The organism is Salinimicrobium sp. 3283s, from assembly GCF_039602225.1.
Classification (GTDB): Bacteria; Bacteroidota; Bacteroidia; order Flavobacteriales; family Flavobacteriaceae; genus Salinimicrobium; species Salinimicrobium profundisediminis.
This window is the reverse complement of the sequence record NZ_CP143631.1, coordinates 1,153,430-1,268,772: the sequence shown is the minus strand read 5'-3', so window position 1 is coordinate 1,268,772 and position 115,343 is coordinate 1,153,430. Positions and strand designations below refer to the sequence as shown.

General features: G+C 42.4%; 105 protein-coding genes and 1 tRNA gene (2 of these 106 running past the window's edge). 72 read left to right on the top strand and 34 right to left on the bottom strand.

Annotation, left to right across the window (positions count from 1 at the left end):
* Positions 1-678, bottom strand: partial view of a pitrilysin family protein gene (locus VS868_RS05620; RefSeq protein ID WP_345599476.1) — the 5' portion only. It extends 642 nt beyond the left edge of the window; only the first 678 of its 1,320 coding nucleotides appear in the window; the start codon lies at positions 676-678; the stop codon falls past the left edge of the window.
* Positions 679-849: 171 nt separating this feature from the next.
* On the opposite strand from VS868_RS05620, the gene VS868_RS05615 reads away from it, so the two are divergent.
* The 5 genes from VS868_RS05615 to VS868_RS05595 all read left to right on the top strand — a co-directional run bounded on the left by VS868_RS05615 (position 850) and on the right by VS868_RS05595 (position 2,930).
* A complete protein-coding gene (locus tag VS868_RS05615) occupies positions 850-1,314 on the top strand; it encodes a DUF4199 domain-containing protein (RefSeq protein WP_345599475.1) in 465 nt (154 codons plus the stop codon).
* 93 nt (positions 1,315-1,407) lie between these two features.
* Entirely contained in the window at positions 1,408-1,896 is a 489-nt protein-coding gene (gene rplU / locus VS868_RS05610) for a 50S ribosomal protein L21 (protein WP_266071161.1), read from the top strand.
* Positions 1,897-1,923: 27 nt separating this feature from the next.
* Positions 1,924-2,184 (top strand): 50S ribosomal protein L27, encoded by a 261-nt coding sequence (rpmA, locus tag VS868_RS05605; RefSeq protein ID WP_029033996.1) that lies wholly within the window; start codon positions 1,924-1,926, stop codon positions 2,182-2,184.
* A gap of 87 nt (positions 2,185-2,271) precedes the next feature.
* The gene (locus VS868_RS05600) at positions 2,272-2,589 is read left to right on the top strand and encodes a hypothetical protein (protein ID WP_345599474.1); all 318 of its coding nucleotides are present in this window, start codon (positions 2,272-2,274) and stop codon (positions 2,587-2,589) included.
* A 23-nt stretch (positions 2,590-2,612) separates the two neighbouring features.
* Entirely contained in the window at positions 2,613-2,930 is a 318-nt protein-coding gene (locus VS868_RS05595) for a DUF2007 domain-containing protein (RefSeq protein WP_345599473.1), read from the top strand.
* Positions 2,931-3,050: 120 nt separating this feature from the next.
* On the opposite strand, the gene ahcY is transcribed toward VS868_RS05595, so the two are convergent.
* On the bottom strand, positions 3,051-4,367 hold the full coding sequence (gene ahcY, locus VS868_RS05590; protein WP_345599472.1) for an adenosylhomocysteinase: 1,317 nt from the start codon (positions 4,365-4,367) through the stop codon (positions 3,051-3,053).
* A gap of 62 nt (positions 4,368-4,429) precedes the next feature.
* Between ahcY and VS868_RS05585 the strand changes: the two genes are divergently transcribed.
* From VS868_RS05585 to VS868_RS05545, 9 genes are all read left to right on the top strand, one after another.
* Positions 4,430-5,065: a 4'-phosphopantetheinyl transferase superfamily protein gene (locus VS868_RS05585; protein WP_345599471.1), complete on the top strand. Its 636-nt coding sequence runs from the start codon at positions 4,430-4,432 to the stop codon at positions 5,063-5,065.
* Positions 5,065-5,772, top strand: coding sequence for a geranylgeranylglyceryl/heptaprenylglyceryl phosphate synthase (locus tag VS868_RS05580; protein WP_345599469.1), 708 nt, complete (start codon positions 5,065-5,067; stop codon positions 5,770-5,772). The genes VS868_RS05585 and VS868_RS05580 overlap by 1 nt, the downstream gene beginning before the upstream one ends.
* A gap of 86 nt (positions 5,773-5,858) precedes the next feature.
* Positions 5,859-6,119 carry a YkoF family thiamine/hydroxymethylpyrimidine-binding protein gene (locus VS868_RS05575; protein ID WP_345599468.1) on the top strand — a complete coding sequence of 87 codons (261 nt, stop codon included), beginning with the start codon at positions 5,859-5,861 and terminating at the stop codon, positions 6,117-6,119.
* Complete coding sequence (gene pnuC, locus VS868_RS05570) at positions 6,103-6,738, top strand: nicotinamide riboside transporter PnuC (RefSeq protein ID WP_266071152.1); 636 nt, start codon at positions 6,103-6,105, stop codon at positions 6,736-6,738. Before VS868_RS05575 ends, pnuC begins: the two co-directional genes overlap by 17 nt.
* A complete protein-coding gene (locus VS868_RS05565; protein ID WP_345599467.1) occupies positions 6,696-7,259 on the top strand; it encodes an ATP-binding protein in 564 nt (187 codons plus the stop codon). Before pnuC ends, VS868_RS05565 begins: the two co-directional genes overlap by 43 nt.
* A 4-nt stretch (positions 7,260-7,263) precedes the next feature.
* A complete protein-coding gene (locus VS868_RS05560; protein ID WP_345599466.1) occupies positions 7,264-8,814 on the top strand; it encodes a DUF4301 family protein in 1,551 nt (516 codons plus the stop codon).
* Position 8,815: 1 nt separating this feature from the next.
* Complete coding sequence (gene arfB / locus VS868_RS05555; protein ID WP_345599465.1) at positions 8,816-9,220, top strand: alternative ribosome rescue aminoacyl-tRNA hydrolase ArfB; 405 nt, start codon at positions 8,816-8,818, stop codon at positions 9,218-9,220.
* Positions 9,221-9,405: 185 nt separating this feature from the next.
* Complete coding sequence (locus VS868_RS05550) at positions 9,406-9,744, top strand: hypothetical protein (protein ID WP_345599464.1); 339 nt, start codon at positions 9,406-9,408, stop codon at positions 9,742-9,744.
* A 274-nt stretch (positions 9,745-10,018) separates the two neighbouring features.
* Complete coding sequence (locus VS868_RS05545) at positions 10,019-11,359, top strand: sigma-54 dependent transcriptional regulator (protein WP_345599463.1); 1,341 nt, start codon at positions 10,019-10,021, stop codon at positions 11,357-11,359.
* Here the strand turns inward: VS868_RS05545 and VS868_RS05540 are convergent.
* Positions 11,349-13,763, bottom strand: coding sequence for an ATP-binding protein (locus tag VS868_RS05540; protein ID WP_345599462.1), 2,415 nt, complete (start codon positions 13,761-13,763; stop codon positions 11,349-11,351). The genes VS868_RS05545 and VS868_RS05540 overlap by 11 nt on opposite strands.
* 295 nt (positions 13,764-14,058) lie before the next feature.
* On the opposite strand from VS868_RS05540, the gene VS868_RS05535 reads away from it, so the two are divergent.
* Complete coding sequence (locus VS868_RS05535; protein ID WP_345599461.1) at positions 14,059-16,416, top strand: TonB-dependent receptor; 2,358 nt, start codon at positions 14,059-14,061, stop codon at positions 16,414-16,416.
* 61 nt (positions 16,417-16,477) lie between these two features.
* Here the strand turns inward: VS868_RS05535 and VS868_RS05530 are convergent, their stop codons facing one another.
* Positions 16,478-16,906: a hypothetical protein gene (locus VS868_RS05530; RefSeq protein WP_345599460.1), complete on the bottom strand. Its 429-nt coding sequence runs from the start codon at positions 16,904-16,906 to the stop codon at positions 16,478-16,480.
* 116 nt (positions 16,907-17,022) lie between these two features.
* Here VS868_RS05530 and greA point away from each other — a divergent pair, with 116 nt between their 5' ends.
* From greA to VS868_RS05515, 3 genes are all read left to right on the top strand, one after another.
* Positions 17,023-17,499 (top strand): transcription elongation factor GreA, encoded by a 477-nt coding sequence (gene greA / locus VS868_RS05525; protein ID WP_345599459.1) that lies wholly within the window; start codon positions 17,023-17,025, stop codon positions 17,497-17,499.
* Between the two features lie 105 nt (positions 17,500-17,604).
* Positions 17,605-17,994, top strand: coding sequence for an HIT family protein (locus tag VS868_RS05520; RefSeq protein ID WP_345599458.1), 390 nt, complete (start codon positions 17,605-17,607; stop codon positions 17,992-17,994).
* The gene (locus tag VS868_RS05515) at positions 17,994-18,404 is read left to right on the top strand and encodes an acyl-CoA thioesterase (protein ID WP_266071138.1); all 411 of its coding nucleotides are present in this window, start codon (positions 17,994-17,996) and stop codon (positions 18,402-18,404) included. Before VS868_RS05520 ends, VS868_RS05515 begins: the two co-directional genes overlap by 1 nt.
* Here VS868_RS05515 and VS868_RS05510 read toward each other — a convergent pair.
* Positions 18,379-19,548, bottom strand: a complete 1,170-nt coding sequence (locus VS868_RS05510; protein WP_345599456.1) for a HAMP domain-containing sensor histidine kinase — start codon at positions 19,546-19,548, stop codon at positions 18,379-18,381. The two genes, VS868_RS05515 and VS868_RS05510, sit on opposite strands and share 26 nt — an antisense overlap.
* A 110-nt stretch (positions 19,549-19,658) precedes the next feature.
* Between VS868_RS05510 and VS868_RS05505 the strand changes: the two genes are divergently transcribed.
* The 3 genes from VS868_RS05505 (at position 19,659) to aat (ending at position 21,680) form a co-directional block, all read left to right on the top strand.
* Complete coding sequence (locus VS868_RS05505) at positions 19,659-20,537, top strand: flavin reductase family protein (RefSeq protein WP_345599455.1); 879 nt, start codon at positions 19,659-19,661, stop codon at positions 20,535-20,537.
* Position 20,538: 1 nt separating this feature from the next.
* Positions 20,539-20,913, top strand: coding sequence for a DUF3127 domain-containing protein (locus tag VS868_RS05500; RefSeq protein ID WP_266071135.1), 375 nt, complete (start codon positions 20,539-20,541; stop codon positions 20,911-20,913).
* Positions 20,914-21,041: 128 nt separating this feature from the next.
* Positions 21,042-21,680: a leucyl/phenylalanyl-tRNA--protein transferase gene (gene aat, locus VS868_RS05495; protein ID WP_266071134.1), complete on the top strand. Its 639-nt coding sequence runs from the start codon at positions 21,042-21,044 to the stop codon at positions 21,678-21,680.
* A 53-nt stretch (positions 21,681-21,733) separates the two neighbouring features.
* On the opposite strand, the gene VS868_RS05490 is transcribed toward aat, so the two are convergent.
* From VS868_RS05490 to VS868_RS05465, 6 genes are all read right to left on the bottom strand, one after another.
* Entirely contained in the window at positions 21,734-22,312 is a 579-nt protein-coding gene (locus VS868_RS05490; protein ID WP_266071133.1) for a DNA-3-methyladenine glycosylase I, read from the bottom strand.
* Positions 22,312-23,040: a hypothetical protein gene (locus VS868_RS05485; RefSeq protein ID WP_266071132.1), complete on the bottom strand. Its 729-nt coding sequence runs from the start codon at positions 23,038-23,040 to the stop codon at positions 22,312-22,314. The genes VS868_RS05490 and VS868_RS05485 overlap by 1 nt, the downstream gene beginning before the upstream one ends.
* A gap of 3 nt (positions 23,041-23,043) precedes the next feature.
* Positions 23,044-23,748 (bottom strand): tRNA pseudouridine(55) synthase TruB, encoded by a 705-nt coding sequence (truB, locus tag VS868_RS05480; RefSeq protein WP_266071131.1) that lies wholly within the window; start codon positions 23,746-23,748, stop codon positions 23,044-23,046.
* 6 nt (positions 23,749-23,754) lie between these two features.
* Complete coding sequence (locus VS868_RS05475; protein WP_345599453.1) at positions 23,755-24,552, bottom strand: undecaprenyl-diphosphate phosphatase; 798 nt, start codon at positions 24,550-24,552, stop codon at positions 23,755-23,757.
* 2 nt (positions 24,553-24,554) lie between these two features.
* Positions 24,555-24,809, bottom strand: a complete 255-nt coding sequence (locus VS868_RS05470; RefSeq protein ID WP_266071129.1) for a DUF3098 domain-containing protein — start codon at positions 24,807-24,809, stop codon at positions 24,555-24,557.
* Positions 24,810-24,951: 142 nt separating this feature from the next.
* Positions 24,952-25,830, bottom strand: coding sequence for a permease-like cell division protein FtsX (locus VS868_RS05465; protein WP_345599451.1), 879 nt, complete (start codon positions 25,828-25,830; stop codon positions 24,952-24,954).
* Between the two features lie 151 nt (positions 25,831-25,981).
* On the opposite strand from VS868_RS05465, the gene leuS reads away from it, so the two are divergent.
* Together leuS and VS868_RS05455 are read left to right on the top strand one after the other, a co-directional pair.
* Entirely contained in the window at positions 25,982-28,798 is a 2,817-nt protein-coding gene (gene leuS, locus VS868_RS05460; protein WP_345599450.1) for a leucine--tRNA ligase, read from the top strand.
* A 114-nt stretch (positions 28,799-28,912) separates the two neighbouring features.
* A complete protein-coding gene (locus VS868_RS05455) occupies positions 28,913-29,605 on the top strand; it encodes a zinc metallopeptidase (RefSeq protein ID WP_266068330.1) in 693 nt (230 codons plus the stop codon).
* A gap of 141 nt (positions 29,606-29,746) precedes the next feature.
* On the opposite strand, the gene VS868_RS05450 is transcribed toward VS868_RS05455, so the two are convergent.
* From VS868_RS05450 to VS868_RS05435, 4 genes are all read right to left on the bottom strand, one after another.
* Positions 29,747-31,279 carry an IS1182 family transposase gene (locus tag VS868_RS05450; RefSeq protein ID WP_345596777.1) on the bottom strand — a complete coding sequence of 511 codons (1,533 nt, stop codon included), beginning with the start codon at positions 31,277-31,279 and terminating at the stop codon, positions 29,747-29,749.
* A gap of 92 nt (positions 31,280-31,371) precedes the next feature.
* Entirely contained in the window at positions 31,372-31,884 is a 513-nt protein-coding gene (locus tag VS868_RS05445) for a ferritin (RefSeq protein ID WP_266068331.1), read from the bottom strand.
* 87 nt (positions 31,885-31,971) lie between these two features.
* Positions 31,972-32,166, bottom strand: coding sequence for a hypothetical protein (locus VS868_RS05440; protein ID WP_266068332.1), 195 nt, complete (start codon positions 32,164-32,166; stop codon positions 31,972-31,974).
* A gap of 212 nt (positions 32,167-32,378) precedes the next feature.
* Positions 32,379-33,752: a saccharopine dehydrogenase C-terminal domain-containing protein gene (locus VS868_RS05435; RefSeq protein ID WP_345599449.1), complete on the bottom strand. Its 1,374-nt coding sequence runs from the start codon at positions 33,750-33,752 to the stop codon at positions 32,379-32,381.
* A gap of 79 nt (positions 33,753-33,831) precedes the next feature.
* On the opposite strand from VS868_RS05435, the gene VS868_RS05430 reads away from it, so the two are divergent.
* Entirely contained in the window at positions 33,832-34,221 is a 390-nt protein-coding gene (locus VS868_RS05430; RefSeq protein ID WP_345599448.1) for a DUF423 domain-containing protein, read from the top strand.
* Between the two features lie 78 nt (positions 34,222-34,299).
* A complete protein-coding gene (gene pckA, locus VS868_RS05425) occupies positions 34,300-35,901 on the top strand; it encodes a phosphoenolpyruvate carboxykinase (ATP) (protein WP_345599446.1) in 1,602 nt (533 codons plus the stop codon).
* A gap of 66 nt (positions 35,902-35,967) precedes the next feature.
* Here pckA and VS868_RS05420 read toward each other — a convergent pair whose 3' ends face one another.
* Both VS868_RS05420 and VS868_RS05415 read right to left on the bottom strand, forming a co-directional pair.
* Positions 35,968-36,720 carry a uroporphyrinogen-III synthase gene (locus VS868_RS05420; protein WP_266068336.1) on the bottom strand — a complete coding sequence of 251 codons (753 nt, stop codon included), beginning with the start codon at positions 36,718-36,720 and terminating at the stop codon, positions 35,968-35,970.
* A gap of 11 nt (positions 36,721-36,731) precedes the next feature.
* Entirely contained in the window at positions 36,732-37,400 is a 669-nt protein-coding gene (locus VS868_RS05415) for a DUF4271 domain-containing protein (protein ID WP_266068337.1), read from the bottom strand.
* Positions 37,401-37,501: 101 nt separating this feature from the next.
* Between VS868_RS05415 and VS868_RS05410 the strand changes: the two genes are divergently transcribed.
* The 3 genes from VS868_RS05410 to VS868_RS05400 are packed head-to-tail and all read left to right on the top strand — an operon-like array spanning position 37,502 to position 40,075.
* Positions 37,502-38,233 (top strand): polyprenol monophosphomannose synthase, encoded by a 732-nt coding sequence (locus VS868_RS05410; protein WP_266068339.1) that lies wholly within the window; start codon positions 37,502-37,504, stop codon positions 38,231-38,233.
* Complete coding sequence (locus VS868_RS05405; RefSeq protein WP_266068340.1) at positions 38,233-39,573, top strand: dihydroorotase; 1,341 nt, start codon at positions 38,233-38,235, stop codon at positions 39,571-39,573. The genes VS868_RS05410 and VS868_RS05405 overlap by 1 nt, the downstream gene beginning before the upstream one ends.
* A 1-nt stretch (position 39,574) precedes the next feature.
* Entirely contained in the window at positions 39,575-40,075 is a 501-nt protein-coding gene (locus VS868_RS05400) for a DUF4296 domain-containing protein (protein WP_266068341.1), read from the top strand.
* Between the two features lies 1 nt (position 40,076).
* Here VS868_RS05400 and VS868_RS05395 read toward each other — a convergent pair whose 3' ends face one another.
* Complete coding sequence (locus tag VS868_RS05395) at positions 40,077-41,096, bottom strand: SDR family oxidoreductase (protein WP_266068342.1); 1,020 nt, start codon at positions 41,094-41,096, stop codon at positions 40,077-40,079.
* Between the two features lie 82 nt (positions 41,097-41,178).
* Here VS868_RS05395 and tyrS point away from each other — a divergent pair, with 82 nt between their 5' ends.
* Positions 41,179-42,474 (top strand): tyrosine--tRNA ligase, encoded by a 1,296-nt coding sequence (gene tyrS, locus VS868_RS05390; RefSeq protein WP_345599445.1) that lies wholly within the window; start codon positions 41,179-41,181, stop codon positions 42,472-42,474.
* Positions 42,475-42,603: 129 nt separating this feature from the next.
* Here the strand turns inward: tyrS and VS868_RS05385 are convergent, their stop codons facing one another.
* From VS868_RS05385 to VS868_RS05370, 4 genes are all read right to left on the bottom strand, one after another.
* A complete protein-coding gene (locus VS868_RS05385; protein ID WP_345599444.1) occupies positions 42,604-43,575 on the bottom strand; it encodes an acyl transferase in 972 nt (323 codons plus the stop codon).
* Between the two features lie 54 nt (positions 43,576-43,629).
* Positions 43,630-43,968: a T9SS type A sorting domain-containing protein gene (locus tag VS868_RS05380; protein ID WP_266068346.1), complete on the bottom strand. Its 339-nt coding sequence runs from the start codon at positions 43,966-43,968 to the stop codon at positions 43,630-43,632.
* A gap of 165 nt (positions 43,969-44,133) precedes the next feature.
* The gene (locus VS868_RS05375; RefSeq protein WP_345599442.1) at positions 44,134-45,303 is read right to left on the bottom strand and encodes a hypothetical protein; all 1,170 of its coding nucleotides are present in this window, start codon (positions 45,301-45,303) and stop codon (positions 44,134-44,136) included.
* A gap of 30 nt (positions 45,304-45,333) precedes the next feature.
* Positions 45,334-48,099 carry an outer membrane beta-barrel protein gene (locus VS868_RS05370; RefSeq protein ID WP_345599440.1) on the bottom strand — a complete coding sequence of 922 codons (2,766 nt, stop codon included), beginning with the start codon at positions 48,097-48,099 and terminating at the stop codon, positions 45,334-45,336.
* Between the two features lie 188 nt (positions 48,100-48,287).
* On the opposite strand from VS868_RS05370, the gene VS868_RS05365 reads away from it, so the two are divergent.
* Together VS868_RS05365 and VS868_RS05360 are read left to right on the top strand one after the other, a co-directional pair.
* The gene (locus VS868_RS05365) at positions 48,288-48,977 is read left to right on the top strand and encodes a response regulator transcription factor (protein ID WP_266068350.1); all 690 of its coding nucleotides are present in this window, start codon (positions 48,288-48,290) and stop codon (positions 48,975-48,977) included.
* Positions 48,977-50,023: an ATP-binding protein gene (locus VS868_RS05360; RefSeq protein WP_266068351.1), complete on the top strand. Its 1,047-nt coding sequence runs from the start codon at positions 48,977-48,979 to the stop codon at positions 50,021-50,023. The genes VS868_RS05365 and VS868_RS05360 overlap by 1 nt, the downstream gene beginning before the upstream one ends.
* On the opposite strand, the gene VS868_RS05355 is transcribed toward VS868_RS05360, so the two are convergent.
* A complete protein-coding gene (locus VS868_RS05355) occupies positions 49,991-51,049 on the bottom strand; it encodes a glycosyltransferase (protein ID WP_345599437.1) in 1,059 nt (352 codons plus the stop codon). The two genes, VS868_RS05360 and VS868_RS05355, sit on opposite strands and share 33 nt — an antisense overlap.
* A gap of 67 nt (positions 51,050-51,116) precedes the next feature.
* Between VS868_RS05355 and trmB the strand changes: the two genes are divergently transcribed.
* The 7 genes from trmB to VS868_RS05320 all read left to right on the top strand — a co-directional run bounded on the left by trmB (position 51,117) and on the right by VS868_RS05320 (position 55,755).
* Complete coding sequence (trmB, locus tag VS868_RS05350; protein ID WP_266068354.1) at positions 51,117-51,791, top strand: tRNA (guanosine(46)-N7)-methyltransferase TrmB; 675 nt, start codon at positions 51,117-51,119, stop codon at positions 51,789-51,791.
* A 6-nt stretch (positions 51,792-51,797) separates the two neighbouring features.
* Complete coding sequence (locus VS868_RS05345; protein ID WP_266068355.1) at positions 51,798-52,421, top strand: LysE family transporter; 624 nt, start codon at positions 51,798-51,800, stop codon at positions 52,419-52,421.
* Entirely contained in the window at positions 52,421-52,750 is a 330-nt protein-coding gene (locus VS868_RS05340) for an MGMT family protein (RefSeq protein ID WP_266068356.1), read from the top strand. Before VS868_RS05345 ends, VS868_RS05340 begins: the two co-directional genes overlap by 1 nt.
* A 133-nt stretch (positions 52,751-52,883) precedes the next feature.
* Entirely contained in the window at positions 52,884-54,011 is a 1,128-nt protein-coding gene (locus VS868_RS05335; RefSeq protein ID WP_266068357.1) for an Mrp/NBP35 family ATP-binding protein, read from the top strand.
* A gap of 2 nt (positions 54,012-54,013) precedes the next feature.
* On the top strand, positions 54,014-54,259 hold the full coding sequence (locus VS868_RS05330) for a NifU family protein (RefSeq protein WP_228916004.1): 246 nt from the start codon (positions 54,014-54,016) through the stop codon (positions 54,257-54,259).
* A gap of 29 nt (positions 54,260-54,288) precedes the next feature.
* Complete coding sequence (locus VS868_RS05325) at positions 54,289-55,350, top strand: NAD(P)/FAD-dependent oxidoreductase (RefSeq protein ID WP_345599435.1); 1,062 nt, start codon at positions 54,289-54,291, stop codon at positions 55,348-55,350.
* Between the two features lie 66 nt (positions 55,351-55,416).
* Positions 55,417-55,755 carry a 2Fe-2S iron-sulfur cluster-binding protein gene (locus VS868_RS05320; protein WP_345599434.1) on the top strand — a complete coding sequence of 113 codons (339 nt, stop codon included), beginning with the start codon at positions 55,417-55,419 and terminating at the stop codon, positions 55,753-55,755.
* Positions 55,756-56,024: 269 nt separating this feature from the next.
* Here the strand turns inward: VS868_RS05320 and VS868_RS05315 are convergent, their stop codons facing one another.
* The 5 genes from VS868_RS05315 to VS868_RS05295 all read right to left on the bottom strand — a co-directional run bounded on the left by VS868_RS05315 (position 56,025) and on the right by VS868_RS05295 (position 60,029).
* Entirely contained in the window at positions 56,025-57,203 is a 1,179-nt protein-coding gene (locus VS868_RS05315) for an acyl-CoA dehydrogenase family protein (RefSeq protein WP_345599432.1), read from the bottom strand.
* A 274-nt stretch (positions 57,204-57,477) separates the two neighbouring features.
* Complete coding sequence (locus tag VS868_RS05310; RefSeq protein ID WP_345599431.1) at positions 57,478-58,209, bottom strand: methyltransferase; 732 nt, start codon at positions 58,207-58,209, stop codon at positions 57,478-57,480.
* Positions 58,210-58,393: 184 nt separating this feature from the next.
* Entirely contained in the window at positions 58,394-58,735 is a 342-nt protein-coding gene (locus VS868_RS05305; RefSeq protein ID WP_345599430.1) for a four helix bundle protein, read from the bottom strand.
* Between the two features lie 181 nt (positions 58,736-58,916).
* Positions 58,917-59,441 carry a ribosome maturation factor RimM gene (gene rimM, locus VS868_RS05300; RefSeq protein WP_345599429.1) on the bottom strand — a complete coding sequence of 175 codons (525 nt, stop codon included), beginning with the start codon at positions 59,439-59,441 and terminating at the stop codon, positions 58,917-58,919.
* Between the two features lie 18 nt (positions 59,442-59,459).
* Positions 59,460-60,029 carry a 30S ribosomal protein S16 gene (locus VS868_RS05295; protein WP_266068366.1) on the bottom strand — a complete coding sequence of 190 codons (570 nt, stop codon included), beginning with the start codon at positions 60,027-60,029 and terminating at the stop codon, positions 59,460-59,462.
* A gap of 242 nt (positions 60,030-60,271) precedes the next feature.
* Here VS868_RS05295 and VS868_RS05290 point away from each other — a divergent pair, with 242 nt between their 5' ends.
* Positions 60,272-60,721 (top strand): PA2169 family four-helix-bundle protein, encoded by a 450-nt coding sequence (locus tag VS868_RS05290; RefSeq protein ID WP_345599428.1) that lies wholly within the window; start codon positions 60,272-60,274, stop codon positions 60,719-60,721.
* A 214-nt stretch (positions 60,722-60,935) separates the two neighbouring features.
* The gene (dnaE, locus tag VS868_RS05285) at positions 60,936-65,318 is read left to right on the top strand and encodes a DNA polymerase III subunit alpha (RefSeq protein WP_345599427.1); all 4,383 of its coding nucleotides are present in this window, start codon (positions 60,936-60,938) and stop codon (positions 65,316-65,318) included.
* Positions 65,319-65,413: 95 nt separating this feature from the next.
* On the opposite strand, the gene VS868_RS05280 is transcribed toward dnaE, so the two are convergent.
* Positions 65,414-65,557, bottom strand: a complete 144-nt coding sequence (locus VS868_RS05280) for a hypothetical protein (RefSeq protein WP_266068368.1) — start codon at positions 65,555-65,557, stop codon at positions 65,414-65,416.
* A 309-nt stretch (positions 65,558-65,866) separates the two neighbouring features.
* On the opposite strand from VS868_RS05280, the gene trxA reads away from it, so the two are divergent.
* From trxA to VS868_RS05255, 5 genes are all read left to right on the top strand, one after another.
* Positions 65,867-66,184, top strand: coding sequence for a thioredoxin (gene trxA, locus VS868_RS05275; protein ID WP_266068369.1), 318 nt, complete (start codon positions 65,867-65,869; stop codon positions 66,182-66,184).
* 91 nt (positions 66,185-66,275) lie between these two features.
* Positions 66,276-67,205 carry a DUF58 domain-containing protein gene (locus VS868_RS05270; protein ID WP_345599425.1) on the top strand — a complete coding sequence of 310 codons (930 nt, stop codon included), beginning with the start codon at positions 66,276-66,278 and terminating at the stop codon, positions 67,203-67,205.
* Between the two features lie 86 nt (positions 67,206-67,291).
* Positions 67,292-67,365: transfer RNA gene (locus VS868_RS05265), tRNA-Asp, on the top strand.
* A 327-nt stretch (positions 67,366-67,692) separates the two neighbouring features.
* Positions 67,693-69,720, top strand: coding sequence for a PAS domain S-box protein (locus VS868_RS05260; protein ID WP_345599424.1), 2,028 nt, complete (start codon positions 67,693-67,695; stop codon positions 69,718-69,720).
* A 36-nt stretch (positions 69,721-69,756) separates the two neighbouring features.
* Complete coding sequence (locus VS868_RS05255) at positions 69,757-70,104, top strand: response regulator (protein WP_266068372.1); 348 nt, start codon at positions 69,757-69,759, stop codon at positions 70,102-70,104.
* 238 nt (positions 70,105-70,342) lie between these two features.
* Here the strand turns inward: VS868_RS05255 and infB are convergent, their stop codons facing one another.
* Genes infB through rimP form a run of 3 tightly spaced genes read right to left on the bottom strand, consistent with a single transcriptional unit; the run spans position 70,343 to position 74,906 of the window.
* Positions 70,343-73,153, bottom strand: coding sequence for a translation initiation factor IF-2 (gene infB, locus VS868_RS05250; protein WP_345599423.1), 2,811 nt, complete (start codon positions 73,151-73,153; stop codon positions 70,343-70,345).
* Positions 73,154-73,184: 31 nt separating this feature from the next.
* Positions 73,185-74,429 carry a transcription termination factor NusA gene (nusA, locus tag VS868_RS05245; protein WP_345599422.1) on the bottom strand — a complete coding sequence of 415 codons (1,245 nt, stop codon included), beginning with the start codon at positions 74,427-74,429 and terminating at the stop codon, positions 73,185-73,187.
* 12 nt (positions 74,430-74,441) lie between these two features.
* Entirely contained in the window at positions 74,442-74,906 is a 465-nt protein-coding gene (gene rimP / locus VS868_RS05240; RefSeq protein WP_266068375.1) for a ribosome assembly cofactor RimP, read from the bottom strand.
* Positions 74,907-75,073: 167 nt separating this feature from the next.
* Here rimP and VS868_RS05235 point away from each other — a divergent pair, with 167 nt between their 5' ends.
* The 9 genes from VS868_RS05235 to VS868_RS05195 all read left to right on the top strand — a co-directional run bounded on the left by VS868_RS05235 (position 75,074) and on the right by VS868_RS05195 (position 84,752).
* Positions 75,074-75,910, top strand: a complete 837-nt coding sequence (locus VS868_RS05235) for a universal stress protein (protein ID WP_266068376.1) — start codon at positions 75,074-75,076, stop codon at positions 75,908-75,910.
* A 320-nt stretch (positions 75,911-76,230) separates the two neighbouring features.
* Positions 76,231-76,443 carry a hypothetical protein gene (locus VS868_RS05230; RefSeq protein WP_266068378.1) on the top strand — a complete coding sequence of 71 codons (213 nt, stop codon included), beginning with the start codon at positions 76,231-76,233 and terminating at the stop codon, positions 76,441-76,443.
* 203 nt (positions 76,444-76,646) lie between these two features.
* Positions 76,647-77,918, top strand: a complete 1,272-nt coding sequence (locus VS868_RS05225) for a PAS domain-containing sensor histidine kinase (RefSeq protein WP_266068379.1) — start codon at positions 76,647-76,649, stop codon at positions 77,916-77,918.
* Entirely contained in the window at positions 77,915-78,967 is a 1,053-nt protein-coding gene (locus VS868_RS05220) for a response regulator (RefSeq protein WP_266068380.1), read from the top strand. Before VS868_RS05225 ends, VS868_RS05220 begins: the two co-directional genes overlap by 4 nt.
* A 95-nt stretch (positions 78,968-79,062) precedes the next feature.
* A complete protein-coding gene (locus VS868_RS05215) occupies positions 79,063-79,875 on the top strand; it encodes a universal stress protein (protein WP_345599421.1) in 813 nt (270 codons plus the stop codon).
* 194 nt (positions 79,876-80,069) lie between these two features.
* Positions 80,070-80,798 carry an iron-sulfur cluster repair di-iron protein gene (gene ric, locus VS868_RS05210; protein WP_345599420.1) on the top strand — a complete coding sequence of 243 codons (729 nt, stop codon included), beginning with the start codon at positions 80,070-80,072 and terminating at the stop codon, positions 80,796-80,798.
* 86 nt (positions 80,799-80,884) lie between these two features.
* A complete protein-coding gene (locus tag VS868_RS05205; RefSeq protein WP_345599419.1) occupies positions 80,885-83,164 on the top strand; it encodes a nitric-oxide reductase large subunit in 2,280 nt (759 codons plus the stop codon).
* Between the two features lie 94 nt (positions 83,165-83,258).
* On the top strand, positions 83,259-84,479 hold the full coding sequence (locus VS868_RS05200; RefSeq protein ID WP_345599418.1) for a hypothetical protein: 1,221 nt from the start codon (positions 83,259-83,261) through the stop codon (positions 84,477-84,479).
* A gap of 51 nt (positions 84,480-84,530) precedes the next feature.
* Positions 84,531-84,752, top strand: coding sequence for a hypothetical protein (locus tag VS868_RS05195; protein ID WP_345599417.1), 222 nt, complete (start codon positions 84,531-84,533; stop codon positions 84,750-84,752).
* A 264-nt stretch (positions 84,753-85,016) separates the two neighbouring features.
* On the opposite strand, the gene VS868_RS05190 is transcribed toward VS868_RS05195, so the two are convergent.
* On the bottom strand, positions 85,017-85,403 hold the full coding sequence (locus tag VS868_RS05190) for an SPOR domain-containing protein (protein WP_345599416.1): 387 nt from the start codon (positions 85,401-85,403) through the stop codon (positions 85,017-85,019).
* 216 nt (positions 85,404-85,619) lie between these two features.
* Here VS868_RS05190 and VS868_RS05185 point away from each other — a divergent pair, with 216 nt between their 5' ends.
* The 11 genes from VS868_RS05185 (at position 85,620) to queG (ending at position 101,058) form a co-directional block, all read left to right on the top strand.
* The gene (locus tag VS868_RS05185; protein WP_345599415.1) at positions 85,620-86,999 is read left to right on the top strand and encodes a c-type cytochrome; all 1,380 of its coding nucleotides are present in this window, start codon (positions 85,620-85,622) and stop codon (positions 86,997-86,999) included.
* Between the two features lie 23 nt (positions 87,000-87,022).
* Positions 87,023-90,100, top strand: a complete 3,078-nt coding sequence (locus VS868_RS05180) for a TAT-variant-translocated molybdopterin oxidoreductase (RefSeq protein WP_266068388.1) — start codon at positions 87,023-87,025, stop codon at positions 90,098-90,100.
* Positions 90,101-90,133: 33 nt separating this feature from the next.
* Entirely contained in the window at positions 90,134-91,927 is a 1,794-nt protein-coding gene (gene nrfD, locus VS868_RS05175; RefSeq protein WP_266068389.1) for an NrfD/PsrC family molybdoenzyme membrane anchor subunit, read from the top strand.
* Between the two features lie 2 nt (positions 91,928-91,929).
* Positions 91,930-92,457 carry a DUF3341 domain-containing protein gene (locus VS868_RS05170; RefSeq protein WP_266068390.1) on the top strand — a complete coding sequence of 176 codons (528 nt, stop codon included), beginning with the start codon at positions 91,930-91,932 and terminating at the stop codon, positions 92,455-92,457.
* Between the two features lie 5 nt (positions 92,458-92,462).
* A complete protein-coding gene (locus VS868_RS05165; RefSeq protein WP_345599414.1) occupies positions 92,463-93,149 on the top strand; it encodes a cytochrome c in 687 nt (228 codons plus the stop codon).
* A gap of 27 nt (positions 93,150-93,176) precedes the next feature.
* Positions 93,177-94,568: a quinol:cytochrome C oxidoreductase gene (locus tag VS868_RS05160; protein ID WP_345599413.1), complete on the top strand. Its 1,392-nt coding sequence runs from the start codon at positions 93,177-93,179 to the stop codon at positions 94,566-94,568.
* Positions 94,569-94,594: 26 nt separating this feature from the next.
* The gene (locus tag VS868_RS05155) at positions 94,595-95,722 is read left to right on the top strand and encodes a cytochrome c oxidase subunit II transmembrane domain-containing protein (protein ID WP_266068395.1); all 1,128 of its coding nucleotides are present in this window, start codon (positions 94,595-94,597) and stop codon (positions 95,720-95,722) included.
* Between the two features lie 21 nt (positions 95,723-95,743).
* On the top strand, positions 95,744-97,561 hold the full coding sequence (locus VS868_RS05150) for a cbb3-type cytochrome c oxidase subunit I (RefSeq protein WP_266068396.1): 1,818 nt from the start codon (positions 95,744-95,746) through the stop codon (positions 97,559-97,561).
* A gap of 82 nt (positions 97,562-97,643) precedes the next feature.
* Positions 97,644-98,666 (top strand): Holliday junction branch migration DNA helicase RuvB, encoded by a 1,023-nt coding sequence (gene ruvB, locus VS868_RS05145; protein WP_266068397.1) that lies wholly within the window; start codon positions 97,644-97,646, stop codon positions 98,664-98,666.
* A 62-nt stretch (positions 98,667-98,728) separates the two neighbouring features.
* Positions 98,729-100,054 carry a cytochrome P450 gene (locus tag VS868_RS05140; RefSeq protein ID WP_345599412.1) on the top strand — a complete coding sequence of 442 codons (1,326 nt, stop codon included), beginning with the start codon at positions 98,729-98,731 and terminating at the stop codon, positions 100,052-100,054.
* A 74-nt stretch (positions 100,055-100,128) separates the two neighbouring features.
* Complete coding sequence (gene queG / locus VS868_RS05135) at positions 100,129-101,058, top strand: tRNA epoxyqueuosine(34) reductase QueG (protein WP_345599411.1); 930 nt, start codon at positions 100,129-100,131, stop codon at positions 101,056-101,058.
* Here queG and VS868_RS05130 read toward each other — a convergent pair.
* Complete coding sequence (locus tag VS868_RS05130) at positions 101,047-101,868, bottom strand: energy transducer TonB (RefSeq protein WP_266068400.1); 822 nt, start codon at positions 101,866-101,868, stop codon at positions 101,047-101,049. The genes queG and VS868_RS05130 overlap by 12 nt on opposite strands.
* Here VS868_RS05130 and VS868_RS05125 point away from each other — a divergent pair.
* The 7 genes from VS868_RS05125 to VS868_RS05095 form a co-directional block, all read left to right on the top strand.
* Positions 101,867-103,819, top strand: a complete 1,953-nt coding sequence (locus tag VS868_RS05125) for a trehalase family glycosidase (protein WP_345599410.1) — start codon at positions 101,867-101,869, stop codon at positions 103,817-103,819. The genes VS868_RS05130 and VS868_RS05125 overlap by 2 nt on opposite strands.
* Before the next feature lie 133 nt (positions 103,820-103,952).
* Positions 103,953-106,244, top strand: a complete 2,292-nt coding sequence (locus tag VS868_RS05120; RefSeq protein ID WP_266068402.1) for an NADP-dependent malic enzyme — start codon at positions 103,953-103,955, stop codon at positions 106,242-106,244.
* 151 nt (positions 106,245-106,395) lie between these two features.
* On the top strand, positions 106,396-106,977 hold the full coding sequence (ruvA, locus tag VS868_RS05115) for a Holliday junction branch migration protein RuvA (RefSeq protein WP_345599409.1): 582 nt from the start codon (positions 106,396-106,398) through the stop codon (positions 106,975-106,977).
* Complete coding sequence (gene sprA / locus VS868_RS05110) at positions 106,974-114,128, top strand: cell surface protein SprA (RefSeq protein ID WP_345599408.1); 7,155 nt, start codon at positions 106,974-106,976, stop codon at positions 114,126-114,128. The genes ruvA and sprA overlap by 4 nt, the downstream gene beginning before the upstream one ends.
* A gap of 59 nt (positions 114,129-114,187) precedes the next feature.
* The gene (gene gcvH, locus VS868_RS05105; protein ID WP_266068405.1) at positions 114,188-114,568 is read left to right on the top strand and encodes a glycine cleavage system protein GcvH; all 381 of its coding nucleotides are present in this window, start codon (positions 114,188-114,190) and stop codon (positions 114,566-114,568) included.
* Between the two features lie 94 nt (positions 114,569-114,662).
* Complete coding sequence (locus VS868_RS05100) at positions 114,663-114,971, top strand: VanZ family protein (RefSeq protein WP_345599406.1); 309 nt, start codon at positions 114,663-114,665, stop codon at positions 114,969-114,971.
* A gap of 33 nt (positions 114,972-115,004) precedes the next feature.
* On the top strand, positions 115,005-115,343 hold the start of the coding sequence (locus tag VS868_RS05095) for an energy transducer TonB (protein WP_266068407.1). The gene runs 387 nt beyond the window's last position; the window shows 339 of its 726 coding nt (coding positions 1-339); it begins with the start codon at positions 115,005-115,007; its stop codon lies beyond the right edge, outside the window.

The following is a 115,343-nucleotide window of genomic DNA, read 5'->3' as shown; positions in this document are numbered from 1 at the left end:
TTTGATAATTTCTTTGGTCTTTTCGATCTCTATATCTCCTGCAACTACAAGAGTAGCATTGTTAGGCACATAGAATTTTTCATTGAATGCGCGAAACTCTTCAAGAGTAGCAGCATCAAGATGATCCATAGAACCTATTGTAGCCCAGCGGTAAGGGTGTTTTTCATAAAGGTTTTCCTTTACTGCAGCCAGAATGTTTCCGTAAGGTGCATTGTCTACCCTAAGTCTTTTTTCTTCTTTCACTACTTCGTTTTGAGTATCTACTCCCTGTTGGTTAATTACCGGGTGCATCATTCTCTCAGATTCCATCCAAAGCCCCAGCTCCAGCTGGTTAGAAGGGAATATTTCATAATAGTAAGTGCGGTCATCGGAGGTATTTGCATTGTTTGACCCTCCATTTGAGCTAACAATTTTGAACCATTCCCCTTTTGGGATGTTTTTGGTGCCTTCAAAAAGAAGGTGTTCAAAAAAGTGTGCAAAGCCGGTTCTTTCAGGATTTTCATCTTTGGCGCCTACGTGGTACATTACTGAGGTAGTGACTACCGGTGCCGAGTTGTCTTTGTGCAATATCACATCAAGACCGTTATCGAGAGTGTACTCGATGAATTCAACTTCCTGAGCCGTTCCCGTTACTCCAAGGAAAAGGCCAAGGGCAGCTAACTTAAGTTTGTTGATCATTATAGTATGGTTTTTATTAAATACAGTTTATAAGTAATATGAAGTGGGAATTTGTTACACAAATTCTTCATGCTTAGGGTTGAAATGTACAGAAAATTCTAAATTAACAAGCTCTTAAGGCATATTTCTTCTTATTTTTTGGAAATTTATAAAAATCACAAAACCCAACTCATGAGAAGATCATCTGTTCCATTAATATATGGAATTTATATCGCTATTGCATTAATAGGCTACTTCTTGTTGTTATCTCTTTTTGATTTACACCAGAACCCCGCTTACAGTGTTTTTAACATGGTCATTACAGGAGGGGGAATCTTTCTAGCCATAAAAAAGTACCGGGATAAAAAGCTGGGAAAATTTAAATATCAAAAAGGCTTTATGGCAGGTCTTACGGCCGGCTTTGTGGCAACCGTTATTTTTACCGCTTTTTTTGCTGTGTACACCAGTGAGCTTAACCCCAGTTTTTCTGAAGAACTTATCACCATGTGGGAAACCGATTGGTTTGTAAATATAGGAATGCTGGTGTTCACCGTTGCGCTTATGGGCTTTGCTACTTCTCTGGTGGTAACCCTTGCCATTATCCAGCTGTATAAACCTTCATGGAATACCTCTGAGGGTAAGAAACATACATATTAAATAAAGCCTTTGCAAATTAATTAATTAGGAGTATATTTGCACCCGCCTTGAAAAATCTCAGGGCGAGAACGTAAACCCTTAATTAAAGACGCTATGTACGCAATTGTAGAGATAGCAGGGCAGCAATTTAAAGTTGCAAAAGACCAGAAGGTATTTGTTCACAGGCTTGCAGGAGAAGAAGGAGACAGTGTTTCTTTCGATAAAGTTCTTCTTACAGGTGACGGTGACAACATCACTTTAGGCGCCCCAGCTATAGAAGGAGCTTTGGTTGATGCTAAAATCACCAGGCACCTAAAAGGAGACAAGGTAATTGTCTTCAAAAAGAAAAGAAGAAAAGGTTACCGTGTAAAGAATGGACACCGCCAGGCTCTTACCGAAATTTCTATTGAAGGAATTTCTGTAAACGGTAAAAAAGCAACTTCAGCTAAGAAAGAAGAAGCAAAATCAACTAAAGAAGATAAAGCTTCCAATAACGACCTTAGCAATAACACAGTTGCCGAACTTCGTGAAATGGCTAAAGAAAAAGGAGTTGAAGGATATTCTTCAATGAAAAAAGCCGAATTGATAGCTGCTTTAAGCTAAACGTTTAACAGTAAAAAGTAAAAAGAAATGGCTCACAAAAAAGGAGTTGGTAGTTCCAAGAACGGTAGGGAATCTGAATCGAAACGCTTAGGTGTGAAGATCTTTGGAGGACAGGCTGCCATTGCTGGGAACATCATCGTTAGACAAAGAGGTACTGCGCACAATCCAGGTGAGAATGTGTATGCCGGAAAAGACCATACTTTACATGCCAGAGTTGATGGTATTGTAAAATTTACTAAAAAGAAAGACAACAAGTCTTACGTTTCTATAGAACCGTTCCAGGCTTAAGATCTTAATTTTTAAGATAAAAAAACCCTTCTGAATTTATTCAGAAGGGTTTTTTTATCTTTATAGGAAACCGTAAAATTCAGGAGCATGAAGTACTTCACAATTTACTCTACAAAAGACGAAAATGAAGTTGCAGTCCTGAAAAGGGTGTATAGCGAAGAAGGGATTGATTACCGGGTCACCGAAGCAGATGAAAAAGGAGAAGTAAAAAGAGTGCAGGTTACCGAGGATGACAAGGGTAAAGCAAGAGAACTTCTCGATCAAACCGGCTTTCTTACCGCCAGTCAGGCACATGCTCCGGTTAGGAGAAGGACGGCGGGCAGGAGATGGATCTTCATCTTTCTCGCCGCATTCATCATTATCATAGTAGCAGTGGCTATTCTCATGTTTATGAATGTGGAATAAAAACTTATACCAACCAGGAAATTATGAGCTATTCTACCATTTTTGAGACTTCAGCACAAAACCAGATCATCCTGCTTAAGAATATTTTTGAGCAAAATAATGTGAGGTACAGGATTTTTGATGAGGCTGCAAACACCAATTTCGCATTGGGAGTAAGAATAGAAGTTCATGACAATGATAAGAAAAGGGCTGAAGCCCTTCTCAGGGAAAACGGATTTTTAGATGGTTCTGCTTCAAAAGAAAGTGCGGTGTCTATGTCAAAATTCTGGTTGTGGCTGGTCATAGCCCTCATTTGTGTCATTTTCGCAGCCTTCTTCATCAACATGTTCATGAGGGGTTAAAAAAAAATCCCCTCCAAAAATGACATTTTTGAAGAGGATTTTTTAAAGGTATAATGAGTAATGAATAAGGGATAATCCTGGGGATTCAAGATTTTCCGTCTAATATCTCATATCTCAATACTAATATCTATAATACTCCGGTTTAAACGGACCTTCAACAGTTACTCCAATATATTTGGCTTGTTCTTCAGAAAGTTCTGTGAGTTCCACACCAATCTTTTCAAGGTGAAGGGCAGCTACTTTCTCATCTAAATGCTTCGGAAGCATATAAACTTTGTTCTCGTACTGGTCTGTATTCTTCCAAAGTTCGATCTGGGCCAGGGTCTGGTTTGTAAAAGAGTTACTCATTACAAAACTTGGGTGTCCTGTGGCACATCCAAGGTTTACAAGACGACCTTCAGCAAGAAGGATGATATCTTTCCCGTCAATAGTGTATTTGTCAACCTGTGGCTTGATCTCAGATTTTGTGCTTCCGTAGTTTTCATTCAGCCAGGCTACCTGTATCTCATTGTCAAAGTGTCCAATGTTAGCAACAATGGTCTTATCTTTCATTGCCTTAAAATGCTTGGCACGAACGATGTCTTTATTCCCGGTGGTGGTAATAACGATATCAGCTTTTGGCAGTACGGTTTCAAGTTTCTTTACTTCAAATCCGTCCATTGCAGCCTGCAGAGCACAAATTGGATCAATCTCTGTAACGGTAACTATTGATCCTGCACCTCTAAAAGAAGCAGCAGTACCTTTACCAACGTCGCCATATCCACAAACCACAACTCTTTTACCTGCAAGCATCACATCTGTAGCACGACGAATTGCATCTACCGCACTTTCTCTACATCCGTACTTGTTGTCGAATTTTGACTTGGTTACAGAGTCGTTCACATTGATGGCGGGCATAGGAAGCGTTCCGTTCTTCATGCGCTCGTAAAGCCTGTGAACTCCGGTAGTGGTTTCTTCAGAAAGGCCTTTAATCCCTTCAGCAAGTTCGGGGTATTTGTCCAGTACCATGTTGGTAAGGTCACCTCCGTCATCAAGGATCATGTTTAGTGGCTTGCGATCTTCTCCAAAGAAAAGCGTTTGCTCGATACACCAGTCAAATTCTTCAGCATTCATCCCTTTCCAGGCATAAACGGGAATTCCGGCAGCGGCAATTGCAGCGGCAGCCTGGTCTTGTGTAGAAAATATATTACATGAACTCCAGGTTACTTCGGCACCAAGGGCTACAAGAGTCTCTATAAGCACAGCAGTCTGGATAGTCATGTGAAGGCAACCGGCAATGCGCGCACCCTTCAAAGGCTGCTCTTTTCCATACTCCTCACGCAGGGACATAAGACCCGGCATTTCGGCTTCGGCAAGTTCTATCTCTTTTCTTCCCCATTCTGCCAGGGAAATATCTTTCACTTTATACTGGGTATAAGGCTCTGTTTTAGTTGACATATTATTATATTTGATTTAGCATATTCAGAAATGCAAAAATACAGAATATCTAAGAGTTATATATGCCCCTTTACAAAAGAATAACAATAAATAAAGCTACTAATGTGCTCATTTGGAAGATCGAAGAGTCTTTTGAAGAGTTAAGTAAAGGCATAACCCTCACCCCCTTATGCAGCGAAAGGGTGCAGGGGATGAAAAGTGATATTCACCGACGCGGATTTATGAGTGTACGGCATTTACTTGCCGAAGCAGGTTATGAAGACAGCGACCTCTTTTATGATGAAGCGGGAAAACCCCACCTGCGCGATGGCAAATATATTTCTATCACTCATTCCTTTAATTTCTCCGGAATTATTGTGAGTGACAGGGAAGTTGGGATCGATATTGAGAAACAGCGGGAAAAAATCCTCTTAATTGCACCAAAATTCACTCCTATAGAAGAGTACAGGACCCTCGCAAACACCGATGCACTTATTAGAAAGCTCACTATTGTTTGGGGCGCCAAAGAAGCTGTGTACAAACTCTACGCCCAGCCAAAAGTGAGTTTTTTGCAGCACATTAATATTACCGATTTCGATTTTGATGAGCAGAAGACCACCGGGAAGATTACTTTTAACGGCCAAACCAGCTGGTATGAATTCGAATTTACCGAATTTGAAGGTTTCACCTGTGTCTATACCCTTCGAAAAGTCTCTTAATGCCAAAGGTACTGGAGGGAATCATTACTGCGGAAAAAGCCGGCACAAAAATGCTGGCGGTATTAATAGATCCTGAAAAATTCGACTGCAGCACTGCTCAAAAATTCCTTCGGAAAATGCCATTTTTGACTACCCATATTTTTATTGGAGGCAGTACCTGTACGCCTGAAGCGGTAGAAGAATGTACAAAAGCTATTAAAGCCGAAACCCATCTACCCGTAGTGCTTTTCCCGGGTGACCACCAGCAAATTTCAGGTAAAGCCGATGCGCTCCTTTTTTTAAGCCTGCTCTCCGGAAGAAACCCCGACTACCTGATTGGGCAGCAGGTGAGATCTGTGCCTCTTATTTCAAAAACCAGGCTCGAAATCATTCCCACGGCCTATCTGCTCATAGATGGCGGAAAGGAAACTGCCGTACAAAGGGCCAGCAAAACCCAGCCGCTTCCGCAGAAGGATGTACAACAAATTGTAGACACTGCCATGGCCGGAAAATATATGGGGAAACGTCTTATTTACCTGGAAGCCGGTAGCGGCGCAAATATTCCTGTTGCAGCAGGAATAATTTCCGCAGTAAAAGAAGCAGTGCAATTGCCCGTTATTGTTGGCGGGGGCATAAGAACTAAAGAACAGCTTGAAGCTGCTTACCGTGCCGGGGCCAATATGGTGGTGATAGGTACAGCCTTTGAAAAAGGGCATTTTTTTCTCTGAATTTTTTTCAGTCGTAGCAAAAGTTTTCAAAAAGGCCTGTTTTACGTCTTAATCTTCCTAATTTTGAGAAGACAAAAACTATCAACATGCAAATTTCAGTAGAACTTGCTCTTACTCCGCTTCAGGATGATTTTGAAGCGCCAATTAAAGCCTTTATTAAGAAACTTCGCAGTTCGGGGTTAACTGTAATGGAAAATCCTTTGAGCACCCAAATTTACGGGGAATACGACAAGGTGATGGAATTTCTTACTGAAGAGGTGAGGGAAACTTTTCAGGCTTCAGATCATGTATTGCTTACCATGAAACTTGTAAAGGGAAACAGAAGCGATTATGCAGCCGATTTTTGATTTCTTTTTTCAGCAGTATTCAGATTATCCTACGCTTTACATAATTTTAGAACTCATTGCGGTGGTGTTCGGGTTTCTTTCGGTATGGTATTCCAAGCAGGAGAATATTTTGGTTTACCCCACCGGAATTATTAGTACCGTCATCTTTGTTTACCTGCTGTGGCAGTGGGAGCTGCTGGGAGATATGATGATCAACGTATATTATTCTACCATGAGTATTTACGGCTGGTATGTATGGACGCGCAAGGTAGATGCCCGGCATTACATTCCCATCACCACCACCACTCAAAAAGAGCATTTTTGGAGCCTCATCATTTTTGTTGCTACCATGGCTTTTACTTTTGGGATCTACGAGTATTTTGACAAGTGGAATAGCTGGACCGCTTATGTAGACACCGTGACCACGGCCATATTTTTTGTGGGTATGTGGCTCATGGCACGAAAAAAACTCGAAAACTGGATCTACTGGATCGTGGGTGATATTATTTCTGTGCCATTATATTTTTACAAGGGGCTCACTTTTACCAGTTTGCAGTACCTTTTGTTCACAATAATCGCAGTTTATGGATATAAAACATGGAAGAAGAGCTTGAGCAGCGGCGGTCACGTGATGTCATAAAAATCGTCCTGTTTGGACCCGAGTCTACAGGAAAAACCACTCTGGCCCAAATGCTGGCCAAACACTACAATACGCAGTGGGTGCCCGAATATATGAGGGAATACCTGCAAAAGAAGTGGGATGAACAGCAGGAGACCTGCGAACCCCACGATCTCCTGCCTATAGCCCGTGGCCAGATGGCCATTGAAAACCTGAAGGAAGCTAAAGCCAGTAAATATCTTTTTTGCGATACCAACCTGCTTGAACTGGTAGTCTACAGCCGTGCCTATTACAACGAATTTGTTGATCAAGTCCTTCTTAAACATGCGTTAAAGGCACAGTACGATCTGTATTTTTTAACGTATATTGATGTTCCCTGGGTTGAAGATGATCTTCGCGACCGCCCTGAAGACAGGGATGAAATGTTCGCCAGATTTAAAAAAGCCCTTGATGACAACCATTTACCCTACCGCATCCTGGAAGGTGACTTGCAGCAGCGGCTGGAAATGGCGGTAAAAATTATTGATCAACTAAAAAAATAGACCATTGGACTTTAGTGAAAAGTACATCTCCCATTTTAGGGAGAAAGGGATCTCTCCCGAAAAAGTAGAAGAGCAAATTGAGATCTTTAAAAGAGGAAATATCGTAGTTAACATCAGGGAGGCAGCTACAGTAAAAAACGGAATCCTCTCATTTTCCGAAGAAAAGAAAAACGAACTTACAGCACTTTACGAATCCCGAAAGGATGACCTCAATCTCCTCAAATTCGTGCCGGCATCGGGCGCAGCCACCCGAATGTTTAAAGCTTTTTACAATCTGCTGAAGGAATTTGATCCCGAAAATGAAAACCTCGATGAATATATAGATCAAAAGAATGAGCAGAGCCTCGAAGTATTTTTTAACCGTATAAAGGATCTTCCTTTTTACAATGAGGTAAAGAAAAGGGCTGTCCAGGCTACCCCGGGTTACGAAGAAATGCCAGAAGACCGTCAGCAGTATTTGTTCGTAAAATACATGCTGCAGGAGGATGGATTAGATCTTGGAGATCAACCTAAAGGTCTCGTGCCATTCCATAAATATGATGACCATCTTGCCACAGCTTTTGAGGAACATTTAGTAGAAGCTATAGATTACGCGGCTTCCGGTAAGAAAGTACGTATCCATTTTACTGTTGCCAAAGAGCACAGGGAAAAATTTGAAGAGGAAGCCAGGGAAGTAGTGCCCCGTCTGGAACGGGAAACAGGCTACAGGTTTGAGATTTCTTATTCTTACCAGGATCCAAAAACCGATACTGTTGCGGTTACCAAAGAAAATGAACCATTTAGGGATGAAAACGGGGAGATCTTCTTTAGGCCCGGTGGTCACGGTGCCCTCATCCAGAACCTGAATGACCAGGAGGCCGACCTTATCTTTATAAAGAACATTGACAATGTAGTGATCCCAAAGAACAGGGAACTTCTTGCTTCTTGTAAAAAAATGTTGGGAGGAAAGTTGCTGCAGCTGCAGGAGAAGGTATTCAAATATCTTGAACAGCTGGAGCAAGGTGCCTCAGTAGATAAACTTCAGGAGATAGCAGATTTCCTTCAGAAGGAATTAAATGCAGGGCTCAGTGTCAATTTCGAAGATCTTACTGAAGAGGAAAAACCTTCAGTAATAAAGAACCTTCTCAACAGGCCAATTCGCGTTTGTGGTATGGTTAAAAATGAAGGGGAACCGGGAGGAGGCCCTTTCTGGGTAACTCATAAGGATGGTAAGATCTCTTTGCAAATTGTAGAAAGTGCACAGATAGATCACGAAAATTATCAGCAGAGCAAGATAGCTAATGAAGCTACCCACTTTAACCCTGTAGATATAGTATGTTCTACCAAAGATTACCGCGGAGGCAAATTTGATCTTGACGAGTACGTTGATGAGGATACCAGCTTCATTGCAAATAAAACAAAAGACGGGAAAGAACTTAAGGCCTTAGAGCTGCCAGGCTTGTGGAACGGTGGTATGGCCTACTGGAATACCATCTTTGTGGAGGTGCCGGTAGAGACCTTTAATCCGGTGAAAACTGTAGCCGATCTTTTAAAATCTTCACACCAGGTACAGTAAGTTGGATGAACAACAACTCATACAGGAAGCTGACTATAAGGCCGTAAGAAGTTCGGGTGCAGGGGGCCAGAATGTGAACAAGGTCTCCTCAAAAGTCGAGCTGCATTTTAGGCTGGAGGAGACCGCAGGACTTTCAGAAGAAGAAAAGCAGCGCGCATTGAAGAAATTGTCATCCCGGCTTACAAATTCGGGAGAGTTGATCTTGCAGTGCGATGAATCACGAAGTCAGCATAAAAATAAGGAGATCGTTACCCAAAGGTTTCTGGAACTAATTAAACAGGCTATTGTAAAACCGAAGGTCCGAAAGAAGACCAAAACACCAAAAGCAGCAAAACTGAAGCGGCTAAGAGAGAAAAAGAAACTTTCAGAAAAGAAGGCTACCCGCAAAGACCCTTTAAAAGATTGAAATGAGGAATATTTCTACAAGTGGGTGGGGAAAAATCTAAATTACCGCACAAACTTTACTTCACTAAAAATAGCCAAAACCCCTGTGTCACAGGGGGTTTGTTGTTCATGTGCCAGAATGGCCCGGTTTTCCCTTTAGACTTATCAGACTAAAACTAAAACATTAAACCCAAAAAAACTTAAACTATGAAAAAGGTATGTCTTACAGTATTCGCTGCATCTGCAATGTTATTTTCAGCTCAAAATCTTACAGCCCAAAAAGTAGCTCAAACGCAGGTTGAGGTAGAAGAAACAGTGGTTCAAAGAGCCCAGGATGATTTTACACAAATTGAAGTTCAGGAACTGCCTGCTGCTGTAAAGCAAGCTGTAGAACGTGATTATGCGGGGGGCACTATTGCTGAAGCCTATGTGAAAGAACACGAAGGCGCACAAAAATTTAAGCTGAAATTGACCACTGCCGATGGTGAGGAGCAAGAGCTTTATGCCGATGCCGAAGGTAATTGGATAGAGAAGGACAAAAAGTAATCAAGGAACTGTTCAGAGCAGTAATCTGATCGCTACCACTAAACTAAAGGAGAAACCGACTCCTGGTGGCAGATCTCCCGCGGAAGATGTATTACCTGAGTAATTGCTACCCCGGAACCGCCAACCTTCTGGTGTGGTATAAAGCCAACAGAGGAGATTTGAAAAATGGAGAATGTTCAAAAAAGAGGGCTATGATTGTAGCTCTCTTTTTTATGTTTATTTTTGGTCTTGAGGGGTGGGAAAACTGTAATTTTGTTACTATTTAAAAATACCAATGACTAAAATTCTCTTAGTTGAAGATGATGTAGCATTCTGTACTATGCTCAAGACTTTCCTGGTAAAAAAGGAATGTGAAGTTGATGCCGTGTACACTGCAACTGAAGCCCTTAACCTGGTTGCTAAAAATAAATACGACCTGGTGATTTCAGATGTGCGTCTCCCCGATAAGGAGGGGCTCGAGATCCTGCAGGCTGTAAATCAAAAAGGAGAAAATACGGGGGTCATTATGATGACGAGCTATGCCGAAATTAGTATGGCTGTAAATGCAATTAAAGAAGGAGCATTAGACTACATAGCCAAGCCATTTCATCCCGAGGTGATCATGAATGCGATTGAGGCAGCTGTAAAGAATCCCACTGTTCCTAAAGTGGCCTCTCCCAAAAAACCTGAAACCTCTGCACCTCAGGATACCTACATTAAAGGTGGGAGCGAGGCTTCTTCCAAGCTTAATAATTATATAGATCTTGTTGCGCCTACCAATATGTCTGTGCTCATAATGGGTGAAAGTGGTACGGGAAAGGAACAGATCGCGAAAAGTATCCACCAGAAAAGCAAGCGAAATGCAGCGCCATTTGTTGCGGTAGATTGTGGAGCCATTCCGCGCGAACTGGCTTCCAGTGAATTTTTCGGGCATGTAAAAGGCTCTTTTACGGGAGCGGTAAATAATAAGACCGGGCATTTTGAAGCTGCCAACGGCGGGACGCTTTTCCTGGATGAAATTGGGAATCTCAGTTACGAATTACAGGTGCAGTTGTTGCGCGCTTTGCAGGAACGCAAGGTAAAACCCGTGGGCAGTAATGAAGAGATCCATGTGAACATCAGGGTGATTGCGGCTACCAATGAAGATCTTTCAGAAGCTGTCAAAAAAGGCGATTTTAGAGAAGACCTTTACCACCGTCTCAATGAATTTTCTATTAAAGTCCCTTCTTTGAAAGACAGGAAAGAAGACCTTATGGTGTTTGCCAATTATTTTCTTGACAGTGCCAACGAAGAACTGGAAAAAGATATTTCAGGTTTTTCTGAAAAGAGCATTGCTGCATTTAAAAGGTATAATTGGCCAGGCAATCTCAGGGAGCTCAAAAATGTTGTAAAACGAGCTGTTTTACTTTCAACAGGAGAGTATATTTCTTCCAGTTGTTTACCTTCCGAAGTACTTGCGGCCAAAGAGGAGCCTGAAGAACAGGATTACAGCCTCTTCAAAAACAAGAATGAACAGGAAATGATCCTGGATGCGCTTGAAAAAACCCGGGGGAATAAAAGTAAGGCTGCAAAATTGCTGTCAATTGACAGGAAAACCCTGTACAACAAACTGAAGCAATACGGTATTAACCTGTAATCTCTTCCTGAAGGTTTTCCAGAAGCTTATTCACCTCTTGTGCCAGAGAAGGCACATCGATGCTTTCTGTTTCTGTACCACTGGCATTTTCTAAAATCACAAGTTTCTGTATCAAATGTGGCACCTGCAGCTGCCTGAACATAGGCAACATCTTATGCGCTACGGCAGAGACCTTCTCTTTTTGCCCTTTTTGATGGGCCATTTGCAGTAAGACCAGGTTAGACCTGGTGCTTTCAATAAATGCGTTTAAAATGGCATCCATAGCTTCAGGATCTTCTCCTGCAAAGTTCCTGATCTCGGTTAAGGTATAGTTCTTTTGTGGCTGGGTTGAAGTGGTTGTAGCCGGAGGCAGGGTTTTTAATTGTAGGTCCAGCAGGTCGCCAATAAGATCCAGTAATTCACCCGGAGAATAAGGCTTAAAAAGACTGCCGCTAAATCCCCTTTTTAGATAGTCTGCTGCACTAACGTCTGGCCTGCCTGAGAGGGCAATCACCGGGAGGTCTTGCAATTTAGGTTCTTTCCTGATTTTTCGGAGCAGTTCAAAACCGTCCATTTTTGGCATTTGAATATCTGTAAGTACCAGGTGTGGCGGGAAGGCCTTTACTTCTTTTAAAGCCTCTTTCCCGTTGTGTGCAGTGCGATAAGACATACCTGCATTGCGTATCAATTCTTTTAGCAATCCCAGTTGCGCCGGTTCATCATCTACAATGAGCACAGAGATCTTTTCGGGATCTACTATCGGCAGGTTCCGGGGGGCTGCAGGCTGTTCATTAGTGGCAGCATATTCTACCGGGATCCTGATTAAAAAGGTGCTGCCTTTTCCGGGTTCACTTTCCAGGCTTATTTTTCCGCCTAAAAGATCGGTGAGTTTCTTGCTTATAGACAAGCCGAGTCCGGTGCCGCCGTAGCGCTTTTCTATGCTGCTATCTTCCTGTGAAAATTCTTCAAAAACCTTCTCTTTCTGTTCTTTTGAAATCCCTATTCCTGTGTCTTTCACTTCAATGAACAATATGGGATGATTTTTCTCCTGCTCCAGTCCGGCTTTTACCTGCACGCTGCCCTGCGGTGTAAACTTGCAGGCGTTGTTTACCAGGTTTGTAAGTATTTGTTTAATTCTGAATGGGTCTGTAATTACCGGCCTGTCCAGTTCGGGTGCTATTTCTACCAGAACTTCCACATCCCGTGGCTTTTCAGGGGGAACAGCGTTTTCTACGGATTCTTCAATCAGGTTTTTCGGATTAAAAGCCAGGGTATCAATAGACATTTTTCCCGCTTCAAGCCGCGACAGGTCCAGCAGGTCGTTCACAAGTCGCAGCAGGTAATCTGATGATCGTTTAAGCTGTCGCAGGTACCTGTTCTGGGATTTGTTGAGCTCACTTTTTTCGAGTAAACCTGTATATCCAATGATGGTGTTCAGGGGCGACCTTAAGTCGTGTGTAACCGTGTTCATAAATTGTTCGCGGCTGGAGAGTAGCGATTCCGCATAAGTCTTTGCAGCCTCCAGCTCCTGCCTGTACTGCTGACTCTTAGAAACGTCTTTCACTACCAGGAACACGAAGGTTAAAATTACCAGCAGACTTGCAATTGCCAGGAAGAGGATGATCCTGGAAGTGTCTTCTACGGTATTTTGCCAGGCCTCTACCTGGTCCATAGACGCCATTCTTTCTTCAGTCTCTAAAGTACTTAACAAGGTGCGTAACCTGTTGTTGAGCTGTATCTCATTGGCCAGTAACTGGTCTTCTTTATTTTCCAGTTCCTGCCGGTAGCGCCGCTCCTGTGTTTCCAGCTGGCCCAGTACGCTTTTTACTGAATTGACCAGGGAATCTATGGTGATCCCTGGAGGTTTTGGGCTCTGCTCATTTGAGTACTGCAGCAGCTTTATAAGTAATTGCCGCTGGTGCGGCTGCAGGTCTTTAAAACGCTGGTCGTAATTTCGGCTTTCAAAATTCTCATCTACCCGCTGTAATTCTGAAAGTACCCTGGCGTAATAGCTGTCGGTTTCTCCGCGGGCTCTAAGCTCCAGCAGTTCTTCGAGGTTTTCGCTCTTTTGGCTAAGTAGTGTATTTATGCTGTCAATTTCCCTGTCCAGAGAACTGTCAGTTCTAAAATTCTGCAGCGAGGCGAGGGTGAATTTAATAGAATCAATTTTGGCATTGTAGGTATCAAGGCCTTCCAGGTTAGCACTTTGAATGAGCTTCCTGCTAAGACTTTCGGCCTCATACAGCTTGGTAGCGGCCTCTCCCACCAAAAGCAGCTTTTGGTTTCCGGCATTACTCCTTTCAGTTAAACTGGTATAACCGGTCACCTGGTTATAAATAAACCACACCGCCAGTCCCATGAGAGAGGCCAGAATGATATAACCGGCAAAGACGGTGAAAGTTATAGATGCCTTTTTTTTTGCCATGATTTCTTTGAAAGTGTAAAATTAAAAGCTTTCTGTGCTAAACCTTCAAAAATTAGGTTAAATCGAAAAAAAGCATTTACCTTTGCCGCGTCTCAAAGGGGTGCTAAGTCCTGCGGAAGCAGGAGGAAGCTGAGATTATACCCAAGGAACCTGGGCAGGTAATGCTGCCAAGGGATAGGTGCAAAGTGCACCGCGCAAGTATTATACTCCTGTCAACCAATAGTGGTTTTCAGGATTTTTTATTTTATAACAACAAGAATAACAGCCCCTTTTATTCGTAACCAATTTTTTACGAATGAAACATGTTTTCTTAATCTTCAGTTTTTTTCTTGTCGCAGTAAGCGGCTTTTCACAAGAATTTCAGGTGTCGGGTACAGTGACAAGTGGTGATAAACCGCTTGAAGGTGCCATTGTGAGAGTAGAAGGCTCATCGCAATTCACCCAGACTTCAGCAGGAGGGAAGTATTCTTTTACTCTTGAAGAAGGTGTGCACTATCTCATTTTTTCCTTCGGAAATAAAAAACGGGTGCGCATAGATCTTTCCGAAGATATAGTGCTGAATGTAGATATGAGTGATGCCGAAGAGCTCCTCGATGAGGTGTTTTTATCGGCAGTGCGGGTGAGTGCCGCGTCACCCATCACTTACAGCAATTTATCTAATGAGGAGATAGAAGATCGTAACCTGGGCCAGGATATTCCCAGCCTTATGCAGTACATGCCGGGAGTGGTCACTACCAGTGATGCCGGTGCCGGTATTGGCTACAGCAGCATTCGTGTGAGGGGTACCGAGGCCCGCGGAATCAATGTTACTATAAATGGTATTCCCTATAATGATGCCGAAAGCCAGGGGACCTTTTGGGTAAACCTGGGAGATTTTGCCTCTTCTGTAGAAGACCTGCAGCTGCAGCGCGGGGTGGGAACCTCTACAAACGGGGCCGGGGCTTTTGGTGCCAGTTTGAACATACTTACCGACAGGTATAACTATGAACCTTCGGCCGAGATCGCCAATAGTTTTGGTGCATACAATACCCGAAAACACACAGTGAAATTTAGCACAGGCATCTTTGACGATCACTGGGAATTCAATGGAAGGGCTTCAGTAATAAAGAGCGACGGCTATATAGACCGGGCTTCAACCGATCTTAAATCTTACTTTTTTCAGGGTTCTTATATTGGGGAAACCACGCTTGTAAAAGCCCTTACCTTTGGAGGGAGTGAAGTTACTTACCAGGCCTGGGATGGGATTGACGCAGATCAATTAAAAGAAGACAGGCGTTTTAACCCCGCAGGGGCCTATGAAGATGATCAAGGTAATCTTCGTTTTTACGACAATCACATAGATGATTATAAGCAGGATCACTTCCAGCTGCTCTGGAATGAGCGCTACGGCAATGGCTGGTCTTCAAACATTGCGCTCCACTACACTTACGGGAGAGGTTTCTACGAATCATATCGCGCAGAAGAAGACCTGGAGGCCTATAATCTGGAACCATTCACCGCAAATGGGGAAGAGATTACTCAAAGTGATCTGGTTACCAAAAAATGGCTGGTCAATGATTTTTATGGCACAACATTTAATGTGCAGTACGAGAATGAAAACCTTGAAGTTATTGCCGGTGGCGCCTGGAACAACTATGAAGGAGACCATTTTGGAGAGGTGATCTTCACCCGCTTTGCGCCCAGCCTGCCTTTGCACAGGTACTATGAGAATGATGCTGAAAAAAGTGACTTTAATCTCTTCGGAAAAGTAACTTATGCCCTTAGGGATAATCTTGCACTTTACGGAGACCTGCAACTAAGAAAGATCAATTATGAGGTCAATGGCTTTGAAGAAGAAAACACACCTTTTATAGTTGATGACAGCCATACCTTTATTAATCCAAAAGCCGGATTTACCTACGAATTTTCGGAAGCCAGCCGACTTTACTTTTCGTTTGCCAGGGCACATAGAGAGCCTAACCGATCCGATTATGAAGCGGGTAACCCCGAACCTGAAGAGTTAAATGATTATGAGCTGGGATGGAGATTTGCGACAAGTAACTTTCAGCTGAATTCCAATCTTTACTATATGGATTACCGCAACCAGCTGGTACTTACAGGAGAACTAAATGATGTGGGTGCACCAATTAGAAGAAATAGTGGGAACAGCTACAGGCTGGGTCTGGAATTGGATGCCGTGGTGAGGTTGCATCCCAAGTTCAGTTGGCGACCAAATGTGGCCATTAGCCGGAATAAAAATGATGAATGGTTCGCTTCATGGGACGGGGAACTGCGCAGCTTCGGAAAAACAGACATCTCTTATTCTCCCGGGATCATTGCCGGAAACATTCTGGAATACCGACCTGTAGAAGGACTTGAGATTAAATTCCTTTCAAAATACGTGGGAGAGCAGTATATGAGCAACCTCGAAAATGAAGCATCTTTGCTCGAAAGTTATTTTGTAAATGACATTAACCTGCAGTACACCTGGAGCAATGCTCCTCTCTTTAAAGAGATAGTCTTTACCGGTTTGATCAACAACATCTTTAGTGAAGAATACGTGTCAAACGGATACTATTATACTTATGATTGGGATGGGCTTACCTACGATGGCGTAGGATATTACCCACAGGCTACCCGCAATTTCCTGGCGGGGGTGACTTTGAGATTCTAAAATATAACCCTTCAAAAAAGGCTTTTTTGAGACCTCTCAAGAGAGCCTTTTTTAATGCATTTTAATTAGAGATCTGTATCACATTCCCCCTCTTTTCTACCCGGTAGGGCTGCAGCATATATTCTCCCGTACCTGCAGTTTGCTCTCCCGTAATGATGTTGTAAACATTTCCATCTCCACAGGTACATGAAGCTGCTGTTCCGTTTACGGTTAAGGCAGAACAGGCTTGAGGTATATGGTTGGGGTCCGAAAGTTCATAAGCAAAATACTGATCGTTGTTGAGGTTGTAAATCACAATTCCGTTAATGCCGTAGTTGCGGGTTATAAATTTATTTCCCGAAAAATTCAGCTGATTATACTCAGGAAGGTTAAGGTCAAACTGCACTGAAAAATTCAGGTGGGGCAGGTAAGGATTTTTACGTATCTCATCATCAGAAGAACATCCTAAAATGGTGATAGATAAGGATAAAAGCATTAAAATTCGCTTCATATTTGGTTTTTTAAAAGCTGCCGGATTATAATTGTACTGGATATTTTAATTTACTATATTTGTTTAAAATCCCGTCGGCGAATGGGATTTTTTCTATTTATATAAACGACGAAGTTATGAGTAAAGTATCATATTATAGTGCAGATGGCCTTAAAAAACTTAGAGATGAACTCAATCAATTAAAGGATGTTGAGCGGCCAAAAGCTTCACAGGCAATTGCCGAAGCGCGTGATAAAGGTGATCTTAGTGAGAATGCCGAGTATGATGCTGCAAAGGAGGCCCAGGGTTTACTTGAATTGAAAATTGCAAAACTGGAAGAAATATATGCCAACGCAAGGTTAATTGATGAGTCGCAACTCGACACGTCTAAAGCCCTGGTACATTCAACCGTGAAAATCAAAAACGTGACTAACGGTGCCGAAGTAAAATACAAACTGGTAGCCCAAAGTGAAGCCGATCTTAAAGCAGGTAAGATCTCTGTAGATAGTCCTATCGGGAAAGGTCTTCTGGGGAAAAAAGTAGGAGAGATTGCTGAAGTACAGGTGCCTTCGGGGACAATGAAATTCGAAATTCTTGAGATCACCCGTGACTAAGGTGTCAAAAATGTCATTTTTAAGGATCCTTTCTTCGGAAAGGATTTTTTTATGCCCCGGTTTATGCCGAAAATCTTAACTTGTTACCTCTAAAATTTAAACACTATGCCCAGCATTTTTACAAAGATCGTCAACGGAGAAATACCGGCTTACAAAGTTGCAGAAACCGATAAATTCCTGGCCTTTCTCGATGTGCGGCCCAATGTAAAGGGACACACTTTGTGTATTCCAAAAGAAGAGGTCAATAAACTTTTTGACCTTGATGAAGAAACTTACATGCAGCTTATGGCCTTTTCGCGCAAGGTCGCAAAGGGCGTTGAGAAAGCCATACCGTGTAAAAGGGTAGGAGTGGCAGTGGTAGGCCTTGAAGTGCCCCACGTGCATGTGCACCTTATTCCCTTAAACAACATGAGCGATATGAATTTTGCCCAGAGCGTTTCCCTGAGCGAAGAAGAATTTCAGCAAATCGCCGATGATATCAAAGCCAGTATTTAGTGGAGTTTTCGGAATATAAACTATCGCTGGACCTTCGGATTGATTTTAGTGATCTCGATATGTACCGTCACGTGAATAATCTCACGTTTATCAGGTTCCTTCAGTCGGGTAGGGTGAATTTTTGGGAGGCTGCCGGCCTGTCGAAACTCTTTTCAGAATCCAATAAAGGAGCCATCCTGGTTTCTACGCATTGCGATTTTAAAAAATCGCTGTTTTACCCGGGAACGGCTACGGTAAAGACGAAACTGGCCTACATCAGGAACAGCAGTTTTGCGCTCGATCAATTGATCCTGAATGACAAAGGTGAAGTTTGTGCCGAAGGTAGGGACATCGCCGTTTTCTTCGACTTTTCTGAAGATAAATCCCTGCCCATTCCTCCCGATCTCAGACAGGTGATGCAGCAGTTTTAGCCCTGTGAAGCTGGATCTCGATGGTTGTTCCTTTGTTGATCTCGCTTCGCAGCACTTTTATCCTGCCGCCGTGATATTTTTCTATGATCCTTTTGGAGAGTGACAAACCAAGGCCCCAGCCCCTTTTTTTGGTGGTGAATCCGGGTTCAAAGATACGTTTGAACTTGCTTTTTGGTATTCCTTTTCCGGTATCGGTAACCAGGATATATACCTTTTTTGAATCCTGCTTCAGCTTTATTTCCAGGTCCCCTTTTCCCTTCATGGCATCTATGGCGTTTCTCACCAGGTTTTCAATAGTCCAGCTGTAGAGCTGGGCATTCAGGTTGACCAAAATCTTTTCCGAAGGAAGCTGAAGTTGAAACTTGATGAGTTTTGAACTCCGCGCTTCAAGGTAATCAAAAGAATCCCGGGTTTTTTCAACAATGTTTGCCGGTTCCAGAGTGGGTGCCGATCCAATTTTGGAAAAACGTTCGGTGATGGTTTTGAGGCGGTCTACATCTTTTTCAATTTCAGTAATAAAATCGGGGTTCACCTTTTCTTCTTTAAGGATCTCTGTCCAGCCTATGAGCGAAGAAAGCGGGGTGCCAATCTGGTGCGCCGTCTCTTTGGCCATACCGGCCCATAACTTGTTTTGTTCGCTGCTTTTTGTAGTTCTGTAGAAAAAATAGATCACCGCAATAAACAGGATGATGATAAGAATAAGGGCGAGTGGGTAGTATTTCAGCTTGTTGAGCATTGGGGAATTTCCGTAGTAAACCCTGTTCACCCTGCCTTCGCCAAGATCCATTTCTATAGGTTCATTGGTGCTTTTAAGCGATGCGAGGAATTGCTGAAGTTCTTCTTCACTGGCCATGATCTCGCCAGGTATGTTCATGGCGTCTACTATCTGGCCATTGTCATCTAACAGTATTGTGGGAATGCTCGAGTTGCTGTTGATGATCTCCAGGTAAAGATCAAGGCCGGTATCTGTATCTACCTGGTCAAGATAAACCTGTGCCGAAGCCCAGATGTTCATTTTTACCCGTTCTTCTTCCTTGATGCGCTGAAAAAAGGCAACTGCATTCCATACAATAAGGCTAACAATGATGAGCGAAGTAACGATAATGAACCAGCGGCGAAAGTTTCGTTTGTCTGAAAACCTCATGAAGGCAGGGCTTAAATTGCGTTTAAATATAATCGTTTTAGGTAACTTATTATTGTGTAGCCGATTTTTCATCTCTTCTGGGTTTCGTTACCTTTGCCAAAATCACGAGCATGCTTAGCATAGATCCTAAAGAAGTTACCGTACCTCAATTGCACCAGTACCTGCTGGGAGCAGTAGGGCCAAGGCCCATAGCTTTTGCCAGCACCCTCGATAAAGAAGGGAGGCCAAATTTATCGCCCTTCAGTTTCTTTAATGTATTTGGGTCAAATCCTCCTATACTTATTTTTTCTCCGGCACGCCGCGGAAGAGATAATACTGTAAAGCACACTTATAATAATTCTAAAGCCACGGGAGAAGTAGTGATCAATGTGGTGAATTACGATTTGGTACAGCAGGTTTCGCTGTCGAGTACCGAATATGCTGAAGGTGTCAACGAATTTGAAAAGGCAGGGCTTACTATGCTGAAATCGGACATTGTAAAGCCTTTCAGGGTGAAGGAATCACCGGTACAATTTGAATGCAGGATCAATGAGATCGTAGAGACCGGAAGTGAAGGAGGAGCCGGGAATCTTGTGATTTGTGAAGTGCTAAAAATGCATATTCGGGAAGATATTTTAGATGAAAAAGGCTATATTGACCAGCACAAAATTGACCTGGTAGCCCGCATGGGAGGTAACTGGTACACCCGCGCCGCGCCCGGAATGTTTGAAGTTCCAAAGCCTTTGCAGACTTTAGGAATAGGGATTGATGCCATTGCCGAAGAGGTTCGAAACAGCAAATATCTCTCGGGTAATGATCTTGGGAAATTGGGCAATGTAGAGCGGCTTCCCACCGCTGAAGAAGTCAGGGAGTTTTTGAGAGGGAATTCTCAACTTTCAGAATTGGTGAAAAGCGCCGGTGAAGAAAAGCTGCATTTAACAGCAAAAGAATATTTAGAAAAAGACGATACGGCAACAGCCTGGAAAATATTATTAGCAAAAAACGTTTGATATGGAAGTACAAGGAAAAATTAAGATGATTGGACAAACCCAAACCTTCGGGAGCAACGGGTTTAGAAAGAGAGAAGTGGTAGTTACAACAGAAGAGCAGTACCCACAACATATTCTTGTAGAATTTGTGCAGGATAAATGTGATCTTCTAAATAATTATGGTGTTGGGCAGCCTGTAAAAATTGGGGTGAATTTGCGCGGGCGCGAATGGGTGAACCCGCAGGGAGAGACCAAATACTTCAACTCTATACAGGGATGGAGAATTGAAAACCTCGCAGCTCAGAGTCAGCAGGGTGGCGCTCCTGTACCACCGGCCGATCAATTTGAACCGGCCAATAATTTAAATGACGAAGATTATGACGATTTGCCATTCTAGGTGAATCTTAAATTAAATAGTGAAAACCCCTTTTCTGAAGAATTGGGGTTTTTTCTTTTCTGAAGAGACCGGAAAAAAAGAGTTGTCAATTTGTTTTATTTTTACTTCTGAAAAAAGACCCCTTGTTTTTGACATTTTTGAGACCACAAGACGATTTTCCTTCAGTTGAGAAGGCTACAGCAGAAGGCTTGCTGGCTTATGGCGGTGACTTATCACCACAAAGGCTTCTGGCAGCTTATTCCCGCGGAATCTTTCCGTGGTTTGATGAAGATCAGCCTATCTTGTGGTGGAGTCCCGATCCCCGAATGGTGCTGTTTCCCGAGAACCTGAAGGTCTCCAAAAGCATGAAGCAACTGCTTAAAAAGAATGCTTTCAAAGTGAGCTTTAATACGGCTTTTTCAGAAGTTATTGAGCAATGTGCAAAAATAAACAGGCCGGGACAGCCCGGCACCTGGATAACGCCCGAAATGCAGCAGGCTTACCTTTCCCTGCATCAGGAAGGTATTGCAGTTTCAGTTGAAGTTTGGCAGGAAACGGAACTCGTGGGTGGCCTGTACGGAGTCTACTTAAGGGAAAAAAAGATCTTTTGCGGGGAAAGCATGTTTTCAAAAGTCAGTAACGCCTCAAAATACGGATTTATTCACCTGGTGCAGCAACTTGAAAAGGAAGGCGTAAGATTAATTGACTGCCAGATGTACACGGACCATCTCGCAAGTTTGGGTGCCGCCGAAATTCCCCGCAGCGTATTTCTTGAATACCTAAGCTGAAACCAGAAAGAGGTTCCAAAAATGGCATTTTGGGAACCTCTTTTTCCTGTGCTTTATTGAGGTGCTTTCACTTCGCTGTGCCTAAAGCATTGCGTTATGTGATCATTCACCATACCTGTGGCCTGCATGTGAGCATAGACCACCGTGGGCCCTACAAATTTAAAGCCCCGCTTCTTGAGATCCTTACTTAGAGCTTCACTAAGAGGCGTGGTGGCAGGAACCGCGGTTAAAGTTTGCCGGTCGGGTTGTAAAGGGATGTCATCAACAAAGCCCCAAATATATTTTGAAAAACTTCCAAATTCCTCCTGCACCTTCATAAAAACCTGTGCGTTGGTAATTGCGGCACGAATTTTTGCGCCATGCCGGATTATGCCGCTGTTCTCCAGTAACTCGGCTTGTTTAGCTTCAGAATAAGTGGCTATTTTTTTATAATCGAAATTGTCAAAAGCCTTTCTGAAATTTTCCCTTTTCCGAAGAATAGTGATCCAGCTTAAGCCCGCCTGGAAGGTTTCCAACATGAGGAATTCAAAAATGCCGGCATCATCTTTTAAGGGAACGCCCCATTCGCGGTCGTGGTATGCTTCATAGAGTGGATCGCCCACGCACCAGCCGCAACGTATCTTTTCTTCCATTAATTCTGAAAATTATAGGTTATAGTGCCGGGTTGTGCATTTCTCCCGGCAAGTTGGGTAAATTTTGCATCTGCCGCATATCTCATAGCCATATTGGTAAGGCATTCGTTACTTGTGGAAGAAGCATTCTTGTTTATTGAGGTCTTTACCACGTCTCCCGCAGCATTTACGGTGATGTTCACCACAATTCTGCCGGGAGTATCGCAGGTGTAAATTGGATTGGGAATATCTATAGCTGTTCGACCTACCAGGGAAAAAGAAATAGAGCTATTTCTCATGCTACCGGGCTTTACCGATGTTTCTTTACTGCTGTTATCTCCTTCTGAAGCCTTCTTTTTCTTCTCTTTTTTATTGTTGTTCAGCCCAAATTCTCCTTGTGCCGACTTGGCAGACTCTGCTTCCGAAGTTTCCTGTTGTGCGGCATTCTTCTGAAATATTTCATCCAATCTCGACTCCAGGTTATTCTGACTTTCCTCCTGATCCTGGTTGAATGCCTGGTGTGTTTGTACGGTAGGGCTCGGGCGTTGAGGTTCTTCAGGTTTGGGCGCTTCGGGCTCGGGTTGTTTTTCTTCGGGAGGTGGGATGGGCCTTAATTCATTTAGCTCAATAAGCGTCTCCCGAATCTTTTTAGATTCGTTGGAGATATTGATGTTGTACATAGACAAGATCAAAATCGAAAAGATAAGGCTGGTAATGATCAGCGCCTTATGTCTATCGAAAAAATCCATTTTTTAAGTTTCTTCCTCCATCGAAAGATACTCATTTACAAAAGAATCTACTGTTAAGGCATTTTCAACTTTATAGTCTCCAATACGGGTGCGACGCAGGGCAGAGAGGTATGCCCCGGTGTTTAATTGGGATCCAAAATCAAAGGCAAGGCTGCGAATGTAAGTACCTTTACTGCACACCACTCTAAAATGTACTTTTGGAAGCTCAATTTTAGTGATCTCAAATTCTGAAATATTTACCGTACGGGTAGGTATCTCCACTTCTTCCCCGCTTCGGGCGTATTCGTAAAGCCTTTTTCCATCTTTCTTTAAAGCTGAAAATACCGGTGGCCTTTGCTGAATATCTCCCAAAAATGCTTTTGTTGCTTCATGAATTCCTTCCGAAGTGAGATGGTCTATGGGGAAGGTTTCATCAACTTCAGTCTCCATATCAAAGGAAGGCGTAGTGGCGCCCAGGGTGAAGGTGCCGGTGTATTCTTTTTCCTGTCCCTGAAGATTTTCAATAAGTTTGGTAGATTTCCCGGTGCAAAGGATGAGCAAGCCCGTAGCTAATGGATCTAGAGTACCTGCGTGGCCTACCTTAATTTTTTTGATCCTGAAGTTCTTCCGGATGAGCCATCTCACTTTGTTTACCAACTGGAAAGATGTCCATTCCAGGGGTTTATCAAATAAGAGGATTTGTCCGGTTTTGAATTCTTCTTCAGTCATTATTTATCAGGCATAGAAATATTGGTAACCAATTGCTATTGTGCCCACTATAAAACAGTAGATGGCAAAATAGGTGAGTTTGCTTTTACGCACCAGGGCAATCATCCAGGTACAGGCGGCAAAACCGGCAATGAAAGCAGCGATGAATCCGGCCAGTAGTGGTACAGGTTCGATGGAGGTGTTGGTTAGGTCCCCACTCAAAAGATCCTTTGCAATTTTTCCTAGAATTAAGGGAACTACCATGAGGAACGAAAAGCGCGCAGCTCGGGTTTTGTCATTTCCGAGGAGCACAGAAGTAGAAATGGTGGCCCCACTTCTTGAAATTCCCGGTAAAATTGCGATAGCCTGTGCTACTCCTATAATGATACTGTCTTTATAGGTTACAGGCTTTCCGGTATTTTTAGCCCGGTCGGCCAGCCACAACAACACCGAAGTTATTAAGAGCATGAACCCTACAAAAGTGAGATTGCCGCCAAATAGAGATTCCAGTTCCTCCTCAAACATTAACCCGACAAAAACTGCGGGGATCATAGAGAGGACGATCTTTAAAGAAAATTTAGTTTCGTCATTCCAGCGGAAGGAGAACAGGCCGCGGAAAATTTCGGCTACGTCTTTCCTGAAAACTACAATGGTACTTAGAGCGGTTGCAAAGTGGAGTACCACGGTGATCATTAAAGATTCTTCGGGAATGCTTTGGCTTCCAAGAAGGGCTTTTCCTATTTCGAGGTGCCCGCTTGAAGAAACAGGCAAAAATTCGGTAAGTCCCTGGATAATTCCAAGGAACACAGCATCAATAATTTCCATTATTATTTTCGGGGGTTGAGAAGGATCGCGTAGACTTCAATGGCGAAACCAAGAAGTACCAGGGCTGGGGCCAGCCTTATTCTTCTAAAACTATAGATTTCCGGATTAAAAATATTGGGGTCGTCACTACCGCCGCCGGCCATAAGAATGAATCCAAGGGCGATTACTGCCAGGCCTATTCCCATCACAATGTAGTTCTTCTTTTCGAATACAAAATTAAGATCCTGCCTGTGTAAAGGCTTTTTGTTCTTGTTCATTGGTTCTTTGTTTTTTGGCTGCAACCCCTTAAAATGTAAGGTGTCAAAAATAGCAATTTTTGAGGCTAACTAATAATATAACTTTCCTCTTAAAACGATTATTATAGATGCACGTGATCTTCTATAAATCATCTAGAACTCACTAATAATACAATTCATCAGTTTTTAAATTCAGGAAGCGCTGGGTGGCAAAAAAGGTACTAAGCCAGGTTATTACTGCTCCCATTAGAAAGATTCCGAAGAAAAGAGCAGCCAGAATGCTTGTATCGCTTAGCAGTTCAAGTTCTGGAAAGCTCTTGTTCATATAGTAAAGTACTATGGCCATACCTATTAGTGCAATAAGCGCGCCTATCATGCCCAGTTTTACGCTCTTCAGAATAAATGGTTTTCTAATAAACCTTTTTGTAGCACCTACCATTTGCATGGTCTTGATAATAAACCTTTTTGAATAGACCGAAAGCCTTATGGAGCTGTTGATTAAAAGCACGGCGATAAAGGTGAAAATCGCGCTAATGGCAAGTACCCAAAAACTGATTTTTGTAACATTCTCGTTGAGGAGGGAGATAAGAGGTTTATCATAAACCACTTCATCTACAAAGTTCTTTGCAGTTAATTCTTCGGCAATCTGGTCTATTTCGCCCGAGGTAATATAATCGGCTTTGAAGTATACGTCAATAGAATTTTGTAGTGGGTTATAACCCAAAAACTCCATAAAATCTTCTCCTATTTCTTTGCTGTGAGCTTCGGCTGCTTCCTCTTTGGTCACATAAGTGGTAGACTTTGTGTATTCGGCCAGGGCAATGGTCTTGTTAAGCTGGGTGATCTCCACTTCCTTCGCGGTGTCTTTAAGGTAAATGGTCAAAGCGATCTGCTCCTTGAAATGATCGGCTATTTTTTTGGTGTTGAGTACTAAAAGCCCCAGTAACCCAAGTAAAAACAGGACCAGCGCGATACTGATCACGACCGAAAAATAAGAGGAAATAAGACGTCTTTTTTGATATTTTTCAAAAGATGAACTCATAGGGCGGCTGCGTAAATTTGTGTAAAAATAAGAAAGTAAATCAATCCCTTTCTTTAAAACGCCCAAACTTTTCACTTTCGTACATTAACCGTATTTTTGCCCTTCCCTGAAGGTTTCCGGGAATGTAATAACGTGACGCTGAATCTGTAAAATGAGGTACAACTTCAACCAAATTGAAAAAAAATGGCAGGAGTACTGGGCAAAGAACCAGACTTTCAAGGCTGAGAATAATTCTGAAAAACCTAAATATTACGTGCTCGATATGTTTCCGTATCCTTCGGGAGCAGGGCTGCACGTTGGGCACCCGCTGGGTTATATTGCCAGTGATATCTATGCCCGCTATAAGAGGCATAAGGGGTTTAATGTGCTGCACCCACAGGGATACGACAGTTTTGGTTTGCCTGCAGAGCAGTATGCCATACAAACAGGACAACACCCTGCCCTTACTACAGAGGCTAATATAAATCGCTATCGCGAACAGCTTGACCAGATAGGTTTCTCCTTTGACTGGATCCGGGAGGTACGCACCAGCGAGCCAGATTATTACAAATGGACACAGTGGATCTTTATCCAGTTATTTGATTCCTGGTATGATTTTGAATCTGAAAAAGCCCGCCCTATAAGTGAACTGGAAGAGATCTTTGCTGCGGAAGGGAATAGCGGAGTGAATGCGGCTTGTGATGATGATGTAGAGCAGTTTACTGTAACACAATGGAATAATTTCTCTTCGGAAGAAAAACAAAAGCAATTGCTGAAGTACAGGCTGACGTATCTTGCTGAAACCGAAGTGAACTGGTGCCCGCAATTGGGAACTGTGCTCGCAAATGACGAGATCGTGAATGGTGTTTCCGAAAGGGGAGGCTACCCGGTAATCAGGAAAAAAATGACCCAGTGGAGCATGCGTATTTCAGCTTTTGCCGAGCGACTGCTGCAGGGGCTAAACGAGCTAGACTGGACAGAAAGTTTAAAGGAGAGTCAGCGGAATTGGATTGGGAAGTCGGTAGGGGCTCTTGTGGAATTCAAAGTTCAAGGTTCAGAGTTCAAGGTTCCGGTATTTACCACAAGACCCGATACAATATTTGGAGTCACATTCATGACCCTTGCTCCCGAGCACGAACTGGTGGAGAAGATCACTACTCCCGAGCATAAATCCGAAGTTGAAGCTTATGTACAGGCAACGGCTAAGCGCAGTGAGCGGGAAAGAATGGCCGATGTAAAGACCATTAGCGGTGTTTTTACAGGGGCCTATGCCGAGCATCCTTTTACAAAGGAGCCGGTGCCAATCTGGATTGGAGATTATGTGTTGGCCGGTTATGGAACAGGAGCCGTTATGGCGGTGCCATGTGGCGATCAACGAGATTACGAGTTTGCCAAACATTTTGATCTGCCAATCAGGAATATTTTTGAGAATGTGGATATTTCTGAAGAAGCTTATTCCGGGAAGGAAGGCACTGTGATCGCAAATTCAGATTTCCTTGACGGGCTCGAATACAAAGCAGCCCTTCAAAAAGCCATTTTAGAGCTGGAAAAGATTGGGCAGGGAAAAGGAAAAACTAATTACCGACTCAGAGATGCGGTGTTTAGCCGACAAAGATACTGGGGTGAGCCATTTCCGGTTTATTATGTGGAAGGGCTTCCGCAAATGATCGAAAAAGAGCATTTGCCGCTGCGTCTTCCCGAAGTAGAGAAATATCTACCGACGGAAACCGGGGAGCCGCCTTTAGGAAACGCTACAGACTGGGCGTGGGACACAGAAAAGAATGAAGTGGTAGAGAATTCAAAGATCGATCACAAAACTGTTTTTCCTCTTGAATTGAACACCATGCCCGGCTGGGCAGGTAGTTCCTGGTATTTATTCAGGTATATGGATCCTCAAAATGAAGAGCGCTTTGCTTCAGAAGAAGCTCTAGAATACTGGGAAAATGTCGACCTGTACATTGGAGGAAGTGAACACGCCACAGGGCACTTGTTATACTCGAGGTTCTGGACAAAATTTTTGAAAGACAGAGGCTTTTTGCCGGTAGAAGAACCTTTTAAGAAATTGATCAACCAGGGGATGATCCTTGGAACCAGTGCTTTTGTTTACAGGTTGGAAGGAGAGAATAAGTTTGTCTCTAAAAAGCTTTCTGAAGCACATAATGTACAGCCAATTCATGCCGATGTTTCGCTGGTCAATGCTTCAGATGAACTCGATATTGAAGGTTTTAAAAAGTGGCGACCGGAATTCGCAGATGCCGAATTCGTCACTGAAGACGGGAAATATATTGTAGGCCGCGAAGTCGAAAAAATGTCGAAATCCAAGTACAATGTGGTCAATCCAGATGATATTTGTGAGAATTACGGCGCCGATACTTTGAGGATGTACGAGATGTTCCTTGGTCCGTTGGAACAGGCAAAACCGTGGAATACCGCGGGCATTACAGGGGTGCACAACTTTTTGAAGAAGCTTTGGAAGCTTTATCACGATGAAGACAATAAGATTATTGTAAGTGACGGGAAAGCTTCAGCCGATTCTCTAAAGACGCTTCATAAGACGATCAAAAAGGTGACAGAAGATATTGAGAGCTTCAGCTTTAATACTTCGGTGAGTACATTTATGATATGCGTCAATGAACTGTCGGCTCAAAAATGCCATTTTAGAGAGGTATTGGAGCCGCTGGCTATTCTTATTGCGCCTTATGCGCCGCATATTTCCGAAGAACTATGGGAAAAACTGGGGCATGACACATCGGTCACTACGGCAGCTTATCCTGTTTACGAAGAGAAATTCCTGGTAGAAAGCACAAAAGAATATCCAATTTCTTTCAACGGGAAGATGCGCTTCACCCTTGAACTGCCCCTCGATATGAGTAAAGACGAAATTGAGAAGACCGTGCTGGCTCACGAAAAAACACAACAACAGCTGGATGGCAGGGTGCCAAAAAAGGTAATTGTAGTGCCCGGTAAAATTGTGAATATAGTAGGTTAGATTCTTTTTTAAGCCGCAGCAGCAGCGGGATGCGACAAAAGTTCACATTTTGCTTCCAAAAATAAATTGGCCGGCTTTTTGTTATAAAGCTTCAACAAAATAACCTTTAAAACTATGATGGGATATTATATCATCGCCGGACTCATCTTTGTAGTGAGTCTTTATGTGAGTAACAAGTTAAAAAGCAAATTTAAGCATTACTCCAAGGTACATCTTCAAAACGGCATGAGTGGCCGGGAGATTGCCGAAAAAATGCTTCGCGATAATGGAATAACCGATGTAAGAGTAATTTCTACACCGGGACAATTGACAGATCATTACAATCCGTCAAAAAAGACAGTTAACCTTAGTGAAGCGGTTTATACGCAGCGTAACGCAGCGGCGGCTGCAGTAGCGGCACATGAGTGCGGCCATGCAATACAGCACGCAAAATCTTATAGCTGGCTGCAAATGAGAAGTAAACTTGTACCTGTGGTACAGGTTGCCTCACAGTTCTCGCAGTGGGCCATCTTTGGTGGATTGATCTTAATGACCATGGTATCTGTCGGGATAGGCCAAACGGTGCTATTGGTGGGGATTATTCTCTATGCAATGGGAACGCTGTTCAGTTTTATCACGCTGCCGGTAGAATATGATGCAAGTAAGAGAGCGTTAGTGTGGCTGGAAACAGGAAACATGCTGAATTCACAGGAGCACAAAGCTGCTGAAGATTCTCTTAAATGGGCCGCACGTACTTATGTAGTAGCAGCAATTGGTTCTTTGGCAACCTTGCTGTACTTTGTGAGCATTTATTTGGGAAGAGATTAATCAGGAGAAATAATAAAACAAAAAAGAGGTCGTCTAAAAAGTAATTTTTAGGTGGCCTTTTTTCATGATAAGATTTTCAAGGAGGGTTTTTCCTTTTTCACGTTGTAGTGAGCATTGAAAAAGTTGGTTATATAGCCCCCTCTAGACTATATTGAACTTCTTTAAATTGTGTGCCATCGCTATTAACCCTATTTCGGTGGTTACTTTCTCCATACCCCGGAGCATAAACCGTTTGAAGCCCATATTTTGTTTAATATTTCCGAAGACGGCCTCTACATCCCAACACCTGCGCTTACGATGAGCTATTCCTTCGTCGCTAAGCAGTAGTTTTTTTGCTTTCTCTTTCAGGCGGATCAGGTTGTGGTTGCGTTCAATGATCCTGTTTCCCTTGGCTTTATAACAGCTACCCCGCAAAGGACATCCCTGACAGTTCTGGGCCTGGTAGCGGGGGATTTGCTGAATAAAACCATTTTTGGTTTTCCCTTCGTAGGTATGAGTTTTTCTCATCGCCTGCCCCATGGGACAGTAATAAGTATCTGTTTCTGGATTGTAAAAGAAGTTGTCGGGATGAAACGGGTTTTCCCTGTACTTTTTATCCCGCTGCTCTTTATGGAAGTAATTGTATTTTACAAAAGCAGTAATGTTCTTGTCTTCTAAGTCTGTATAGTTTTCTTCGCTACCATAGCCCGCATCAGCGGTAAGTGTTTCAGGAGTTTGACCGTAGGATTCGATATGATCTTTAAGGTGCTCTTTTAAAGTAGTAGTATCAGCAGTAGTTTGAGCAAGGGTGTAGTTGGTGATAAACTGGTTGTTGGTAGAGGCTTGTAAATTATATCCCGGCTTTAACTGTCCGTTTTGCATATAATCATCCTTCATGCGCATAAAGGTGGCATCGGGATCTGTTTTACTGTAGCTGTTTCTCTTCCCCAGGATAGCTTCCTGTTCAGTGTACTTCTCCAGGTTTTTCGGCCAGTTTTTTTTGGCATAGTTTAGCTTTTGTCTGACCTTTTTATCTACCTCTTTATCCTGCAAAGCCTGATTGATAGTATCAATGGTCTGTGCTACTTTTTCAGGATCGATCTCTTCAAAGTCGGGCTGGTTAGGAAGCATCTGTTCTTCCGCATAAACCTTCTCAACATAGGCCCAGAGTTCCTTGAGCTGTTTCTTAATTCGCTCTTTACTGGTCTTGATGGATTTGCCCCATACAAAGGTATGGCGATTGGCATTGGCCTCTATTTTGGTGCCATCTACGTAGAGTTCTTTGAGAGATAGCACTCCCTGTTCAGCCAGTAATACAACTACCTGATTGAAGATGTTTTTAAACTTACCCTTTAATCTTTTGCCTCTGAAATCATTGATGGTGTTATGATCTGGCTTGCTTTGTCCGCTAAGCCACATAAAATGAACATTCTCCTGTAGTGCCTGTTCAATTTTTCTTGAGGAATAAATGTTTCTCAGGTAAGAATAGATCACCACCTTTAGAAGCATCCGTGGATGATAGCTGGAGGTGCCTCCTCCTTTATAGCTCTTCGCAAGAGCGCTAATATCTAAATGATCTACAATGGTATTGACAATCCGGACAGGGTGATTTTTCGGAACCAGATCATCATAGCTTGGGGGAATAAGACTTAGTTGGTTCTGATGATAAGTCTTAAAAACTACTTTTCTGCTCATACTTTAAAAATAAGCAGCTCCACCTTTTTATACAAAAAAAGACTGCCTTTTCAGACAGCCTCTTTTTTTGTTTTGAGAAATGCTGGTATTACTTAATCGTGCTTAATTCGTTCATCGATAAACTTAAGTGCAATACCATCTGTGCCCATAAGATCGAACATTTCTAAAATTCTGCGGAACTGGTTTTCTTCTTCCATTTGTTCCTGAACAAACCATTGCAGGAAGTTCTCTGATCCATAATCCTGCACCTTGCGGCATTTGCTGACTATGTTGTGTATAGATTTTGAAATTTCGATTTCCTGATCCAGTGCGGTTTCAAAAATCTCCTGGAGGGAGCTATATTCGTGATTGATGTTGCTTACTTCGGGAGAATAAGCCGTCCCACCGTTATCATTGATGAATTTGAAGATTTTGAGCATGTGCTCCCGTTCTTCGGCCGATTGTTTGTAAAAGAATTCGGCACTATTCGTTAGTCCGTTGTGATCACACCAGGAGGCCATGGCAAGATAAATTGCCGCTGAATGTGCCTCTTTGGAGATCTGCTCATTCAGCAGGTCCATCACATCTACATTAATTCCTATTTTTTGCCTTACTATATCTTTCATATCTATTCTTTTTTTTAAAAATACGAAAAGAAAAGGGCTTTTTGAGACAGAAGCCAAATTTATACTTGATCTAAATTCAAAGACAGCCTAGTGGCTCACCAGGGAATTTAATTCCAAAATGCCAAAAGTAGATCTTAGAAGCTCTTTTAGATCAATGACCTGTAAGGTGTCAAACACAAACAAATGTTCGCGGTTACACAGGGTAATAACTTCAATCCCATTGTAATTTAGATCCTTATCGAAGTGAGAAGAAATATCGATGCGCTGTACCTTTTGCCTCATCGCCAGGAGTTGGCAAAAACTAAACTTTACCTGTTTGTGGCCGAAGTCGATGTAAAAGCAACGACTGCGATCGCATTGGTAAGAGGTAAAGTAATATGATTTGTACAGCAGGTTCATTCGGTAGCAAATGTATATCTTATTCAGAATTGTTCCAAATAAACATAGCTAAAACTCCAGAAACCTGATAAAGATCAATTACAAAGCATTTATCTTCAATTTCCTACCTCGCCAAAAGGATTATATCCCAGGTATGAATGTTCTTCTTCCCTAAAGGTAATTCCGTTTTCGGCCAGTTCTTTTAAAATAGGGTCATATACTTCTTTGGTGATAGGTAGTTGCACGCCTGGAGTTGATATTGTTCCGTTGAGGATTTTTAAAGCGGCAATGGCTACAGGTAAACCAACGGTTCGTGCCATGGCAGTTCGGGTTTGATCTTGCCCAATATTTACCATGGTGGCATCAATTTGCCTTTGTTCACCATTTATCTCGTACCCAAATTTGTGGTACATAACGATCATGTCCTTATCCTCTGGTGAAAGAGACCATTTTTCGGTTAATATCTTCTGAAGGATCTCTGCCGGGGTAGCATTTTTTAGACCAACTTTTTTGTCAGGGTTGAAGATATCTAGTTCCAGAAGCTTGTCCCACATAATATCGTCCTGATCAATCTTCAGGTTATGCCTGAATTTTAATTCGACAGAATCTGTTGGTGAGTAGGGGAGAAAAGAATTTACAAAATCGCGGTAGCTCATTTCTTCGGAATTCTCCATAGTGTAACTGTCGTCTGTCATGCCCAGTTGTACAAACATATTCCAGGCCCGGCTGAAACCAACGCGGCGAATGGTTCCGCGGTAAAGCGTAAGGATATCATCCAGTCCATAGATGCTTTTGTATTTTAAGGAATTGCGGTTGGCATAGACTTCAAATTTTCCGTAGTCTTTTACCTCGAGAAATTCGGTTCTTCTAAAAAGGCGGTTATAAGGGATGTACTTGAACTTTCCCTCCTGCAGGAACTTTGCCACTCCGCCCTGTCCTGCCACTACAACATTGCGCGGGTTCCAGGTGAACTTGTAGTTCCAGAGGTTCGTATCACTTTCGGGCGCTACGAGTCCGCCGGTAAAAGATTCAAAGAGCAGCATTTTCCCTCCCTGTTCTCTTATGCGGTCTATAACCTGCATAGCACTCATATGGTCAATACCGGGGTCTACGCCAATTTCATTCATAAAGACGAGCCCCTTGTCTTTAACAGCATCATCCAGCTGCTGCATCTCTTCACTTATGTAAGAAGCAGTAACCATGTTCTTGCCATAAACAAGGCAGTCTTTAGCCACTTCAATATGAAAACGGGCCGGGAGCATGGAGATCACGATATCGGCATTTTGAACAGCTTTTTCTCTTTCTTCTCTCTTGAAAATGTCGAGTTGGGTGGCTTTTGCCCTGGGATGGTCTCCGGCTAACTTTTGAGCATTTTCAACTTCGAGGTCTCCTATGATAATCTGAAGATCTTCGGGTTCCGATTTTTTTAGTAAATATTCAATGAGGACAGAGGTAGATTTTCCTGCACCTATGATAAGAATCTTGCGCATAAGGCTAAACTTTGAGTATGTTTGTTAATTGTTTGGATAACGAATGTAATTAATTGAGAGCGTCTTTTAAAATTATACTATGAACAGGAGATTATTGATCACGGGAGCATTGTTTGGAGTTATAGCTATTATACTTGGGGCTTTTGCAGCTCATGGGTTAAAATCCCTTCTTTCTCTGGAGAGTATTCAGACCTTTGAAACCGGAGTTAAATATCAGATGTACAGCGCTTTATTTCTTCTTATCCTGGGAGGGTTACCAATAGCGCCAGAAAAAGTTAAAAGAATTTGCTTCTACTTAACACTTTTTGGGGTTTGCTTTTTTTCAGGTTCTATTTATCTTTTGGCTACTAACAGCCTCACTTCTTTTGATTTCAGGACTATTGCCCTCATAACTCCCATTGGTGGTTCTTTGATGATCATCGCATGGATGGTGTTGCTAATCAGCTTCTTTAAGTTAAAAAAGAAATAAAAGAATTTAGCCTCAGCTGATTCTTTACAAGTTTTTCTACTTTTGTTGACCTAAACAAACCACTCAACTAAACTTTTTATGTTGGCTAAAAAACGACTTACGAAAACGATTGCGCTAGAACAGTATGGTATTAATGATGTAGAAGTTCACTATCAACTTTCTCCAAAAGACCTACATGACATTACTATTGAAAAAGGTCAGGGAGTAGAAGCTTCGTCTGGAGCTTTGGCAGTAAACACTGGGGAATTTACAGGAAGATCGCCCAAAGACAGGTTTATTGTTGAAGATGACATTACCAAAGACAGGGTTTGGTGGGGAAATATAAATATTCCCTTTGATCCCGATAAATTTGATGCCCTTTACAATAAGGTAGCCGATTATCTTTCTGGAAAAGAAGTCTTTGTGAGAGACTCATACGCCTGTGCTGATGAAGATTACAGGCTGAATATTAGAGTAGTAAATGAATATCCGTGGTCAAACCTCTTTGCCTATAACATGTTCTTACGTCCTGAAGAAAGTGAACTGGATGATTTTAAGGAAGACTGGCTGGTATTAAATGCTCCCGGTTTTATGGCCGATCCTGAAGTGGATGGAACCCGGCAGCACAATTTTGCCATTTTAAACTTTACAAAAAAGATTGCACTCATTGGAGGAACAGGGTATACGGGTGAAATTAAAAAGGGGATTTTTTCGGCCCTCAATTTCATACTGCCAATTGATAAAAACACTTTACCCATGCACTGTTCTGCAAATGTGGGAGAAGAAGGAGATACGGCAATTTTCTTCGGCCTTTCGGGGACCGGGAAAACCACGCTTTCTGCCGATCCTGAAAGAAGGCTTATTGGAGATGACGAGCATGGTTGGACCAAAGAGAACCGGGTCTTTAATTTTGAAGGTGGCTGCTATGCAAAAGTCATCAATCTTACCGAAGAGAATGAACCGGACATATTCAGGGCTATTAAAAAAGGGGCAATTCTCGAAAATGTCATTTTGGATGAAAGTGGAGAGGTAGACTTTGAAAATACCGAAATTACCCAGAACACCAGGGTGAGTTACCCAATTGATCATATTGACAATATTCAGGAGCCTTCTATTGGTGAAAATCCAAAAAATATCTTCTTTCTCACAGCCGATGCTTTTGGGGTCTTGCCTCCAATAAGCAAGCTTACTCCGGGGCAGGCAGCCTATCACTTTATAAGCGGGTACACTGCAAAGGTAGCAGGTACCGAAGCAGGTGTAGATGAGCCTATTCCAAGCTTCTCTGCTTGTTTTGGCGCACCTTTTATGCCGTTACACCCCACGCGTTATGCTGAAATGCTGAGTGCAAAGATGAAAGAGAACAATACAAATGTGTGGCTGGTAAATACCGGTTGGACTGGCGGGCCTTACGGAGTAGGTTCAAGAATGAAGTTGCGCTATACCAGGGAAATGATCTCTTCGGCACTTGAAGGGAAGCTTGAGAACGTAGAATATATTGAGCATCCGGTTTTTGGTTTGCAGATGCCGGTGGAATGTGAGAACGTACCTTCTGAAGTACTCAATCCGCGAAATACCTGGAAAGATAAAGAAGCTTATGACCGAAAGGCCAATCAACTTGCCGAATCTTTTCAAAAGAATTTTGAAAAATTCCAGGCGCAGGCTAATGAAGAAATCCTTTCAGGTGCTCCTAAAGTATCATAAGAATTACAGAGAAAGACATAAAAAAACCGGCAACTGCCGGTTTTTTTATGTCCAATTTTTCAGGATCTAATGAGCCTTTTTATTTTGTTCCTTGATGTATTTTTCAAGAGCCATGGTCATGGAAGGTGTTTCAGGCGTTGGCGCCTGAATATTCACAACCAGTCCGTGGTCTTTTGCAGCCTTTACCGTAGTGTTTCCAAAAACAGCAATTTTGGTGTCATTTTGTTTAAAATCGGGAAAATTCTCAAATAGGGATTTGATTCCGCTGGGGCTAAAGAACACCAGGATATCATAAAATACTTCCCTAAGGTGAGAAAGATCACTCACAACGGTTTTGTAGAAAACAGCTTTTTTCCAATCCACCCCAAGCTTATTCAGGGTTTTTGGCACATCTGGCTTCAGCATATCTGAAGATGGCAGGAGGAATTTTTCGTTTTTGTACTTCTTAATAAGGGGAGAAAGTTCAGCAAAAGTCCTTTTTCCGACGTAAATTTTCCGCTTGCGGTAAACTACGTATTTCTGCAGGTAATAAGCAACGGCCTCGCTCTGGCAAAAGTATTTTAAAGTATCGGGAACTTTAAATCGCATCTCTTCAGCAATTCTAAAGAAATGGTCAACAGAATTACGACTGGTAAGGATAATTGCTGTATAATTTGAAAGGTCTACCTTTTGCTGTCTTACATCCTTGGAAGAAACGCCCTCAACGTGGATAAACGGGATAAAATCTATTTTTACTTTTTGTTTTTCTTCAAGATCAAAATAAGGAGAATTTTCAACCTTCGGCTCTGGTTGAGATACCAGAATTGTTTTCACTTTCATATACATATTTTTTATTCACCCTGGAACTTGGTAACCAGCTTATATAAAATATAATAGGGTCCAATTTCAAGAGCGCAAAGATACAAAATAAAATAAAACCAATGGGTCGCAATGTACTGTCGGTTTTTGATAAAAATGCTGAGCAGGGTAATCAAATTCATAAGTAAAATAAGTCCCAGCAAAATGTAGAGCACCAGCCTTGTTGGTTCCCATGTATATATAAAAAATATAGAAACAGGGAGTAATATCAAGGCCATGAAATTGCGGTAACTAAGTTTGTAGAACAGGTAGTAGTTCATTTTATCATTGACTGAAACTACATCTGCCAGAATCTTTTCCAGGGAAAACTTGAGCAGCACAAAAGTCGTATATGCAGTAATTATCCTTAAGAAGGTTACCATTGGCCTCTCAGGGTAAGCATCGGTAAAAGTGAGGTAGTAAATAAAGATAAACAGGCCTGCCGAGACCACATTCACAACAAAAAGAAGTACGTTAAATGGATGAAAAAGATTGGGGTCTTTTCCCTTTAAAAGAAGGTACTTATCTGTAGCGAAAAGCATGCTAAAGTGGGCAAACCTTTGAGTGAACGCATACCTGGCCACCACCAGCAGTACCAATACCAGTAAGAGTAGGAGGGTGATCCAGTCTTGAGAAACCGCATGTCTTTCTATTACTTCCAAGCAGGAGAATTTTCTACAAAGGTAGGATTAATACGATTAAAAGAAGTTTTAAAAAACCATCCTAAACTTTAAAAATAGTTACATTTGTCCAAAAGAATTTTATGCCAGATGGGATTGTTATAATACCCACCTACAACGAAAAAGAAAATATTGAAAAGATCATTAAAAATGTCTTTTCTCTTCAGCGCGATTTTCACGTTTTGGTGGTGGATGATAATTCTCCCGATCAAACCTCCAGAATAGTCAGGTCTCTGCAATCGGTCTATGAGAATAGGTTATTCCTGATTGAAAGGGAAGGGAAATCTGGTTTGGGTACGGCGTATATCAAAGGTTTTGAATGGGTTTTGGAACGGGATTATAAGTACATCTTTCAAATGGATGCCGATTTTTCCCACAATCCCAACGATTTGATACGCCTCTATAATGCCTGTAAGCGGGGTGGAGCCCAGGTAGCGATTGGCTCCCGGTATAAAACCGGGGTTAATGTGGTAAACTGGCCCATGAGCAGGGTGCTTTTATCCTGGCTGGCCTCAAAATATGTACGCTTCATAACAGCAATGCCTGTAGAAGATACCACGGCAGGTTTTGTTTGCTATGATAGAGAAGTGCTTGAGAGGATTCACCTTGATAAAATTAAATTTGTTGGTTATGCTTTTCAAATTGAAATGAAATTCAAAGCTTACCTGGCAAAGTTCAACATCGTGGAAGTGCCGGTAGTTTTTACCGACAGAACCCGCGGAACATCAAAAATGAGTGGTTCAATTATATGGGAAGCTGTTTTTGGAGTGATAAAAATGAAAATAAACAGTCTGTTTAATAAGATGACAATATAATGAAGAAGGTATTAATTAAGAATGCAAAAATTGTCAATGAAGGTGCTATCGTTGAAGGAGATGTTTTTATTGAAGATGGAATTATTAAAGAGATCGCTTCAAGTATAAGTGCCAAATCTCCTAACCTTACTATCGTCGATGCCGAAGGCAATTACCTTATACCTGGGGTTATTGATGATCAGGTGCATTTCAGGGAGCCGGGGCTTACCCACAAAGAAACAATTGAAACAGGCTCAAAAGCAGCTGTGGCAGGTGGTATTACTTCTTTCATAGAAATGCCCAATACCCAGCCGCAAACCACCACTATAGAACTTCTTGAAGAAAAATATAAACTGGCAGAGGCTACCTCTTACGCCAATTATGCCTTTATGTTTGGAGGTACTAATGATAATCTTGAGGAGATCAAGAAAATAGACCCCAAAACAGTGCCGGCCCTCAAACTTTTTCTGGGCTCCTCTACGGGGAATATGTTGGTAGACGATGAAAAAGTGCTGGAGAAAATCTTCAAAGAATCTCCTGTGCTCATTGCAGCGCATTGTGAAGATGAAAAAACCATTCAGGAGAATCTACAGAAATATACAGCGGAGTATGGAGATGATATTCCGGTAGAGCTGCATCCTAAAATTCGCAGTGAAGAAGCCTGTTATATTTCTTCATCAAAAGCTGTTGCATTAGCTAAAAAAACCGGGGCGAGATTACACGTTTTCCATCTTTCTACGGCAAAAGAACTCAAGTTGTTCGACAGTAAAAAGCCGCTTAAAGATAAAATGATCACTGCCGAAGTTTGTGTGCACCACCTTTGGTTCAATGATGAAGATTACGGGAAAAAGGGAACTTTCATAAAATGGAACCCTGCTGTAAAGACACAAAAAGATCAGGAAGCTCTCTTAAAAGGGCTAATTGAAGACAAGATAGATGTTATCGCGACAGACCATGCGCCGCATACCCGTGAGGAAAAGAAAAACGTGTACACCAAGGCTCCAAGCGGCGGCCCGTTAGTGCAACACGCTCTCCCTGCAATGCTGCAGATGTATCACCAGGGCAAAATTTCACTGGAGAAAATTGTAGAGAAAATGTGCCATAACCCCGCTATTCTTTTTGATATTGAAAAAAGAGGGTTTATAAGAGAGGGCTACAAGGCCGATCTTGTACTTGTTGATCTCAATGCTCCATGGGCTGTACAGCCTGGAAATACGCTGTATAAATGTGGCTGGTCTCCCTTTGAAGGCACTACTTTCAAATCGCGGGTAACTCACACCTTTGTAAATGGAAATTTAGTTTACAAGAATTTCAATTTCACTCCTTTTGTACAAGCCGAAAGATTAAAATTTGACAGGTAGCATGAGAAAGGTCTTCACCATTTTAGGGGTCTTTTTAATGCTGGTTTCCTGCCAGGAAATCAACCGTACTCCAAAACCAGATAATCTAATTGCTGAAGATAAGATGGTTGAGGTGCTCACAGAACTTTCCCTGCTTCATGGTGCCAGGAGCTACAACAAAACTCTTATGGAAGAAAAAGGGGTGAATGCATACCCTTATCTTACCAAAAAATACGGCATAGACAGTACCCAGCTGGCGCAAAGCAATGAGTACTACGCGCAGAACTACAAGCAGTACGAAAAAATATATGAGAGGGTAAAGGAGAGGCTGGAGGCACTGATGGCCGAGTATGATTCCATTAGGGAAGTGGAGGAAAAAAGAAAAGATTCTCTTAGAGAAAATTCCGGAAATGGTACCCGGGATACTTTGATACGGCGCGAGTTTAGAAGGGATACTTCAGGATTGCTTGAGCCCGATCCCAGGCTTCCCATGCCTGTTTCAAAAAGCCGGGTTCAACGTTAAATTATTTCTGAAGGTCTTTTTTGTAGTAAGAAGCTGTTTTTTCTATTACTTCTGAAATAGGTTCAAATTCAAAATCTATTTGTTGCTTCAGTTTAGCTGAAGAATAAAACGTGTGTTCAAAAAGGCTTTTTTGAGACCTCTTTTCCAGTTGCTTTTCCCGGTTTGAAAATAAACCTCTTAGTTCCTGCCACAACCATCCGGTAAGTACCATCCATCTTTTTAGTGCTTTTGATGGTGCTGGTCTTCCAAGGGAACTAGCCGTCATAGAAAAAACTGTCTTGAACGAAAGGTTTTCAGAAACCACTATGAATTCGTCATTTTTGACAGGGGAAACCATCAGTTCCCGGGCAATTCTTACCACATCCCAAACGCCGACAAAGCCGGTGGTTTTTGGAACAAAGTAATCGAGGCCGCTGTGTATCTTTTCGAAGATTTTACCGCTGCCACTGCTCCAAAATCCGGGGCCAATAATGATCCCGGGCTTCACAATAACCACAGGAACACCTTCCTGGCTTGCACGCCACACTTCCATCTCTGCGCCATATTTGGTAATGGCATACATGCTGTGGCTAAGTTCTTTGTTCCAGAAAGAAACTTCAGTGATCTCCTTTTCGCCGGGTTTCTGGTCTAAAGTGGCAATAGAACTTACATAACAAAGTTTCTCCACTTCATTTGCGATACAAAGGTTTACAACATTAGCTGTGCCTTCAATGTTCACCTTCCGCAGTAAAGCATCTTTAGAAGTGTCAAAAGAGACCAGTGCCGCACAATGATAAACCTGATGAATATCTTTAAAGGCGTTATTTAAAGAGGGGATGTCTGTGATATCGGCTTGAACCCATTCAATCGAAGAAAAGAGGGTGTTTGCTTCAGGTTGGGAATTCGTGTAGGAAAAAACTTTTTTTACGGCTTCTAAGCTTGCTTCTGTACGATAGATCGCACGAACAGATTTTCCTGCTTTAACAAGATCAAGCAGCAAATGTGAACCTACCAAGCCTGTGCCTCCGGTGACTAGAATCATGAGGTAAATATAGCTAAAACCGCTTAGGAAAAATGAAGCTTTATGGTATCTTTACGGCTGTTTTTACTTCAAAATAATGATCATGAGCAAGAATTTTGTAGAAGAATTGACCTGGAGAGGGATGATTCACGATGTGATGCCCGGCACCGAAGAGCATCTTTTGGAAGGCCTTAGGTCTGCCTATGTTGGGATTGACCCCACAGCCGATTCTTTACATATAGGTCACCTGGTGGGTGTTATGATGCTGAAGCACTTCCAGGAAGCAGGACATCGTCCTGTGGCACTGGTAGGAGGAGCTACAGGAATGATAGGTGACCCTTCAGGAAAATCAAACGAGCGCAATCTTCTTACTGAAGCTACTTTGCTTCAGAATCAAAATGCCCTTAAAAACCAACTGTCTAAATTTCTCGACTTTGAAAGTGAAGCAGAGAATGCGGCAGTAATGGTGAATAACTATGACTGGATGAAAGACTTCAGTTTTTTGAGCTTTATAAGAGATGTAGGAAAACACATTACTGTGAACTACATGATGTCTAAAGACAGCGTGAAAAAGCGGTTGTCTTCAGATTCTTCCGAAGGAATGTCTTTTACCGAATTCACTTACCAGCTTGTGCAGGGATATGATTTTCTGCATTTGTACAGGGAGCTGGATTGTACGCTGCAAATGGGTGGTAGTGACCAGTGGGGGAATATCACAACCGGAACCGAGCTCATTAGAAGAATTTGTGAAGGGAAAGGTTATGCCCTTACCTGCCCGTTAATTACCAAGGCCGACGGTACTAAATTCGGAAAAACCGAGTCGGGGAACATCTGGCTTGATCCGGCACGTACATCTCCTTACAGGTTCTATCAATACTGGCTCAACACCAGCGATGAAGATGCCGAAAAATTTATAAAAATATTTACTTTCCTTTCAAAAGAAGAGATAGAAGGTCTTATAGCTCAGCATAAAGAGGCGCCTCATTTGAGAGAATTGCAGCGAAAACTGGCCGAAGAAATTACTGTAATGGTACACTCGGCAGAGGAGTATGATAATGCTGTAAAGGCTTCGGAAGTACTTTTTGGAAAGAGTACCGCCGAGGATCTAAAAAAGCTGAATGAAGCTACTTTTTTAGATGTTTTTGAAGGGGTGCCACAGGCAAAAATTGACCGTGCCGATGTAGAGGCAGGTTTGGATATGATTGCAGCTCTTTCTGCCAAAACCGACTTTTTAAACTCTAACGGAGAAGCCAGGAGAGCTTTAAAAGAAAATTCTATTTCGGTAAATAAAGAAAAGGTCACCGAAGATTATACCATCACCACAAATGACCTTTTAAATGATAAATACGTCATTATCAATAAAGGAAAAAGGAACACCTATATTTTAAGGGTTGAGTAAATAAGATAGCCCCCTTGCCTTAGAGGGCGAAGGGGGCTTCTACTAACCAACCAATTATGAAAACATAATCTAACCGTACAGTAAGTCGGTAAAAACTACAATCCTTACAGTACAGGTAATTATTTTTTGTTAAAAAACCATCAGGTTACACCCTCTTATATCACTGTGGTCAAAACGGCCCAGTATTTCAGTCTTTCCCCCGCCTAAATTTTTACCAAGGTCCTGTGTGGCAATGAAAGAGCAGGAATTAATATTGGCGAGGTCTATCACGTTGATTCCGCCAGATTTCCCTTCGGGGAGTAAGCTTAAGGCGTCTTCGGGTTCTCTTATAAGGATCTTCATCCAGGGTGGGCATTCAAAAATGCCATTTTTGAGGGCGTATGCCTGTGACAGTAGCTCGGTCATTCCATATTCGCTATGAATAGCTTCTACCCCCAATCCGTTTTTTAGCACTTCGTGAAGTTCGGTGCGTATCATTTCCTTGCGGCGGCCTTTCATTCCGCCGGTCTCCATCACAATAGTATGCTTTAGGTTTAAACGGTATTGCTCTGCCAGATCCAGTAATGCAAAAGAAACACCTATAAGCAGTGTCTTTTGCCCTTTCTCTTCCAGCTCTTGTAGTTTTTGAACGAGCGCATCGAGGTCGTGAAGATAAAAACCACTTGCCGGATTATTACTTTTCTCAATAAGATCCTGCACCATGTAGATCAATGAAGATCCTTTTCTTTCAAGATATGAGGGAAGAAGTGCGAGCACTGCATAATCTTCTACATTATTGTAGAAATGTGTGAAACCCCTGCGGAAACTTTCCTCATAAACCTTCAGGTCTGTAACGTAATGTTTGCTGGTTTGAGTACCTGTGGTGCCGCTGCTGCTAAAAATAACTTCAGCAGAAGCTTCCGAAGAAAGTATTTTATGAGATTTAAAGAGGGAGATTGGCAAAAAAGGGATTTCTTCAACACAGGTTACCTGTGCCGGACTGCGGTGCAACAGCTGGGCAAATTTTTGGTATACAGGGTTGTTTTTGTATTGATAATCAAATACCTGCAGCGCTTTTTTATTGAACTCCTCGAGAGTGGAAATGGAAAATATGTCCTTCAAATTGTCATAAAAAATTGAGGGCACAAAGGTACTGAATAAAATAAAGGATATGGGCTATCTTACCACAAGCTTTCGGGTAGCAGAACTTCGACCTTCCTGGATCCTCATAATATATACCCCTGGTTCAAGATTGGAGATATTGAGCTCATTCCCTGTTAATTGTGCAGAAAGGATGCTCTTGCCCAAAACATTATAGATCTCTACTCTTTTAGCTTTTCCCGCTTTAGTGTTAATGTACACTTTTTGACCTGAAGCAGGATTGGGGAAAATAGAAAGCCCTTCAATAGGAACTTCTTTTACAGGAGGTTCCGGGGCTGATACCTGTGCAAAAGCCGGGCTCGATAAGAGCAAAAGGCCAATGATCATAAGAGGGTACAAGTAGAGTTGTTTCATTTTCAATACGGTATCAATTCAAAATTACAATAAAAAATTCAAAAACCGCACCAAATTTTAGTTGCAGAAAAGTTAAAGCTTAATTTCTACACAATAATTTTCAAAAAAAGGGGTTGCGACATCGCAACCCCTTAAAAACAAATCTATTAATAAACGGCTAATTCATTAAAATTTTTGAGCCGCAGCCAGGTTGCTCCAGCTTTCAAAGACGCTTAGATCTGCACCTGTTGCATTCTCATCAAGCTCTAGTAAGTTGCCCGCTACCTCGGTGTCGTTAACGTTGTTCACCACAAGATCTTTACTGTACTCAAAATGAGCATTGGTAAATTGTAGTTGGTCATTTTCTACTTCCTGTAGCTGGTCATTGAGAAATATGATGGTTTCGTAATTACTCCCCACAATATTTTCGAAAGTTCCGGCGGTTCCCTGTTTTAAATCGAATGCAGCTTTGCCGCTGCGGTTATGGCCCCAAATACTCACATATTTAACTGTACCCATTGAACGTGGTTCTGCATTGTTCTCACCTTTTCTGTTAGCCAGTTCAAAAGCGAAATCTCCCACGCCGTCGTATTGAACAATAGCAACATTATTAAGAGTTCCGCGGTAACCTTCATCCCAGTCTATTGAATCATCTTCCATTCCTATAGCTACAAGGTTCCTGGCGTTTACAGTACCTCCATAGAATTCAAACCCGTCATCAGCGCCTTCAAAAGCCTCGAGGTTTTCAAGAGTGGTGCCGCTGCCTACCGCGAAGAAGGAGAAAGCATTGAATTCAAATTGGCCATCTGAAGATGCCTGCCCTGCATATTCGACTCTTACATACTTCAGGCTCCCCGAACTATCCTGATCATTGGTGCCTCCATACGGTAACTGCCCTGCTTCAGAGATTGAGGTTCCGCCGGGGGCGTTCATTTTGGCGCGGCCATGTATACCGATACCGCCCCAGTCACCGTCTCCACCTTCCGAATTTTTATTTTCAGAAGTAAAGACTATAGGTTTTGCTGCAGTACCCTCGGCTATTAATTTGCCGCCCTGTTCTACAAATAACAGGTTTACTCCTGCCGCCTGGTCTGCGGCGCTTATCGTGAAAGTTGTTCCTGGTTCTATGGTTAGTGTGGCTCCATCTTTTACTGAAACTGCGCCTTTCAGGTTATAATTACCTTCTTTCACAAGGAGGTCTTCTGTAATATCCCCTTCAAGAACAGTGCCCTCAAGTATTCCTGAGTCGCCTCCTGTGCCGGGATCGGGGTTTGGAACATCATCATCACTGCTGCATGAAAACAAGCTGAGTGAAAGCGCGATTGTAAATGCGGTTTTTAAGAATTGGTTTTTCATTTTTTCTAATTTTTAGTTGAATATTTAAGTTTAAAATTTAAAGGTGATGGAGGCTCCATAGGTGGTGCCGGTATCAAATGATTCTATAGTGTTGCTGAACTTATCAGGGAACCTTATTTCGCGGGTGGGATCCTGGAAGAACATGGTCTTTTCGTTGAGAAGATTTCTCGCGGTTAATTTGAGTCCCCAGCTTTTGTTGAATTGGGTGGTCCACACCAGGTCAAGTTGATCAACAGGCTTTTCGTAGATTTCATCGGCTCCTTCTACACCTACGGCATATATTCTTTTTCCAAAAGTGTTGTAAATGAGGTTTAGGGAAGACTCTGTATTGCCGCGCTTAAAAATTTGGTAAAGTAGATCGGCATTGATCCCCCAGTTTGATGCTCCCTGCAGTTTTCGGTCTTTATTGGTTACTGCTGCAAATCGGGGGTTGTTCTCTTCGGCAGTTGCACGAGAATCCATCAGAATTCCGTTAAAGCCTACAGATAACCTGTCAAAAATGGCATTTTTGAAGAGGCTTCCGGCATTGAACCTGGCTTCGGCTTCTATTCCGTAGAGAACAGCTTCCTCAAAATTATCGAAATAAGTTCTGTAGCCTACAGAGGTGGCACGGGCCAAACGCTCTATGGGGTCCTGGAGATATTTAGCAAAGGCGGTTACCGCCAGTAATTCGCTGTTAGTTGGAAAGAACTCATATTTCAGGTCTAAATTGTAGTTGCGGGAATTTAAAAGATCGGGGTTCCCTATTACCTGGTTGCCATCCCCATCCTGGTAAATTGTAGGCAAGATCTCTCTCATCCTGGGGCGGGTAGTGGTGATAGATGTCGCCAGCCTCAGGTTAGAGGTTTCGGTAAGTTGGTACCTGATGTTGAGGGCAGGGCTAATATCGAAGGGTTCATAGGTGATCTTACTGAACTTAGTATCGAGAGCTTTTTTATAAGTGATTTCTCTAGGTGCATATTCAGCGCGTACGCCCACATCAAGTAGTATATTGTCCCATTCCTTTAAAAAGATGAAATACCCGGCGTGTATGTATTGCTCCACCTGAATGTCGGGTGGTGTAGGGGCAAAATTGCCTGCATATTCCAGAAATCCTTCAGATAAACCTTGTTGGAAGAAAGCTTCAGGATCATTGGTATTCAGGTTTGGCAAGTTAGCCGAACTGACCTGTGCTGTGATTGTGCGGGTGAAGAAATCGTAATTTATTCCGTCGAAATTATGCCCTATCTTAATTTTTGTGGAGAAGGTGTTGTCTTCTTTTTTCTGAATTCCCAACTCGTACTCAAGGCGGGAACTAAAGCTAACGTTCTCCAGCTCCTGATAGAACCTGAAGGGATTAATGCCATTTGTGGTAATGTATTCTGCATCTTCCCCTGTGCCGGCAGCGCGCAGCACCCTGCGATCGGGCACATTATTGTTGCCTATTCCTGTAGAGCCGCCAAAATGCAGTTGATGTTTTTTGTTGTTCCATTCCAGGTCACCCAACAGCTGAAAGGTGAGCATGTCATTTTCTGTATACCGAATGTCACGGATAAAGAAATCTCTGTTGTTAAGCTGGGTAAATCCGTCATTCCTCCCATATGCTTCCCTTATAAAATTGGATGTATTCTGAAGGTAAATGGTATTGAAGTTCAGCTTCAGCATATCAAACCTGTCGTAATCAAGTGCCAGTAAAGCTGATTTTCGTGTGGAGAAATCATAGTTTGTGGTAGAGAAATCCTGCCCTGCGGTGCCTTCAGAATTTAATGTGCGTTCTACCCCGTTTTTCTTCTCGTAAGAATTGCGATAGTTCATACCAAAATATATACCCAGAGATTGTTTGTCTCCGTTTACCAGGCGTTGCCCATGAGTTATTCCAAGAGTAGTAGCCAGTGGGGCAGTAATTTTTTCAGGAGTCCAGGAAGTTGAAAATGGACTGGGAGATTGAGCGGGTGCGGCAGGTAGTTCCCTACTGTTTCCCGTATATCCCAGGTATTCCAAATCACTGCTGTTATCGATATTGTAATCTTCAAAAGTAGAATTGGTGTTGTAATTGACTCCAGCAGTTACAGTGGTAGCGGGCTTTGAAGCTGCGGTGATGGTGTTGACATTAAAAGTTGCGCCCGCAAAATCCTGATACAGCGAAGGGCTGAAGGTTTTATAAACATCTACGTAGCTCACAATGTTGGTGGCGATGTAACTAAGCGGAATAATTTTAAAATCGGGGTCTGAAGATGCTACGGGAAGTCCGTTCATCGTTAGAAAATTATAACGGTCATCCAATCCCCTTACAAAAATACCCCTGTCTCCCACCATGCTAATGCCAGAGACCTTGGAGAGGCCCTGCTCTACGTTATTGATCCCTTTTCTTGACAGTTCTTCAGCGCCAATAGCCTGTTTTATTGTAATGGCATTTTTCTGCTCTAATAGCAGTGCCACTTCAGAATCGGCCCTTGATACCGTAGAAATAACAACTTCATCCAGGGAAGAAGCAGTGGTTCCAAGTTGAGTGTTTATTTCTGTTACTTTACCCGGTTCTACCCGCACATTGGGGATTTCGAGCTGTTCGTATCCTACAAAGCTAAAGGCAACAGTGTAGCTTCCGGGTTCAAGATTTTCTATTTCAAAAAGTCCGTTTACGTTAGTAGTTCCACCTGTACCTGTGCCTTTCACGAGTACATTTGCAAAGGGGAGGGGTTCGCCCTGCATTTCCTTGTCAGTTAATTTCCCGGCAATGCTACCGGTGTGTTGTGTCTCCTGTGCCAACAGGTTTGAAAAGGAAAGGAGTACTGCGGCACCAATCAAAAGAAGTCTCATTTTTGTCAATTTTCTATGCCGCAAAGAAAACTGTGCAATGTAACTATGGCGTTAGCTGAAAATTACCAATAGATCAACTAAAGGTTATGACTAATTAAATTTAAGGTTAACAGAAGGTTATCAATGAATGGGAGTGGGAGGCGGCATAATTATTATCTTTACTTTTACAGGGTAAATTAACCACACCCATGAAAACAAATGACATTTGCATCCTTTTGGTCGATGATGAGCCCGATATCATTGAGATTATAAGGTATAATTTAGCTGCTGAAGGTTACCGGGTAGTAACTGCAGAAAATGGTAAACAGGCTTTAAAAGTTGCCAAAGAAAACCATCCTCATCTTATTATTTTAGATGTAATGATGCCTGAAATGGATGGTATAGAAACCTGCATTCAAATGCGAAAAGAACCGGAGCTTACCAACAGCATGATTACTTTTCTTACCGCCAGGGGAGAAGATTACTCTCAAATGGCCGGATTTGACGCTGGTGCCGATGATTATATCACTAAACCCATAAAACCGAAAGTGCTTATAAGTAAAGTGAAGGCCTTGCTGCGCCGGTTTAACGGAGGGGAAGCCGGAGGGAAAGCAGAGATTATTACTGCCGGAAACCTCGAGATCAACAGGGAAGAATACAAAGTTGTAAAAGGCGGGGAAGAGGTGATGTTGCCCCGGAAGGAATTTGAGCTATTATTCTTATTGGCATCACAACCCGGACGGGTTTTTCAGAGAGATGAGATCCTTGAACGGGTTTGGGGCAATGAGGTGGTTGTAGGCGGTCGTACTATTGATGTGCATATTAGAAAACTCAGGGAAAAACTTGGAGGTGAGAGCATCCAGACCATTAAAGGTGTGGGGTATAAGTTTGTAGAGTAATGGCTAAAGGTTTTAGGCGCTCATATAGGTTTGCAATAAAGACATCAATTTATGTGTCACTCTTCCTTACTGGGATTTCGGCTGTTTTTCTCATTATTCACGATGCATATTCAGAGTGGGCACTTCTGCTCTATGGTTTTTCGTGTTTTATTTTTTCATTTCTCATCATTCAGTACCGGGTTGAGGCCTTTATTTATAAAAAGATAAAGAAGATATACGAGAATGTGAGTATGCTTAGTGCTACCCCACTTAACCCTGAGCAGGTGACTACAGATATGACCAGCCTATCGCAGGAAGTGCAGAAATTTGCTGAAGGGAAAAAACTCGAAATCGAAGCTTTAAAAGTGCGTGATTCCTACCGGAAAGAATTTATGGGCAATATCTCTCACGAACTCAAAACCCCTTTATTCACAGTTCAGGGATATATTGAGACCTTGCTTGATGGAGCTATGAAAGATAAAAATGTGCGAAAGCAGTATCTTTCAAGAGCAGCCAAAGGGGTGGAGCGACTGGTTTACATTGTTCAGGATCTGGATATGATCACTAAACTGGAAACCGGAGAGCTCAGTCTTAAACCTGAAGTATTTAACATTGTTGAGGTAGTTCAGAATGTCTTTGACCTCCTGGAGATGAAAGCCGCAAAGAAGAATATCACCCTCACATTTGAAACTCCTTATGCTCCTGTGTGGGTTAAAGCCGATAAAGAAAGAATTCAGCAGGTGATGACCAACCTCATCGTGAATTCTATCAAATACGGTAAGAACGACGGGACTACAGAAGTATCTATTGAAGATCACTCCAAGAAGAAGATCATAATAAGAGTAAGCGACAATGGAGAGGGGATCCAAAAAGAGCATATTCCGAGGTTATTTGAGCGCTTTTACCGGGTAGACAAAAGCGGATCGCGTAAAGAAGGAGGCTCGGGGCTTGGCCTGGCCATTGTAAAGCACCTGCTTGAGGCACATAAGGAGAGAATCTTTGTAGAAAGTACTTACGGTATGGGAAGTGAATTTTCATTCACCCTTAAAAAGGCCAAAAAGCTTTGAGAAATCACAAACAAAGCCAGGATCCTTTAACCCCGAATAATCTTTTACTGTAACCAGCATTTCCAGATTAAATTCTTCCTGCCTGCACGATGGTGCAAAACCTAATTTGCGCATTCTATCAGCCAGGTATTCCTGTTCAAACTGGCCGGGTGTAGGTATGAAAAAGGCCTTTTTTTCGAGCCGGGCAAGATCCATAAGGGTGGTATATCCCGATCTTGCCACTACCACTTCGCTACTGTTAAGTGCCTGTTCCAGTTCCCTGCCAAAGAGATAGTTTCTTACAGTGAGATTTGGTGTATTGAAATCAGCAGTGCTTTCATCTACAACCCCTCTTATAAAGAGGATACTTCCGGAAGATTTGCTGAACTCCTTTAGAAGAATTTCTTCGAGAATGCTTCTCTGGGGTTCGGGGCCTGACAATAATACCATGTAATCATACTTCCGAGGTATTTTTTCTTTTTTAAACCTGCTCATCACCCCTAGATAATTTACTTCTGAAAATGCCCTTTTTGGATGTCCAAGAATTCCGCTTAGGTTTGGCCTGCCGGGAGTGTCGGGAATCCAGCATTGATCATATTGTTTTATATACTTCTGGTGAAGCCAACTGCTGAAGAAAGTGGTTGTCCCCGAGAGTACATTCAACTGGTGGGTGATAAAAACGCCTGGTACATGCGGGTGCCGCACCCCAAACCGGCTGTCCGAAATTATTCCGTGAAGTTTTAATTTTTGCACCAGGATCTCAGTGGCCTGTTTTTCCTTTTTGATGTTTTTCAGGATATGTGGGCTGTCTAAAAGCAGCTTCCATTTTAAAAAGCTTCCCTTTCTGGTGTAGGTGATATTGTAAGAAGGTAATTCAAATGCCTGCAAATGCGGAAACTCCTTTTTAAGAAGGTCAAGTGCTGCTCCATCTGAAGCTATGATGGGAGTAAATCCCTGTTCTTCAAGTTTTTCAATAATAGGGATGCATCGTGTGGCATGACCTAACCCCCAGTTAATTGGCGCAACCAAAATTCGTCTACTTCGCATAAATCAGATATAATTGAAAGGCCTGTGGGGGATTTTCTTTAATTTTACCAAAATATTAAATTTTCAGGTGGGAAGTAAGAATAAATTAAAGCGGTTTAGAGAAAACGAATCCTTTTCTAATGTGGTACAGCCCACACGGGAAGAGGTGGTAGATGGAGAATTTATCCTGAAAGGGAAGTGGAGCAGCGACTTCTTTAAAAACGATAAGCCTATAGTACTTGAACTGGGCTGCGGAAAAGGGGAATATAGCGTGGCTCTTGCTGAAGCCTATCCGGAGAAGAACTTTATTGGGATTGATATAAAAGGAGCCCGTTTTTGGCGGGGTGCGAAAACAGCCCTGGAAGAAGGACTTCAAAATGTGGCCTTTTTGAGAAGCCAGATAGAGCTGGTTGATTTGCTGTTTGCGGAAAATGAAGTAGATGAAATCTGGATTACTTTCCCCGATCCACAAATAAAATACAAGCGTACCAAGCATAGAATGACCAATTCCGAATTTCTTCAGAGATATAAGAAGATCCTGAAACCACAAGGCCTGGTCAACCTTAAAACAGATAGTGAATTTATGCACGGCTATACACTTGGTCTACTCCATGGCGAAGGTCATGAGGTGGTACAGGCCAACCACAACGTGTATAAAAACGAGTATTCTCCAAAAGAAGTTACCGGGATACAGACTTTTTATGAAAAACAGTATCTTGAGCAGGGAAAACCCATAACTTACGTACAGTTTAGGATAAAATAACCAGCATTGGAGGAAACTAAAATTTTCCTTATTACCTATTTTGCAGCGCTGCTGGGGGTAGTTCCCCCGGGACTTGTGAATATGAGTGTTGCCAAAACCTGTGTCAAAAGAGGTAAAAAGAACGGCATCTACATGGCTATTGGTGCATCTGTGATCGTTATGCTACAGGCGTTGATCGCGGTCATGCTGGCGCGCTATATCTTTGACAATGCCTATATTAACAATGTGCTCTTGCGGGCCGGGCTCGTGATCTTTTTGATCATGATGTTCTATTTTCTCGTAATGGCACAACGAAAAAAGAAAGAGGTAGAGGTTCATCCAACCTCCGGGCTAAGAAGTGTGCTAAAGGGAATGATGATAGGCGTACTAAATATTTTTCCCATTCCATTTTTTGTGGCACTTGCTGCTGCACTTAATGTAAATGGCGCTGTAGAATATCACCCGCTTAACAATACCGCATTTGTACTGGGAGCTTCTCTGGGTACGTTTACAACCCTTTACTTTTATGCGTTGTTTTTCACCAAGATAGAAGCTGAGGGGACTTTTTTTGTAAAATATTCCAACTACTTCATGGCAGCTCTTATGCTGGTCTTGCTGATCATTACCTTCATTAGGATCTATTTGCAGTAATGACAGAAACTTCCTTTTTTGAACGGGTGTATGAGGTGGTAAAACTTATTCCTGAAGGGCGGGTAACCAGCTATGGCGCTATCGCCGCTTTTTTAGGAGCAAAAGGCAGTGCGAGAATGGTGGGCTGGGCTATGAATAATGCTTCTAAAATGGAAGATATTCCGGCACATCGGGTGGTGAACAGAAATGGCCTGCTTACAGGGAAACATCATTTTCCCGGAACCCGGGTAATGCAGCAAATGCTCGAGGCTGAAGGAGTGCAGGTTATAAACGATAAAATCGTAAGATTTCAGGATTATTTCTGGGATCCTTCGGTAGAACTTCAGTAAAAATTTAAGCTATTTTTGTATTGATTTTATTGATCCTTAAAAATGGGTAATAACTTCGTTATCTTAGCTTTTCAGCTTATATTTGCATTTAGAATGAATCTACATAAGGTTCAGAAATTACAAGAAATACAGCATGAAACTTAATCGTAAGGATATATTAAATGCTCTTGAAACTATTTCTGTTTCAGGGGAAGGTAAAAATATGGTAGAGAGTGGTGCGGTTCAGAACATTATGACCTTTGGAGATGAGGTGGTGGTAGACCTGCTGCTTACTACTCCGGCGCTTCATATCAAAAAACGCGCAGAGGTTGATGTAATGAAAGCCATTCATGAACACGTTCATCAAAAAGCCAAGGTGAAGGTGAATATTAAGGTTCAGGCGCCCGAGAAGACAGAGATTAAAGGGAAGTCTATTCCCGGTATCAAAAATATTGTTGCGGTAGCTTCAGGGAAAGGTGGAGTAGGGAAGTCTACTGTCACTGCAAACCTTGCGGTGAGCCTGGCAAAAATGGGCTTTAAAGTAGGTCTTTTAGATGCCGATATTTATGGGCCGTCTATGCCTATGATGTTTGATGTGCAGACAGAAAAACCCCTTTCTGTGAATGTAGATGGGAAGTCAAAAATGAAACCTATTGAAAACCACGGGGTGAAAATGCTGTCTATTGGGTTCTTTACACAGCCAAATCAGGCGGTAATATGGAGAGGCCCTATGGCAGCGAAGGCGTTGAACCAGATGATCTTTGATGCAGCCTGGGGCGAACTCGACTTCCTGCTGGTAGATTTGCCTCCGGGAACAGGGGATATTCATCTTTCTATCATGCAATCACTTCCTTTAACCGGTGCCGTTGTGGTGAGTACGCCACAAAACGTAGCACTTGCCGATGCAAGGAAAGGAGTGGCGATGTTTCAGCAGGAGACCATCAATGTTCCTGTGTTGGGGATCATTGAGAATATGGCCTATTTTACTCCTGAAGAATTACCCGATAATAAATATTACATTTTTGGAAAGGAAGGAGCCAAACTTTTAGCCGAAGATTTGCAGGTGCCATTTTTGGGGCAGTTGCCTTTGGTGCAAAGCATAAGGGAAGCAGGAGATATTGGGCATCCGGCAGCATTGCAGGAGAATACCCCTTTATCTAAAGCTTTAGAGCTCCTTACACAAAATGTAGTGCAGGAAACGGTGAACCGCAATAGCAGTTTACCTCCTACCGAAGCAATAAAAATCACCACTATGGCGGGCTGTAGTGCAGTTAAAAAATAGTCATGACAAGCGAAGAAGTTAGATTGAACGTAGAGAGAGCCCTTGAAGAAATAAGGCCTTTCCTTAGGAATGACGGCGGAGATATCTCCCTTATCAGTATAGAAGATGACGACCGGCTGGTAAAGGTTCAGTTGCAGGGAGCCTGTGTGGGCTGTAGCGTAAACACGATGACTTTGAAATCGGGTGTTGAAATGACCATTAAGCGGTATGTACCTCAAATTGAAAAGGTGCTGAATATTGAAAAATAACATTTCCCCAATTCACAAAATAAGAAGTAATGATTAAAACTGATATGTTGATCATCGGTGCTGGGCCTACTGGTCTTTTCGCCGTATTTGAAGCAGGATTACTAAAATTAAAATGTCACCTCATAGACGCCCTGCCGCAACCGGGAGGACAATGTTCAGAGATCTACCCAAAAAAGCCTATTTATGATATTCCGGCCTTTCCCGAAGTACTGGCGGGAGATCTTGTAGATAATCTTATGGAGCAGATTCGCCCGTTTGAACCAGGTTTTACCCTGGGGGAAAGGGCAGAAACAATAGAGAAGCTGGATGACGGTTCTTTTATCGTTACCACCAGTGAAGGTACGCAACATCAGGCCCCTGTAGTAGTTATTGCTGGTGGTCTGGGAAGTTTCGAGCCACGAAAGCCTCCAATTCCTAATATTGCAAAGTATGAGAACAACGGGGTTGCCTATATGATCAAGGAACCCGAAGATTACCGCGACAAGCGTGTGGTAATTGCAGGAGGGGGAGACTCAGCTTTAGACTGGGCTATTTATCTTTCTGAAGTTGCTTCGGAAGTTTCTTTGGTTCACAGAAGAAATGAATTCCGCGGAGCTTTAGATTCAGTAGAGAAAGTTTCTGAACTCTCAAAAATAGGAAAAATCAACCTCATTACTGAAGCTGAAGTAGTTGGCTTGAAAGGGGAAGAAGCATTAGATTCAGTGGTAATCCGCCACAAAGGAGATGCTTCCGAAGAAGAGATCAAAGAAACTGATTATTTCATTCCGTTATTCGGACTTTCACCAAAACTTGGGCCCATTGCCAATTGGGGGCTCGAAATTGAAAAGAATGCAATCAAGGTTGATAACAGCTACGATTATCAAACCAATATTCCGGGGATTTATGCCATTGGAGACGTAAACACCTATCCCGGAAAACTAAAACTCATTTTGTGTGGCTTCCATGAAGCGGCCATTATGTGCCAGAGTGCTTATCAAAAAATATTTCCCGATAAGAAATACGTGATGAAATACACCACGGTGAGTGGGGTGAATGGATTTGACGGCAGTAAGAAAGAGGCCAAACGGGAAGTTGTAAAGAGTATAAATTAATTTTAACCGAAATTTAAAACCAAACCTCATAGGTTTTGGAAACCTGTGAGGTTTTATAATTGACAAATGTCAGATATTAAAATTACAATCATTGATCGCGAAGGAGAAGCGCACGTTGTCGATGCGCCTATAGATATGAACATGAACCTCATGGAGGTGATTCGTTCATACGAGCTCGCACCCGAAGGTACTGTAGGTATTTGTGGGGGAATGGCCATGTGTGCCTCCTGCCAGTGCTATATGCTGAACAAAGATCACCTGCTTCCCGAAAAGTCTTATGAAGAAGAGGAGATGCTGGACCAGGCTTTTTTTGTGCAGGAAAACAGCCGCTTAAGCTGTCAAATTCCCATGGAGAAAGAGCTCGATGGGCTGGAAGTAAAGATCGCGCCTTTTAACGCCGACTAGTTTGAAAAAAGGGTTCGGTTTTTGCCCTTTTTGAGAAGTAATACAATCGCAGGTACCATGATTTTAAATGTCATTGTTTTCTATTCACAAAAATCTAAAGATTATCTAAAGCTGGATGGGGTGATTGCGAAAAAGCCTGTGGAGTTGAAGAGCGAATGCTGTGAAAAATACAAAAAGGGCAAGCGTTGTAAACGCTGCCCCTGTTTTGATTTAGATATTTAAATTTGGAGTAGACCTCACAGGTTTTTAAAACCTGTGAGGTCTTTTTTTTACTGAAAAGCAGGAATTCCTGTAATATCTGCCCCTGTTATTAAGAGGTGAATGTCGTGTGTGCCTTCGTAGGTAATCACACTTTCCAGGTTCATGGAGTGACGCATAATGCTGTACTCCCCGGTAATTCCCATTCCTCCTAAAATCTGCCTGGCTTCCCTTGCGATATTGATAGCCATTTCTACGTTATTCCTTTTAGCCATAGAAATTTGTGCTGAGGTAGCTGTGCCTTCGTTCCTCATCACACCGAGTCTCCACGCAAGTAGTTGGGCTTTTGTGATCTCTGTGATCATCTCGGCCAGTTTCTTCTGTTGTAGCTGGAAACTCGCAATAGGCTTTCCAAACTGTTCGCGTTCCTTTGCGTATCGTAAAGCTGTATCATAACAATCCATCGCAGCCCCAATTGCACCCCAGGCAATCCCATAACGTGCAGAGTCAAGGCAGCCAAGAGGAGCACCCAGTCCGCTTTTTTCGGGCATCAGGTTTTCTTTAGGCACTTTTACATTGTTAAAGACCAGTTCCCCTGTGGCACTGGCGCGAAGCGACCACTTGTTATGAGTTTCGGGCGTTGTGAAACCTTCCATTCCGCGTTCTACAATGAGTCCGTAGATGCGGCCTTCCTCATTTTTTGCCCATACAACAGCGATATCAGCAAAAGGAGCGTTAGAGATCCACATTTTCGCACCATTAAGCAGGTAGTGATCTCCATTGTCTTTAAAGGTGGTGGTCATGCCGCTGGGGTTAGAACCGTGGTCGGGTTCGGTAAGCCCAAAACATCCCATCATTTCTCCCGAAGCTAGCTTTGGAAGATATTTCTTCTTTTGTTCTTCGGTCCCGTATTTAAAGATAGGATACATCACCAAAGAAGACTGTACAGAAGCTGTCGATCTTACGCCACTATCGCCTCTTTCTATCTCCTGCATGATTAATCCGTAGGAGATCTGGTCGAGACCTGCGCCGCCGTATTCTTCAGGAATATAAGGGCCAAAGGCTCCAATTTCGGCAAGGCCGTTAATTATCTGCTTCGGAAATTCGGCTTTTTGGGCGGCTTCTTCTATAATGGGAGAAACTTCGCGCTTTACCCATTCCCGGGCTGCATCACGTACCATTTTATGTTCATCACTAAGAAGGTCATCAAGATTATAATAATCGGGCGCCTGGAATTGGTCTGCTTTCATTGTTGGTAGTTTAAGTTTTTGTCTGGAATAGTAAATTTACATAGAAAGACCATAAAGACCTAACAGGTTTCAAAAACCTGTTAGGTCTAAAGCTTTAGATTCATGGAAAAAGATTGATTTCTATTTCCTTGACCCAAAAGGCTCATACCTTTACAGCTATAGTTCACGCGACCGTTCGACCCCTACGGGGTCGCATATGTCATGTTTGTATTTTTTCTATAAAGATTTGATTCCTTCGGAATCGAAACCTGGGTTATCAAAGGATTTAAAGAAACTACATCTTCAAATAAAAATCTTTTACCAGATCTATATATTCGGGAGTGTATTGGTGCCGGGCGGTTTCGATCACTAGCTCATCGACTTCTGGCTTACCTTCCAAAAATGACATTTCCAGCAGACTCCTTTTTACGGGAGAATCGGGAGTTCCTTTTACATGGGTTATTCGCTGCGGAAAAAGTCCGTGGTCAGCTGCCAGGTAGCGGAATTTTTCTTCTTCAGCATAAGGAATAATGACGCTGAAAATTCCCCTTTTTGAGAGGAGTAGGGAAACTCCTTCCAGCAGTTCGTCAAACGGAAGTGCTTCTGCAAATCTTGCCTGGTCGCGCTTTGCATCTCCTGAAGAATAATCGGCCGAATAAAATGGCGGATTTGAAATTATGAGTTCATACTTTTCCTCTTCTTCCATACCTTCTTCCTGCATCTCTTCCACAAACTCATCAAAAGCGGCGTGATAGCAAAAGAGCCTGTCGCCCCAGTCGCTGTTCTCAAAATTGTCAACTGCCTGCTCGTAGGCATCTTCATCAATTTCGAGGGCATCAATGAGTTCAGCATTACTGCGCTGTGCCAACATCAAAGCTATGACGCCGGTGCCGGTGCCAATATCCAGAATAGAAAACGGATTATGCTGTAAAGAAGCCCAGGCTCCCAGCAGCACCCCATCGGTACCGATTTTCATAGCGCACTTATCTTGTTCTACATTAAATTGTTTAAAAAGGAAGCTTTCCATTGCTGATTATTAATTGGTGACGCAAGATAAGCACCAAATTCCAAGCGCCAAATTCCAATTGGTAAATGAAGCGCTAAACATTAAATTCCAAAGAGAGGTATGTGGTAAATTTCAAACACCAAATTCTAAAAAGAAAAAAGTCGCGTTAAAGAACCGAATTTCCAAGGGAGAGGAATAAATTTAATTATGATTTCTTAATAATGGCAGATAATATTTTTCGCAGTTCCTCTGCTTCCCTGAAAATTTCCTCTATCTCTGAATCAATGGACGGGTTTGAGGCTTTTAAAAGTTTTAACCAATAAGCAGATTCTTTAGCTTCTTTTCTAGCAATTTTAAGTCGAAAAGAAAAATCTTTGTCCCCCAGTTTCTCATTAGCCTCGATGTAATTCGCACCTACAGATCCCGACGATCTTATAAGTTGCTTTCCGTCTTCAATATTTGAAATTGTTTTTGGAAGCTTTGAAACCAATAATCTGCATTGTCTTGCAAATTCAAAAGTTCTTTCTTCCAGGTTATAAGGTTTCATACTTAAAGTGAGCAAAAAATGCTTTTTTAGAACCTTATGTTTTGCTTCGGATTGAATTTAAATTTTATTTTCTTTTGGATTTGATGCCTGGTATTCGAAATTTGAAAATTTTCAAAAGTTGAAATTTGGTGCTTCAAATTTCCCAAAAATTGGAATTTGGAATTTGGTGCTTGGGTATTGATTATAGATATAAATCAATAAGTCCCTCGGGCGTCTTAACGTAGATGGTTTTGTTTTTCTTATCCATCTTAACCAGGAATTGGTCGTTCATGGGGATGAGGATCTGTTTGCCGTCTTTTTCTATTTCAAAAAGGGCCTGGGTGGTGGTGTCATTGACTCCGGTGAGGGTGCCAACTGTGCCGTAAATCTCATCTTCTACGGTAAAACCGATTATTTCATGAAAATAGAATTGATCATCATCTAATTCGGGCAGAAGGTTTAGTGGCAGATAGAGGTCGCATTTCATAAGATCTTCTGCGTCCTCTTCAGAATCTACTTCTTCAAATTTTACACGTAAGAGGTTGCTTTTTTGCAGCGAACTTCTTTCAATAAAAAATGGAACCAGATTGTTGTCATATTCGACAAAAACTGATTCCATTTCTAAATAACTTTCGGGTTCATCGGTATCGAGTTTGATCAATACCTCTCCCTTAAAACTGAATTTACTAACGATCCTGCCAAGATAGAAACACTCTTCTTTTGTCATAACTCGTTAGAGAAAAAATTAAGAACCTGCCTGGTCCTGTTTTTCTTCAGCATTCGCTTCAGCAGCAGTAGCATCGTCTACTTCATTTGCAGCAGCAGCTTCCTGGTCTTCGGTGTTCTCCTCAACTTCAGGTTGTGCAGCGGCAGCAGCTTCGGCTTCGCGCTTGGCGTTAACTTCTTTTTCAGCCTCAAGAGCTTTAGCTTTAGCAGCTTCCTGCTCTTTGCTCAGGTTCTCTTTTTTAGCTTCAACTTTTCCTTCTTTTTCCGATACCCATGCGTTGAATTTCTCCTCTGCTTGTTCTTCGGTCAAAGCACCTTTTCTTACACCACCGGCAAGGTGATTCTTAAGAAGGATTCCTTTGTAAGAAAGGATAGCCCTTGCAGTATCTGTTGGCTGTGCACCATTCTGTAACCATTTTACAGAACTGTCAACATCAATGTCAATAGTTGCAGGGTTAGTAGTTGGATTGTAGATTCCCAATTTTTCAAGGAATTTACCATCTCTTTTTGCGCGTGAATCCGCAGCAACGATCCAGAAAAAAGGTTTTCCTTTTTTACCGTGTCTTTGTAATCTAATCTTTACAGGCATAAAAATTAATTTGTGGGGTTCCCGACCCCGGTTATTAATGAGGGGGCAAAGATACTATTATTTTTTATTGTATATGAGGTGGTTAGGAAAAAATATATTTCATGTTCTATGCCCTGTAAAAAAAGGTATTTTTCTACAAAGTTAACGAGTGCTAAACCCTGTTAAACATTAGGTTGCGTTAATTTTTGTGTCTTATCTTAGGAGAGAAAGAAAAGTTGCTAACCCAAAAAATGAAGATGAAAATGAACACGACAAAAGACCTGGCGTCAAAACTCAATGAGCTGCTGGAAAAGAATTATGATTCTGAAAAAGGATTTCAAAAAGCGGCAGAAGACGTAAAGAACCAACGGCTGAAAGATTTTTTTGAAGCCAAAGCAAAAGAGCGATATGATTTTGGGCATGAGTTAAAAACCGAAATCAAGAACCTGGGAGAGTCTCCCGATAAAGGAACCAGTGTTAGCGGTAAAGCCCACCACGCCTGGATGGATTTAAAAGCAGCCTTTTCTTCAGACAATGAAGAGGCGATACTTGAAGAAACCGTGCGGGGAGAAAAAGTGGCTGTAGAAGATTACAATAAGATCATTAAAGAAGACGGTTTTGCACCTTCTACGGCAAACCTGCTTATTAAACAGCGCAATGCTATAGAGCGCACTTTCAAACAGGTGAAAGACCTGGAGGAAACTTTTGATTAGTAAATTTTAGAATGTGAATATAAAGCCCGGGCCAGTCCCGGGCTTTTTTTATGTGTCAAAAATGCCTTTTTTGGCACACCTCTTTCGTTAATAAATCCTGAAAACTTATCCTGAGAATACGTTCTTTTATATTTACTTTTACCAATTCGAAATTTGCTTCAAACGCTTTGGTTGGTGCTAATAATCAGTCTAAAAGCCTCTAAAATATTATTTTATGTACCTTATTTTTGATACTGAAACCACGGGTCTTCCCAAGCGTTGGGATGCTCCTCTTACCGATAGTGATAACTGGCCGCGCTGTATACAAATCGCCTGGCAGTTACACGATGATATGGGGCGGGTAGTTGAGCATCAGGATTATTTGGTGCAGCCCGAAGGATTTAATATTCCCTATGATGCCGAAAAGGTGCACGGGATTTCTACCGAGTTAGCTTTAGAACAGGGGGTGAGCCTGCAGGAAGTGCTAGAGAAGTTCAATATTGCACTTTCCCGCTCAAAATTTGTAGTGGGGCAAAATGTAGGTTTTGATGTGAATATTATGGGAGCCGAATTTCACCGGCTTCAAATGGAAAACACCTTGCAGCACCTGCCGGTGCTGGATACCTGTACCGAAATAACTGCACAGTTGTGTTGTATTCCCGGTGGTAGGGGAGGGAAGTTTAAGCTCCCTACGTTGACTGAGCTGCATGAATTCCTTTTTCATGAGCCCTTTGCTGAAGCCCATAATGCGACTGCCGATGTGGAAGCAACTACGCGTTGTTTTCTTGAACTTATCAGGAAGAGGATCTTTACTTCGGAAGAACTGGATGTAAAACCCGATTATTTCGAGAATTTTTCAGAAGTAAATCCGCAGCCCATTGAGCTAATCGGTTTAAAACACATCAACCTAAAGAAGGCTTCCGAAGAGATCAGGAAAAGGCTTCAGAATAAAGAAGGGACTGAAATTTCTTCCGCAGAAATAGAGGAAAACCTTGAAAAGCTTGATGAAGTTGCGTTTTCTCACCTTCATAACCACAGCCAGTTCTCCATTTTGCAGTCTACCATTAGCATTAAAGATCTTGTGAACGCCGCGGCAAAGCAAAATATGCCGGCCGTAGCGCTGACAGATCACGCTAATATGATGGGGGCTTTTCACTTTGTAAAAGAAGTTGGTATTTATAACAAGGGCGTAAAGGCTAAAAATGCAGCCGCCGCCGAAAATAATGAGCCTGCCACAGCCCGGGAGCTTAAAGCGATTGTGGGTTGTGAATTCTTTGTGTGTGAAAATCGCAAAGACAAGAGCCGAAAAGATAATGGTTACCAGGTAGTACTACTGGCAAAAAATAAAAAAGGGTATCACAACCTCGCGAAGATGTCTTCTATGGCTTATACCGAAGGTTTTTACTACGTGCCGCGGATTGACAGGGAGGTGATACAGCAGTATAAGGAGGATATCATTGTTCTTACCGGAAACCTCTACGGGGAAGTTCCCGGGAAAATCCTGAATGTTGGTGAAAATCAGGCAGAAGAAGCGCTGCTTTGGTGGAAAGAACAATTTGGAGATGACCTGTATGTAGAGTTAATGCGCCATAATCAGGAAGATGAGAACAGGGTGAATCCTGTTTTAGTGGAGCTGGCTAAGAAACATGAGGTGAAGCTGGTGGCAACCAATAACACTTATTACTGTGAACAGGAGGATGCCAATGCGCATGATATTTTATTGTGTGTAAAGGATGGTGAAAAACAGGCTACGCCAATTGGCCGTGGCCGCGGTTATCGCTATGGGCTTCCCAATAATGAATACTACTTTAAGAGCGGCGATGAAATGAAGTCGCTGTTCAAAGACCTGCCGGAAGCAATTTCAAATGTTCAGGAAGTTGTAGATAAGATTGAACCTTATGAGCTGGCACGGGATGTTTTATTGCCTGCCTTTACTATTCCTGAAGAATTTGTAGTGGCTGAAGATGCCGTTGATGGAGGGAAGAGAGGTGAAAACGCTTATTTAAAGCACATTACTTTTGTTGGGGCAGAGAAGCGATATGGTGAAATTACCCCGGCAATTAAGGAGCGGCTCGATTTTGAGCTTTCGGTAATTGAAAATACCGGTTACCCGGGCTACTTCCTTATCGTGGAAGACTTTATTAGGGAAGCACGCAACATGGATGTTTCGGTGGGACCGGGACGGGGATCGGCGGCAGGTAGTGCGGTGGCCTACTGCCTTGGAATTACCAATATCGACCCTATCAAGTACGATCTGCTTTTCGAGAGATTCTTAAATCCCGATCGTGTGAGTATGCCCGATATTGATATTGATTTTGATGATGAGGGTCGAAGCAGGGTTATGGATTACGTGATCAAGAAATACGGCGCCAACCAGGTGGCGCAGATCATTACTTATGGTACCATGGCTGCGAAATCTTCTATTCGGGATACCGCGCGGGTACTTGACCTGCCTTTAAATGAAGCCGACAGGATTGCCAAGCTGATTCCCAACACCAAGCTCGCCAAGATCTTCGGAATGGACGAAAAGACCATTAGGAGTAGCTTTAGGAGTGAAGAGGTAGATAAGGTGAATGAGCTTCTTAATATTGCTGAAGGAGATGACCTTGAGGCTCAAACAGTTAACCAGGCGAGGATTCTGGAAGGATCTGTTAGAAATACCGGGATCCATGCCTGCGGGGTGATCATTACACCAAGTGATATTACCAACTTTGTGCCGGTTGCGGTTGCTAAAGATTCAGATCTTTATGTTACCCAATTTGATAACTCGGTTGTGGAAAGTGCCGGACTCCTAAAAATGGATTTCCTGGGGCTTAAAACCTTGACGCTTATTAAGGACACTGTGAAGATCGTAAAGGGCAGACATGATATTGACCTTGACCCCGATAGTTTTCCGCTGGACGATGAGAAGACTTATGAGTTATTCCAACGTGGGGAAACGGTAGGGATTTTCCAGTATGAATCTCCCGGGATGCAAAAGCACATGAAAGACCTTAAGCCAACGGTCTTTGATGACCTTATCGCGATGAACGCTCTTTACCGGCCGGGGCCAATGGAATATATTCCAAGTTTCATTGCACGTAAACACGGGGATGAGGAAATCGTTTATGATTTGCCGGCGATGGAGGAATATCTCAAAGAAACCTACGGAATTACGGTATACCAGGAGCAGGTGATGTTGCTGTCGCAAAAGCTCGCCAGCTTTACCAAAGGTGAAGCCGATGTTTTGCGGAAGGCGATGGGTAAAAAGATATTTTCGCTGCTGGAAGAATTGAAGCCAAAATTCCTTGATGGGGGAGAAAAGAACGGGCATCCGCGGGAAGTGCTTGAGAAAGTCTGGAAAGACTGGGAGGCTTTTGCGTCTTATGCCTTCAATAAATCCCACTCTACCTGTTATGCCTGGATTGCCTATCAAACCGCTTATCTAAAAGCTCATTATCCTGCGGAATACATGGCGGCGGTACTTTCCAATAATATGAATGACATTAAGCAGGTGACGTTCTTTATGGAAGAATGTAAGCGAATGAAGTTAAACGTACTTGGGCCTGATGTTAATGAATCCTACTATAAGTTCTCGGTTAACAGGGAAAACGCTGTTCGCTTTGGAATGGGAGCTATTAAAGGAGTGGGAGCAGGAGCTGTGGCTACCATAGTTGAAAACAGGAAAGATAAAGGTCCTTACAGGTCCATTTTTGATATGGCGAAAAGGATCGACCTTAGAGCTGCAAATAAGAAGGCTTTTGAAAATCTCGCTTTAGCCGGTGGTTTTGACAGCTTTGGCGATACGCACAGGGCCCAGTACTTCCATGATGAGGGCGACGGCATTACTTTTTTGGAAAAGGTAGTGAAGTATGCAGCCAAATATCAGGAGAATGAAAATTCGGCACAGGTGAGCCTTTTTGGTGATACCAGTGAAGTGCAAATCCCGGAGCCGGTGGTGCCTCCCTGCGAAGAATGGGGTACTATGGGAAAACTGAAGCGGGAGCGAGAAGTGGTGGGGATCTATATATCCGGGCATCCGCTAGATGATTTTAAGACCGAATTAAAGTACTTCTGTAACGCCGTTTTAGCCGATTTTCAAAACCTGGAAGAAGCCGTTAATAAAGAACTCACTTTTGGAGGGGTAATTAGTGATGTACAGCATAGAGTGAATAAACAGGGGCAGGGCTGGGCCAGTTTTATCGTAGAAGATTATTCAGATTCGTACGAGTTTAGAATGTTCAAGGAAGAGTACCTCAAGTACCGCCATTTCCTGGTGCCCAACTATTTTATTCACGCGAAGATCTTTATTAGAGAGGGTTATCCTAACAGGGAAACAGGTAGAAAAGGAGAGCCAAGGTTGCAGTTCAACAACATTCAGTTGCTGCACGATGTAATGGAGAATTACGCTAAGAAACTCACTATTCAACTGAATATAGATGAACTTCAGGAGGATAAGATTGATGCTCTTTTTGATATTTTCAGAAATCACAGCGGGGAGAACCGGCTTAATTTTGTGGTGTATGAAATGAAGGAAAGAATTAAGTTGCACATGCCAAGCCGTAAGCAGAAAGTTAGGATTTCCCAGGAACTATTAAACGCACTGGAAGAACAACAGGTATTGTATAAGCTGAATTAAAAAACTCTCCAAAAATGCCATTTTTGGAGAGTTTTTTAAATATTTCATTCCCGACAAATTTTCTTCATCGGGTAAAACTTCAGTCGTGCTTCAGGCTATTTCTGTAGTTCCAGATATACCAGGTAAAGTGCAAAAACAGCTGTAACAAGAATGAAAGTGAGTATAGTTCCGATGATAATTTTCTGAACAAATGAAAAACCTTCAGTTTGTTCTTTCCAGAGGTGAGAGAGTGCAGACATGGCAATGTTTTTTAGGGTAAAGTTATACGAATAAACGCTGATTTTTAATTACTTAGATATTAAAGATAACGAAATCTTAAATGCTAATTATTGATATTTCAGATAAAACGTTTAATATCTAAATTACCAGATGAAGGGTTAAACTGGTGAAAATAACGAAAGGTTTTTCTTACATTTTTGAGGAGTGAAAAGGCCTTTTATAGGAGGTGACAATGAGCAGATAGGTAAATCTGATTTTCTTAAGGTATTGAGTCCTTATAATTTTACCTATTTTTGTCTGTAGTAGAACAATGAACTAAAACGAGAAATATGGCTTTAGAAATAACTGACGCTACTTTTGAAGAGAAAGTACTAAAAAGCGACAAACCTGTAATGGTAGATTTTTGGGCAGCATGGTGCGGCCCTTGTAGAATGGTAGGTCCTATCATTGATGATATTAGTAAAGAATATGAAGGGAAAGCAGTAGTTGGAAAGCTTGACGTAGATGCAAACCAGGAATTTGCTGCAAAATACGGTGTGAGAAACATTCCTACTGTATTGATCTTTAAAGATGGTGAAGTAGTGGGAAGACAGGTAGGAGTTGCTCCTAAGAATACTTATGCCGAAGCGCTGGATCAACTGCTATAGTAGATCACAAGTTTAGATATAAAGAGATCCGGGGGGTTCCCCGGATTTTTTTATGCCTTATAATTTGTACCTTGGATAGAAATTTTCAGAAATGCAGTTAGAGCAGGAGATTCACCATTCCGGAAAATTTGTTAACCTGGAGTTACTGGCCAGGCAGGTTGTGGAAGGATTTATTTCGGGGCTTCACAAAAGTCCTTTTCACGGGTATTCTTCAGAATTTGCAGAGCATAAGGTTTATAACCCCGGCGAGAGTACCAGGCATATAGACTGGAAGCTTTTTGCAAAGACCGATAAGCTCTTTACCAGGCGATATGAGGAAGAAACCAATCTACGGTGCCATTTGATACTGGATAACTCTGCTTCCATGCATTTTCCGGAGAAAAGGGATCAAAGCCTTTCTAACCTCAATAAAATAGGTTTTTCTGTTTTAGCATCGGCATGTCTAATGCAAATACTCAAAAAGCAGCGGGACTCTGTAGGCCTTAGTATATACAGCGATGCATATGAATATTACGCACCCGAAAAAGGAGGCGACAGGCATCGCCGTATGCTGCTACATGTGCTTGAAGAGACCCTAAGCCGCCCCGTGGGCAATAAGAGTACAGCTACGTACACCTATTTGCATCAAATAGCCGAAAAAATGAAGAGGCGGTCGCTCATCTTCTTCTTTTCTGATATGTTCCAGGAAGAAGTGGAGGAGGAGAAGCTTTTTGAAGCGCTAAGGCATTTAAAATACAACAAGCATGAACTGGTTTTGTTTCATGTTCTGGACAGGGAAAAGGAGTTCAGTTTTAATTTTGGAGAAGAGCCTCATCGCTTCACAGATGTTGAATCGGGCGAGAAAATAGACCTTTATGCTGATAATGTGAGAGATAGCTATTTGCAGGAGGTGAACACCTATTTTAGCAGACTTAAGCTGAAGTGTGCGCAGTATGGAATTAAATACGTACAGGCCGATACTAATGAAAATTTTGAAAAAATTTTACTTACGTATTTAGTTGAACGTCAGAAGTTTGTTTAGGGGAGTAAAAAATACTTTCAAAATATTTTAAAAAACGTTTGTAGAACTGAAAATGTGCTGTATATTTGCACTCGCAATAAAGCAACGGTCTGGTAGTTCAGTTGGTTAGAATACCTGCCTGTCACGCAGGGGGTCGCGAGTTCGAGTCTCGTCCAGACCGCAAATTGCAAAGAAGCTCCTCAATTTGGGGAGCTTTTTTTGGCAATAAAGAGTAGTTGTGTTGTTTGTGGTAAGTCTTTGACTTACCTGGGTTTAGAAGTAAACCAATGAGAAGCTTTTCCCTTTGAGGGAAGGGCTTTTTTGTTTTATGGCACTTTGCGAATTTTGTAGTGGATGCTCAATCCATGTTAAAGGAATTATAAGGTTGGTTTTTTAGCTTTTAATATTGTTCCTAAGACTTATCTTTAAATTCTATTACAGAATTTTCTTAAAAAGAGAGGTTTAACTCAAAACGCCTTTTTTGGGCGCCTTATAAACACGACAAAAGATGCAAAGCAATGATGAGCCCGAAATAGGTGGTTCGGGAGGAATGGGCGTGGAGTTCAGGCAGCTGCTTGATGACTCCCCCGTTGCTAATTATTTATGTGATGCACAAGGTAAGCTCACCTATTTCAATAAAGCAGCCGTAAAGTTGTGGGGAAGAACTCCCACCCTGGGCAAAGAGTACTGGTGTGGTTCCTGGAAAATGTTTTATCCCGATGGTAAACCTATGCCTTTGGAAGAAATACCGATTGCAAAGGTTCTAAAAAAAGGATGCCGGGAGGAGAGTAGTGAGATTAGAATTGAATGTCCCGATGGTTCTTCAAAATTCTTACTGGTTTTTCCCAGGCCTATCTTCGGAAAAGAAGGCGGGTTGCAGGGGGTGCACAGTACACTGGTAGATATTACCGATCAAAAGCGGGATCATATCAAAAAAGAGACCCTTTCGGCCATAGTGCAATCTTCAGATGATGCTATAGTGAGTAAAAATTTACAGGGCATCATAGCAAGCTGGAACAGGGGGGCACAGGAAATATTTGGATATACCGAAGAAGAAGTTGTGGGCCGGTCTATTACCCTTTTAATTCCGGAGGATCGGCTTAATGAAGAAGATGTCATTCTGGACAAGATCAAGAGAGGGATAAAAATTGACCATTTTGAAACTATCCGGAAACACAAATCCGGGAGAGAGATTCCCGTCTCTATTACCGTTTCCCCTGTAAAAGATTCCGGAGGAAATATAGTTGGGGCCTCAAAAGTTGCCCGTGATATTACTGCCCGCATTGAATCACAGGCGGCCATGAAAAAATATATACGGAATCTGGAGACTCTAAATACAGTCGGGAAAAGTATTTCAGAAAATCTTAATGTTGAAGGAATCCTTCAGCGGGTAACCGATGCCACAACCAGTCTCACCGGGGCTGCATTTGGTGCCTTTTTCTATAATAACAGTGACGATAAAGGAAACACCTTCCAATTATTTACCCTTTCGAGTGCGCCAAGGGAGATCTTTGACCATATGGCTATGCCGCGTCATACAGATTTGTTCCTGCCTACCTTTAGAGACCGGAAAGTGGTGCGGATAGATGATGTAACCAAACACGGCGATTTTGGCAAGAATGCGCCTTATAATGGAATGCCAAAAGGGCATTTTTCAGTGGTGAGTTACCTGGCTATCCCGGTAATTTCAAAAAACGGAAATGTAATTGGCGGATTGTTATACGGGCATCCGGAGGCCGGGAAGTTCACCGCCGAGCATGAATTGCTTGTGATCAATATCGCTGCCCAGGCAGCCGTCTCTCTTGATAACTCCAAGCTCTTTGAGCAGGTGAAATCATTAAGTGAGAAAAAAGATGAATTTATAGCCCTGGCGAGTCATGAGTTAAAGACTCCGCTTACCACCATAAAAGGGTATTTACAGGTGCTGTCAAAAAAGAAAGCCGATAAAGTTTCTCAGCTATTTCTTGATAAATCCCTGTGCCAGGTTGATAAACTAAATACGCTTGTAGAAGACCTACTAAATATGTCAAGAATAGAATCGGGGCAGCTCAATTTTAATCTCGAGGTTTTTGATGTTAGGGAAATGCTGAAGGAAATTGTGGAGACCTTCTCTTATTCTTCGCAGTCTCACCGGGTCACCGGAACATTGTGGAATGATTCAGTCATTATTGAAGGGGACAAACAAAGAATAGAACAGGCAATCCTTAACCTGATGACCAATGCCATTAAATACTCCCCGAAAGCTGACGAGATCTTTGTAGATCTCGAGGTAGTTGGAGAAAATATGGTGGTGAAGGTGAGAGATATGGGCATAGGCTTAACCGAGGAGCAGCGAAGGCAGTTGTTTACCAGGTTTTATCGGGCCGAAGACACTCAAGGTATAAGTGGGCTGGGGCTTGGCTTGTACCTTACCAAACAGATCATAGACAGGCATGGAGGTAGTATTGAAGTGGCTAGTGAATATGGGATGGGATCTGAATTCTCTCTAATTCTGCCACTGGCAGTTCAAAAGTTGAAAAAAGTAAAAGCTATATAAGGAGTTTTAATTATTCCTGATTAAAAAAATGTTGTGATGAAAGAGATATTTATTGTAGAAGATGACGACGGAATTAGGGAATTATTAGAATTTCTTCTGGAAAGTCAGCAGTATGTAGTGAAGACATTTCCTACTGCCCGGGCTTTTCATAAAACCGTTCCCGAAAAAGTACCCGATCTATTCCTCCTTGATATTATGTTGCCCGATGGCAACGGTGTAGATCTTTGCCGGGAGTTGAAAAAAGGTGATGAGACTAAAAGAATTCCTGTAGTTCTCATGTCTGCCCATGCAGATATTAGCAGGACCGAAGGTGCAGATGATTTTATTGCCAAACCTTTTGATGTGGATGAACTACTCCAAAGGATCGAGAAACAATTTGCATAGCAGTAAATTCAGTGGCTTGTGGTCCTTTTTCTTGGTCTTAAAAGGGGATGGGGATAAGTAGGCAATTTGCTCCACTTGTTTATTAAGCGATTCCTGCTGTTTTTTCTGAAACATTAAGGATTGTAAATATTCCAATTATATCTGGTAGAAGAAATGAAGTTTTCTAAAATGTCTTATAAATAAAAAGGCTGCCTTATTCAGGCAGCCTTTTTATGTTTCTATACTGATATTCTATTTGTTATTTCAACTTTTTCTTCACAGCTACTTCCTGGAAGGATTCTACTACATCACCTTCGTGAATGTCGTTGTAATTCTTGATCTGTAGACCACAGTCGTAACCTTTAGAAACTTCCTTCACATCATCTTTAAAGCGCTTAAGAGAGGCAAGTTCTCCGGTGTAAACAACTACCCCGTCTCGTATAAGTCTAATTCGTGAGTTTCTGTAGATTTTTCCGTCTGTCACCATACAACCAGCGATGGTACCAATCTTAGATACTTTGAATATTTCTCTTATCTCTGCATTACCTGTAATCTCTTCTTTCATCACAGGAGAAAGCATTCCTTCCATAGCATCCTTCAGGTCGTTGATAGCGTCATAGATGATCGAATATGTTCTGATATCTATTTCTTCTTTTTCAGCGACTGTGCGGGCATTTCCGGCAGGCCTTACGTTAAATCCGATGATGATCGCATCTGATGCCGAAGCAAGCAATACATCACTTTCGGTAATTGCACCTACTCCTTTATGGATGATGTTCACCTGAATCTCTTCAGTAGAAAGTTTCTGGAATGAATCGGTAAGTGCTTCTACCGAACCATCCACGTCACCTTTAAGGATGATGTTAAGTTCTTTAAAGTCACCAAGGGCAATTCGACGTCCAATCTCATCAAGTGTAATGTGACGCTGAGTCCTTACAGACTGTTCACGTTGCAGCTGAGTACGCTTGGCAGCAATATCTTTAGCCTCGCGCTCATCGGCCATTACCTTAAACTTGTCTCCTGCCTGTGGGGCACCGTCAAGACCAAGAATAGATACGGGTGTAGAAGGGCCTGCTTCTTTCACGTCTTTTCCACGCTCATCCTGCATTGCCTTAACTTTACCACTGTGTCTTCCGGCAAGTACATAATCTCCAATTTTAAGCGTACCAGATTGTACGAGAATTGTTGATACGTATCCTCTACCTTTATCGAGGTAGGCTTCTACTACTGTACCGTTAGCAAGCTTATCTGGGTTGGCTTCCAATTCAAGGATTTCGGCTTCAAGGAGTACTTTTTCCAGTAACTCTTTCACTCCAAGTCCTGTTTTGGCAGATATGTCATGTGACTGTATCTTACCACCCCAATCTTCAACCAACAGGTTCATACCCGCTAGTTTTTCTTTTATCTTTTCTGGATTTGCTGTTGGTAAATCCACCTTGTTAATTGCAAACACTATAGGAACTCCTGCAGCCTGGGCGTGAGAGATCGCTTCTTTTGTTTGAGGCATCACATCATCATCGGCCGCTACAACAATAATAGCAAGGTCGGTTACCTGTGCACCCCTGGCACGCATAGCTGTAAAGGCTTCGTGACCCGGAGTATCCAAAAATGTGATTTTTTGACCATTTTCCAGTTTTACTCCGTAGGCACCAATATGCTGCGTAATCCCTCCACTTTCCCCGGCAATTACATTCTCTTTACGAATGTAATCCAGCAGGGAAGTCTTACCGTGGTCAACGTGTCCCATTACGGTCACAATTGGAGCTCGTGGAATAAGATCTTCAGGATTTTCAGGAACCTCTTCTTTAGGCTCATCAATATCGGCTGTAACAAATTCTACTTCATGATCAAATTCCTCGGCTACTATAGAAAGGGTTTCGGCATCGAGACGCTGGTTCATGGTCACCATCATTCCCAGTGACATACACGCTGAGATAATTTGAGTTACCGGTACATCCATCATCGTGGCGACTTCGCTTACGGTAACAAACTCGGTAACCTTTAATACCTTGTTCTCTTCTTCTAGCTGGGCATCTTCAGTCCTTTGACGGTGAGTATCCCTTTTATTTCTACGGTATTTGGCACCACGACCTTTTCCGGATTTACCCTGAAGTTTCTCAAGAGTTTCCCGTACTTGTTTTTGTACTTCTTCCTCGCTAGGCTCTTCTTTGGTTACCGGGCGGGTACGTTTACCAGCACCTGGTTTTGATTTCGCTCCGGCTCCACCTTGTCCAGGTGCACCTTTTACGTCTTTGCTAATACGACGGCGACGCTTTTTGCGTTTATCCTTGTCGTCTTCAGCTTTTTTATCTTTTTCTTCTTTCTTTTTTACAGGCTTCTTAAACTGAGAAAGGTCAATTTTCTCACCTGTAAAATTAGGGCCACTAAGCTTTTGATATTTTGTGGCAAGAGTTGAAGATTCTTCTGTTTTTTCTTCTGAAGCTTCTGGTTTAGTCTCCTTTTTAGGAGCCTCATCCTCTTTTTGCTTTCCGGCCTCTTCCTGCTGTTTTGGAGCTGCTGCTTCTTTCTCTGCAGGTTTTGAAGGTTCGGGTTGAGCTTCAGGTTTTGGAGTTTCTGCTTTAGGAGTTTCTGCTTTTGGAGCTTCAGGCTTTGGAGCTTCCGGTTCCTTGGCTTCGGGAGCTTTGGCCTGTGGCTGTTCAGGCGCTTTTGGCTCTTCTGCCTTAGGCTCGGTTTTTTCCGAAGCAGTTGTTTTTGGTTTATCGAGATCGATCTTGCCTACCTGTTTTGGGCCTTCCAGGGTTGACTTGGCTCGTATAACCTCCTGCTTCTCTTCCTGTCTGCGCTTTTCTTCCTGTTCCTTCTCTCTTTCAAGACGAAGGCTTTCTTTTTCCTTGCGCTTTTCTTCTCCAACTTCTTTCGCCTCTACCTTCTTACTCTTATCGGTCTGGAACTCATCAGAAAGCACCTGATAAATCTCTCCCGAAATCTTTGTAGTGGGACGCGCCTCTATTTCGTGGCCCTGGGAATTGAGAAATTCCACGGCACGATCCAACGAAATATTGAACTCGCGTAACACCTTATTTAATCGCATTGTCTTCGCTTCAGCCATAAATTGCCCTCTAAATTATCCTCTTTTATTCTTAACTTTTATTCTCTTCTTCAAATTCTTCTCTTAGAACCTTCATCACCTCACGAATAGTCTCTTCTTCAAGGTCGGTTCTTTTGACAAGATCATCTACATCCTGTTCTAATATACTTTTTGCTGTATCAAATCCAATTTTAGCAAATTCTTCGATGACCCATGCATCGATCTCATCTGCAAATTCTCTTAATTCAACATCTTCTTCAACACCTTCTCTAAACACGTCTATTTCATAACCTGTCAATTGTCCTGCCAATCTTATGTTATGCCCGCCACGTCCAATCGCTTTTGAAACTTCTTCGGGTTTTAACATTACTTCGGCCCGCTTGTTCTCTTCGTCTATCTTAAGAGAAGTGATTTTCGCCGGACTCAAAGCACGGGTGATTAACAATTGATTGTTTGTAGTGAAATTGATCACGTCAATATTTTCATTGCCCAATTCGCGAACAATACTGTGTATTCTTGACCCTTTCATCCCCACACAGGCTCCAACAGGATCAATACGGTCATCATAGGAGTCTACAGCTACTTTTGCCTTTTCTCCTGGAATCCTAACCACCTTCTTAACATTAATCAGGCCATCGAATACTTCAGGAATTTCCTGCTCAAAAAGTTTCTCCAAAAATAGGGGAGAAGTTCTTGACATAATAATGGCAGGCTTATTTCCTTTTAATTCCACGCTTTCAATAATTCCTCTCACATTTTCCCCTTTTCTGAAAAAGTCTGAAGGTATCTGGCGATCTTTAGGAAGTATGATCTCGTTACCTTCATCGTCCAGTAAAATTATCGCGCGGTGGCGAATGTGGTGAACTTCAGCAGTATAGATCTCTCCTTCAAGCTCTTTAAAGTGCTTGTAAATATTGGTGTTATCGTGTTCGTGAACCTTTGAAATTAGATTTTGACGCAAAGACAGAATGGAACGGCGCCCAAGGTCTATCAACTTCACTTCTTCAGAAACATCTTCCCCAACTTCAAAATCGGGTTCAATTTTACGGGCTTCAGTAAGGGAAATTTCCTGGTTAGGGTCTTCTACTTCTCCATCGGCCACAACAACCCGGTTTCTCCAAATCTCAAGATCCCCTTTATCGGGGTTTACAATAATATCAAAGTTATCGTCTTCTCCGTACTTCTTTTTAAGCGCACTACGCAATACCTCTTCAAGTATTGCCATTAATGTTGGCTTATCTATAGACTTATCATCCTTAAATTCTGAAAACGAATCTATCAACGCGATATTTTCCATATCCTATGTCTGTTAAAATGTTATTACCACCTTTGCCTCTTTTACATCCTCTAAAGGCAAGACGGCTTCTTTATTTACGGTCACTTTTCCTTTACCAACAGGTTTAGGCTCTCTGGCCTTCCACCTGAGGGTAATCTTTTCATCCTCAAAAGAGGTCAATGTGCCCTCGATCTTATCTCCTTCAGTTGTGGTTACCGCAAGAATTCTTCCAATATTTTTCTGGTACTGCCGTGGCATTTCCAGGGGGCTGGAAGCGCCAGCCGACGATACGTCCAGTGAAAAATCCTGTTCTTCGCGATCAAGGTTATGTTCAATCTTACGGCTTACCGCAATACAATCATTTACAGACACTCCTTTATCACCATCAATTATGACTGTAATATGGTTTGAGTCGTTAACGTTGAGCTCAATTAAAAATAATGAATTATTTTCTTCGAAAGCTTCTTGCAGTAATTTTTCTACTTTCTCTCGTAACATTCGCGGGTTTGGCTATAAAAAGAGGGGACTTTTTGTCCCCTCGTTGTTCTTTTTTCCCTTCAACGGTGCAAATATAGTAATATTTTTGTAGAACGAAAACAAGAATTAGAATGAAAAAATATTTGTAGTTTTATAACTAAATCAACCTTACCTATTTACAATTTGCTATGAAAAATATCCTAGTGCCTACCGACTTTTCGGAACAGGCTGAAAATGCCTTAAAAGTTGCCGCTCAACTCGCTCAAAAATTCAATGCCAAAATTTATCTTTTGCATTTAATCGAGTTGCCTGTAGATATGGTAAACCCAGTAGGAGAGACCCGTTCCAACGATTTGCCCGAAGCTATATATTTTATGAAACTGGCCAAAAAGAGGTTTGATGAACTTCTTTCCCGCCCTTATCTTAAAAATATAAAAGTGCATGATATAGTGGAAGTAAATAAAGCATTTGACGGCATTTTGGAAGCCAGCGAGAAGCACAATTGCGACTTTGTTGTCATGGGTTCACAGGGTGCATCTGGTTTAAAAGAAATGTTTATTGGTTCAAATACCGAGAAAGTGGTGCGAACTTCTAAGGTTCCTGTACTGGTAGTCAAGAATGATCATGCTGCATTTGAGGTCAATGATTTTGTTTTTGCAACCAACCTCGAAACTACTGGGAGGGAAGTGCTTAAAAAAGTGATTGAGCTGGCAGATCTATTTAAAGCTCGCCTTCATTTTGTGTATGTAAACACTGCAAACGAATTTGTGACTTCCAATGAATGTGATACAAAACTGAAGCAATATATGGAAGGTGTAGATTTCGATAATTACGAATTCCATGTCTTTAATGATGATTCTGTAGAACAGGGAATCTTAAATTTTGCTAAAAAAATTAATGCTAACCTTATGGGAATTGCTACTCATGGGCGCAAAGGCCTGTCGCATTTTTTTAATGGAAGCATCAGTGAAGATCTCGTAAATCATGCAAACAGCCCGGTGATCACATTTAGGCTCGAAAAATAGCATTTCAAAATGCCTTTTTTGAGAGGTGGGTTTCTATGTCTTTGCTTTTGATCTTCAGGATTTCTGCGGAAGATTTTTTCTTCTGAATCACTTTTTTGGCAGCTTTTTAGCTAATGCTGAAGTGTATAAATTAACAGGAAAACCTGAAGTCGAAACAGCAGTACGGGTTATGGCTTCAGTAGGGTTTAATTTTATTGCTTAAGCCAACTCACTCGTTTGAGTTAAGCAATTGAAAGCCATACGTTAAATTTGCGTCAAACCTTGAAAACAGGCCTAAAAAAATTTGCTACAAACGTATCTTTACCCCATATTCTTTTTATATGATATTAAAGGCAAGTTTACAATTAGCTTTTTTGGCTATAGAGATTATTCTCACTTTTTACAGCAGTGTGCTGGAGGATAATCTTATGGTGAAATTCCTGCTTTTTGTAATCACCGCCGTGCTTATAGCTATGGGTGTTACCAAACTTGCAAGCCGCCTTTTGCCGGCAGATAAAGACTATGTCTCTCCCGAAGAGGAGCACGCAGCATAGTTGTGGTTTTACAGGTGCCCGATTGAATGTATGATGTTGTTGATAGTAGAACTGCAACAAAGGATCCGGTGAGGAATATTTTTCTCCCCGGATCCTTTATTAATAGACCCTTCAAAAATGGCATTTTTGGTTTCTGTTTGCCTTTAAGGCCTGAGTTATTCTAAATTGTTTAAATTTGACCTTCATCTAAAAAAAATCTGGTATTGAGCACTGCCGCAGATAATCACCTGGAAACATTTGAAACAGACCAGACCGTATTTAATGTACTTTTTGAAGCTGCTTCAGAAGGTATTATAGTTGTTAACACCCATCAGGTAATAGTGAGCAGTAACCTGGCTGCAGACAATATGTTTGGGTACAATAAAGGAGAACTAAAAGGGAAACCTTTAAACCTCCTGATACCGCCAAAATACCGTTCTGCTCATCCCACTCATTTTAAAGGTTTTTTAAAAGACAGTGAAAAAAGGCAAATGGGCCATGGGCGAGATTTGTATGGTGTTAAAAAGAACGGCGATGAATTCCCTGTAGAAGCCGGCCTTAATCCGTTTCAAATTGGAGAGGAGAGGTACGTGATGTCTCTTATAATAGATATCTCTGTTAGGAAGGAGGCGCAAAGGCAAATTACGGAACTCAATAATGAGTTGGAAGGGAAAATCAAAGTAAGGACAAAAGAATTGGAAGAGAGTATTCAAAAGCTCCAAAATGCCAATAAAAGTCTTGAACTGGAAATTAAACGCCGTAAAGAGGCTGAGAACCGCATTAAAACTGCCCTTCAAAAGGAAAAGGAACTCAGTGATCTAAAAACTAAATTTCTTTCCCTGGTGTCTCATGAATTTAAGACGCCCCTTAGCGGGATCTTAACTTCGGTGGTTCTTGCCGGAAAGTATAAGCTCGAAGAACAACAGGAAAAACGCGAGAAGCATCTCAATACCATAAAAAGCAAGGTGCACTACCTCGACAATATTCTAAATGACTTTTTGTCTATTGAAAGGTTAGAGAGTGGTAAGGTGAACTATAAATTTACCAGTTTTAGCCTTAGTAAGGTGGTGAATGAGGTTGTTTACAATGCCAACGTCACCTTAAAGAGCGGTCAAAATATTGAATATACACGAGACATTGATAATATAGTGTTGCACCAGGATGAAAAAATACTGGAGCTCGTGTTGTCAAATTTATTGAGCAACGCCATAAAATATTCTCCCGAGGATACTCTTATTAAGTTTGAAATAGAAGTTGAAGCAAAGAAGATAAGGTTTTTAGTGACCGATGAGGGAATGGGGATTCCTGCTAAAGATCAAAAACATATCTTTGAAAGATATTTTAGGGCCGAAAATGCCCTATTAAATCAGGGTACGGGAATTGGTCTTAACATTGCCAAAGTACATCTTGAGAATTTGGGAGGAACCATTTCTTTTAGTAGTGAAGAAAACCGCGGAACACAATTTATTGTAGAATTACCTATAGTGAAAGAATGAAAAAAGTATTGTTTATAGAAGATGATACCGTAGTACGGGAAAATACAGCTGAACTTTTGGAGCTGGCAGAATATGATGTGATCACAGCAGCAAACGGGCGCTCTGGTCTTGAAGTGGCAAGGCAGGAACTGCCCGATATCATTGTTTGTGACATTATGATGCCCGAAATGGATGGGTATGGTGTTCTTGAGGCTCTTTCTCAGGATCCGCAAACCCGGCATATTCCGTTTATCTTTCTTTCAGCAAAAACCGAGCATAAGGATATTCGCCGCGGAATGGATCTTGGGGCAGATGACTACCTCACGAAGCCTTTTGAAGAAGAAGAGCTTATGAGTGCTATAGAAAGCCGGTTGGCAAAAGTGGCAATTTTGAGCAAGCTTCAGGAGAACGGCCAGCCTGATGCTTCAGAAGAAACCCAGCAAAAAATTAATTCTCTCCAGGAGCTTAGGGAAGAAGTTAAAAAGTACGAGCAGCAAACTTTCAAGGCGGGTGCAACCATCTATGAAGAAGGGAAGCTGGGTAACCACTTTTTCTTTGTTGATAAAGGCGTGGTAAAAAGCCACCGTATGGACGAGTACGGGAAGGAGCTTATTACCTCTATATATAAAGAAGGAGATTTTTTTGGAAATACTTCCTTTAAAAAGAGTGATGCCTATAGTGAATATGCCACCGCTATGGAAGAAACCCGGGTCTATGCGGTTTCAAAAGAGGAGTTGAAGCAAATACTCATGAAAAACAGCAATATTACGCTGGAACTTATCGATGTAATGGGTGATAATATTGCAGGTATTAAAGAGCAACTGCTTGAAATGGCTTATGGATCTGTAAGAAAAAAAGCAGCACGAACCATCCTCTTGTTCTCCCAAAAAATAAGAAGGCATCCAACCCAGAGCATCAGGATCTCCAGGAGTGATCTTGCCAGTGTGGCAGGTATGGCTTCAGAAACCCTTATCCGTACACTTTCTGATTTTAAAAAAGAAGGATTACTCGAGATTGAAGGCCGTAATATAAAGTTGCTCAACGTAGAGGCCCTCAAGAAAATCAGTTGATTCTGCTTATTCTTTAGAATACTTCAATAACTGATGTTTATCATTTTTTCAGCCTGTCTTCCTGCATATTTTTGCTGGGTAAATAGATGTGACTGATGATGAATATCCTTTTGCCTACCGATTTTTCTGAAAATAGCAGGAATGCTGCAGCATATGCGCTGCAGTTCTTTAAGGATACTCCCTGCAATTTTCATTTGCTGAATGTATTCCCGGTTCCGGTAGATAAAATGACGACTGGCTATATGTCTATGTCTTCTGAAGTCAAAGACAATTTTGACAAGCTCATCAATTGGTTGGAAAGTATCCGTACCAACCCAGAACACACCTACAATGTATGTTTTAAAGCCGATTATCTTATCAATGCTGTAAGAGCCAAAGTGCAGGAGAAACAGATAGATCTCATTCTTATGGGAACTAAAGGAAAAACAAACAAGGAAGGTGTGGTTATCGGAAAAAATACTTCCGATGTGATGATGAAGGTGAAATGTCCCGTGCTGGCCATTTCTGAACATGCCTCCTTTAAGGAGCACAAGAAAATCCTTTTTCCTACAGATTATAAAATACACTACGGCAGTAAGGTGTTGCGTACCCTTTTAAATCTTGCTTCACTTTCAAAAGCCAATGTGAAGATCCTTGAGATCTTTAGTAGTGAAACAGAACCCTCGGTAGAGCAAATAGAGAACAGGGAATTTCTTCAGGATTCATTTTCCCCAAGGATTCCCGTGTTGCAAACCTATTACACCTCGAGAGATCAAAACCCTAAAAAAATCCTTATTGCCAATCGCGATGTAGACATGATCGTGTTAGCGGCAAAAAATCTCAACCTCTGCCAAAAGTTTCTGCGCAATGAGGAAAATGAGAATATTCCTTTTATAAACCAGTTGCCATTACTGGTTTTACATGGTTAATAGTTTGTTTTAGATTAGTATTATTTAGTTTGTTTTTTGATTGGCATCTTCAACTATAGGAGGTGCCAATTTTTTTTAACACAAATTAATAGGACATAATTGTCCTATATGACTCACCTCATAAACAAGCCTCTTTGCTTGCGCCATCTTTGTAACTCAAATTTAAACTCCTGTTAATCTAAAATAATACGATCATGGAAAATTTACAGAGTAAAACAGTTGCAGAAATGGTGACCGAGAACATTAAAACTGCACACATTTTTAAAAAGCACGGAATTGATTTTTGCTGTGGTGGCGGAATAAGCCTCCACAAAGCCTGTGAAAAATATAATGTTGATTACAACCTGCTAACCCAGGAACTTCTCAATGTAGATCAAACAAATTCAAGGGCTACAAATTATAACAGATGGGAGCTTGATTTTCTTACAGATCATATTATAAACGTTCACCACTCTTATGTAGAAGAGAATATTCCACTATTGCTTCAGTATTCTGCAAGAGTGGCGCAGGTTCATGGATCACACTATACCGAACTTTTGGAAATAAAAGAACTGGTGAAAGAAGTTGCAGGAGAGCTTAGTGCTCATTTGAAAAAGGAAGAATTGATCCTTTTCCCGTTCATTAAACAAATGGTAAGAGCTAAAAAAGAGAATACCCAACTACCTGTTGCTCATTTTGGAAGTGTAGACAATCCTATTAAAATGATGGAGACCGAACATGAAGATGCCGGGGAACTGCTTAGAAGGATTGCCAAATTGAGCAATAATTACACACCTCCACAAGGTGCCTGTAACACTTATAAGGCTTATTATGCCAAACTTGAAGAATTTGAACAAGACCTTCACCAGCACGTGCATCTTGAAAATAACATCCTTTTTCCAAAATCTCTTTTACTTGAAAAAGAGTTGCGTTCTAATCAATAGTGAATTAAATAGGATAAATCCCTAATTCCGCCGAAACTGAAAACCTGCTTATTCGGGTTTCCTTTTCGGCTTTTAATGACTTAAATATGAGTAAAGAAAAAAAATTATGGATCGCTTTCTTGCTGGTCATAACGGTGTCCTTTGCTGTTCTGGGTTACTACGGCTTTGAAATTTATCAAAAAGCACCACCAATGCCCGAGAAGATAGTTACTACCGAGGGTGAAATTATCTTTGAAGGTCAGGATATCAAAGATGGGCAAAATGTGTGGCAAAGTATGGGTGGCCAGGAAGTTGGCTCCATTTGGGGTCATGGGGCTTATCAGGCTCCCGACTGGACTGCAGACTGGCTTCACCGCGAAGCGCTGTTTATTCTTAATGAGTGGTCTCAGGATGATTACAACCTGCCCTATGATGAACTTGAAAGTGAAAAGCAGGCGCTTCTGGAAAGAAGGTTGCAGCTGGAGTTAAGAGAGAATACTTATAACGAAGCTGAAAATGTTATCACAATTTCTCCTATGCGAGCCAGGGCGGTAGTACATCTCAGCGATTATTATAAGGGGCTTTTTATGAACAACCCTGAGCTTGATGAACTGAGGAACTTTTATGCTATCCCTGAAAATTCTATTAAGGATGAGGACAGGATGCATCAAATGGCAGGGTTTTTCTTCTGGGCCACCTGGGCAACAGTTACCGAAAGACCCGGAAGTGAAGTTTCTTATACTCATAACTGGCCTCCAGATGACCTTGTTGGCAATAAAGCTACGGGTGATCTATTAATATGGACAGGGTTCAGTATTATCCTTCTTCTTGTAGGAATAGGAATAATGGTGTTCTATCACGCCAGGATGAAAGAGGAAGAAGAGCTGGAAAGACCGGTAAGAGATCCGCTAATGGATCAAACCCTTACTCCTTCTATGCTCGCCGTGAAAAAGTATATGTGGATAGTTTGTGTGCTTATCCTCATACAAGTGACCTTTGGTGTGGTGACTGCGCATTATGGTGTGGAGGGTGACGGTTTTTATGGTCTCAACCTCGCCGATATTCTTCCTTACTCCATTTCCAGAACCTGGCACGTGCAGCTTGGTATTTTATGGATTGCCACTGCATGGTTAGGAACAGGGCTTTACATTGCGCCTGCCGTTTCGGGAAAAGATCCGAGGTTTCAAAAATTTGGAGTGAACTTCCTCTTTGTTTGCCTGCTGGTTATTGTATTTGGTTCTATGGCCGGGCAATGGATGGGAATTATGCAAAAACTTGGATTAGCCGAGAACTTCTGGTTCGGGCACCAGGGTTATGAATATGTTGATTTAGGTAGGTTCTGGCAAATATTTCTCTTTGTGGGATTGTTCGTGTGGCTGGCACTTATGGTAAGACCGCTCATTCCTGTGATTAGACAAAGAACTTCAGAAAGGAACCTGCTTATTATGTTCCTGGTTTCTTCTGCTGCAATTGCCTTATTCTATGGCGCTGGTCTTATGTGGGGGCGTCAAACCAATCTTGCAATCGCCGAATACTGGCGTTGGTGGGTGGTTCACCTTTGGGTAGAAGGCTTCTTTGAGGTGTTTGCTACCGTGGTATCTGCTTTCCTTTTCGTGAGGTTAGGTTTGTTGAGAACAAAAACCGCTACGCTAAGTGTGCTTTTGGCTACCATTATCTTCCTTTCAGGAGGTATTTTAGGAACTTTTCACCACCTGTACTTTAGTGGTACTCCAACTGCGGTTATGGCTTTGGGGGCTACCTTTAGTGCCCTTGAAGTTGTACCTCTTGTTTTGATTGGGTACGAAGTTTATGAGAATTACAAACTTTCCAGGGCAACCGCATGGCTTAAAGATTATAAGTGGCCTATCTATTGCCTTATAGCTGTAGCCTTCTGGAACTTCCTGGGAGCAGGGATCTTCGGTTTTATCATAAATCCTCCAATTGCGCTTTATTACATGCAGGGCCTTAACACCACAGCCGTTCACGCACACACTGCACTTTTCGGGGTGTATGGGTTCCTTGGAATCGGTCTCATGTTATTTGTGTTAAGAAGCCTTTTTAGAGTGCAGGTTTGGAATGACAAGCTGCTTAGTTTCTCTTTCTGGTCTATTAATATCGGGCTTATTCTTATGGTGCTGTTAAGTATACTTCCTATAGGTTTACTTCAAACGGTTGCCAGTGTGAATGAAGGAATGTGGTATGCGCGTTCAGCCGATTTCATGCAACAACCCGGAATGGATACCCTGCGCTGGTTGAGGGCTATTGGGGATACTATATTTGCTATCGGCCTCTTTGCTTTCGTATGGTTCGTCTTTAGTCTTGACAGCCGTAAAAAGCTACCGGCCGATAAGAAGAAAGTACTCGAAAAAGAACATCAGGAAGCTTAAAATAAAGGAGGAGGCAAAGAGCTGGCATTGCTCCCGTAAAGGGGGTGTCAAAAATGCAGTTTTTTGCCTCCTCTCTTTTTCCTACTTTTAAAAAATGATCAGTTTAAAGAAGCACACCAATATTGCTCTGGGATATTTTTTTCTCGTGGGGCTGCTGGGAACATTCCTGCGATTCTTTTTTGTAATCCCTATTCCTGCAAATTTTCGGTACGTAGTTCATTCGCATTCTCATATTGCCCTTTTGGGCTGGGTTTATATTGCCCTCACCACAATGATCTATAAAATGTATTTTGCTGAAGCTGGCTTCGGAAAAATCTATAAAAGAATATTCTGGTTTGCGCAGGTCACATTAATAGGAATGATGCTCACCTTTCCGTTTACCGGGTACGCTCTTTTTTCAATCACTTTTTCTACACTTTTTCTCTTTGCCTCCTATTTTATGGCCTGGTTCATCCTGAAGAAGACTCCTTCACAGTATAAAACCACCTATTCCTTTAAGCTTATAAGAGCTGCACTTTGGTACATGGTTTTCTCCAGCATTGGCCCCTGGGCCCTGGGCGGAATTATGGCCACTATGGGTAGTGCGAGCATCTGGTATAAAATGGCGATCTATTACTACCTGCATTTTCAATACAATGCCTGGTTCATCCTCGCTTTGCTGGGAATTTTCTTTTATTTCATGGAGCAACAAGACCTGAGGCCTCAAAAAGGGCATTTTAGAAGATTCTTTTGGCAGATTAATGTAGCGGTAATCTTGAGTTTTTTCCTGTCTGTGCTTTGGGTAGAACCACACTGGATCTTTTATCTGCTGGGTGGTGCCGGAGCGATATTTCAGATTATGGCGTTCGTTAATTTCTGGAAGATCATTTCGCCCTTCTGGAAGCAACTTCATTTTTCCGCATTTTTGAAACTTTTACTGAAGATAGCAGGCGCTGCACTTGCCTTTAAGCTTATTTTGCAGCTGTTTTCAGCTTTGCCGTGGTTCGCAAATCTCGCCTTCAGTTTCCCCGACTTTGTCATAGGTTACCTGCATTGGGTGTTTCTGGGCGTAGTTACTGTTTCTCTTTTTGTTTTTCTCACACATTACCGGTTGCTAAGCCTTCCGAAGTGGGTATTTTGGCTGTACTTTTCGGCTTTTTTGGCTACCGAAACGCTTATCTTCTACAAAGGCTTTATTACCTGGCAGGAAATGGCACTTTTTGAGAGCTATTTTCGCTGGCTTGCCTACTGCAGCCTGTTTTTGCCATTAACGGCAGGTATTCTTCTTATTAAGAACATCTTAACCAAACGTCAAACTTCTGCTAAAAATCCCTGATTTAGTAATCTCTTAACTGCGTGTCCTTTGGCTCTTCACTAAATTGAAGATATGAAGTTGTCAGCACATTTTTACGTAGTTATAGCTACTATTTTTCTGGTTTTGGTGGCCGCGCTTGTATTTTACAATGCTCCCTATAACATTGTATTTTATGCCGTTTTGGTGGGGCAGGCCTGGTGGCTTTTAACCGTTTATAAGGTGCTTGTAGATGATTATTCTACAAAAAAGACTTTTAATGACTGGTATGAAGACCATCCTAAGATCGAAGAATAAGGTCATTTATTAATACCCGAGAAAAAAACTTCCTTTTGATTCAATAAATGCTTTTCAAATTTCCGGCAGTTTTTGAAATGCCCGCTCCGGTCCTGCATTATTCCAGGTAAAGACGCTCCAAAAATGCCATTTTTGGCACCTTATTTTTGAATAATTCAATTTTTACGATGGAAAATTAAGTATATAAAGTAGCTTCGGATGGTGAATAGCTACTCTCAATGGCTTCTGAAATTCTTCCGAAGAAATTTTTTTTACTGAAGTTTATTATCTCTTTTCCGGTCTAAACCTAAAGGCTGCCGGAAAAGATTTTTTTATTTGCAGCAAGGCCCTGTCGGCTTCCAGGCTATTCCTGAAGTTTCCTATCCATACTTTGTAGTTTGGGGTCTCAAACACTATGGTAGATGACCACTCGGGAAAGAGGGTGCGATATTCTTTGATCACTTTGCTGGCCTGGTTATTATCTCCCGAAAATAGTTGTATTCTGTAACGTTCTCCAATAATCCCATCCTGAACCATTTCGGTTTTTTTCTCTAAAAGTGCGGGTATGGTTTCATTCTGGTTAATGCGTACCTGTCCTTCCTGAGCCGTTGTGGCTGCTACTGCTCCGATAATTAGTGCGGTAGTGAGTATTATTTTATTTTTTCTGAACATTTCTTACTACTTTTCTGAAATACAAAAGTATAACTTTACAGATCAATTCTGCTGTTAACACTTATTTAGAATAGTTATAAATTATTTGGCTATCCTTTCAAATCGAACTTAAGTATTACTTTTGTCGGTAAATTTTTAGTGGCTAAAACATGACAATAATCACGTTTTAATTATACTAAAAATCATACCAAATAAGACGTTAATTCAACTTATAATATGAAAAAGGTGAAATACCGCCATTCAGCAGCTCGAATAGTATTTTTTAGTGTATCCCTGTTTTTCTCTTTTAATACTCTCCTTTTAGCGCAGGAAGCACCTCAGGATTCACCGCTCTCTACAGATGAAGCCGATAGGCAGGAAACTGTTCAGGGGCCTCAGGAATCTAATGTGGAGGCGCCAACCTCGGGTGGGGATGAAGCTGCAGGGAAAGAGCTTTTTAACACGCTCTGTGCTGCCTGTCACAAACTTGATGGTAACTCTATTGGTCCGGCACTTAGAGGTGTGGGGGATAGAAGGGATACCGAGTGGCTGCATAGCTGGATTAAAAATTCTCAGGCTTTGATTGCATCTGGAGATGAGCAGGCTGTTGAGATCTTTAATGAGTTCAACCAGGTAGCGATGCCTCCTTTTCCACAATTAAGTGATAGTGATATTGATAATATCCTGGCTTATGTAAATGCGCCAAAGGCAGTGCCGCAGGAGCAACAGGCGGGAACAGCTGCTTCTGGTGATGCCGCACAAGGAGGTGGAGGGGTTTCTACAGATATTCTTCTTGGAATCCTTGCTTTCGTTCTCTTAATGTTGCTGGTGATCCTTTACCTCGTGAATAAGACGTTGAGGAGGTTTGCTGTTGCCAGTGGGGTTGAATTGCCCGTAAAGGAAAAAAGAGCAAAACCAATCTGGAAATCTTTTGTTGAAAACCAGTTCCTGGTTATAGTGACTGCTGTTATACTTGTTCTTGTTGGGTCTTACTTCGCGTATGGCTGGATGATGCAGGTTGGTGTTGACAAAGGTTATCAGCCAATTCAGCCAATTCACTTTTCACACAGAATTCATGCCGGTGATAACCAGATTGAGTGTAAGTTCTGTCACAGTTCGGCCAGGGTGTCTAAAACATCAGGAATACCTTCATTGAATGTTTGTATGAACTGTCATAAATCTATTAGCGAAGTGGCTGAGGCTACCGCTACTGAAGAGTACTCTAAAGAATTCTATGATGGTGAAATTGCCAAGCTATACGATGCCGTAGGCTGGGATGTTTCGCAGCAGGCTTATACGGGAGAAACCGAGCCGGTAAAATGGATAAGGATTCACAACCTTCCCGATTTTGCATACTTTAATCACTCACAGCACGTGGAAGTTGGCGGGATAGCTTGTCAAATCTGTCACGGTCCTGTTGAGGAAATGGAGATTATGTACCAAAACGCACCTCTTACTATGGGATGGTGTGTGAATTGTCACCGTGAGACAAACGTGCGTACTGCGGGGAATGAATATTACGAGAAAGTTCATGAAGAGCTTTCTAAAAAATATGGGGTAGAGGAATTAACTGTTGCCCAAATGGGTGGAATTGAATGTGCCAAGTGCCATTATTAATTTAAAAAGTAGAAAGTAAGCATATGTCATCAAACAAGAAATACTGGAAAAGTGTTGAAGAGCTGAAGGAATCCAGCTCAATTGTTGAGACGCACAGCCAAAAAGAATTTGTAGAAGAAATACCTACAGATGAATTTTTGGGTAACAAAGAGACTCTCGAAAGTTCAACTACTTCCAGGAGAGACTTTTTGAAGTACGTTGGTTTTAGTACTGCAGCGGCTTCTCTTGCTGCCTGTGAAGGGCCGGTAATGAAGTCTATTCCTTATGTAGTGCAGCCAGAAAGGATTGTGCCGGGGGTAGCAAATTACTATGCTACTACTATGGCTGATGGATTTGATTTTTCAAGTGTTCTTGTAAAGACACGTGAAGGTCGTCCTATAAAAATTGAGCAGAATACTATGGGAACAACGGGTGCCAATGCGAGGGTGCATGCATCTGTTCTTTCTTTATATGATAATAAAAGGCTTCAAAGGCCATTGGCCAATGGAGAAGTTGTTTCCTGGGAGCAATTTGACCGGGAAGTAAAAGAGAAGCTGAACAACGTAAATGGGGAGATAGTTTTATTGACCCAAACTTTCGCCAGCCCTTCTACTTCTAAGCTCATCAGTGAGTTTTCACAGAAGTATGGGAATGTACGTCACGTTGTTTATGATACAGTTTCTGAAGATGCTGCACTTGAAGCTTTCCAGGCACGTTATGGTCGTAGAGCTCTTCCGAGCTATGATTTCGCTAAAGCTGAAGTCATTGTTTCTATTGGGGCTGACTTCCTGGGTGACTGGGCAGGTGGTGGCTATGATGCTGCTTATGCAAAAGGACGTATTCCGAAGAATGGAAAAATGTCCAGACACGTTCAGTTTGAATCAAATTTCACGCTTAGTGGTGCCAATGCCGACAGGAGGGTAACCTTAACGCTTTCTCAGCAAAAGGCTGCACTCGCTGCTCTTCACGGGTATGTGACAGGTGGTGCTTCTACCAGTAATTTGCCTGCGCATATTGATGATGCACTTGTTAAAGCTGCAAGACAGCTGCGTAAAGCAGGAAGCGGTGCCGTAGTGGTTACAGGAATTCCTGATGTAGATGCACAGGCACTTGCGCTTTCAATAAACGAAGCTCTTGGTAGTGGAGTGATGAATACCGCAAGCCCGAGAATGCTGCGCCAGGGTAATGCTGCTGCTGTTAAGCAATTAGTAGCCGATATGCAGGCCGGACAGGTGGGAGCTATTCTTATTGCCGGAGTTAATCCTGCTTACAGCTTACCGTTTGCAGATGAATTTGCTAAAGGAATGGCTAATGTTGACCTTAAGGTTAGCTTCTCAATGAAAAATGATGAGACGGCGCTCCTTTCAGATTATGTTGCTGCCACACCTCACTATCTTGAAAGTTGGGGGGATGTAGAATTTACAACTCAAAAATTTGGGTTGATGCAGCCAACTATCAGACCTCTTTTTGACACAAGTCAGTTCCAGGATGTGCTCCTAAGATGGACTGATAATAATATTTCATACGCAGATTATTTAAAACAGACCTGGGAAGGGGCTATGGGCGCCGGTTCCTGGATTGATGCGCTTCACGACGGAGTTTTTGAAGGGACTTCTCCTTTTACTACTGAAGTGGGAGCCGATCAAACTGCAACTTCCGTTTCTTTTGACGAGAATGCAGCTGTTAGAAATCTTTCTGCCGCGCAGGGTGAAGGTCTTGAACTTGAACTTTACACATCTGTGGCTTTAGGATCTGGAAACCAGGCTAACAACCCATGGTTGCAGGAATTGCCAGATCCAATTACAAGAGCTTCCTGGGATAACTATCTTAAAATTTCGAAAGCCGATGCCGAAGAGCTTGGTCTTGAAAATGAACATGTATCTAATGGGGCGCTTAATGGAAGTTACGTAAACCTTAAGGTTGGAGATGCTGTGCTTGAGAGAGTGCCTGTTTTCATTCAGCCGGGTCAGGCTAAGGGAGTTGTTTCTTTAGCGTTGGGTTATGGTAAAAAAGAAGGTGTCCAGAAGGAAATGCAGGTTGGGGTGAATGCTTATCCTCTTTACCAGGATTTTAACGCTCACCAAAAAGTTGTTATAGAAAAAGCTGCAGGAGTGCATGAATTTGCGTGTTTGCAGTTGCATACTACTCTTATGGGTAGGAATGATATTATAAAGGAAACTACGCTCGAGATCTTTAATACTAAAGATTCTCACGTGTGGAATAATATGCCCGAAGTTTCTCTTAACCACGTAGAGACACCTGTTACATCACCAGATGTTGACCTTTGGGATGGTTTTGACCGCTCTGTAGGTCACCACTTTAAAATGTCTATAGATCTTAATGCCTGTACAGGTTGTGGGGCATGTGTGATTGCATGTCACGCCGAGAACAACGTTCCTGTAGTTGGTAAAGAAGAGGTGAGAAAGTACCGTGATATGCACTGGTTGCGTATTGACCGTTACTATTCTTCAGAAGAGACTTTTGAGCAGGATATTGAGAAGAAGGAGAATATGAGCGGTTTGGGTGATTCCCTGTCTCAGTTTGGAGAAATGGAAATTGCTTCAGATAATCCACAGGTTGTTTTCCAGCCAATGTTATGTCAGCATTGTAACCATGCTCCCTGTGAAACTGTTTGTCCTGTTGCTGCTACTATGCACGGGCGCCAGGGGCAAAACCAAATGATCTACAATAGATGTGTGGGTACACGTTACTGTGCAAACAACTGTCCGTATAAAGTGAGAAGGTTCAACTGGTTCCTTTACAACAAGAATGACGAGTTTGATTACAACATGAACAACGACCTTGGTCGTATGGTGTTGAACCCAGACGTTACAGTACGTTCCAGAGGTGTTATGGAGAAATGTTCTTTCTGTATTCAGCGTACTCAAAAAACTATTCTTGATGCCAAGCGTGAAGGTAGGGCGATAGAGGATGGAGAATTCCAGACAGCCTGTTCTTCAGCATGTGATAAAGGAGCTATTGTTTTTGGAGATGTTAATGACGAATCCAGCAAGATAGCAGCATTGAGTGAAGATGACCGTATGTATCACGCGCTGGAATATGTAGGGACCAAACCTAATGTAATGTACCAGACAAAGGTTCGCAATACATCTGAAGCATAAATAAACAGTTAAAGAATTAATTATAAAAAGCATATGTCTCATTACGAAGCACCTATTCGAAAGCCTTTAGTACTTGGCGATAAGACCTATCATGATGTAACGGTCGATGTTGCTGCGCCTGTTGAAGGACGAGCTAACAAATCATGGTGGATAGTTTTCTCTATTGCACTTGTCGCTTTTCTATGGGGATTAGGTTGTATTATCTATACCGTTTCAACAGGAATTGGAACCTGGGGATTAAACAGGACCGTTGGTTGGGCCTGGGATATCACTAACTTTGTATGGTGGGTAGGTATTGGTCACGCCGGTACACTTATTTCGGCGGTTCTATTACTTTTCCGTCAAAAATGGAGAATGGCAATTAACCGTTCTGCCGAAGCTATGACCATCTTCTCGGTAGTACAGGCAGGGTTGTTCCCTATCATTCACATGGGGCGCCCATGGCTTGCATATTGGGTACTTCCTATTCCAAACCAGTTTGGTTCTCTATGGGTAAACTTTAACTCACCGCTACTTTGGGACGTTTTTGCAATCTCTACCTATCTTTCTGTATCGCTTGTTTTCTGGTGGACAGGATTGCTTCCAGATTTTGCAATGATTAGAGACAGGGCTGTAAAACCATTTCAGAAACATATCTACGGAATTTTAAGTTTTGGATGGAGTGGGCGTGCTAAAGACTGGCAGCGTTTTGAAGAAGTGTCGCTTGTTTTGGCAGGTTTGGCTACCCCTCTTGTACTTTCGGTGCATACCATCGTATCTTTTGACTTTGCTACATCGGTAATTCCGGGATGGCATACTACTATTTTCCCGCCTTACTTTGTTGCGGGTGCGATCTTCTCAGGTTTTGCAATGGTGAACACCTTGCTTATTATCATGAGAAAGGTTTCAAATCTTGAAGACTATATTACCATTCAGCACATAGAGCTTATGAACATCGTGATCATGATCACAGGTTCTATTGTTGGTGTTGCTTATATCACGGAATTATTTATGGCCTGGTACTCGGGTGTGGAATACGAACAGTATGCTTTCCTTAACAGGGCTACAGGACCTTACTGGTGGGCTTACTGGTCTATGATGACCTGTAATGTGTTCTCGCCACAGTTCATGTGGTTCAAAAAATTACGTACCAGCATCATGTTCTCTTTCTTTATCTCTATTGTTGTAAACATCGGGATGTGGTTTGAACGTTTCGTAATTATTGTGACTTCACTGCACAGAGATTACCTGCCTTCTTCCTGGACCATGTTCTCCCCAACTTTTGTAGATATTGGGATCTTTATTGGAACTATTGGATTCTTCTTCGTGTTGTTCCTGCTTTATGCCAGAACATTCCCTGTAATTGCACAGGCAGAGGTGAAGACAATTCTTAAAGCTTCGGGTGACCGTTATAAGAAATTAAGAGCCGAACATGGAGATCATGTTGATCACGTAAACCCAAACCCTGTAGGAAAAGAGCCTGCTGTTAATAAAGCTGAAGGTTGGATAAAGAGGGGGGAATTTGAGGCAAAGCGGGAGCATGAACCAACTACCCATACTGAAGGACTAACAAATTCTGAAATCGATCGGGATAAAATTGATGAAATGTTACACAGAATTGGCATTTTTGACCCCGGAACAGAATCTGCCGATGACCTTCAAAAGCTTAACGGTGTAGGCCCGGTTATGGAACAGCGCTTACATCAGGTAGGGATATATACTTATGCACAGGTTAGTAATCTTTCCTTTGAAGATTATACCTTACTTGACAGGGTAATAGAGAACTTCCCTACTGCCGATAACAGAGGGGACTGGAACCAACAGGCAAACGAACTAAAAAGTAAATAAGAATGGCATCTAAAGTTATACACGCTCTTTATACAGATGACGACTTGCTTTTACAGGCTGTAAGGCAAGTAAGGGAGGCTCGCTACAGCATTGGGCAAATCTATACGCCTTTTCCGGTTCACGGGCTAGATAAAGCGATGGGGTTGGCGCCAACCAGACTGGCAATTACTGCCTTTCTTTATGGGATCATTGGATTGTCTGTAGCAGCAGCTATGATGAATTTCATCATGATTGAAGACTGGCCAATGGATATTGGAGGAAAGCCGAGTTTCAGCTTTATTCAAAATATGCCTTCTTTTGTTCCTATTATGTTTGAATTAACAGTGTTTTTTGCTGCCCACCTTATGGTGTTTACCTTCTTTATGAGAAGTAAACTGTGGCCATTCAAGAAAGCAGAGAACCCTGATAGTAGAACCACCGATGATCATTTCCTTATGGAAGTTGTAGTTGGGAGCCATGATGCAGAGGAGCTAACCGGATTTTTGTTCAACACCGGTGCTTCTGAAATTAAACTAATAGATAAGAAATAAACCCAATGAAAAGTTTATTTAAAAGATCCATATTTTTCATTTTAGCGGTAACGGTGGTTTCCTGTGTAGAGAACTCTAAACCCAATTACCAGTATATGCCAAATATGTACGAGACTGTAAGCTATGAACCATATGGAGCTTACGAAGTTTTTGTTAATGAACAGGAGGCGAAACTTCCCGTAGAGGGAACGGTATCAAGAGGGTGGAAACCTTACGAATATGAGAATTCTCCCGAAGGTTATGCTACTGCCAAAACCGAATTGGAAAATCCGCTGCCATACACCGAAGATAATCTTGCTGCAGGAAAAGCCCTATATACTATTTATTGTGCAGTTTGTCATGGTGATAAGGGAGATGGAAAAGGTATACTTGTACAGCGTGAGAAATTCCTTGGTATCCCTAATTATTCCGATGTGGGGAGAGCCATTACAGAAGGTAGTGTATACCACGTGCAATATTACGGGCTTAACGCCATGGGGTCGTATGCCTCACAAACTTCTATTGAAGAGCGCTGGTTGATCACTCATTATGTTATGAAGCTTAAGAATGATCTTGAAGGAGGGCCTGAAAGAGCGTTTGAAGCTGCACCCGGAACTGAGCCTGAGGAGAATCTTATGCCGCCTGTAAATGCCGAGCAGACTATGGATGTTAAGCAGAACGAAGCCGAAGGAGAACCAATTGACGAAAACTAAGAATAACAGCATTAGATATTATACAATATGTACACGCTATCCAGTAAATTAAAATTATTTTCCATTATCCTCATGGTTGTTGGTCTCTTAGGCCTTGTCTACGGATTCTTCGCCGTTCCTTCTACTATTGAAGATGTGAGGGAGCTTGTAGCACATGATGGTCATGGAGAAATGGTTGAAATGCCTTTAACCGGGCAAACTGAAGATGAGTTGGAAGATGATGCCAGAGGGTTTGACTATGTGCCTTCTGAACATAAAGTAGAAACCGATCGTACAGATGAAGAGGTACACAAAATGGCCGAAGATGCCGAGTTAGTGCACCTGGAGCATATTCTACATCAGCTTCAGAACAAGCCCTGGGCAGCGTTATACGTGGCTGCTTTCTTCTTCTTTATGATAGCACTTGGGGTACTCGCGTTTTACGCAGTACAATTTGCAGCCCAGGCAGGATGGTCTCCTGTACTTTTCAGAGTAATGGAAGGGATCACTGCATATTTGCTACCTGGTGGGGTTATTATGTTCATTTTACTGGCGCTTTCATCTTTTCATTTTAACCATTTGTTTATATGGATGGATCCGGAAGTTGTTGCACACGATGAGATTATTCAGAATAAACAATCCTATCTTAATGTTCCGTTTTTCCTGATAAGAGCTTTAATTTATATTGGAGGGTGGGTATTGTTTAGACATCTTCTAACCAGAAATTCAAGAAAACAGGACGAGGCTACAGGTATTACCTGGTATAAAAAGAACTTTAAATTGGCTGCCGGATTCCTTGTATTCTTTATTGTTACAGAATCAATGATGTCATGGGACTGGATTATGAGTTTAGATCCACACTGGTTTAGTACCCTTTTTGGATGGTATGTTTTCTCCAGTATGTTTGTTTCGGGAATTACCGTGATCGCTTTGGTTACTATTTACCTTAAATCACGCAACTATTTGCCATTCGTTAATGACAGCCACATTCATGACCTGGCCAAATTCATGTTCGGGATCAGTATTTTCTGGACTTACCTTTGGTTCTCACAGTTCTTGCTTATCTGGTATTCTAACATTCCGGAAGAGGTTACCTATTACGTGGCGCGTATAGAAGATTACGGATTGGTGTTTTTTGGTATGGTAGTATTAAACTTCCTGTTTCCTTTGCTCTTGCTTATGAACAGCGATTTCAAAAGAGTGAACTGGTTTGTGGTAATGACAGGAATAATTATCTTACTGGGTCATTACCTGGATATCTTTGTGATGGTAATGCCTGCAACCGTGGGAGAATCATGGTTCATTGGTATTCCTGAGCTTAGTGCCCTGGCATTTTTTGGAGGATTATTTATTTTTGTGGTATTTAGCGCTCTAACAAAAGCACCACTGCTTGCAAAGGGCAATCCTTTCATCAAGGAGAGTGAGCATTATCATTATTAAAAGATTGTTAAAAGAGAAACTATAAAATGACAGTATTTTTAATCATAATAGTAGTAGCATTATTTGCGATAACTATCTGGCAACTTTCCAGGATCTTCCAATTGTCGAGGAATACTAATTCTATCGATTCATCAGAGATCGCAAGTGATAAGGATAACAGAACACAGGGTAACCTTATGCTTGCCTTTGGTATCGCATTTTATCTTTTTATGCTTTATAACTTCTGGAACTTTAGCGACAGGGCTTTACCTGCAGCTTCTTCAGAACATGGAGCAGATTATGATAACCTGTTGTTGATCACCATGGCTGTGATCATGTTCGTACAGGTTATCACCCAGGGTCTTCTTCACTATTTTGCCTTTAAATACAAAGGTAAGAAAGGACAGAAGGCACTTTTCTTTGCCGATAACGATAAACTGGAATTTGTATGGACTATTATCCCGGTAATCGTATTGGCCGGTTTGATTATCTACGGATTATTTACCTGGAGTGATATTATGGATGTGGATGAAGAAGATGATCCTATCGTAATTGAACTTTACGCCAAGCAGTTTAGCTGGCAGGCACGTTACGCCGGGCAGGATAATGTACTTGGTAAAGCAAATGTTCGCTTTATTGAAGGGGCTAACACTATGGGGGTTGACGAAAGTGATCCATATGCTATGGATGATGTTATCACTGCAGAGATCCACCTTCCGGTAAACAGGCCTGTGCTTTTTAAAATGAGATCTCAGGATGTATTGCACTCTGCTTACTTCCCTCACTTTAGAGCCCAAATGAACGTAGTGCCGGGTATGATCACTCAGTTTTCGTTTACACCAACTGTAACGACCGATGAGATCAATGAAACCGAATATATGAGAGACAAGGTCGCTTATATTAACGAGATCAGGAGGGAGAAAAGCGCCGAGCTGGCTGCATTGGGTGAAGAGCCTTTAAGCGATTATGATCAATTTGAATATTACCTCTTGTGTAATAAGATTTGTGGTGTGGCACACTACAACATGCAAATGAAAGTAGTTGTAGAAACTGAAGAAGAATTCAATACCTGGATGGCAGAACAAAAGAAATATTCTGAAACCATGGAAGCTGCAACTGCAGGCAGGCAGGTTGAAAAGAATAGTGGGAGCGAACTTGCACAGGTAGAAAATTAATTAAGTTAAGAATAAAGAAATATGTCAGCAGTAGGACAAGTACCGGTTAATGAACACGCTCATGATGATCATCACCATGAGGGTAATTTCTTTACGAAATATATATTCAGCATGGATCATAAGGTTATTGCAAAGCAATACCTTTTCACTGCGCTTTTTATGGGGATTATTGGAATTGCAATGTCCATCTTCTTCCGTATGCAGCTTGCATGGCCGGCTGAATCATTTAAAATATTTGAGATCTTTCTGGGCAAATGGGCTCCAGATGGTGTTATGAGTCAGGAGATCTATCTTGCACTTGTAACTATCCACGGTACCATCATGGTATTCTTTGTACTTACACAGGGGCTTAGTGGAACTTTTAGTAACCTGTTGATCCCGCTTCAAATTGGAGCCCGTGATATGGCTTCAGGATTTATGAACATGCTGTCTTACTGGCTGTTCTTTCTTTCCTGTATTATCATGCTTAGCTCTTTGTTTATTGAATCGGGCCCTGCTTCAGCCGGGTGGACAATTTATCCGCCCCTAAGTGCATTGCCGCAAGCTATTGGTGGTTCTGGTCTTGGTATGACGCTGTGGTTAATATCTATGGCAATTTTCATCGCTTCATCTCTTTTAGGTTCACTAAATTATATTGTTACAGTCATTAACCTTAGAACTAAGGGAATGTCTATGACACGTTTGCCTTTAACTATTTGGGCGCTTTTTGTTACTGCTATTATTGGAGTAGTTTCTTTCCCGGTGCTGTTATCGGCAGCTTTGATGCTTATTATGGATAGGAGCTTCGGAACTTCTTTCTTCCTTAGTGATATTTACATTGGAGGAGAAGTGCTGCACTACCAGGGTGGTTCGCCTATTCTTTTTGAACACCTTTTCTGGTTCCTTGGGCACCCTGAAGTATATATTGTTATTCTTCCTGCCATGGGTATCGCTTCAGAGATCCTGGCAACCAACTCCAGAAAACCCATTTTTGGATACCGTGCAATGATCGCGTCTATTTTGGGTATTGCCTTTCTTTCAACAATCGTTTGGGGGCACCACATGTTCGTATCGGGTATGAACCCGTTCCTTGGTTCGGTGTTTACCTTTACAACTTTATTGATCGCAATTCCTTCCGCAGTAAAAGCCTTTAACTGGATCACCACGATCTGGAAAGGGAACCTGCAAATGAACCCTTCAATGCTGTTCTCTATTGGTTTCGTTTCTACCTTCATTACAGGAGGTCTAACCGGGATCGTTCTTGGAGATAGTACTCTTGATATTAACGTGCACGATACTTACTTCGTTGTGGCTCACTTCCACCTGGTGATGGGTATTTCTGCCCTCTACGGAATGTTCGCAGGTATCTACCACTGGTTCCCAAAAATGTTTGGGCGTATGATGAACAAGAACCTCGGGTACATCCATTTCTGGATCACTATTATAGGGGCTTATGGGGTATTCTTCCCAATGCACTTTGTAGGTATGGCAGGTCTACCACGTAGATATTATGACAACACTGCTTTCCCATACTTTGATGACCTTTTAGAGGTGAATGTATTGATCACTGTGTTCGCTATAGTAACTGCACTGGTACAGTTGGTATTCCTTTACAACTTTATCCATTCTATAGTTGCCGGGAAAAAAGCTACTGCCAACCCATGGAATTCCAATTCACTTGAGTGGACTACTCCTGTTGAACCTATCCACGGAAACTGGCCTGGTGAGATTCCACACGTTTACCGTTGGGCTTACGATTACAGTAAAACAAATGAAAATGGTGAGTATGTGATTGCAGGGCAGGACTTCGCCCCACAAAACGTACCGCTTCAAAAAGGGGAAGAAGAGCTTAATCATTAAGCTTTCCCTTCTTTAATACTACAAAGCCTTTTCATCTAATGAAAAGGCTTTTTCTTTTATCTTTGTTCCAAACGTGATGAGCATGAACGAAAACCTTGATCCCACCGGTGAAAATTTTTCTTCGGAAGAACTTGACATCGAAAGAGCTTTACGGCCTCTCGAATTTGATGATTTTGCAGGCCAGGATCAGGTATTGGATAATCTGAAGGTTTTTGTTGAAGCTGCCAATCAACGTGGGGAAGCTCTTGATCACACCTTGTTTCATGGTCCTCCGGGGCTTGGTAAAACTACTTTAGCACACATTCTGGCCAATGAGCTTGGCGTGGGTATAAAAGTAACTTCAGGCCCTGTGCTCGATAAGCCCGGTGATCTTGCAGGTTTGCTTACCAATCTCGATGAAAGGGATGTATTATTCATAGATGAGATCCATCGCCTTAGTGCCGTAGTGGAAGAATACCTCTATTCGGCTATGGAAGACTACCGTATCGATATCATGATCGAAACAGGTCCAAACGCCCGTTCTGTACAAATCAATTTAAATCCCTTTACGCTAATAGGTGCAACCACACGTAGCGGATTACTCACCGCGCCAATGCGGGCACGTTTTGGGATCTCCAGTCGACTCGAATACTACACCACCGAATTGCTTTCTGATATTGTTCAACGAAGTGCGCATATTCTAAAAGTTCCAATTTCTATGGAAGCTGCTATCGAAATTGCCGGCCGTAGCCGTGGGACACCGCGTATCGCAAATGCCCTTTTACGAAGGGTACGCGATTTTGCGCAAATAAAAGGCAATGGGAAAATAGATATTGAAATTGCTAAGTACAGCCTTAAAGCCCTAAATGTAGATGCTCACGGGCTGGACGAAATGGATAATAAGATCCTCACCACTATTATCGACAAGTTTAAAGGTGGCCCCGTGGGCATCACCACCCTTGCAACCGCAGTGAGCGAAAGCGCAGAGACTATTGAAGAAGTTTACGAGCCTTTCCTTATTCAACAGGGGTTCATTCAACGGACACCCCGGGGGAGGGAAGTCACAGAAGCAGCCTATAAACACCTCGGAAGAGTAAGAGGCGGTATCCAGGGCGGATTATTTTAAGATTGGCATTTTAGACCTCACAGGCTTCTAAAACCTGTGAGGTCTGCCAGAGATCCAAAAACATGAAAGACACCAGGGGTATACCAACAGTTTCCAGACTTGAATTCTATAAAAGTGCAGCCGGCATATTGAAAAATCCGTTGCCCTTTCATAACCAGAATTTTCAGAAATATGGAGATACCTTCAGGTTGAACATTGGTTTTGGTCGCAAGATCATTTTTTCCCGCGACTCAGGTTTTGCCGAATACGTGCTTCAGAAGAATCAACGGAATTACAAGAAGTCCGAGATCCAGACTCAGGATATGGCAAAATATCTCGGTCAGGGTCTGCTTACTGCCGAAGGAGAGCTTTGGAAAAAACAGCGTAAGCTCATTCAGCCTGCTTTTCACAAAAAGCAATTAGCGGGGCTGTTAGATAAAGTTCAGGCTGCAATCACTGTGGAGCTAAACAAGATAAGAACGAATGCCCCTATGGATATTTTTCCGGTGTTCAACGATCTGGCTTTTCAAACTGTGGTAAAATCCCTTTTTAGCAGTGCCGTGGGGCAGCAGGAGATCAACAGGTTGCAGTACATTACAGAGGCGGCTCAAAAAATGCTTGTTCGGGAGTTGAGGCAGCCGTACCTGAGCTGGTACTTTAAATGGTTTGGAAAGATTAAGCAGCACCTGGACCTTACCAACGAAGCAAGGCAGATCCTCACCCGCCTTATTGAAGAGCGAAAGCAAAGTGAAAAACGGGAAGACGACCTGCTCGATATGCTGCTCGATGCCCGCTACGAAGACGGAAATGCCATGAGCCACAAGCAGCTGGTTGACGAGATCCTCATCCTGTTCACTGCCGGCCATGAAACCACTTCAAACGCGCTCACTTTTATTACGCAGCTGCTGGCCAGAAATCCTGAAATTCAGGAGAAGATCTTTGCTGAAGTAAAAGCCGCTAAAGAAAATTCAGGAGAGCTTATGGAATTCCTGAGAAACTGTCGTTACACCCAGGCAGTCGTAGAGGAGGGGATGAGGCTGTATCCGCCAGTATATTTTATTGACCGGGTAAATCTTGAAGACGATGAATACGAAGGGAAATCTTTTCCTGCAGGTACGAGCCTCCTGTTTTCGATCTATGAGATCCATCGGCATCCAGACCTATGGGAAGAGCCAGAGAAGTTTTTACCTGAAAGATTTCTTGAAGGAAAATACGCCAACTATTTTCCGTTTGGTGCAGGCCCGCGAAAATGCATCGGGAATAATTTTGCTATGTATGAAATGGTAATGACAGTAGCCGAACTGGTTTCCAGGTACAAAATTGAGGCCGGCACGGGAGAAATCGAAATTCAGCCGCTCATCACCCTTAAACCAAAAAACGCAGTACTTCAGTTTAAGCTTCGGAAATAATCCCTTCCAAAAATGCTATTTTTGGCACCTCATAATTTTTTATGTTGGGCACAGAAGTTGCAAAGTTTCAGAAAGTGAATAATTCAGCAAGATCAAAGAACAGCGCTTTAATTAAAGCCGAAGCTCAGCGCCTTGGCTTTTTGTCCTGCGGAATTTCCAAAGCTGAATTCCTTGAAGAAGAGGCACCACGCCTGGAAGAATATCTGCAAAAAGAAAGACACGGAAAAATGTCATTTTTGGAGAACTACTTCGACAAGCGCCTCGATCCCACAAAACTTGTTGAAGGTTCCAAAAGTGTGATTTCCCTCCTGCTCAATTATTATCCCGAAGAAAAACAGCGGGAAGATTCCTACAAGATCAGTAAATATGCTTACGGCACCGATTATCACTTTGTCATAAAAGATAAACTGAAAAGTTTGCTGCAGTTCATTCAGCAGGAAATAGGCGAGGTTGAAGGCCGTGCTTTTGTAGATTCGGCGCCGGTAATGGATAAAGCCTGGGCCGCCAAAGCAGGGTTGGGCTGGGTTGGGAAGCATACGCTACTGCTGTCGAAGCAAAAAGGCTCGTTCTTTTTTGTGGCCGAGCTTATTGTAGACCTGGAACTGGAGTATGACGCGCCGGTAACCGATCACTGCGGAAGCTGTACCGCCTGTATCGACGCCTGCCCCACAAATGCCATTGTAGAGCCTTATAAAGTTGACGGCAGCAAGTGCATTTCTTATTTCACTATTGAACTGAAGGATCGGCTTCCACAGGAAATGAAGGGGAAATTTGATGACTGGGCCTTTGGATGTGATACTTGCCAGGATGTGTGCCCGTGGAATAGATTTTCAAAGCCTCACAATGAACCACTCTTCAACCCGCATCCCGAGTTGCTTAGCATGAGCAAAAAGGACTGGGAAGAGATCACAGAAGAGACTTTCCGGAAGGTGTTTAAAAAGTCGGCTGTGAAACGCACCAAGTATAGCGGACTCACAAGGAATATCAGGTTTTTAAAAGATTAGACTCCCGGCAAATTCAGTTTTGACAGGATTTCCCTGCTCATCTTTGGCGGGGCTTTCAAATTTCAAATTTTCAAGGGCATCTTTAACTATTTGGGTCATCCGTTTTCCGGAAGCAATTGCGATTACATTCAGAGTTTTTCCTTGTTTGTTTACTTCAAAGAAATATTTTATTTCTGTGCCCGATTTTATCTTTGGTATTTCTTTTTGAAGATGTGCTCTCAATTTTTCGTTTGTCATTTTCCGAAAGCATTCTTTGTTATCGGGCATAGAGACACATTCCTGATATTCCGGAGGAAATTTTAGTTCTTCAAACTTAATAACTCCCAGCCGTTCTGTTTCCTGCCTGCCCAGGCTCTTTTCGATGTTTTTTTGGAAATCTTCAGAACTCAGATATTCTTCCATGCTGTTATGATTTACGGTTCTAAAAGTGATTGGCAAAGAATGCAGCACAGCCACCTTTTCACCATTTAGGGTTGCAGGTTCTTTGATCTTAAGCATCTTAATTACCCTTTTTGCCTCTTTCCTATGCTTACTATCCTCTGCGCGCACCTTTACATCCTGCACCTGCCCATCTGCCGAGACTTTGAATTGAACATAAGCCTTCCCTGTAGCATGTAAGGTTTTCCTAATGTCTAGATTGGCTTGAATGTGATCGTTTAGCTTAGCATTAAAGCAATCTTTAGTATCTTTAGAATCGTCGCACGTCCCAATAACCGGTGCGGTATCAACAGCAGGCAAAAGGTAAGCATCCTGTGAAAATGAATTATTACTGAAAAAGAATAGAAATAGGAATAAGTAAAGATATTTCATGAAGTTATTTTTTTTAAAAATAAAAATTTTTAAGCAGTTTCTCCTGATCCTGTGTTTCTTCGGAATTTCCCATCAGCTTTTTGCGCAGACTGAAACCTTTAAACTTAAGGTTGATTCGGCCTTCGAGAGGCTGATTGCTGTGGCCGATACCGATGGCGACAAAAAGATTACTGTAGAAGATGATCCAAAAATGCCATTTTTGATACCTCATTCCCAGGGAGATTCGGTAGCAATCAGGGAAATCTATTATTTATCAAATTTACTTCAGGAGCTGGCAGTAGCTAGGGCTCAAAATAAAGATTCAGTAGAAATTTCGATTGACAGGATCAAGGAGCCGCCTACGCAGCGCATTTCCAGGAGGATTGAAACGCAGTTTTGGGATGATCTCACCCGCACGATTGACCGTAAGGGGATTCAAAAGATCCTTAGAGACACAAAAGCTTCAGATGACGTACAGCGCTTGTATGTGCCGGCTACCGATACTTCAGGGATTAGGTATTACAAAGATCTTCAGCAGGAGCTAAGCGGGTTTGAGGTGGTGGTGCTTCCGGAGAAAATAACTCCGCAGTATGTCAAATCCATTAACGATAAACCCGGCCTGCTTGCCCTGAAAATAGAAAATGACCGCGGGGTTCCTTTTGTGGTGCCTGGCGGCAGGTTCAACGAAATGTATGGGTGGGACAGCTATTTTGAAGGCGTAGGATTGCTAATTGACGGGAGAATTGATCTCGCAAAGGCGATGGTCGACAATTTTGTTTACCAGATCAACCACTACGGAAAGATCCTGAATGCCAACCGCTCCTATTACCTCACAAGGACTCAGCCGCCGTTCATGTCTTCATTTGTGCGCGAGGTTTATGAAGCTATGGAAGTTAAGGATGAAGCCTGGCTGCGCGAGGCGCTGAATGCTGCCATAAAAGAGTATGAGCAGGTTTGGATGGAGGAAGGAGAGCGACTAACCGGGAACGGACTTAACCGATACTATGCGCAGGGAATAGGCATCCCGCCAGAGACCGAAAAAGGGCATTTTAACGAGGTGCTTCAGGAATTTGCGGAGAAATATGGTTTGGAAGTTTCAGAATTTGTAGAGAAATACCAGTCGGGAGCAATAGATGCCCCTGAAGTAGATGAGTATTTCCTGCACGATCGCAGTTTGCGTGAGAGCGGGCACGACACTTCCTGGCGACTCGAAAACCGGGCGGCGCATCTAAATACCGTCGATCTCAATTCGTTACTTTACAAATATGAAAAAGATTTTGAATTTCTCATTGATGAATATTTTGATGAGCACTTTACCACTTCAGCAGGAAAAAAATATACCGATGATTACTGGGAAGAAAAAGCCGAAACTCGCAAAGCCCTAGTCAATGAATATTTGTGGAATGAACAAGACGGAAGTTTTTACGATTATAACTTTAAAACAGGAGAACAGACAAAATACATTTCGGCCACCAACTTTTATCCCTTGTGGAGCGGGTTAGCTTCCGAAGCACAGGCAGAAAGAATGGTTCCGCAGTTAATGCAGGATCTTAAGGCGCAGGGCGGCATACTTTCAAGCGCAAAATCTTCCGTAGAAAAAACCGCCACAAACGATGTGCAAAGGCAGTGGGATTATCCTTATGGTTGGGCGCCGCATCAAATGTTGCTTTGGCAGGGGTTGCTTGATTATGGCTATGAGGAGGAAGCCTATGAACTCATTTATCGCTGGCTCTGGATGATCACGAAAAACGCGGTTGATTACAACGGAACCATTCCCGAGAAATACGACGTGGTTGATGCCACGCATAAGGTTTATGCCGAATACGGAAATGTGGGGACAGAGTTTGATTATATCACCACTTCAGGATTTGGCTGGATGAACGCATCTTATCAGCTGGGTCTGGAATTACTTCCGAAGCAATACCGCGAAAGGCTGAACGTGCTGGTACCCCCCGAAAATGCCGGGTTTTAATTACTGAAAATGGCTGCATCGATACTTCCGATTGATTCATTGTGGTGGCAGTTAACATCAAAAAATAGGCTATAGCACCAAGCTATAAATGCGAAACTATTACCTTTGTGCTTGCCCCATAAACCGGGAAATTATGAAGAACGAACGCAAAAGACGTGAAGCTCTGGTATATCACGCAAAGCCCACACCGGGAAAGATTCAGGTTGTGCCCACCAAAAAGTACTCTACTCAAAGAGATTTGTCACTGGCATATTCCCCGGGAGTAGCAGAGCCCTGCCTTGAAATTCATAAAAATAAGGAGAACGTATATAAATATACCACTAAAGGGAACCTCGTGGCCGTTATTTCTAATGGTACCGCAGTTCTTGGGCTTGGGGATATAGGTCCTGAAGCCTCAAAACCGGTGATGGAAGGGAAAGGTCTGCTTTTTAAGATCTTTGCCGATATTGATGTTTTTGACATTGAAGTAGATACCAAAGATGTTGATGCTTTTGTAGAAACCGTCAAAAATATCGCGCCTACTTTTGGAGGTATTAACCTCGAAGATATTGCAGCGCCTGAAGCTTTTGAGATTGAAAAAAGGCTTAAAGCAGAACTGGATATTCCCGTGATGCACGATGACCAGCACGGTACTGCCATAATTTCGGCAGCAGCTTTGCTCAACGCGCTTGAGCTTGCCGGGAAAAAGATAGACGAAGTAAGAATTGTTATAAGTGGAGCAGGAGCTGCCGCAGTTTCCTGTACTAAATTATATAAGGCATTCGGTGCAAAGGCTGAGAACATCGTGATGCTTGACAGTAAAGGAGTCATTAGAAAAGACAGGGAAGGTCTTTCTGAAGAAAAATCAGAATTTGCTACAGCCCGAAAAATCGATACGCTCGATGAGGCCATGGTAGATGCCGATGTATTTGTGGGCCTTTCTATTGCCGATATTGTTTCGCCCGATATGCTTAATCAAATGGCTAAAAACCCTATCGTTTTTGCCATGGCGAACCCTAACCCCGAAATTGATTACGATCTTGCCTGCGCTACCCGTAAAGATATAATTATGGCTACGGGGCGTAGCGACCATCCTAACCAGGTGAATAATGTGCTTGGTTTTCCATTCATTTTTCGTGGCGCGCTTGATGTTCGTGCTACCAAGATCAATGAAGAAATGAAGATGGCAGCTGTAAAAGCCCTGGCCCGTCTTACCAAAGAGCCTGTGCCCGAGCAGGTGAATATTGCCTATGGAGAAACCCGGCTAAATTTTGGCAGGGAATATATTATCCCCAAACCATTTGATCCGCGTCTTATTTCAGAAGTGCCGCCGGCTGTGGCGAAAGCTGCAATGGAGTCGGGAGTTGCGCGTAGCCCAATTCAGGATTGGGATCGCTATGAAGATGAGCTGCTCGAAAGAATGGGTAACGATAGCAAGATCACCAGGCTATTGATGAACAGGGCGAAAATGGATCCGAAGCGGGTAATTTTTGCTGAAGCAGATCACCTCGATGTGCTTAAAGCTGCGCAGATTGCTTACGATGAAGGTATCGCCAAACCCATCTTGCTTGGTAGAAAGGATGTGATCACTGAACTGATGGCTGAAATTGATTTTAATGCCGAAGACGTAGAGATCATCGATTCAAAATCTGACGAGGAGGAAGCCAGGCGTAACCGCTATGCTGAAGTTTACTGGAAGTCCCGCCAGAGGAAAGGAGTTACCAAATATGATGCGGAGCTGTTAATGCGTGCCCGCAACTATTTTGCCGCAATGATGGTAAATGCCGGAGACGCCGATGCTTTGCTGTCGGGTTACTCAAGATCGTACCCTACCGTATTGAAACCTATGCTCGAACTTATTGGAAAGGCAAAAGGAGTTTCGAAGGTGGCAGCCACTAACCTGATGAATTCGGCCCGCGGCCCTATTTTCATCAGCGATACTTCAGTAAATATTGATCCTACTGCAAAAGAACTGGCCAAAATTGCACAAATGACGGCAAGAACTGTGCGCCTTTTTGGAATGGATCCTGTAATTGCCATGATCTCTTATTCTAACTTTGGATCTTCAACTAACGAGAAGGCCGAAAAAGTAAAAGAAGCAGTAGATTATCTGCACAGGTTCTACCCAGATCTTGTGGTAGATGGTGAAATGCAATCAGACTTTGCGCTAAACAAAGAGATGCTTCGCAAGAAATTCCCATTCTCAAAACTTGCCGGAAAAAAAGTTAATACGCTCATCTTTCCAAATCTTGATTCGGGTAACAGTACCTATAAACTCATCAAGGAGCTTAACAAAACAGAATCTGTAGGGCCAATCCTGATGGGTATGAACAAGCCGGTGCACGTATTGCAATTGGGGGCAAGTGTTGAAGAGATTGTGAATATGACAGCAGTAGCCGTGGTTGACGCCCAGGAAAAAGAGAAAAGAGCCAAACGGCAACAATAACATAATAACCGTGCAGGTGCTAAAAAGGCTACGTTTGTCTTGGAGTATTTTGGAAAATAAGTGAGACAGGAAAATGCCTTTTTTGAGGGGTTTTCCTGTTTTGCTATCCTGCAAATTTCATTACATTTGACGCCATAACCGTCTACTTTTCATGATCTATAGTATTAAAGGCCGCCTGGTTGAAAAAAATCCGACGAATGTAGTGATCGATTGCAACGGGGTTGGGTATTTTATTCATATTTCCCTTAACACCTATTCCCAAATTCCTTCAGGAGAATCCCTGCAGTTGTACACCCACCTTCAGGTAAAAGAAGATTCGCATACCCTGTATGGGTTCTGGGGAAAAACCGAAAGGGAGATTTTCAGGCTTTTGATCTCAGTTTCAGGAGTGGGCGCAAGTACTGCCCGTAGCATGTTATCTTCCCTTGAACCAGGGCAAATTATGGAAGCAATAGCTGCAGGTGATGTGGCAACCATCCAGGGAATTAAAGGCATTGGGGCTAAAACGGCGCAGCGGGTGATCATTGATCTTAAAGACAAAATTGTAAAAGTATTTGGTATTGATGAAGTTTCAGCAACTCAAAGCAATACAAACCGTGAAGAAGCGTTATCAGCTTTAGAGACCCTTGGGTATACACGAAAGCAATCAGAAAAAGTAGTGGAGAAAATTGTGAAGGCAGAACCCGATGCTTCAGTGGAATCTCTTATTAAGCAGGCACTTAAAAAACTATGACTCCTTTGGAGCAAAATTATAATTCCAGGTTTTGGCTTTCAATTTCCCTTGCATTCCTTGGTGTGCTGGTATTTTCTTCGCCTGCCCTGGCACAGGATACACTCGTTCAACAGGACAGCACAAAAACAGGATATTCTCTGGGGAAACTCAGGTTGCCTAATCCTAACAGCATAGTTGCTTCCTATACTTATGATCCTGTGCTTGACCGGTATGTTTATACCGAAACCCTGGGAAGGCTCAATATCACCGCCCCACTCATTCTCACTCCGCAAGAATATCAGGAGCTGGTGATCCAGGAAGGAATGCAGCAGTATTTTAAGGAAAAATCTGATGCACTTTCAGGAAGAAAAGAAGGTACAGAGGAAGGGCAGAGAGATTTGCTTCCCGGTTTTTATGTGAATTCAGATTTCTTTCAGAATATTTTTGGCGGCGGCGAAATAGAATTTATTCCGCAGGGATCGGTCGCACTTGATCTGGGAGTGCTGTATTCCAAAAGAGATAATCCTGCGTTCTCACCGCGAAACAGAAGTTCGTTCACTTTTGACTTTGATCAGCGCATTCAGTTAAGCCTTTTGGGAAATGTTGGAGAACGTCTTAAGGTAACTGCCAACTACGATACCGAATCTACTTTCGATTTTCAAAACCAGTTAAAGCTGGAATATACGCCTACCGAAGATGATATCATTCAGAAGATCGAGGTGGGGAATATTACTATGCCGCTCAACTCGGCTTTGATACAGGGCGCGCAGAGTTTATTTGGGATCAAGACCCAGCTTCAGTTTGGTAAAACCACAATAACCGGAGTTTTTTCTGAACAAAAGAGCGAACGGCGCACCGTGAATGTAGAAGGTGGTGCAACCGTGCAGGAGTTCGATAAATTCGCTATTGAATATGACGAGAATAAGCACTTTTTCCTCGCTCATTACTTTCGCGATCAATATGATGAAGCTCTTGAAAACTACCCTTTTATAAACTCTAATGTTCAAATTACCAGGGTGCAGGTTTGGGTTACCAACAGGACAAATAATGTTCAAAATCTTACCAATACCAGGAATATTGTCGCTATACAGGATCTGGGGGAAGCCCCGGTACCTGGAAATATTGGTTTGGAAAATGCGCCGGCTGGTTTCTTTAACCGCCCCGAAGGTTCCTTTGCCGATAACCGAAATAACGACCTTAACCCATTTGGAATAACAGGCCCTCAGGAATCTGTGCTTACCCCGGCAATAAGAGATGTGGCCAGGGTAGAATCTGGTTTCGGCGGTTTGCAGGTTTCGGAAGGAAGAGATTACGTGAAACTGGAAAATGCCAGGCAGTTAAAACCTACAGAATACAGGCTGGATACCAGGCTCGGGTATATCTCCCTTAATCAAAGGCTGGCGAGCGATGAGATTCTTGCAGTGGCTTTTCAATACACCGTGGGGGGAGAAGTTTACCAGGTGGGAGAATTTGCCAGTGATGGGATTGACGCCTCTGGAGGCACGGGGATAGAATCTTCTGTCTCTCAAAACCTGGTGGTGAAAATGCTGAAGAGCTCTGTTACCAATGTAGATGAGCCGGTGTGGGATCTTATGATGAAAAACATCTACAACCTTGCAGCATTCAATTTGGAGCGGGAAGATTTTAGGATGAACATTGTCTATACCGATCCTCAACCCCTCAATTACATCACAGGAGTTGACGGTGTTCCTCTGCCTGAAGATGTAGAGCAAACCACACTTTTAAGGGTATTTAACCTTGATAATCTAAATGTTGCGGGAGACCCAATTTCGGGTGGCGACGGTTTTTTCGACTTTGTGCCGGGAATCACTATTAACGCTGAAACGGGAAATATTATTTTCACTTCGGTAGAACCCTTCGGAAGTTATCTCTTTAAAAAACTTGATCTCAACCCAAACACGGGTTCTGAGAGGTACGAACTTCCCGAAACCTGGAATGCCAATCAGCAGAAGTATGTTTTTAGGGCGCTCTACGAAACTACCAAGACCCAGGCAGAACAGGAGCAGGCCGAAAAGAATAAATTTCAGCTTCGCGGGCGTTACAAATCTTCAAATGTTGAAGGAATTTCGATAGGAGCCTTTAATGTTCCGCAGGGATCGGTTACTGTAACAGCGGGAGGTCGTGTGCTGCAGGAAGGGGTAGATTATGTGGTGAACTACCAGTTTGGAAGGGTTCAGATCCTGGATGAAGCTTTACTGGCCTCAAATATTCCTATTCAAATATCAACAGAGAATAATGCCCTTTTTGGGCAGCAAACAAAACGTTTTACCGGGATTAACGTGGAGCATCTCTTCAATGAGAACTTCCTGATGGGGGCCACTTATTTAAACCTGAATGAACGCCCGTTAACTCAAAAATCCAACTACAGTTATGAGCCCATCAATAACACCATCCTGGGGCTCAACCTGAATTACTCTACCGAATTGCCCTTTTTGACACGCTGGGTGAATAAACTTCCCAATATTGACACCGATGTGGCATCTAATTTATCGCTGCGCGGGGAAGTTGCATATTTAATTCCGGGAGCGCCAAAAGGAAGTGAATTTGATGGTCGTGCTACCACTTACGTTGATGATTTTGAAGCCGCACAAACCTCTATAGCTATAGACAATCCTTTGGGTTGGGAACTTTCAAGTGTGCCGCTTGGTTTTGGAGGCGAACTGGCTAACGGAAACCTGGCAACCAATTACAAAAGAGCCAAACTGGCCTGGTACAGTATAGATCCTGTTTTCTACGGAAGCAACAGGCCCTCGGGTGTTTCAGATTCAGATCTTTCCAGCTATGCTACCCGCAGGGTGTTTCTAAACGAGATCTTTCCTAATGTAGATGTGGTGCAGGGGCAGTCTCAGGTACTTTATACCCTGGATCTTGCCTATTATCCAAATATTAGGGGGCCATACAATTATAATCCGCAGGCTGCCGGCGGAAATACCCTGCCAAATCCTGCAGAGAATTTTGGAGGCATCAGCCGGGCTATCAATTCAACCAACTTTGAGCAAAGCAATGTTGAATACATCGAATTCTGGATGATGGATCCCTTCCTGTATTCAGAAAATGCTGGAAATAACGGCGGAAAACTTGTCTTTAACCTCGGAAATATTTCCGAAGATGTTTTAAAAGATGGCAGGAAACAATACGAAAATGGTCTCCCTGTAAATGGAGGTGTAGAAAATACTACTTCTACCGAATTTGGTAAGGTGCCATCAAACCAGTCGCTTATTTATGCTTTTAATACTGAAGGGCAGGAAAGGCTGAATCAGGATGTAGGCTACGATGGACTTTCAGATGTCGAAGAAGCTGTGCAATATCCCGGGTTTGGAAACCTTCCCGATCCTGCAGCCGATAATTACGATTATTTTCTGAATGCTTCCGGAGGAATTTTAGAGCGCTACTACGATTACAACGGCATTGATGGTAACTCCCCGCCAGATGTTACCAACACAAATCGCGGTAACAGCACGCTTCCTACGGTTGAAGATCTTAACCGCGACAATACCATGAACACGGTTGACAGCTACTACGAATATGAGGTGCCTGTTTTCCCGAACATGAATATTGATAACAGCCGGTATGTGACCGATGTGAAGAACTTCAGCATAAGTTTGCCTAACGGGCAGGAAATGCCGGTGAGGTGGCTGCAATTCAAAATCCCGATTTATGAGCCTACTGCGGCCAAAGGCGGGATTGGTGACTTCAGGTCAATCAGGTTTATGCGAATGTTTGTGACCGACTTTGAACAGCCTACCGTGCTTAGGTTTGGAACTATGGATTTGGTGCGTGGAGATTATCGCAGGTATACCCAAACCCTAGATCCAGATAAATCTGACCCGGTTAATGAGAATACTACCTTCACGGTTTCTTCGGTAAGTATTGAAGAGAACGAGAACAGGCAGCCAATTCCGTATGTGCTGCCTCCGGGAGTAGATCGCGAAGAATTGATGAATAATAATACCCAGGTGAGACAGAATGAACAGTCGCTTGCTGTTAATGTTTGTGATCTTGAACCGCAGGATTCCCGTGGCGTTTATAAGAATTTCCAGTTAGACATGCGGCAGTATAAAAACCTGGAAATGTTCATTCACGCTGAACCCGTAGTGAACCGCCTAAAATGGCAGGAAGGGGAATTTGTTGCCTTTGTGAGGATTGGTACAGATTTTACCGATAACTTCTACCAGATTGAAATTCCGCTGAAACCAACAGAATTTGGAGCAGTTTCAGCTTCTGAAATCTGGCCTGTAGAAAACCGGATGAATTTGCCGCTTGAGCTGCTGCAGGAAGTGAAAGCTACTGTTATTGGAAACCCTGAATTAGTCTCTACCGAGCTTAATTTCTTTAGTGAGGCAGGAGACAGGGTCACAGCCGATACACCTTACGAGGTTGGCCAATTGAGAATTGGGATCAAAGGGAATCCAAGTTTTGGTAATGTTAGGATGCTCATGCTGGGTGTCAAAAATGGCCTTTCTGAAGCCTCTTCCAGGAATTTGTGTGGGGAAGTCTGGTTCAATGAACTTCGGCTTTCTGAGCTTAACAACCAGGGAGGGTGGGCAGCAATCGTGAATATGGATGCCAATGTAGCCGATTTCGCAAACCTTTCGGCTACCGGAAGAAAAAGCACGGTAGGTTTTGGTTCTCTCGAACAGGGGCCTAACCAAAGAAGCAGGGAGGACTTTTTGCAATATGATGTGGTGAGTAACCTAAATATGGGGCAGCTGCTGCCTAGAAACTGGGGATTGAGAATTCCGGTGAGTTACAGCTACGGTGAAGAATTGATCACTCCAAAATATGATCCCGAATTTCTTGACCTGGAACTGGAGACAGTACTTGATAATGCGGCGACAGATGAGATAAGGGATGATCTACAGGAAAGAGCAGAAGATTATACCCGTCGTCAAAGCATCAATGTGATTGGGCTGCGCAAAGAACGTGTAGATGAGGATAAGCCAATGCCGTATGATATTGAAAACTTAAGTGTTTCGGGAAGTTACAATCAGGTAGATCACAGGGATTTTGAGATAGAAGATGCTTTTGATCAAACTGTGCGGGTGGGGGCAACCTATGACTACACATTTGCACCAGTTAATATTGAACCTTTGCGGAATGTAAAAGCCCTTGACAGCAGTGCATATTTTGCACTTTTAAGGGATTTCAACTTCAATGTTTTCCCGTCGAACATTACGGCGACTTCCACGATTTTCAGGCAGTACAATGAGCAGAAGTTCAGGGAGATCAACCTGCCTCCGGGTTTTCTTAATGGTATTCCCACCCTTTATCAAAGGAATTTCCTGTTTGACTGGCAGTACACCATCAATTACAACTTTACAAAAAGCCTGAGGCTTAATTTTGATTCTTCAACCAACAGAGTGGTGAGGAATTATTTTGATGATGAAAATAATCCCGATACCACTACCAGAGTCTGGGACGGATTCTTTAATACGGGTATTCCAAATCAACATTTCCAGTCGCTGCAAATCAATTACGATCTTCCGTTGTCAAAGATCCCTGCACTTGGTTTCCTTAAAACTACTTATTCCTATACCGGTAACTTCCAGTGGGAACGTGGTTCTGAGATCTTTGAGACACTTGAAAATGTTCCCGATCTTGGTAACAGTATACAAAACTCAAATGTGCATCAGGTTAATGCAAACCTGGAGATGCAGACACTTTACGATTATTTAGGGCTCAAGAAAAGAACCCGACCCGGTGGAGGGCCCGATACTATCGAAGAACGCAGTAAGGCGGTGCCAACATTGGGTAATAAACCCACAGCGCCATCGAAGGCAGATGTTGCCAGGCTTGGTGCAGGTGATAGAACGTACAATACCCTGGTTGGCCTTTTCACTTCAATAAGGAGAATTCAGGTGAACTACCAGGAGAACAACGGGATCTTCCTGCCGGGATATACCAATGATATTGGCTTTTTAGGCACCTGGAATCCTACTCTCGGCTTTACTTTAGGTAGCCAGGAAGACGTTAGGTATATGGCTGCACGCAAGGGCTGGCTTACTTTGTATGAAGATTTTAACCAGCAGTACACCGAGGTAGAAAATGAGCAGCTGGGCATTAATGCTGAAGTTTCTCTCCTACCCGATCTTACCATCCAGTTAACGGCCAACAGGTTGTATTCTGAGACCTTTCAGGAGAATTTCAGGGTAACGGGAGAACAGTATAATCCGCTTACACCGCTTACTTTTGGTAACTTCAGTATTTCCACGATTCTGCTTAAGACCGCTTTTAATCAAACTTCGGCTGAATCTTCGGCTACTTTTCAGGAGTTCAGGGAGAACAGGCTGGCTGTGGCGAGAAGGCTGGCTGTAGCCAATGGATTTGACCCCAATGACACCGATGCAGAAGGTTATCCGGTAGGTTTTGGCAGGAACAGCCAGAACGTGCTACTACCGGCGTTTTTGGCGGCTTATTCGGGAGCCGATCCCGATGATGTTAGTCTTGGAGCTTTTAAAGATTTTCCTCTTCCCAACTGGAACCTTAAGTACACTGGCTTTATGCGCCTGCCCTGGTTCAGAAAGAATTTCAAGAGATTCTCAGTGAATCATGGTTATACTGCCGGGTACACGGTTAACCAGTTCCAAAGCAACTTAGATTATAAGCCTGCCAATCCCCGGGAGGTTGATCAGGCCGGGAATTACAAGAGCGAGCTGTTGTTTTCAAACATTAATCTTACCGAACAGTTTAGTCCGCTTGTGCGGGTGGATCTGGAAATGGCAAATTCGATTAAGATTTTAGCCGATATTCAGAAAGACAGGGCATTGTCATTAAGCTTTGACAACAACCTGCTTACCGAAATCAACGGGAACCAATATACCCTTGGGCTGGGATATCGCATAAAAGATTTAAAAATAGACACGAAGTTTGGAGGGCGTCAAAGGATATTGAGCAGCGACCTTAACTTTAAAGCAGATGTTTCTTACCGGCACAATGAGACGGTAATAAGATATCTCGATATTGATAACAGCCAGGTGACGGCGGGGCAGGATATATGGGCTATTTATTTTAAGGCAGATTATGCCCTTTCCAAGAACCTCACCGCCGAAATATATTACGATCACAGTTTCTCTGAATATGCCATTTCTACCGCATATCCGCAAACTACCATACGTTCGGGCGTAACTTTGAGATATAACTTCGGAAATTAAAAGGGGACGCTTGACTAAAAGGATTAAAAAATTACCTTTGTTATAATAAATTTCTAACCATGAAAATTCCAAAAGATTTAAAGTACACCAATGATCACGAATGGGTGAGAATTGAAGGAGATGTTGCAATAGTAGGTATTACCGATTTTGCCCAGGGTGAGCTGGGAGATATTGTTTATGTTGAAGTAGAGACTGTAGATGAAACTCTGGATAGAGAAGAGGTTTTTGGTACTGTTGAAGCTGTAAAAACAGTATCTGATCTATTTGCACCACTTTCTGGAGAGATCATCGAATTCAATGAGAGCCTTGAAGACGAGCCGGAAAAAGTAAATTCTGATCCTTACGGCGAAGGCTGGATGGTGAAGATCCGTTTTAGCGACCCATCTCAATTAGACGATCTTTTGAGTGCCGAAGAATATACAGAAATTGTTGAGGGTTAAACTCCTTTTCTTTTTTCCGGCCTTAATTTACACGGGGCTTATACTTTACCTGTCTCTCATTAACCTGGCCGATACTCCGGTAAAAGACCTGGGGATGAGCGATAAAACCATGCACTGTGGTGCCTATTTTGGTCTTGGCCTGCTGTGGATGCTATTTGGGCTTTTTACTTTTGAAGAAAAAGGCCTTTTTAAGAGGATAATGTTTATTTCCCTGGCTTCAGTTGCTTTTGGCATTTTTATTGAGGTTCTTCAGGGTGTAATAACCAGTTATCGTCAACCGGATCTTTTTGATATTCTTGCTAATACTATCGGAGTGGTAGTGGCCGCAATTGTCGTTTGGATCCTCAGGAAAAATCTAACGAGGTTAAAAGCTAAGATAAATTTAGTTTTAATGAAAAATTAATTATTTTAGCCAACCTATAATTAAAACGGAATTATGAAACCCAAAAAGAACCCAAAAGCTGATTTGTCCAGGAGAAGCGTTCTGTTCTTCCAGATTGGAATGATCGTGATGCTTTTTGTCACCTGGCAGGCGATTGAGTGGAAAACCTACGACAAGGAAGCTATTGATACCGGAATGGTTGATATGGATGCCTTTGAGGAGGAAGATGTGCCAATCACCGAATTGAATACGCCACCACCACCACCACCGCCACCACCGCCACCAGCACCCGAGGTTATCGAGATTGTAGAAGATGAAGAAGAAGTTGAAGAGACCGTAATCGAATCTACTGAGACTAACCAGGAAGAAATCGTGGAAGTTGAAGAAGTAGAG

Coding starts and splice junctions, on each gene's coding strand:
- VS868_RS05615 (WP_345599475.1), top strand. CDS start 850: ATGAGAAGATCATCTGTTCCATTAATATATGGAATTTATATCGCTATT.
- rplU (WP_266071161.1), top strand. CDS start 1,408: ATGTACGCAATTGTAGAGATAGCAGGGCAGCAATTTAAAGTTGCAAAA.
- rpmA (WP_029033996.1), top strand. CDS start 1,924: ATGGCTCACAAAAAAGGAGTTGGTAGTTCCAAGAACGGTAGGGAATCT.
- VS868_RS05600 (WP_345599474.1), top strand. CDS start 2,272: ATGAAGTACTTCACAATTTACTCTACAAAAGACGAAAATGAAGTTGCA.
- VS868_RS05595 (WP_345599473.1), top strand. CDS start 2,613: ATGAGCTATTCTACCATTTTTGAGACTTCAGCACAAAACCAGATCATC.
- ahcY (WP_345599472.1), bottom strand. CDS start 4,367: ATGTCAACTAAAACAGAGCCTTATACCCAGTATAAAGTGAAAGATATT.
- VS868_RS05585 (WP_345599471.1), top strand. CDS start 4,430: ATGCCCCTTTACAAAAGAATAACAATAAATAAAGCTACTAATGTGCTC.
- VS868_RS05580 (WP_345599469.1), top strand. CDS start 5,065: ATGCCAAAGGTACTGGAGGGAATCATTACTGCGGAAAAAGCCGGCACA.
- VS868_RS05575 (WP_345599468.1), top strand. CDS start 5,859: ATGCAAATTTCAGTAGAACTTGCTCTTACTCCGCTTCAGGATGATTTT.
- pnuC (WP_266071152.1), top strand. CDS start 6,103: ATGCAGCCGATTTTTGATTTCTTTTTTCAGCAGTATTCAGATTATCCT.
- VS868_RS05565 (WP_345599467.1), top strand. CDS start 6,696: ATGGAAGAAGAGCTTGAGCAGCGGCGGTCACGTGATGTCATAAAAATC.
- VS868_RS05550 (WP_345599464.1), top strand. CDS start 9,406: ATGAAAAAGGTATGTCTTACAGTATTCGCTGCATCTGCAATGTTATTT.
- VS868_RS05545 (WP_345599463.1), top strand. CDS start 10,019: ATGACTAAAATTCTCTTAGTTGAAGATGATGTAGCATTCTGTACTATG.
- VS868_RS05540 (WP_345599462.1), bottom strand. CDS start 13,763: ATGGCAAAAAAAAAGGCATCTATAACTTTCACCGTCTTTGCCGGTTAT.
- VS868_RS05535 (WP_345599461.1), top strand. CDS start 14,059: ATGAAACATGTTTTCTTAATCTTCAGTTTTTTTCTTGTCGCAGTAAGC.
- VS868_RS05530 (WP_345599460.1), bottom strand. CDS start 16,906: ATGAAGCGAATTTTAATGCTTTTATCCTTATCTATCACCATTTTAGGA.
- greA (WP_345599459.1), top strand. CDS start 17,023: ATGAGTAAAGTATCATATTATAGTGCAGATGGCCTTAAAAAACTTAGA.
- VS868_RS05520 (WP_345599458.1), top strand. CDS start 17,605: ATGCCCAGCATTTTTACAAAGATCGTCAACGGAGAAATACCGGCTTAC.
- VS868_RS05510 (WP_345599456.1), bottom strand. CDS start 19,548: ATGAGGTTTTCAGACAAACGAAACTTTCGCCGCTGGTTCATTATCGTT.
- VS868_RS05505 (WP_345599455.1), top strand. CDS start 19,659: ATGCTTAGCATAGATCCTAAAGAAGTTACCGTACCTCAATTGCACCAG.
- VS868_RS05500 (WP_266071135.1), top strand. CDS start 20,539: ATGGAAGTACAAGGAAAAATTAAGATGATTGGACAAACCCAAACCTTC.
- VS868_RS05490 (WP_266071133.1), bottom strand. CDS start 22,312: ATGGAAGAAAAGATACGTTGCGGCTGGTGCGTGGGCGATCCACTCTAT.
- VS868_RS05485 (WP_266071132.1), bottom strand. CDS start 23,040: ATGGATTTTTTCGATAGACATAAGGCGCTGATCATTACCAGCCTTATC.
- truB (WP_266071131.1), bottom strand. CDS start 23,748: ATGACTGAAGAAGAATTCAAAACCGGACAAATCCTCTTATTTGATAAA.
- VS868_RS05475 (WP_345599453.1), bottom strand. CDS start 24,552: ATGGAAATTATTGATGCTGTGTTCCTTGGAATTATCCAGGGACTTACC.
- VS868_RS05470 (WP_266071129.1), bottom strand. CDS start 24,809: ATGAACAAGAACAAAAAGCCTTTACACAGGCAGGATCTTAATTTTGTA.
- VS868_RS05465 (WP_345599451.1), bottom strand. CDS start 25,830: ATGAGTTCATCTTTTGAAAAATATCAAAAAAGACGTCTTATTTCCTCT.
- leuS (WP_345599450.1), top strand. CDS start 25,982: ATGAGGTACAACTTCAACCAAATTGAAAAAAAATGGCAGGAGTACTGG.
- VS868_RS05455 (WP_266068330.1), top strand. CDS start 28,913: ATGATGGGATATTATATCATCGCCGGACTCATCTTTGTAGTGAGTCTT.
- VS868_RS05450 (WP_345596777.1), bottom strand. CDS start 31,279: ATGAGCAGAAAAGTAGTTTTTAAGACTTATCATCAGAACCAACTAAGT.
- VS868_RS05445 (WP_266068331.1), bottom strand. CDS start 31,884: ATGAAAGATATAGTAAGGCAAAAAATAGGAATTAATGTAGATGTGATG.
- VS868_RS05440 (WP_266068332.1), bottom strand. CDS start 32,166: ATGAGGCAAAAGGTACAGCGCATCGATATTTCTTCTCACTTCGATAAG.
- VS868_RS05435 (WP_345599449.1), bottom strand. CDS start 33,752: ATGCGCAAGATTCTTATCATAGGTGCAGGAAAATCTACCTCTGTCCTC.
- VS868_RS05430 (WP_345599448.1), top strand. CDS start 33,832: ATGAACAGGAGATTATTGATCACGGGAGCATTGTTTGGAGTTATAGCT.
- pckA (WP_345599446.1), top strand. CDS start 34,300: ATGTTGGCTAAAAAACGACTTACGAAAACGATTGCGCTAGAACAGTAT.
- VS868_RS05420 (WP_266068336.1), bottom strand. CDS start 36,720: ATGAAAGTGAAAACAATTCTGGTATCTCAACCAGAGCCGAAGGTTGAA.
- VS868_RS05410 (WP_266068339.1), top strand. CDS start 37,502: ATGCCAGATGGGATTGTTATAATACCCACCTACAACGAAAAAGAAAAT.
- VS868_RS05405 (WP_266068340.1), top strand. CDS start 38,233: ATGAAGAAGGTATTAATTAAGAATGCAAAAATTGTCAATGAAGGTGCT.
- VS868_RS05400 (WP_266068341.1), top strand. CDS start 39,575: ATGAGAAAGGTCTTCACCATTTTAGGGGTCTTTTTAATGCTGGTTTCC.
- VS868_RS05395 (WP_266068342.1), bottom strand. CDS start 41,096: ATGATTCTAGTCACCGGAGGCACAGGCTTGGTAGGTTCACATTTGCTG.
- tyrS (WP_345599445.1), top strand. CDS start 41,179: ATGAGCAAGAATTTTGTAGAAGAATTGACCTGGAGAGGGATGATTCAC.
- VS868_RS05380 (WP_266068346.1), bottom strand. CDS start 43,968: ATGAAACAACTCTACTTGTACCCTCTTATGATCATTGGCCTTTTGCTC.
- VS868_RS05375 (WP_345599442.1), bottom strand. CDS start 45,303: ATGAAAAACCAATTCTTAAAAACCGCATTTACAATCGCGCTTTCACTC.
- VS868_RS05370 (WP_345599440.1), bottom strand. CDS start 48,099: ATGAGACTTCTTTTGATTGGTGCCGCAGTACTCCTTTCCTTTTCAAAC.
- VS868_RS05365 (WP_266068350.1), top strand. CDS start 48,288: ATGAAAACAAATGACATTTGCATCCTTTTGGTCGATGATGAGCCCGAT.
- VS868_RS05360 (WP_266068351.1), top strand. CDS start 48,977: ATGGCTAAAGGTTTTAGGCGCTCATATAGGTTTGCAATAAAGACATCA.
- VS868_RS05355 (WP_345599437.1), bottom strand. CDS start 51,049: ATGCGAAGTAGACGAATTTTGGTTGCGCCAATTAACTGGGGGTTAGGT.
- VS868_RS05340 (WP_266068356.1), top strand. CDS start 52,421: ATGACAGAAACTTCCTTTTTTGAACGGGTGTATGAGGTGGTAAAACTT.
- VS868_RS05335 (WP_266068357.1), top strand. CDS start 52,884: ATGAAACTTAATCGTAAGGATATATTAAATGCTCTTGAAACTATTTCT.
- VS868_RS05330 (WP_228916004.1), top strand. CDS start 54,014: ATGACAAGCGAAGAAGTTAGATTGAACGTAGAGAGAGCCCTTGAAGAA.
- VS868_RS05325 (WP_345599435.1), top strand. CDS start 54,289: ATGATTAAAACTGATATGTTGATCATCGGTGCTGGGCCTACTGGTCTT.
- VS868_RS05320 (WP_345599434.1), top strand. CDS start 55,417: ATGTCAGATATTAAAATTACAATCATTGATCGCGAAGGAGAAGCGCAC.
- VS868_RS05315 (WP_345599432.1), bottom strand. CDS start 57,203: ATGAAAGCAGACCAATTCCAGGCGCCCGATTATTATAATCTTGATGAC.
- VS868_RS05310 (WP_345599431.1), bottom strand. CDS start 58,209: ATGGAAAGCTTCCTTTTTAAACAATTTAATGTAGAACAAGATAAGTGC.
- VS868_RS05305 (WP_345599430.1), bottom strand. CDS start 58,735: ATGAAACCTTATAACCTGGAAGAAAGAACTTTTGAATTTGCAAGACAA.
- rimM (WP_345599429.1), bottom strand. CDS start 59,441: ATGACAAAAGAAGAGTGTTTCTATCTTGGCAGGATCGTTAGTAAATTC.
- VS868_RS05295 (WP_266068366.1), bottom strand. CDS start 60,029: ATGCCTGTAAAGATTAGATTACAAAGACACGGTAAAAAAGGAAAACCT.
- VS868_RS05290 (WP_345599428.1), top strand. CDS start 60,272: ATGAACACGACAAAAGACCTGGCGTCAAAACTCAATGAGCTGCTGGAA.
- dnaE (WP_345599427.1), top strand. CDS start 60,936: ATGTACCTTATTTTTGATACTGAAACCACGGGTCTTCCCAAGCGTTGG.
- VS868_RS05280 (WP_266068368.1), bottom strand. CDS start 65,557: ATGTCTGCACTCTCTCACCTCTGGAAAGAACAAACTGAAGGTTTTTCA.
- trxA (WP_266068369.1), top strand. CDS start 65,867: ATGGCTTTAGAAATAACTGACGCTACTTTTGAAGAGAAAGTACTAAAA.
- VS868_RS05270 (WP_345599425.1), top strand. CDS start 66,276: ATGCAGTTAGAGCAGGAGATTCACCATTCCGGAAAATTTGTTAACCTG.
- VS868_RS05260 (WP_345599424.1), top strand. CDS start 67,693: ATGCAAAGCAATGATGAGCCCGAAATAGGTGGTTCGGGAGGAATGGGC.
- VS868_RS05255 (WP_266068372.1), top strand. CDS start 69,757: ATGAAAGAGATATTTATTGTAGAAGATGACGACGGAATTAGGGAATTA.
- infB (WP_345599423.1), bottom strand. CDS start 73,153: ATGGCTGAAGCGAAGACAATGCGATTAAATAAGGTGTTACGCGAGTTC.
- nusA (WP_345599422.1), bottom strand. CDS start 74,429: ATGGAAAATATCGCGTTGATAGATTCGTTTTCAGAATTTAAGGATGAT.
- rimP (WP_266068375.1), bottom strand. CDS start 74,906: ATGTTACGAGAGAAAGTAGAAAAATTACTGCAAGAAGCTTTCGAAGAA.
- VS868_RS05235 (WP_266068376.1), top strand. CDS start 75,074: ATGAAAAATATCCTAGTGCCTACCGACTTTTCGGAACAGGCTGAAAAT.
- VS868_RS05230 (WP_266068378.1), top strand. CDS start 76,231: ATGATATTAAAGGCAAGTTTACAATTAGCTTTTTTGGCTATAGAGATT.
- VS868_RS05220 (WP_266068380.1), top strand. CDS start 77,915: ATGAAAAAAGTATTGTTTATAGAAGATGATACCGTAGTACGGGAAAAT.
- VS868_RS05215 (WP_345599421.1), top strand. CDS start 79,063: ATGATGAATATCCTTTTGCCTACCGATTTTTCTGAAAATAGCAGGAAT.
- ric (WP_345599420.1), top strand. CDS start 80,070: ATGGAAAATTTACAGAGTAAAACAGTTGCAGAAATGGTGACCGAGAAC.
- VS868_RS05205 (WP_345599419.1), top strand. CDS start 80,885: ATGAGTAAAGAAAAAAAATTATGGATCGCTTTCTTGCTGGTCATAACG.
- VS868_RS05200 (WP_345599418.1), top strand. CDS start 83,259: ATGATCAGTTTAAAGAAGCACACCAATATTGCTCTGGGATATTTTTTT.
- VS868_RS05195 (WP_345599417.1), top strand. CDS start 84,531: ATGAAGTTGTCAGCACATTTTTACGTAGTTATAGCTACTATTTTTCTG.
- VS868_RS05190 (WP_345599416.1), bottom strand. CDS start 85,403: ATGTTCAGAAAAAATAAAATAATACTCACTACCGCACTAATTATCGGA.
- VS868_RS05185 (WP_345599415.1), top strand. CDS start 85,620: ATGAAAAAGGTGAAATACCGCCATTCAGCAGCTCGAATAGTATTTTTT.
- VS868_RS05180 (WP_266068388.1), top strand. CDS start 87,023: ATGTCATCAAACAAGAAATACTGGAAAAGTGTTGAAGAGCTGAAGGAA.
- nrfD (WP_266068389.1), top strand. CDS start 90,134: ATGTCTCATTACGAAGCACCTATTCGAAAGCCTTTAGTACTTGGCGAT.
- VS868_RS05170 (WP_266068390.1), top strand. CDS start 91,930: ATGGCATCTAAAGTTATACACGCTCTTTATACAGATGACGACTTGCTT.
- VS868_RS05165 (WP_345599414.1), top strand. CDS start 92,463: ATGAAAAGTTTATTTAAAAGATCCATATTTTTCATTTTAGCGGTAACG.
- VS868_RS05160 (WP_345599413.1), top strand. CDS start 93,177: ATGTACACGCTATCCAGTAAATTAAAATTATTTTCCATTATCCTCATG.
- VS868_RS05155 (WP_266068395.1), top strand. CDS start 94,595: ATGACAGTATTTTTAATCATAATAGTAGTAGCATTATTTGCGATAACT.
- VS868_RS05150 (WP_266068396.1), top strand. CDS start 95,744: ATGTCAGCAGTAGGACAAGTACCGGTTAATGAACACGCTCATGATGAT.
- ruvB (WP_266068397.1), top strand. CDS start 97,644: ATGAACGAAAACCTTGATCCCACCGGTGAAAATTTTTCTTCGGAAGAA.
- VS868_RS05140 (WP_345599412.1), top strand. CDS start 98,729: ATGAAAGACACCAGGGGTATACCAACAGTTTCCAGACTTGAATTCTAT.
- VS868_RS05125 (WP_345599410.1), top strand. CDS start 101,867: ATGAAGTTATTTTTTTTAAAAATAAAAATTTTTAAGCAGTTTCTCCTG.
- VS868_RS05130 (WP_266068400.1), bottom strand. CDS start 101,868: ATGAAATATCTTTACTTATTCCTATTTCTATTCTTTTTCAGTAATAAT.
- VS868_RS05120 (WP_266068402.1), top strand. CDS start 103,953: ATGAAGAACGAACGCAAAAGACGTGAAGCTCTGGTATATCACGCAAAG.
- ruvA (WP_345599409.1), top strand. CDS start 106,396: ATGATCTATAGTATTAAAGGCCGCCTGGTTGAAAAAAATCCGACGAAT.
- sprA (WP_345599408.1), top strand. CDS start 106,974: ATGACTCCTTTGGAGCAAAATTATAATTCCAGGTTTTGGCTTTCAATT.
- gcvH (WP_266068405.1), top strand. CDS start 114,188: ATGAAAATTCCAAAAGATTTAAAGTACACCAATGATCACGAATGGGTG.
- VS868_RS05100 (WP_345599406.1), top strand. CDS start 114,663: ATGAGCGATAAAACCATGCACTGTGGTGCCTATTTTGGTCTTGGCCTG.